107 protein-coding genes, 1 tRNA gene and 2 pseudogenes (1 of these 110 running past the window's edge) are annotated in these 115343 nt (G+C 36.9%); 53 read left to right on the top strand and 57 right to left on the bottom strand.

The window, feature by feature from the left end:
- A protein-coding gene (locus D0817_RS17805) for a B12-binding domain-containing radical SAM protein (protein WP_127339715.1) crosses the window boundary here: on the bottom strand, positions 1-986 show its 5' portion. The gene continues 1237 nt to the left of window position 1, outside the view; only the first 986 of its 2223 coding nucleotides appear in the window; the start codon lies at positions 984-986; its stop codon lies beyond the left edge, outside the window.
- 145 nt (positions 987-1131) lie between these two features.
- Here D0817_RS17805 and D0817_RS17800 point away from each other — a divergent pair, with 145 nt between their 5' ends.
- Positions 1132-5163 (top strand): T9SS type B sorting domain-containing protein, encoded by a 4032-nt coding sequence (locus D0817_RS17800; RefSeq protein ID WP_127339714.1) that lies wholly within the window; start codon positions 1132-1134, stop codon positions 5161-5163.
- A gap of 62 nt (positions 5164-5225) precedes the next feature.
- Here the strand turns inward: D0817_RS17800 and D0817_RS17795 are convergent.
- The 5 genes and pseudogenes from D0817_RS17795 to D0817_RS17775 all read right to left on the bottom strand — a co-directional run bounded on the left by D0817_RS17795 (position 5226) and on the right by D0817_RS17775 (position 10099).
- A pseudogene (locus tag D0817_RS17795) lies at positions 5226-6503 on the bottom strand (MFS transporter).
- 153 nt (positions 6504-6656) lie between these two features.
- Complete coding sequence (locus tag D0817_RS17790) at positions 6657-7187, bottom strand: tetratricopeptide repeat protein (RefSeq protein WP_127339713.1); 531 nt, start codon at positions 7185-7187, stop codon at positions 6657-6659.
- Positions 7188-7222: 35 nt separating this feature from the next.
- Positions 7223-7912: a peptide chain release factor H gene (gene prfH, locus D0817_RS17785; RefSeq protein WP_127339712.1), complete on the bottom strand. Its 690-nt coding sequence runs from the start codon at positions 7910-7912 to the stop codon at positions 7223-7225.
- 11 nt (positions 7913-7923) lie between these two features.
- Entirely contained in the window at positions 7924-9315 is a 1392-nt protein-coding gene (locus tag D0817_RS17780) for an RtcB family protein (protein WP_127339711.1), read from the bottom strand.
- Positions 9305-10099 (bottom strand): hypothetical protein, encoded by a 795-nt coding sequence (locus D0817_RS17775; RefSeq protein ID WP_127339710.1) that lies wholly within the window; start codon positions 10097-10099, stop codon positions 9305-9307. Before D0817_RS17775 ends, D0817_RS17780 begins: the two co-directional genes overlap by 11 nt.
- Positions 10100-10581: 482 nt before the next feature.
- On the opposite strand from D0817_RS17775, the gene bshC reads away from it, so the two are divergent.
- The 3 genes from bshC (at position 10582) to D0817_RS17760 (ending at position 14222) form a co-directional block, all read left to right on the top strand.
- Positions 10582-12171, top strand: a complete 1590-nt coding sequence (bshC, locus tag D0817_RS17770) for a bacillithiol biosynthesis cysteine-adding enzyme BshC (RefSeq protein WP_127339709.1) — start codon at positions 10582-10584, stop codon at positions 12169-12171.
- A gap of 115 nt (positions 12172-12286) precedes the next feature.
- Positions 12287-13558 (top strand): acyltransferase family protein, encoded by a 1272-nt coding sequence (locus D0817_RS17765; RefSeq protein ID WP_127339708.1) that lies wholly within the window; start codon positions 12287-12289, stop codon positions 13556-13558.
- 244 nt (positions 13559-13802) lie between these two features.
- Positions 13803-14222 (top strand): nucleoside-diphosphate kinase, encoded by a 420-nt coding sequence (locus D0817_RS17760; RefSeq protein WP_026984871.1) that lies wholly within the window; start codon positions 13803-13805, stop codon positions 14220-14222.
- Positions 14223-14389: 167 nt separating this feature from the next.
- Here D0817_RS17760 and D0817_RS17755 read toward each other — a convergent pair whose 3' ends face one another.
- From D0817_RS17755 to D0817_RS17745, 3 genes are all read right to left on the bottom strand, one after another.
- The gene (locus tag D0817_RS17755) at positions 14390-15109 is read right to left on the bottom strand and encodes a hypothetical protein (protein ID WP_127339707.1); all 720 of its coding nucleotides are present in this window, start codon (positions 15107-15109) and stop codon (positions 14390-14392) included.
- A gap of 164 nt (positions 15110-15273) precedes the next feature.
- Complete coding sequence (locus tag D0817_RS17750; RefSeq protein ID WP_127339706.1) at positions 15274-15570, bottom strand: DciA family protein; 297 nt, start codon at positions 15568-15570, stop codon at positions 15274-15276.
- A complete protein-coding gene (locus tag D0817_RS17745) occupies positions 15551-15988 on the bottom strand; it encodes a lipocalin-like domain-containing protein (RefSeq protein ID WP_127339705.1) in 438 nt (145 codons plus the stop codon). Before D0817_RS17745 ends, D0817_RS17750 begins: the two co-directional genes overlap by 20 nt.
- 234 nt (positions 15989-16222) lie before the next feature.
- Here D0817_RS17745 and D0817_RS17740 point away from each other — a divergent pair, with 234 nt between their 5' ends.
- Complete coding sequence (locus D0817_RS17740; protein ID WP_127339704.1) at positions 16223-17287, top strand: serine hydrolase domain-containing protein; 1065 nt, start codon at positions 16223-16225, stop codon at positions 17285-17287.
- Positions 17288-17640: 353 nt separating this feature from the next.
- On the opposite strand, the gene ftsY is transcribed toward D0817_RS17740, so the two are convergent.
- The 10 genes from ftsY to D0817_RS17685 all read right to left on the bottom strand — a co-directional run bounded on the left by ftsY (position 17641) and on the right by D0817_RS17685 (position 25559).
- Positions 17641-18594: a signal recognition particle-docking protein FtsY gene (ftsY, locus tag D0817_RS17730; RefSeq protein ID WP_127339702.1), complete on the bottom strand. Its 954-nt coding sequence runs from the start codon at positions 18592-18594 to the stop codon at positions 17641-17643.
- 248 nt (positions 18595-18842) lie between these two features.
- A complete protein-coding gene (locus tag D0817_RS17725) occupies positions 18843-18995 on the bottom strand; it encodes a DUF4295 domain-containing protein (protein WP_127339701.1) in 153 nt (50 codons plus the stop codon).
- Positions 18996-19002: 7 nt separating this feature from the next.
- Positions 19003-19185 (bottom strand): 50S ribosomal protein L33, encoded by a 183-nt coding sequence (gene rpmG / locus D0817_RS17720; RefSeq protein ID WP_017495179.1) that lies wholly within the window; start codon positions 19183-19185, stop codon positions 19003-19005.
- A gap of 27 nt (positions 19186-19212) precedes the next feature.
- Positions 19213-19449 carry a 50S ribosomal protein L28 gene (gene rpmB, locus D0817_RS17715; protein WP_008468080.1) on the bottom strand — a complete coding sequence of 79 codons (237 nt, stop codon included), beginning with the start codon at positions 19447-19449 and terminating at the stop codon, positions 19213-19215.
- A 71-nt stretch (positions 19450-19520) separates the two neighbouring features.
- On the bottom strand, positions 19521-20774 hold the full coding sequence (locus tag D0817_RS17710) for a CinA family nicotinamide mononucleotide deamidase-related protein (protein WP_127339758.1): 1254 nt from the start codon (positions 20772-20774) through the stop codon (positions 19521-19523).
- A gap of 207 nt (positions 20775-20981) precedes the next feature.
- A complete protein-coding gene (locus tag D0817_RS17705) occupies positions 20982-21326 on the bottom strand; it encodes an Hpt domain-containing protein (protein WP_127339700.1) in 345 nt (114 codons plus the stop codon).
- A complete protein-coding gene (locus D0817_RS17700; protein WP_127339699.1) occupies positions 21326-21937 on the bottom strand; it encodes a fumarylacetoacetate hydrolase family protein in 612 nt (203 codons plus the stop codon). Before D0817_RS17700 ends, D0817_RS17705 begins: the two co-directional genes overlap by 1 nt.
- Positions 21938-22028: 91 nt before the next feature.
- Entirely contained in the window at positions 22029-22799 is a 771-nt protein-coding gene (locus tag D0817_RS17695) for a 3'-5' exonuclease (RefSeq protein ID WP_127339698.1), read from the bottom strand.
- A gap of 162 nt (positions 22800-22961) precedes the next feature.
- A complete protein-coding gene (locus D0817_RS17690) occupies positions 22962-24311 on the bottom strand; it encodes a dihydrolipoamide acetyltransferase family protein (RefSeq protein ID WP_127339697.1) in 1350 nt (449 codons plus the stop codon).
- 84 nt (positions 24312-24395) lie between these two features.
- A complete protein-coding gene (locus D0817_RS17685) occupies positions 24396-25559 on the bottom strand; it encodes a glycosyltransferase family 2 protein (RefSeq protein WP_127339696.1) in 1164 nt (387 codons plus the stop codon).
- 198 nt (positions 25560-25757) lie between these two features.
- Here D0817_RS17685 and D0817_RS17680 point away from each other — a divergent pair, with 198 nt between their 5' ends.
- On the top strand, positions 25758-26366 hold the full coding sequence (locus D0817_RS17680; RefSeq protein ID WP_127339695.1) for a hypothetical protein: 609 nt from the start codon (positions 25758-25760) through the stop codon (positions 26364-26366).
- Between the two features lie 52 nt (positions 26367-26418).
- Here D0817_RS17680 and D0817_RS17675 read toward each other — a convergent pair whose 3' ends face one another.
- Complete coding sequence (locus tag D0817_RS17675; protein ID WP_127339694.1) at positions 26419-27609, bottom strand: DUF5009 domain-containing protein; 1191 nt, start codon at positions 27607-27609, stop codon at positions 26419-26421.
- Between the two features lie 136 nt (positions 27610-27745).
- On the opposite strand from D0817_RS17675, the gene D0817_RS17670 reads away from it, so the two are divergent.
- Positions 27746-28483 (top strand): tyrosine-protein phosphatase, encoded by a 738-nt coding sequence (locus tag D0817_RS17670; protein ID WP_127339693.1) that lies wholly within the window; start codon positions 27746-27748, stop codon positions 28481-28483.
- Here D0817_RS17670 and D0817_RS17665 read toward each other — a convergent pair whose 3' ends face one another.
- Positions 28484-29902 carry an undecaprenyl-phosphate glucose phosphotransferase gene (locus D0817_RS17665; protein ID WP_127339692.1) on the bottom strand — a complete coding sequence of 473 codons (1419 nt, stop codon included), beginning with the start codon at positions 29900-29902 and terminating at the stop codon, positions 28484-28486.
- 159 nt (positions 29903-30061) lie between these two features.
- Here D0817_RS17665 and D0817_RS17660 point away from each other — a divergent pair, with 159 nt between their 5' ends.
- The 3 genes and pseudogenes from D0817_RS17660 (at position 30062) to D0817_RS17650 (ending at position 32058) form a co-directional block, all read left to right on the top strand.
- On the top strand, positions 30062-31024 hold the full coding sequence (locus D0817_RS17660) for a T9SS C-terminal target domain-containing protein (protein ID WP_127339691.1): 963 nt from the start codon (positions 30062-30064) through the stop codon (positions 31022-31024).
- A 131-nt stretch (positions 31025-31155) separates the two neighbouring features.
- Positions 31156-31566 carry a helix-turn-helix domain-containing protein gene (locus D0817_RS17655; protein WP_127339690.1) on the top strand — a complete coding sequence of 137 codons (411 nt, stop codon included), beginning with the start codon at positions 31156-31158 and terminating at the stop codon, positions 31564-31566.
- A gap of 70 nt (positions 31567-31636) precedes the next feature.
- Positions 31637-32058: pseudogene (locus D0817_RS17650) on the top strand (helix-turn-helix domain-containing protein).
- Between the two features lie 52 nt (positions 32059-32110).
- Here D0817_RS17650 and D0817_RS25695 read toward each other — a convergent pair.
- Positions 32111-32281 carry a hypothetical protein gene (locus D0817_RS25695; RefSeq protein WP_161568441.1) on the bottom strand — a complete coding sequence of 57 codons (171 nt, stop codon included), beginning with the start codon at positions 32279-32281 and terminating at the stop codon, positions 32111-32113.
- 253 nt (positions 32282-32534) lie between these two features.
- Here D0817_RS25695 and D0817_RS17645 point away from each other — a divergent pair, with 253 nt between their 5' ends.
- Together D0817_RS17645 and D0817_RS17640 are read left to right on the top strand one after the other, a co-directional pair.
- Positions 32535-34397 (top strand): ABC-F family ATP-binding cassette domain-containing protein, encoded by a 1863-nt coding sequence (locus D0817_RS17645; RefSeq protein ID WP_127339688.1) that lies wholly within the window; start codon positions 32535-32537, stop codon positions 34395-34397.
- A gap of 346 nt (positions 34398-34743) precedes the next feature.
- Positions 34744-35286 carry a hypothetical protein gene (locus D0817_RS17640; protein ID WP_127339687.1) on the top strand — a complete coding sequence of 181 codons (543 nt, stop codon included), beginning with the start codon at positions 34744-34746 and terminating at the stop codon, positions 35284-35286.
- Between the two features lie 88 nt (positions 35287-35374).
- Here the strand turns inward: D0817_RS17640 and D0817_RS17635 are convergent, their stop codons facing one another.
- Complete coding sequence (locus tag D0817_RS17635) at positions 35375-36925, bottom strand: SDR family oxidoreductase (protein ID WP_127339757.1); 1551 nt, start codon at positions 36923-36925, stop codon at positions 35375-35377.
- Between the two features lie 129 nt (positions 36926-37054).
- Between D0817_RS17635 and D0817_RS17630 the strand changes: the two genes are divergently transcribed.
- Positions 37055-37834, top strand: a complete 780-nt coding sequence (locus D0817_RS17630; protein ID WP_127339686.1) for an O-methyltransferase — start codon at positions 37055-37057, stop codon at positions 37832-37834.
- A gap of 63 nt (positions 37835-37897) precedes the next feature.
- Here the strand turns inward: D0817_RS17630 and D0817_RS17625 are convergent, their stop codons facing one another.
- The gene (locus D0817_RS17625) at positions 37898-38557 is read right to left on the bottom strand and encodes a DUF6565 domain-containing protein (protein WP_127339685.1); all 660 of its coding nucleotides are present in this window, start codon (positions 38555-38557) and stop codon (positions 37898-37900) included.
- A gap of 298 nt (positions 38558-38855) precedes the next feature.
- Between D0817_RS17625 and D0817_RS17620 the strand changes: the two genes are divergently transcribed.
- From D0817_RS17620 to D0817_RS17590, 7 genes are all read left to right on the top strand, one after another.
- Positions 38856-39542, top strand: coding sequence for an ABC transporter ATP-binding protein (locus D0817_RS17620; protein WP_127339684.1), 687 nt, complete (start codon positions 38856-38858; stop codon positions 39540-39542).
- Positions 39543-39670: 128 nt separating this feature from the next.
- On the top strand, positions 39671-40240 hold the full coding sequence (locus D0817_RS17615) for a cob(I)yrinic acid a,c-diamide adenosyltransferase (RefSeq protein ID WP_127339683.1): 570 nt from the start codon (positions 39671-39673) through the stop codon (positions 40238-40240).
- 239 nt (positions 40241-40479) lie between these two features.
- On the top strand, positions 40480-40701 hold the full coding sequence (locus tag D0817_RS17610; protein WP_007138072.1) for a DUF2795 domain-containing protein: 222 nt from the start codon (positions 40480-40482) through the stop codon (positions 40699-40701).
- A gap of 89 nt (positions 40702-40790) precedes the next feature.
- On the top strand, positions 40791-44135 hold the full coding sequence (secA, locus tag D0817_RS17605) for a preprotein translocase subunit SecA (protein WP_127339682.1): 3345 nt from the start codon (positions 40791-40793) through the stop codon (positions 44133-44135).
- 202 nt (positions 44136-44337) lie between these two features.
- Complete coding sequence (locus D0817_RS17600) at positions 44338-44703, top strand: hypothetical protein (protein ID WP_238160902.1); 366 nt, start codon at positions 44338-44340, stop codon at positions 44701-44703.
- A 94-nt stretch (positions 44704-44797) separates the two neighbouring features.
- Positions 44798-46957: a TonB-dependent receptor gene (locus D0817_RS17595; RefSeq protein ID WP_127339681.1), complete on the top strand. Its 2160-nt coding sequence runs from the start codon at positions 44798-44800 to the stop codon at positions 46955-46957.
- 77 nt (positions 46958-47034) lie between these two features.
- Entirely contained in the window at positions 47035-48639 is a 1605-nt protein-coding gene (locus D0817_RS17590; protein ID WP_127339680.1) for a PepSY-associated TM helix domain-containing protein, read from the top strand.
- 65 nt (positions 48640-48704) lie between these two features.
- Here D0817_RS17590 and D0817_RS17585 read toward each other — a convergent pair whose 3' ends face one another.
- Genes D0817_RS17585 through cysC form a run of 3 tightly spaced genes read right to left on the bottom strand, consistent with a single transcriptional unit; the run spans position 48705 to position 50957 of the window.
- On the bottom strand, positions 48705-49367 hold the full coding sequence (locus D0817_RS17585) for a TrmH family RNA methyltransferase (protein ID WP_127339679.1): 663 nt from the start codon (positions 49365-49367) through the stop codon (positions 48705-48707).
- 54 nt (positions 49368-49421) lie between these two features.
- Positions 49422-50396: a sulfotransferase family protein gene (locus D0817_RS17580; protein WP_127339678.1), complete on the bottom strand. Its 975-nt coding sequence runs from the start codon at positions 50394-50396 to the stop codon at positions 49422-49424.
- Positions 50397-50420: 24 nt separating this feature from the next.
- Positions 50421-50957, bottom strand: a complete 537-nt coding sequence (gene cysC, locus D0817_RS17575) for an adenylyl-sulfate kinase (RefSeq protein ID WP_127339677.1) — start codon at positions 50955-50957, stop codon at positions 50421-50423.
- A 171-nt stretch (positions 50958-51128) separates the two neighbouring features.
- Between cysC and D0817_RS17570 the strand changes: the two genes are divergently transcribed.
- The 3 genes from D0817_RS17570 to D0817_RS17560 all read left to right on the top strand — a co-directional run bounded on the left by D0817_RS17570 (position 51129) and on the right by D0817_RS17560 (position 55716).
- Positions 51129-51818: an SIR2 family NAD-dependent protein deacylase gene (locus D0817_RS17570; protein ID WP_127339676.1), complete on the top strand. Its 690-nt coding sequence runs from the start codon at positions 51129-51131 to the stop codon at positions 51816-51818.
- 78 nt (positions 51819-51896) lie between these two features.
- On the top strand, positions 51897-53243 hold the full coding sequence (purB, locus tag D0817_RS17565) for an adenylosuccinate lyase (RefSeq protein ID WP_127339675.1): 1347 nt from the start codon (positions 51897-51899) through the stop codon (positions 53241-53243).
- Positions 53244-53481: 238 nt separating this feature from the next.
- Complete coding sequence (locus tag D0817_RS17560; protein WP_127339674.1) at positions 53482-55716, top strand: cation:proton antiporter domain-containing protein; 2235 nt, start codon at positions 53482-53484, stop codon at positions 55714-55716.
- A 94-nt stretch (positions 55717-55810) separates the two neighbouring features.
- On the opposite strand, the gene D0817_RS17555 is transcribed toward D0817_RS17560, so the two are convergent.
- Together D0817_RS17555 and D0817_RS17550 are read right to left on the bottom strand one after the other, a co-directional pair.
- Entirely contained in the window at positions 55811-56449 is a 639-nt protein-coding gene (locus D0817_RS17555; RefSeq protein ID WP_127339673.1) for a peroxiredoxin, read from the bottom strand.
- Positions 56450-56599: 150 nt separating this feature from the next.
- Entirely contained in the window at positions 56600-57511 is a 912-nt protein-coding gene (locus tag D0817_RS17550; protein ID WP_127339672.1) for an AEC family transporter, read from the bottom strand.
- A gap of 117 nt (positions 57512-57628) precedes the next feature.
- Between D0817_RS17550 and D0817_RS17545 the strand changes: the two genes are divergently transcribed.
- The 3 genes from D0817_RS17545 (at position 57629) to meaB (ending at position 60136) form a co-directional block, all read left to right on the top strand.
- Positions 57629-58036 (top strand): Rrf2 family transcriptional regulator, encoded by a 408-nt coding sequence (locus D0817_RS17545; RefSeq protein WP_127339671.1) that lies wholly within the window; start codon positions 57629-57631, stop codon positions 58034-58036.
- Positions 58037-58092: 56 nt separating this feature from the next.
- On the top strand, positions 58093-58734 hold the full coding sequence (locus D0817_RS17540) for an NAD(P)-dependent oxidoreductase (protein WP_127339670.1): 642 nt from the start codon (positions 58093-58095) through the stop codon (positions 58732-58734).
- A 310-nt stretch (positions 58735-59044) separates the two neighbouring features.
- On the top strand, positions 59045-60136 hold the full coding sequence (meaB, locus tag D0817_RS17535) for a methylmalonyl Co-A mutase-associated GTPase MeaB (RefSeq protein WP_127339669.1): 1092 nt from the start codon (positions 59045-59047) through the stop codon (positions 60134-60136).
- 26 nt (positions 60137-60162) lie between these two features.
- Here the strand turns inward: meaB and D0817_RS17530 are convergent, their stop codons facing one another.
- From D0817_RS17530 to D0817_RS17515, 4 genes are all read right to left on the bottom strand, one after another.
- Complete coding sequence (locus D0817_RS17530; protein WP_238160901.1) at positions 60163-60705, bottom strand: hypothetical protein; 543 nt, start codon at positions 60703-60705, stop codon at positions 60163-60165.
- A 249-nt stretch (positions 60706-60954) separates the two neighbouring features.
- Entirely contained in the window at positions 60955-62895 is a 1941-nt protein-coding gene (locus D0817_RS17525; RefSeq protein ID WP_127339668.1) for an LTA synthase family protein, read from the bottom strand.
- 40 nt (positions 62896-62935) lie between these two features.
- Entirely contained in the window at positions 62936-63163 is a 228-nt protein-coding gene (locus D0817_RS17520) for a DUF8828 family protein (protein WP_127339667.1), read from the bottom strand.
- Positions 63164-63192: 29 nt separating this feature from the next.
- Complete coding sequence (locus D0817_RS17515; RefSeq protein ID WP_127339666.1) at positions 63193-64578, bottom strand: MATE family efflux transporter; 1386 nt, start codon at positions 64576-64578, stop codon at positions 63193-63195.
- A gap of 189 nt (positions 64579-64767) precedes the next feature.
- On the opposite strand from D0817_RS17515, the gene D0817_RS17510 reads away from it, so the two are divergent.
- Complete coding sequence (locus D0817_RS17510; RefSeq protein WP_127339665.1) at positions 64768-65280, top strand: hypothetical protein; 513 nt, start codon at positions 64768-64770, stop codon at positions 65278-65280.
- Positions 65281-65354: 74 nt separating this feature from the next.
- On the opposite strand, the gene D0817_RS17505 is transcribed toward D0817_RS17510, so the two are convergent.
- A complete protein-coding gene (locus tag D0817_RS17505; RefSeq protein ID WP_127339664.1) occupies positions 65355-66230 on the bottom strand; it encodes a PPK2 family polyphosphate kinase in 876 nt (291 codons plus the stop codon).
- Positions 66231-66504: 274 nt separating this feature from the next.
- Here D0817_RS17505 and D0817_RS17500 point away from each other — a divergent pair, with 274 nt between their 5' ends.
- The 8 genes from D0817_RS17500 (at position 66505) to D0817_RS17465 (ending at position 72468) form a co-directional block, all read left to right on the top strand.
- Positions 66505-67341, top strand: a complete 837-nt coding sequence (locus D0817_RS17500; protein WP_127339663.1) for a DUF6929 family protein — start codon at positions 66505-66507, stop codon at positions 67339-67341.
- Positions 67342-67352: 11 nt separating this feature from the next.
- Positions 67353-67814 carry a hypothetical protein gene (locus D0817_RS17495; protein ID WP_127339662.1) on the top strand — a complete coding sequence of 154 codons (462 nt, stop codon included), beginning with the start codon at positions 67353-67355 and terminating at the stop codon, positions 67812-67814.
- A 340-nt stretch (positions 67815-68154) separates the two neighbouring features.
- A complete protein-coding gene (locus tag D0817_RS17490) occupies positions 68155-68655 on the top strand; it encodes an RNA polymerase sigma factor (RefSeq protein ID WP_127339754.1) in 501 nt (166 codons plus the stop codon).
- Between the two features lie 2 nt (positions 68656-68657).
- The gene (locus D0817_RS17485; RefSeq protein WP_127339661.1) at positions 68658-69623 is read left to right on the top strand and encodes a hypothetical protein; all 966 of its coding nucleotides are present in this window, start codon (positions 68658-68660) and stop codon (positions 69621-69623) included.
- Positions 69624-69648: 25 nt separating this feature from the next.
- A complete protein-coding gene (locus D0817_RS17480) occupies positions 69649-70314 on the top strand; it encodes a carboxypeptidase-like regulatory domain-containing protein (protein ID WP_202866491.1) in 666 nt (221 codons plus the stop codon).
- 103 nt (positions 70315-70417) lie between these two features.
- Positions 70418-71005, top strand: a complete 588-nt coding sequence (locus D0817_RS17475) for an LURP-one-related family protein (protein ID WP_127339660.1) — start codon at positions 70418-70420, stop codon at positions 71003-71005.
- Positions 71006-71117: 112 nt separating this feature from the next.
- On the top strand, positions 71118-71834 hold the full coding sequence (locus tag D0817_RS17470) for a 3-ketoacyl-ACP reductase (RefSeq protein WP_127339659.1): 717 nt from the start codon (positions 71118-71120) through the stop codon (positions 71832-71834).
- Between the two features lie 124 nt (positions 71835-71958).
- A complete protein-coding gene (locus D0817_RS17465; protein ID WP_127339658.1) occupies positions 71959-72468 on the top strand; it encodes a hypothetical protein in 510 nt (169 codons plus the stop codon).
- 211 nt (positions 72469-72679) lie between these two features.
- Here the strand turns inward: D0817_RS17465 and D0817_RS17460 are convergent, their stop codons facing one another.
- Positions 72680-73747, bottom strand: coding sequence for a hypothetical protein (locus D0817_RS17460; protein WP_127339657.1), 1068 nt, complete (start codon positions 73745-73747; stop codon positions 72680-72682).
- 416 nt (positions 73748-74163) lie between these two features.
- Positions 74164-75498: a tRNA (N(6)-L-threonylcarbamoyladenosine(37)-C(2))-methylthiotransferase MtaB gene (gene mtaB, locus D0817_RS17455; RefSeq protein WP_127339656.1), complete on the bottom strand. Its 1335-nt coding sequence runs from the start codon at positions 75496-75498 to the stop codon at positions 74164-74166.
- A gap of 506 nt (positions 75499-76004) precedes the next feature.
- On the opposite strand from mtaB, the gene D0817_RS17450 reads away from it, so the two are divergent.
- On the top strand, positions 76005-76526 hold the full coding sequence (locus D0817_RS17450) for a hypothetical protein (protein WP_127339655.1): 522 nt from the start codon (positions 76005-76007) through the stop codon (positions 76524-76526).
- Positions 76527-76617: 91 nt separating this feature from the next.
- Here D0817_RS17450 and D0817_RS17445 read toward each other — a convergent pair whose 3' ends face one another.
- The 11 genes from D0817_RS17445 to hisS form a co-directional block, all read right to left on the bottom strand.
- A complete protein-coding gene (locus D0817_RS17445; protein ID WP_127339654.1) occupies positions 76618-77151 on the bottom strand; it encodes a GNAT family N-acetyltransferase in 534 nt (177 codons plus the stop codon).
- Positions 77152-77154: 3 nt separating this feature from the next.
- Positions 77155-77958, bottom strand: a complete 804-nt coding sequence (locus tag D0817_RS17440) for a Cof-type HAD-IIB family hydrolase (protein WP_127339653.1) — start codon at positions 77956-77958, stop codon at positions 77155-77157.
- A gap of 128 nt (positions 77959-78086) precedes the next feature.
- Positions 78087-78305, bottom strand: a complete 219-nt coding sequence (locus D0817_RS17435; RefSeq protein WP_059116437.1) for a putative signal transducing protein — start codon at positions 78303-78305, stop codon at positions 78087-78089.
- Positions 78306-78389: 84 nt separating this feature from the next.
- A complete protein-coding gene (locus D0817_RS17430) occupies positions 78390-79055 on the bottom strand; it encodes a DEAD/DEAH box helicase (RefSeq protein WP_127339652.1) in 666 nt (221 codons plus the stop codon).
- A 188-nt stretch (positions 79056-79243) separates the two neighbouring features.
- The gene (locus D0817_RS17425; protein ID WP_127339651.1) at positions 79244-80407 is read right to left on the bottom strand and encodes a sigma-54-dependent transcriptional regulator; all 1164 of its coding nucleotides are present in this window, start codon (positions 80405-80407) and stop codon (positions 79244-79246) included.
- A gap of 88 nt (positions 80408-80495) precedes the next feature.
- Positions 80496-81812, bottom strand: a complete 1317-nt coding sequence (locus D0817_RS17420) for an ABC transporter permease (protein ID WP_127339650.1) — start codon at positions 81810-81812, stop codon at positions 80496-80498.
- A gap of 95 nt (positions 81813-81907) precedes the next feature.
- A complete protein-coding gene (locus D0817_RS17415) occupies positions 81908-82828 on the bottom strand; it encodes an ABC transporter ATP-binding protein (protein ID WP_127339752.1) in 921 nt (306 codons plus the stop codon).
- 161 nt (positions 82829-82989) lie between these two features.
- Complete coding sequence (gene dnaJ / locus D0817_RS17410) at positions 82990-84099, bottom strand: molecular chaperone DnaJ (RefSeq protein WP_127339649.1); 1110 nt, start codon at positions 84097-84099, stop codon at positions 82990-82992.
- A gap of 78 nt (positions 84100-84177) precedes the next feature.
- Positions 84178-84756, bottom strand: a complete 579-nt coding sequence (locus D0817_RS17405; protein ID WP_127339648.1) for a nucleotide exchange factor GrpE — start codon at positions 84754-84756, stop codon at positions 84178-84180.
- A gap of 462 nt (positions 84757-85218) precedes the next feature.
- Positions 85219-85289, bottom strand: a tRNA-Trp gene (locus D0817_RS17400).
- A gap of 289 nt (positions 85290-85578) precedes the next feature.
- Positions 85579-87006, bottom strand: a complete 1428-nt coding sequence (gene hisS, locus D0817_RS17395) for a histidine--tRNA ligase (protein ID WP_127339647.1) — start codon at positions 87004-87006, stop codon at positions 85579-85581.
- A 204-nt stretch (positions 87007-87210) separates the two neighbouring features.
- Between hisS and D0817_RS17390 the strand changes: the two genes are divergently transcribed.
- A complete protein-coding gene (locus D0817_RS17390) occupies positions 87211-88455 on the top strand; it encodes an ABC transporter permease (protein ID WP_167470958.1) in 1245 nt (414 codons plus the stop codon).
- Between the two features lie 123 nt (positions 88456-88578).
- On the opposite strand, the gene prmC is transcribed toward D0817_RS17390, so the two are convergent.
- Together prmC and D0817_RS17380 are read right to left on the bottom strand one after the other, a co-directional pair.
- Positions 88579-89433, bottom strand: coding sequence for a peptide chain release factor N(5)-glutamine methyltransferase (gene prmC, locus D0817_RS17385; protein ID WP_127339646.1), 855 nt, complete (start codon positions 89431-89433; stop codon positions 88579-88581).
- Positions 89434-89506: 73 nt separating this feature from the next.
- Entirely contained in the window at positions 89507-90004 is a 498-nt protein-coding gene (locus tag D0817_RS17380) for a GNAT family N-acetyltransferase (RefSeq protein ID WP_127339645.1), read from the bottom strand.
- A gap of 94 nt (positions 90005-90098) precedes the next feature.
- On the opposite strand from D0817_RS17380, the gene ribD reads away from it, so the two are divergent.
- From ribD to D0817_RS17365, 3 genes are all read left to right on the top strand, one after another.
- Complete coding sequence (ribD, locus tag D0817_RS17375; protein ID WP_127339644.1) at positions 90099-91148, top strand: bifunctional diaminohydroxyphosphoribosylaminopyrimidine deaminase/5-amino-6-(5-phosphoribosylamino)uracil reductase RibD; 1050 nt, start codon at positions 90099-90101, stop codon at positions 91146-91148.
- Entirely contained in the window at positions 91141-91743 is a 603-nt protein-coding gene (locus D0817_RS17370; RefSeq protein WP_127339643.1) for an HAD family hydrolase, read from the top strand. The genes ribD and D0817_RS17370 overlap by 8 nt, the downstream gene beginning before the upstream one ends.
- Positions 91744-91914: 171 nt before the next feature.
- Entirely contained in the window at positions 91915-92547 is a 633-nt protein-coding gene (locus D0817_RS17365) for an IMPACT family protein (RefSeq protein WP_127339642.1), read from the top strand.
- 31 nt (positions 92548-92578) lie between these two features.
- On the opposite strand, the gene D0817_RS17360 is transcribed toward D0817_RS17365, so the two are convergent.
- Positions 92579-92983 (bottom strand): acyl-CoA thioesterase, encoded by a 405-nt coding sequence (locus tag D0817_RS17360; protein ID WP_127339641.1) that lies wholly within the window; start codon positions 92981-92983, stop codon positions 92579-92581.
- Positions 92984-93169: 186 nt separating this feature from the next.
- Here D0817_RS17360 and dnaA point away from each other — a divergent pair, with 186 nt between their 5' ends.
- From dnaA to scpA, 10 genes are all read left to right on the top strand, one after another.
- Positions 93170-94597 (top strand): chromosomal replication initiator protein DnaA, encoded by a 1428-nt coding sequence (gene dnaA, locus D0817_RS17355; protein WP_029272655.1) that lies wholly within the window; start codon positions 93170-93172, stop codon positions 94595-94597.
- 9 nt (positions 94598-94606) lie between these two features.
- Positions 94607-95074, top strand: coding sequence for a low molecular weight protein-tyrosine-phosphatase (locus D0817_RS17350; RefSeq protein ID WP_127339640.1), 468 nt, complete (start codon positions 94607-94609; stop codon positions 95072-95074).
- Positions 95075-95162: 88 nt separating this feature from the next.
- A complete protein-coding gene (locus D0817_RS17345; protein WP_127339639.1) occupies positions 95163-95876 on the top strand; it encodes an SAM-dependent methyltransferase in 714 nt (237 codons plus the stop codon).
- Positions 95877-95898: 22 nt separating this feature from the next.
- Positions 95899-96324 (top strand): energy transducer TonB, encoded by a 426-nt coding sequence (locus D0817_RS17340; RefSeq protein ID WP_127339638.1) that lies wholly within the window; start codon positions 95899-95901, stop codon positions 96322-96324.
- Between the two features lie 48 nt (positions 96325-96372).
- A complete protein-coding gene (locus tag D0817_RS17335; RefSeq protein WP_127339637.1) occupies positions 96373-97500 on the top strand; it encodes a methionine aminotransferase in 1128 nt (375 codons plus the stop codon).
- 78 nt (positions 97501-97578) lie between these two features.
- Positions 97579-98460: an SDR family oxidoreductase gene (locus D0817_RS17330; RefSeq protein ID WP_167470957.1), complete on the top strand. Its 882-nt coding sequence runs from the start codon at positions 97579-97581 to the stop codon at positions 98458-98460.
- A 347-nt stretch (positions 98461-98807) separates the two neighbouring features.
- Positions 98808-99416: a uridine kinase gene (gene udk, locus D0817_RS17325; protein ID WP_127339636.1), complete on the top strand. Its 609-nt coding sequence runs from the start codon at positions 98808-98810 to the stop codon at positions 99414-99416.
- Positions 99417-99563: 147 nt separating this feature from the next.
- Positions 99564-99899 carry an FtsB family cell division protein gene (locus tag D0817_RS17320; protein ID WP_127339749.1) on the top strand — a complete coding sequence of 112 codons (336 nt, stop codon included), beginning with the start codon at positions 99564-99566 and terminating at the stop codon, positions 99897-99899.
- A 16-nt stretch (positions 99900-99915) separates the two neighbouring features.
- Positions 99916-101280: a methylmalonyl-CoA mutase subunit beta gene (locus D0817_RS17315; protein ID WP_127339635.1), complete on the top strand. Its 1365-nt coding sequence runs from the start codon at positions 99916-99918 to the stop codon at positions 101278-101280.
- Between the two features lie 46 nt (positions 101281-101326).
- On the top strand, positions 101327-103465 hold the full coding sequence (gene scpA, locus D0817_RS17310) for a methylmalonyl-CoA mutase (protein WP_167470956.1): 2139 nt from the start codon (positions 101327-101329) through the stop codon (positions 103463-103465).
- A 62-nt stretch (positions 103466-103527) separates the two neighbouring features.
- Here scpA and D0817_RS17305 read toward each other — a convergent pair whose 3' ends face one another.
- The 5 genes from D0817_RS17305 to dapF form a co-directional block, all read right to left on the bottom strand.
- Positions 103528-104172 carry a peptidoglycan-binding protein LysM gene (locus D0817_RS17305; RefSeq protein WP_127339634.1) on the bottom strand — a complete coding sequence of 215 codons (645 nt, stop codon included), beginning with the start codon at positions 104170-104172 and terminating at the stop codon, positions 103528-103530.
- A 99-nt stretch (positions 104173-104271) separates the two neighbouring features.
- On the bottom strand, positions 104272-105135 hold the full coding sequence (locus D0817_RS17300) for a DUF2279 domain-containing protein (RefSeq protein ID WP_167470955.1): 864 nt from the start codon (positions 105133-105135) through the stop codon (positions 104272-104274).
- Between the two features lie 59 nt (positions 105136-105194).
- Entirely contained in the window at positions 105195-106235 is a 1041-nt protein-coding gene (mltG, locus tag D0817_RS17295) for an endolytic transglycosylase MltG (RefSeq protein WP_127339632.1), read from the bottom strand.
- 16 nt (positions 106236-106251) lie between these two features.
- The gene (locus D0817_RS17290) at positions 106252-106779 is read right to left on the bottom strand and encodes a GNAT family N-acetyltransferase (protein WP_127339631.1); all 528 of its coding nucleotides are present in this window, start codon (positions 106777-106779) and stop codon (positions 106252-106254) included.
- Between the two features lie 58 nt (positions 106780-106837).
- Complete coding sequence (gene dapF, locus D0817_RS17285) at positions 106838-107620, bottom strand: diaminopimelate epimerase (protein WP_127339630.1); 783 nt, start codon at positions 107618-107620, stop codon at positions 106838-106840.
- Positions 107621-107759: 139 nt separating this feature from the next.
- Here dapF and D0817_RS17280 point away from each other — a divergent pair, with 139 nt between their 5' ends.
- The gene (locus D0817_RS17280) at positions 107760-109160 is read left to right on the top strand and encodes a trypsin-like peptidase domain-containing protein (protein WP_127339629.1); all 1401 of its coding nucleotides are present in this window, start codon (positions 107760-107762) and stop codon (positions 109158-109160) included.
- Between the two features lie 217 nt (positions 109161-109377).
- Positions 109378-110826: a glyceraldehyde-3-phosphate dehydrogenase gene (locus tag D0817_RS17275; protein ID WP_127339628.1), complete on the top strand. Its 1449-nt coding sequence runs from the start codon at positions 109378-109380 to the stop codon at positions 110824-110826.
- Between the two features lie 61 nt (positions 110827-110887).
- On the opposite strand, the gene D0817_RS17270 is transcribed toward D0817_RS17275, so the two are convergent.
- Positions 110888-111346, bottom strand: coding sequence for an Lrp/AsnC family transcriptional regulator (locus tag D0817_RS17270; RefSeq protein WP_127339627.1), 459 nt, complete (start codon positions 111344-111346; stop codon positions 110888-110890).
- Between the two features lie 199 nt (positions 111347-111545).
- On the opposite strand from D0817_RS17270, the gene ald reads away from it, so the two are divergent.
- Entirely contained in the window at positions 111546-112664 is a 1119-nt protein-coding gene (ald, locus tag D0817_RS17265) for an alanine dehydrogenase (RefSeq protein ID WP_127339626.1), read from the top strand.
- 106 nt (positions 112665-112770) lie between these two features.
- On the opposite strand, the gene pafA is transcribed toward ald, so the two are convergent.
- Positions 112771-114408 (bottom strand): alkaline phosphatase PafA, encoded by a 1638-nt coding sequence (gene pafA / locus D0817_RS17260; RefSeq protein ID WP_127339625.1) that lies wholly within the window; start codon positions 114406-114408, stop codon positions 112771-112773.
- Between the last annotated feature and the right edge of the window lie 935 nt (positions 114409-115343).

Raw genomic sequence — 115343 nt, 5'->3', positions numbered from 1 at the left:
TCGGGCGTTCCAACGTAGGCTTGTTTGTAATCGTGTTTTAACGAATTGTTTTTATAGACGACTTTCCCGTCTTCCAGCAAAAAAGTTCTTTTATAAGAATTGGAATTTGGGTTTTCTAAATTGAATATTAACTCTTCAATAGGCACTTCGCCATCATCGAGCGTAATAAAATCGAAAAACTCAAAAACACGGGCATCCGAAAGAGAACGCAATTCGGTGTTTGGGAAACCTCCGCCCATCGAAATTTTAATTTCGGGATGGTTTTGTTTGACCCATTGTGCACATCGAAAAGCACTGTATAAATTCCCGGGAAAGGGAACTGAAATCAAAAACAAAGTAGGCTGAACTGCTTCGATTTTAGCTTTCAATAAGGAAATTAAAATGGCATCAATATACGTCGGTTTTAGCTGCAGGGCTTCGTACAATTCATCAAACGAATTGGCACTTCGGCCTAAACGCTCGGCGTAGCGGCTGAAACCAAAATTTTCATCGACACATTCCACAATAAAATCCGAAATATCTTCGAGGTATAAAGTGGCTAAATGTTTCGCTTTGTCCTGAGTTCCCATGGTTCCGAAAGCCCAGTCGAGTTCTTCCAATTGTGCGAACCGTGAAGCTTCCGGCAGAAAATCTTCCTGACAGATCTGCAAAGCCAAAGTTGGATTTTTACCCTGCAAAAAGGAAATAACGGCATCAATCGTTTTGATGTATTCGTCCTGTAAAGCAAAAATACGTTTGGAATTATCCGAGATTTCATCCCTCGACTCCGCTCGGGACGACACGTTTTCAAAAAGATTCCCGGAATACAGAAACAAATCAACTAAACCTTTCTTCGAAAACAACTCCAAAATCACATCAATACCCAGATCGGCCTGGACCGCTGCTACGTTTTTGGTATTCAAAAACCCTTTGATATAGGCAGTTGCCGGATACGGAGTATTCAGTTGGGTAAATGGAGGCGTGATTACAAAAAGCTTGGTTTTCAAAGGGAATTATTTTCTGCAAAAATACGGGATATTTATAATCTTTTCAGGAAAAGATTCAGGAGGGTTTATTTGTATTTTGAAACCGGAACTTTTAGACTTATTTAGTAGATATTTAATTACATTTGCGACGCTATAAATCTTACTTATGAAGCGAATTTTACTTTTTTTATTACTGCTGATTTTTATGCCTGTCCTGGCACAAAACCAAAATCAATCTGTAGGTTTTAAAGAAAACAAAGGTCAGATTACAGACCAGAAAGGCAAGCCCAACAAGACTGTGAAATATTTATTGAATACAGGAGGACTGAATGTTCAGTTAAGGAAAAATGGTTTTTCTTATGACATTTATGAAGTAAAAAAGACGCAGATTGTACGCTCCAATACCTCAAAAGAACGTCCTTCCGGAATACCGGACAAAGATAGAACAGAACAGCCTGATTATACTTTAGAATACCTGTTTCATCGAATAGATATTGACTTTGTAAACTCAAATTCCAAAGTGGAATTGCTTACAGATCAGCAATCAAAAGATTTTGACAATTATTATAATATCCCAAACAAACCCGAGGGAATTACCGGAATACATCAATACAAACAAATAACATACAAGAATATCTATCCGAATATCGATGTGGTTTTTACGATTCCCGAGGATTCCAAAAAAACGGTGGAATACAATTTTGTGGTTCATCCAAAAGGAAAAATCTCTGATATTCAATTAAAATTCAAGGGTGCCGAAACTGATTTAGCAGATAACAAAATCCGGATGAATGTTCGTTTCGGGAAAATGGAAGAAACACTTCCGGCGAGCTGGATTGAAGATGGGACTGGTAAAAAGGAGATTTCCATTGCATACCGAAAGATTAAAAAAGACGTTTACGGTTTTACCGGTTCAGAATCGGTTTCTGATAAAACAGTAATTATTGATCCAGTGCCGACAAGGCTTTGGGGAACTTTTTATGGGGATGAAGAGGATTATGGCGCAAATGAATTTGGCGGAATTGCAACTGACTTATCAGGTAATAATTATCTGGTTGGTTTTACTTCAGTGCCTAACTCTTCCTATGCAACTTCGGGCGCACATCAGACAACAATTGGAAACCCTGATAAAATAGCTCCTGACGGAATACTTGTGAAATTTTCGCCTGATGGTCGCAAACTATGGGCAACCTATTACGGTGGAGAAGAATACGACAGAATAAATGCAGTAAAAACAGATAACCAAAACAATGTCATTATTGTCGGCAAAACAAACAGTAAAACCAATATCAGCACAGCCGGTTCATACAGTTCTTCTTTTGGTGGTTATGATGATGGTTTTTTAGTGAAATTTAATTCCTCCGGCACCCGACTCTGGGGTACGTATTACGGAGGAAAAGATAACGATGAATCTTTTGACGTCGATATTGATAAAAATAACAACATTTTTATGGTTGGGAGATTTTCAATCAATCATTCAGAAAACATTTTTGATACCCCAATTGGCGACGGCTTTATAGCCAAATTCAACCCTAATGGAAATATACTTTGGAATAAATTATACGGCGGTAAAGGTACGGATGAATTCAGATCGATTAAAGTTGGAGAAAATTTCATTGTGACTGGCGGTCTTTCTTATAGTTCAGATAACATTTCTACTCCGGGAGTTTTTCAGGAAAATCTCAATTACATCTATAATCTCTCCAACGATGGCATAGTTTTTAAATTAAATTTAGATGGAGATCGAATATGGAGTACCTATTACGGAGGGGAATCTGGGGAAAAAATTCATGCAGTAGAAATTGATGATGAGAATAATATCTATATAGGTGGGGAAACTACCAGTTCTAATACTATTGCTTCACCCAACTCCTTTGATGATTATAATTTATATTCCTGGACAGGTTTTCTTGCAAAACTGGATCAAAACGGGCAAAGATTATGGGGTACTTTTTTAGGTCGTGATACAATAATCTATTCCCTTGTTTTTACAAACAATTCAATATATGTTGGCGGTAATGGAGGAATTGATAATTCAATAACAACTGTATGTGCCTATAAACGAACTGGCATGGCTGGTGGATACATGGGAAAATTTTCTAAATCTGGAAATTTAATATGGGGAAGCTACGCCGGGGGATTTGACCAATACTCTCAGACAGAAATAACGGTTAAAAACAATGAAATAATAGTCGGCGGGACGTCATCAATGAATGATGGAATAACGGATGCAAATTCATATCAGCCTGAAATTTTAGGTCGTAAGAATTTTTATTTAATGAAATTTTCTGAAGAAAATAATTGTAACATTAATGCGAACCCCGGCAGTAATTCACCAGTTTGCATTGGAGCTACATTAAATTTTACTGCGGATTCAGGATATAATTATTTATGGACAGGACCTAATAATTTTACAAGCACTTTGCAAAATCCAACTATTACAAATGTATCTGGTATAAATAATGGTGACTATCATTTAAAAGCAAGTGACTATTGTGGATGTGAGAAAAACTATGACCTAAAAGTTGTTATTGGAGATATTGAAGCACCTGTCCCGGATTTAGAAAATCTTACAACTATAACCGGAGATTGTACTACCACAATAACCACATTTCCAACAGCAACCGATGCGTGTGCAGGAGCAATTACAGGAACAACGACAGATCTTTTATCCTACAATTTGCCCGGAACGTATACTATTGTGTGGAATTATGATGACGGAAATGGAAATAAATCTTCTCAAAATCAAACGATTACCATTAGCAGTCAGCCTTTACCAGCGGTAACTTCACCACAAACCTTCTGTATCCAGGAAAATGCAACTATAAACAATATCAGTGTTACGAACGGCCAAAATATCAAATGGTATGATGCAGCAACAGCCGGAGCACTTTTGCCTAATACAACTGTACTTCAAAATGATAAAACGTATTATGTCTCACAGACTATAAATGGCTGTGAAAGTGAAAGAGCAGCCATAAACATAAAAATTCAGGACACTCCCGTACCCACTGGAGATACAAATCAGCCTTTTTGTACTGGTCAGGATCCAACTTTAGATAGTATCACTGTTAACGGAGAAGACAAAAAATGGTATGATGCACTGACCAATGGAAACAACTTACCGGACAATACCAGTCTTCAAAACGGAAAAACCTATTACGTTTCCCAAACGCTAAATTTATGCGAAAGCAAAAGATTAGCCGTTACAATTTCCCTGCAAAACACACCTTCTGTACCTTCAGGAGATTTAAATCCGAAGTTTTGTAAAAGCGAAAATGCTACTTTAAACAGTATTGGTCTTAACGGTCAGAATATAAAATGGTACGATTCTACTATTGCGGCAGGTACCTTGTCAAACACCACTTTATTGGAAAACAATAAAACCTATTATGCTTCACAAACTGTGGGATGTGAAAGTGAAAGAATCCCGGTGTTGGTAAAAATCTATGACACGCCATTCCCAGGCGGAATTAATGATCAGCAATTTTGTATTGATGAAAAAGCAACTATTGCCAATCTGAACTTTACAGGAACAGCTCGTAAATGGTACGATGCCCCAGCAAATGGTAATATTTTGCCCGAAACAAACCTGTTACAAAACGGTATATATTATGTAACACAAACACTCAACAATTGCGAAAGTGAACGGTTTGCGGTTTCTGTTAAAATACAGGACACTCAAAGTCCAATGATTGACTCTCCGCAAATATTCTGTATCCAGCAAAACAGCTCCATAGAAAAAATTAAGATTAAGGGAGACAATATAAAATGGTACGATCAGGCTACAGCGGGAATGATTTTAACTGAATCAACGCCGCTCGAAAACGGAGTTACGTATTATGCTTCCCAAACTGTCAATGAATGCGAAAGTGAAAGAACTCCGGTAACGATAAAAATCTTAGGAGCGACAACTGCCGAGTGCATCAATTATGTCGATGAACTTCCCTTTCCCAAATTCTTTACGCCGAATAATGATGGACACAACGACACCTGGACTATTGATTTTTCCTATTTAGCTCCGCGTACAGGAATCAGGATATTTGATCGTTACGGAAAATTCCTCAAAGAACTGACCACTGATACTTCCTGGGACGGAACTTACATAGGCCGCGACGAGCCTGCCTCGGATTATTGGTTCGTAGTGACCCGTTTAAACGGCACTGAATTTAGAGGCCATTTTAGTCTGAAACGGTAAAACAGAAAAGGTTGCCCGAATTTAATTTGGACAATCTTTTTTAATTATTATTTCAGACTTATTTAAAACTTATGCTCCTTTTTACTAATAAGCAGTAAAGAAAACAAAGAAATACAGGCTGCTATAGTCAGATAGAAACCAACATATGTTAAACTGTACGTGCTGGCGAGCCAAATCGCAATCATCGGAGCAAAAGCTGCACCAAGGATTCCTGCCAGATTAAACGTTAATGAAGCTCCCGAATAACGAACATTGGTAGGAAATAATTCGGACAGGAAAGTTCCTAACGGTCCGTAAGTGAATCCCATCAATGACATTCCTAAACATACAAAGAAAGTTACCATACCTATACTTCCTGAATTTAAAAAATGAGAGAAGAAGAAACCAAAAACAGCAATGGCAATTGTAGTTATAATTAATATTTTGCGACGTCCAATCTTATCTGCCACAACTGCTGAAACAGGAATAAAAGCAGCAAAAAACAATACTGAAAACATCTGAATCAATAAGAAATCCCTTTTGGCATAACCCAAATCCGAAGTGGCCCAGCTCAGGGTAAAAACCGTCATCAGGTAAAACACCAGAAAGGTGGTAATCGCTGCAAAGGTTCCAAAAATCAATTGGTTTTTATACGATTTTACCAAGGTAAAAAACGGAACTTTTACCTCTTCGTGTTCGTTTTTTGAATTTTCAAAAGACGGTGTTTCTGTAATTTTAGTCCGGATGTAAAACCCGACTACCACCAAAAGAGAACTGGCAATAAAAGGAATTCTCCATCCATAATTCATAAAATCCTCATTCGTCATGGAATCCGTTAACAACAGGAAAGTACCTCCGGAAAGCAATAAGCCGATAGGTGCCCCCAATTGCGGAAACATACCATACCAGGCCCTTTTATGCGGTGGAGCATTTTCGATCGCGAGCAAAACCGCGCCTCCCCACTCGCCTCCTAAACCAACACCCTGACCAAATCGTCAAAGCATCAATAATAAAGGAGCTGCTACACCAATACTGGCATAACCGGGTAAAAATCCAATCGTTACAGTTGAAATTCCCATCGTTAACAAGGCAGCAACTAAGGTAAACTTACGACCAATTTTATCGCCATAATGCCCAAAAAATGCGGAACCTAATGGGCGCGATAAAAAGGCTATCGAAAAAGTCGCCAGTGATTCCAAAGTGGCCATTGTTTTATCGGAACCCGGAAAAAACAATTGCGGAAAGACCAATACCGCAGCATTGGCATAAATATAGAAGTCAAAAAATTCGATGGTGGTACCAATCAAACTGCCAAAAAGAACATGTCGCAACGAGTTCTTTTGATTAGGGTTATTTTTCATTTGGTTTTGATATAGATTTTTTTTTAAGAAAATAGGATATAAAAATGAATCTATTTTTCGAAAGTAGCAAACATTTATCTGTTAAAATAAAAGATCGTTGTGAAAAACCTAAAACACAAAAAAAAGAATGCCCTATGGGCATCCTTTTCTTTATTACTTATTCTTTTTATCCGCTGATTTTTCTTTTTTAGATCCGGTTTTCGATTTTTTATTTGTCTTTTTATGCAATCGTTTTTCGGTTTCTTCGATAACATAATCATATTCATTGCTTAACGTTTCAAGTCTTGCTTCTTTTAGCGCTTTCAATGCCTTTTTAAAATCTTTCCGGCTTTCTAGAAGCATCACTTTTTTAAGAAGAATCTCCACTTTGTTAATGCCTTTAATCGTCAAAGCAAAATCGATAAGCCTTGTCGCTTCCGCATAATCTTCATTCAGGATTAAAGTATTGATGTAATACGAATATACTTCTATAGCATTGATATTAATCGAAATGGCCTGTTGAAAATATTCCTTGGCTTCTTCATATTTCAATAGCTGATCGGCCTGAACACGGCCATAAAGGCATAATGCCATTGTATTTTTGTCGTCATAAGACAAAGCGTAATCCAGTGATTCGATGGTTTCTACCAACGAATACGGATAATTATCTAAGGCTTCAAAAATGTATTTATCTACTGTTTTCATGATTTTTTAGATTTGGAAATTCAAAAATCGGGGTATTATTCCCTGTCGAAATAATCTTCTCTTTTTAATTTTTGCCTTTCCTGTTTGTATTTTTTTTCCTGTTTTTGTTTTTTAAAATCGGAACCCTGAAAGATCCTTACCGGATTGCCTCTCTGAATCTGCAGCTGATTCATCCATTGTGCCTGAAATTCAGCTTTAAACTGCTTTACGGCCTCTTCTTTAAATTTCTGTAATAACCTTTCAGTGGCCAGTTTTTTGTTCTGGTGCTGTGACCGTGAATCCATAGAAACCACACTGATTCCGGTTGGAAGATGCGTCGCCCGTACTGCAGAACTCACCTTATTGACATGCTGCCCTCCGGCTCCCGAACTTCGCATAGCCTGATAGTGAATATCTTTTTCCGAAATTTCGGTTGCCGCAGATTTTTCTATTTCGAAAATGCCGATAAACCAGTTTTTCCTTTTATGAAATTTCCTGAACTGACTTTGCCCAATCCATTGAATGGTGCCGATCCATGAGTTCATGAACGTATCCAGCGTATCACTTTCGAGTAAAATTGTAGCGGTTTCTACTGTTCCGTTTTCAATTCCGGTTTCCCTGTGAAGCATTGTTGTTTTTATATTATTTTCCTTTGCTTCTTCTATAAAGGTTTTTAAAACCTGGGCCACAACCCAGCTGCATTCCGCCGGGCCACGACCTGATGTTATTTGAACTATTTTTTCCATTTCTTACTAATTTAGCGGTCCATTCTAACGATCTTCGGTGTGAATGTACCGAGTACATCAACGAGTTCGTTTTGGTTGGCCATTACTTTATTGATGTCCTTATAGGCCATTGGAGCTTCATCTATATTTCCTCCAATCAAAGTGACATCGTTTGCTTTGAGCACTTTATTAATTTCACTTTGGGTGAACGATTCTTTGCACTTTCTGCGGGAGAAAAGCCTTCCGGCGCCGTGCGATGCTGAGTTTAAACTCTCCGCATTTCCTTTTCCCTTCACAATAAATCCCGGAGCCGTCATGGAACCCGGAATAATACCCAGTTCCCCAACGTTCGCAGGAGTCGCTCCTTTGCGATGTACAATGGCTTCCTTGCCGTTTACAGTCTCTTTCCAGGCAAAATTGTGATGGTTTTCAATGGTCACCACCACTCGCTTTCCGATCGCTTTTGCCATTCGGTGGTGAATGTCATCGTGACAGGCTTTTGCATAATCGCCGGCTAAATTCATCGCCAGCCAGTATTCCTGACCGTCATGCGTATTCAGATCCAGCCAGGCCAAATGCTGTACATTTTTAGGTAACGGACATTGTTTTGTCGCCAGATACGTGTAATGTTTTGCAATATTGGCACCCAATCCTCTTGACCCGCTATGTGACAGCACCGCAAAATATTCCCCAGCCCCAATTTTCCATTCATTAAGCGGATTGGTGATTTTTGCAATCCCAAATTCCACAAAATGATTGCCTCCGCCGGAAGTACCAAGCTGTTTGTAGGCTTTACCCAAAAGATTTTTCAAAAGCGGAATATCCTGAAATTCACTCCGGCTGAACAATTCATGATCTGCTTTTATGGTGTGGGTCTCATACATTCCGAATTTGGTATGGTCTTTTAAAATCGCCTGCAGCTGATGTTCTTTTCCTTTAAAAAATGAAGCCGGAATGTCAAAAATGGACAAACTCATGCGGCATCCGATGTCAACGCCAACTCCGTACGGAATTACGGAATTGTCTGTGGCAAGCACACCGCCAATCGGCAGTCCGTAACCCGAGTGCGCGTCGGGCATTAAAGCTCCGGCAACTGAAATCGGTAATTTTAAAGCGTCATACAACTGGTACTTTGCCTGTTCATCAATTTCATTTTCTCCGAATATCGAAAACGGCGCCCGGGTATTATTGAGCTGATGCATGCGTACCTGTACCGGATTTACCAGTCCTTCCGCAACTTTCCCCCAGGTTCCGTGTCCTGTAAATTTTTCCGGAAACAATAAAACTTCCTTCGCTTCGGTTAATATGCTCTCTTTTTTTTCTCTTTTTCTGTATCTGTTAATCTGCCCTAAAGCAATATTGATACTGTTATTCTTTGGAAAGCCTATTTTAATCAGGTCTTTTCCGGATAATTTATTTCCCATTGTATTTTTTATCTTTAGAGTTCAATGACTCCTTATTTAGATATTGTTTTTCTTTATAATATTCATCCATTATGGTATGAATTTGTTTATTGTCTAATGGATTTTGGTATTTTAATTCTTTATTATTCCCTCTCCAATAGTTCACGCTTCCGTGCGCAATTTTTATCATTGAATTTCGAAGAAAATGATTAGTGATATAATTACTTATCCTATCAATTTCACCCTCTAAAACTGCATCAACCATTTTTGTATGTGTTATCATATTTGGTCTGACACGCAATACATATCGCCAAGGTTCACTAAATATATAATGAACTTTATACCGCTTATAATTAGGACACCATCTTTCACTTTTATAAAAATGCATTCTTTCTTTGTCCGTCAATGCTAGTTTTGGACTTCTCCATTCCGATTCTGAAAACTCTTTTACAATCTGAAGCTTTTCGACATAGACATGCTTTCTTTTTCTTTTTTTCTTTTTCTTAAAAGATTTATCCGAAGAATATTGCACGGTATTTATCTTCTCCAATAATGTTTTATAAAACAACGATTCTTTAGATCTTGCAATATCTTCCCGAAGTGCAAAATTGCGTTGCCACCCTTTTTGATAAGGCGTTGCCAGAGGAACTAATGGTAAGGTTCGTCGCTTATGTAATAGTTCCTCTTCCAGCTTAGCTAACTGAATTAATTGTTTTTCAAAATCTTTTTTAACTGCGCTCTTTTTTTGCTTTTGATTTCTTAAACGACTACACAAAATGTAATCATCTAAAAGAGAATTGTCCATTAAAAAAAAATTAAATGAATTCTGACCCAACATTTAAAAATGCAGGGCAAAACATTTTATCTTAAACAGATAAATTAAGTTCGGGATCGGGAATTTCTGAAGTGTCTAGAATAAAAAAAGCCCGAAAGTTATTTCCTTCGGGCTTCTTTCTATATCTAAAATTGATTTGCTAGGATTGAGAAAAGCCACGAAGACACATGCCAACAGAATCTGATCCTGATGCGATGTTTTGAGAGGTAAAGTTTAGTACAAACATTGTCTTCGTTATTAATAATTAATGATTTATTTTTCTGAGGAAAATTTTGTGAAATATTTTCCTAATAAACAAATTATTCTTAAAATATTTTTAAAAACTGTCGAAACATATTGATTTACAGATATTTATATTATAAAATAAAATTCAAATCATAAGCAATCGTTAAAACCAATTTTAACTGCATATTTTGCTTAAATTTACAGCTATCAAAAATAAACCCAAAATTATGCCAACCGACTGTATCAGCTACCAAAACTCAGGATATTTCTCGACTTTGATACAAGATTATTTAGAACAAAAACCGGACCTACAACCGCTATATAATAATTTTCCGGCACTGGAAAAATTTGAAAAACAAATCATTGAAAAGCAGCAGAATTTCGATAATCAAAACCGCATTCCGCTGGTTTCTGTTTTAAAAGCGCAATACGCTGCCCTGGAAATTTCAGATTTAACGCAACAAAACATTGAGCTTTTAGCGCACGAAAGTACGTTTACAGTGACGACCGGGCATCAGTTAAATCTTTTTAGCGGGCCGCTATATTTTCTTTATAAAATTATCTCGACCATCAATCTGACTAAAGAATTGAAATCGAAATATCCTAATTTCAATTTCGTTCCGATTTATTGGATGGCAACAGAAGACCACGATTTTGAAGAGATCAATTATTTCAATTTTAAAGGGAAAAAATTCCGCTGGAACACCGAAAGTACCGGCCCTGTAGGAAGACTCTCCACAGAAGGCCTGGCTGAATTTTTCGAAATTTATGCGTTGCAATTAGGCTCAAGCACGAATGCCAATACGCTGAAAAAACTATTTGAAGACGCTTACCTAAACCATGATAATCTTGCTGATGCAACCCGTTTTTTAGCGAATGGTTTATTTGCTTCTCAGGGCCTGGTGATTATAGATGCTGATAATGCAGATTTAAAACGTGCCTTTATTCCTTACATTAAAGAAGAGCTGCTGGAACAAACTTCTTTTAAAGCTGTTCAGGAGACAATTGAAAAACTGAAAAATTATACCGTTCAGGTAAATCCTCGTGAAATCAATTTATTTTATATTGAAGATAATCTTCGTGAACGAATTGTTTTTGAGAAGGACCGATTCACTGTCAATAATACCAAAACTTCATTTTCGAAAGAGGAAATTTTACAATTATTGGAAAGTCATCCGGAGAAATTCAGTCCGAATGTGATCATGCGTCCGTTGTATCAGGAAATTATCCTGCCTAATTTATGCTATATTGGAGGAGGCGGGGAAATTGCCTACTGGCTGGAATTAAAATCTTTCTTCGATACCGTAAACATCACATTCCCGATGATTCTGGTTCGGAATTCGGTATTGCTGACAACAGAAAAACAAGCTAAAAAAGCCGATCAGTTAGGTTTAAGCTGGAAAGATTTATTTACCAAACCAGCCGATTTGGTAAACGCTGTCACGCATAAAATTTCAGAATTCCCTATTGATTTAACACCTCAAAAAGAAATCCTGGAAAAACAATTTGAATACCTCTCTGAATTGGCCCAAAAAACAGACAAATCCTTTACCGGAGCGGTAAAAGCACAGGAAGTAAAACAGAAAAAAGGCCTTGAAAATTTAGAGAAGCGCCTGCTTAAAGCGCAAAAAAGAAAATTAAACGACCAGTTAGAGCGCGTTGTGGATTTACAGTGTCAACTGTTTCCAAACAACAGCTTACAGGAACGCCAGACTAATTTTTCTGAGTTTTATTTGGAAAAAGGCGAACAACTGATTCCGTTATTAACTCAAAAATTAAAACCTTTATCCACTAATTTCTCCATTATAACAATATAATTTATACTTTACCGCAATACTTTCAGGATAAAATAACCACCTGATTCTGAAAGTATTGTTTTTAAACCAAATAGCGACTTTTAAAATTATTAACTAACCAATTTACCCAAAACCAATGGTAAAAGAACGCTTAATTTCGCTAGATGTCTTTCGCGGACTCACAATTTTATTAATGACAATTGTCAACAATCCCGGAGATTGGGGACATGTTTTTCCCCCACTTTTGCATGCCGAATGGAATGGCTGTACACTAACCGACTTAGTATTTCCTTTTTTTGTCTTTATTATGGGAGTGGCAGTTCCTCTTGCCATGCCGGATAAAAAATACGACGGCACAACCTTTAATAAAATCCTGGTACGTTCCTTACGAATGTTATGCCTTGGGATTTTCTTCAATTATTTCGGGAAAATACAGCTTTTTGGTCTCGAAGGAATTCCGTTGCTTATTGGCCGCTTAATGATTACAATCGCTGTCGGCTATGCGCTGATGGGGAATTTTAATGCTAAACTAAAAAACATATTCGCTTTTTCGATATTGCTTATCTATCTCATTTTAGCCTACAGCGGAATCGAAGCGTATCAGGATGTACGTCTTCCGGGCGTTTTACAACGAATTGCAGTGGTGTATTTTGTGGTTTCGCTATTGTATTTAAAAACATCACAAAAGACCCAAATCATAACCGGAGTTGTTTTATTATTAGGGTATTGGGCAGCGATGACATTAATTCCGGTTCCCGGAATCGGCGAAGCGAACCTTGATAAGGCGACCAATTTAGCTTCATGGCTCGATGGCATTCTCCTTAAAGGTCATATGTATCGCGGCACTGTAACCTGGGATCCCGAAGGAATTCTGAGTACTATTCCATCTATCGTAAATGGAATTATTGGTCTTTTGATTGGTCAGTTATTACAACTTAAAGTTGCAAAAACCGAGATTGCCAAAAAAATGATGATAGCCGGAATAGCCTTAATTATCGGTGGTCTGCTTTGGAATATCGTTTTTCCAATCAACAAATCGATCTGGACCAGCAGCTACGTATTATATACAACAGGACTGGCGACCACTGTCTTGTCGATTCTCTATTACATTATTGATATTGCAGCCTATAAGAAAGGATTTAAGTTATTTTTAATCTGGGGCGTCAATCCGATGATTGTGTTTTTTGCTTCCCAGATTATACCACAGGCTTTGGTCATGATTCAGTTTGAAAATCCGCACAAAACCGGAGAACAGATTAATCTTCTGAGTTATTTATATGGTTACGGAATTGCCCCGTTTTTCAGTAATCCGATGATGGCTTCCTTTGCCGGAGCATTGGTTTATGTCGCCATCTGGACTTTTATTCTATGGATATTCTACAAAAACAAACTGATTTTTAAAGTTTAGTTTTTTCTTACCATATAAGTTATGTAAGATATTATAAGGAAAAGGACGCACAAACACTGTGTCCTTTTTTTTCAACTGTGCAAAAAATAACAGCCTGCACTTAAATGAACTTATATAACTTATATGGTAAAAAAATTCACTCTTCTTTAGCAAAACAATATTTCATGATGTTTTAATTATCAATTAATTAAAATTAATTCATAAAAAAGTCTATTTTTGCACAAATTTTAAAAAACGCAAGAAAATGGCAACAAATAGAACTTTTACAATGATTAAGCCGGATGCTGTAGCAAACGGACACATTGGGAACATCTTAGCAATGATTACTAACGGAGGTTTCAAAATCGTTTCGTTAAAACTAACTCAATTAACTGTAGCGGATGCTCAGGCATTTTATGCTGTTCACGCTGCAAGACCTTTCTACGGAGAATTAGTAGAATTTATGTCACGCGGACCAATTGTTGCTGCTATTTTAGAAAAAGATAACGCAGTAGAAGATTTCAGAACTTTAATTGGAGCTACAAATCCGGCTGAAGCTGCAGAAGGAACTATTCGTAAAGCATACGCAACTTCTATTGGAGAAAATGCAGTTCACGGTTCAGATAGCGACGAAAATGCTGCTATCGAAGGTGCATTCCACTTTGCAGGAAGAGAGCAGTTCTAGATTTTAGATTTTAGATTTTAGATTTTAGATTTTAGATTTTAGATTTTAGATTTTAGATTTTAGATTTTAGATTTTAGATTTTAGATTTTAGATTTTAGATTTTAGATTTTAGCACAAAAAAAATCCATTCTTACGAATGGATTTTTTTTATTTTGATTGTAAAATTATTACAGTTTACCGTCTGTCTTTTTAATGATTTTAGCTACTTTTTCATCTAAATCTTTCAAAAGCTCATCTAAGGCGCTTTCACACATTGGTAATATTTTTTCAGCAGTTAAAACCGGAATTCCTCCTATAATAGCCCCGGTCTTTTTAGAGTTTGCTCCTTCACTAAAAGCAAATACTTTTTTTCCTGTTTTATCATATAAAGCAATTCTCGCATACGCTTTCATTTTAACCGTTCCGGTTCCACCAACAGCGAATCCTTTTTGCAAAGCAAAATGTATTTCAGTAAATAAAACACCATCAGCAACATCTTTAAACATGGTAGCAGTTCCTACTTCATTCTCAGAACCATTCATACCTTCATAAATATATTTGTATCCAGGGTAATTGATGATTGTTTTCCCGGCATCTCCTTCTCTGGCAAATTTAGGAACGAAATCAATATATTCCTGTTTTTGGATTACCTCATTTTCTGGAAGTAAATCAAAAGGGAATTGTTTAGAAAAAACATTAAAAAAAGAATTATGATACTTCTCTAAAATAGGGGTAAGATTAAAATCAGGATTATTACCTAAATCAGCTATTGCAGCCAAACTGCCTAGTCCCAAATCAGCAAGACTGATTGTTTTGTCTGTGTAAAAACCGACAACTGCGACTTTTTTCTTTTGCGAATAACTGTTTACAGCTAATAATACTGTTAAAATAAGGAATACTTTTTTCATGTTTTTGGATTGTTTTTGATGTTTAATTATTAAAAAAATATGTATTAAAAAAAATACTTATCGGTCAAATATATCACAAAAAAAACACTTCCAAAGTAGAAGTGTTAATTTTATTTTTTAATATTAAAACCCGGCGGTCTAAATCGTTTAACGTCAAATAAAATCTAACGTAAAACGACATCCTTCACCACTTCACGCCCTAACTCTTCATTAATCATCCTGACAATTTTAGATTTTCCGTGGCTCAGTTCCTCTCTCAAAACAGCAGATCCAAGTTCTACATAAAGCGTACTTCCTTTCAGGACAACGTTTTTCGTATACGTATTTACGCCATTCCCCATCAGCTGCCTCCAGGCTTCTTTTACATCAATCTGATCCATTCCGGGCTGCAGTTTATTCACCTGAATAATCTGTTGCAGCACATCTCCAATTGAACTTTGATTATTTAACCTTTTTGCCATCGTTTCCTAAATTTATTGGTCCTGCTTTTTTATAATGATATTCCTTGTTCTCAGCATTTTTCACCACCAGTTCTTCATCCGATAATGAAATCAATTCCTCACTCCACTTTGCATAATCTGTTTTATAATCTAAAAAAGTCTTTCCATCAGCAAAACGAACCGAAACATTTTCAAAAGAATCACTTGTCAAAAAAGTGCCGTCAAATTGCGGCATCACTTTCTTTCGGATTCCTTTATTTTTTTTAATTTCAAAAAAATCAAAACTTTCATTCATTCCGTAGTCCTTCTCTTCCCCTTTATCAACAACTTTCGTAATTTCCCAGTAACCGTTCAGTTTTGCAATATCTGCTGGTTTAATTTCCTGTTTGCAGCTCACAAACAAAAGAGACAAAACCAAGATCATAAAAGAGTTTTTCATAATAAGTATACTATTAATAAGGAGCTGATTCCTGCTGTCCGCTGTATCTTTTATGGCAAACACCGCCATAAAAGGATGCCGCTCCCATCAGGGCTAGGACTCCCGTTTTCAAAAAGAATATTTCGTGAGTCACAAAGTTAACCTTATAAAAATTCAAAAGAAATAAAAATTCACAAAACCCATTAAACTATTTTGCATATTTTTGGTCAAACCCCAAACCTAAAAACCAAAAACATGACCAAAACTATTTTTAAGCTGCTGATACTCTTAACTTTTATCAGTTGCAGCAAAGAATCATCCGATGAGGAATCGGCTCCGGCACAAGCCATGTATTTTCCTCCTTTAACCGGAAGCACCTGGGAAACGAAGTCCATTTCAGACCTCAAATGGAATCAAAATGCAGTACAGCCTCTTTTGGATTATCTAGAATTAAAACATTCCAAATCGTTTATTATTTTAGTAAACGGACGAATTGTTTTAGAAAATTATTTCAACAATCATACAGCAACTACGAACTGGTACTGGGCTAGTGCCGGGAAAACATTAACATCAACGATGACCGGAATTGCACAACAGGAAGGTTTGCTCAACATCAACAACAAGGTTTCGGATTATATCGGAACAGGCTGGACAAGTGAATTACCCGCACAGGAAAACCAGATCACCTGCAAACATTTACTCACCATGACATCCGGACTTGATGACACTACAGACGATGTAGATCCTGCCAGCTTAATCTACAAAGCCGATGCCGGAAAACGCTGGGCATATCATAATGTATATGTAAAACTGCAGGATGTCGTGGCAAAAGCAAGCAAACAAACCTGGGAGAACTATTTCAATACGAAATTAAGGGACAAAATTGGCATGAATGGCAGTTGGGTACAACTTGGCGTCAATAGTGTATATACCAGCACTACAAGAAGCATGGCCCGTTTCGGACTCTTAATGCTGAATAAAGGAAAATGGGAGAATACTACTATTCTGAACGAAAGTTACTTTAACGAAGCTACCAATACTTCGCAAAACATCAATTTAGGATACGGCTATTTGTGGTGGCTGAACGGAAAAGCCAATTACCATTTACCACAATCACAGCTTACGATTCCGGGAAGTATAATTCCAACCGCACCCAACGATATGTTTATGGCACTTGGAAAAAACGACCAGAAAATATACATCATTCCAGGTAAAAATATGGTCGTGATCAGAATGGGAGACGCCGCTGACGATGTCAATCTGGCTTTATCTGATTTTGATGAAACTTTATGGGAGAAAATTAGTGCTTTGTACCAATAATTTTTAAATTCCAATAAAGAAATTCCAAATTCCAATACAGTATCTTTAAATTCCAATAAAGAAATTCCAAATTCCAATACAGTATCTTCAAATTCCAATACAGAAATCCCAAATTCCAATTGTAACAGTTGGAATTTGGGATTTCTGTATTGGATATTTATTTATTTTATCTTTTTGTTCGGATTCTTTTCAGCATTCCCATAAAAAAGAATACCAGGCCCAAAACCAATAAAATGTAATAAAAAGACAAACTTTTATCTTTTAGAACATTGGCCAAAACAAAACTTATAACGCTTGCAAAGTAAAAAGTAACAGGCGGAATATTTTTTAAAGAAGAAAAACTCATTCTGCTATTATTTAAAGAAACTATCTACGAATTCATATTTATTAAAGACCTGTAAGTCTTCAATTCCTTCACCGACACCAATATATTTTACAGGAATCTGAAATTGATCTGAAATACCGATCACCACACCACCTTTAGCAGTACCGTCCAATTTAGTAACGGCAAGCGAAGTTACCTCTGTAGCCGCAGTAAACTGTTTTGCCTGCTCAAAAGCATTCTGGCCGGTTGAGCCATCTAAAACCAAAAGAACATCGTGAGGGGCATCAGTAACAACTTTCTGCATCACACGTTTTACCTTGGTAAGTTCGTTCATCAAATTAATTTTATTATGAAGACGTCCGGCAGTATCAATAATGACAATATCGGCATCCTGGGCTACAGCAGACTGCAGGGTATCAAAAGCAACAGAAGCAGGATCGCTTCCCATATTTTGTCTTACGATAGGCACATCTACACGGTCGGCCCAAACCTGCAACTGATCAATGGCAGCAGCACGAAAAGTATCTGCAGCACCTAAAACCACTTTATAACCTGCTTTTTTAAACTGATAAGCCAATTTACCAATTGTAGTGGTTTTTCCAACCCCGTTCACTCCAACCACCATTAAAACGTATGGTTTTTTATCTTTTGGGATTTCAAACTCAGTAGCTTCACCGGTATTTGTTTCAGATAACAAAGAACCAATCTCTTCGCGAAGAATCTGGTTTAATTCTTCTGTTCCTAAATATTTATCTTCGGCAACACGTTTTTCGATTCTCGAAATTATCTTTAATGTTGTATTTACGCCAACATCAGAAGCTACCAGAATTTCTTCCAGATCATCTAAAACATCGTCATCAACCTTAGATTTTCCGGCTACAGCTTTGCTTAACTTTGAGAAAAAAGTATTTTTTGATTTTTCAAGACTTTTGTCTAACGTCTCTTTTTTGTCGGTAGAGAATAATTTTTTAAAAAAACTCATTTTTTTATTTGTTGTTAGTTCTAGACTATATGATTTTTTTGGTAATCTATAATCTTAATGTTTACAGAAGAAATTGGCCGCTCAGCTGTTTTTGATTATCTCAGCAATTGATTTTAGCTGTTATAAGAAAAATCGGAAACCTTTTAGGAAGAACAGTACTTTTTTGTTTCTGTAAATTTTAGACAAATATAAAAAATAAAAAAGCTACTTCCGAATGAAAGTAGCTTTTCTATATGCGATGTATGTTATTATTTCTTTTTCAAGAAATTATCAACTTCTTCAGGAGTCATAATAGATTCTACGAATGTATATGCACCAGTTTTAGGAGATTTTACCATTTTGATGGCTTTTGATAATCTCTTAGAAGCTGTTTGTAACGATGCTACGGTTTTCTTTGCCATGACTTAATTATTTAATTTCTTTATGAACAGTTACACGTTTCAGGATTGGATTAAATTTTTTAATCTCAAGTCTGTCCGGAGTATTTTTCTTGTTCTTAGTTGTTATATATCTAGAAGTACCTGCAACACCAGAAGTCTTGTGTTCTGTACATTCTAAAATTACCTGGATTCTATTACCTTTCTTTGCCATCTTGCTATATATTTATTTAGGAAAAGATTATTTGATAAATCCTTCTGACTGTGCTTTTTTCAAAACAGCAGTGATTCCATTTTTATTAATTGTTTTTATCGTAGATGCTGCTACTCTAAGAGTAATCCATCTATCTTCTTCTGGAAGATAAAAACGCTTTTTAACTAAGTTTACAGAAAATTTTCTCTTAGTTTTGTTCATAGCGTGAGAAACGTTATTTCCTACCATCGCTCTTTTACCTGTAAGGTCACAAACTCTTGACATTATACTTATCTTTTATCGTTATTCAAAATCAGGGTGCAAAGAAAAGAAAAATAAACCATTGTAGCAAAAAATTAATGCACAATTTTCAAAATTTCTTTCTGTAATATTTCTAAACTCTTAATCGTAGCTCTATCTATCACTTTTTCACGTGGTTGGCCAAAATTAAATTCTTCTGTAATTATACCATTTGGTGTTGCCAAAGCGATAAAAACGGTACCAATTTCCGCATCTGAGTCACCTTTTGACGGTCCGGCGTTCCCCGTAGTCGCAATTGCATAGTCTGTTTTAAGTATCTCTTTCACATTCAAAGCCATAGCCGCTGCTACCTGTGCACTTACGACCGAATATTGGTCGACTATATCCTGTGAGACCCCAAGAACATTAACTTTCGCCTCTGTTGCATACGAAACCACACTGCCCTTGAAATAGCCGGAAGCCCCGGGAACTGCCGATAAAACCGATGCAATTTTTCCACCCGTAAAACTTTCAGCCGTAGCAATGGTTTTATTTTGTTTCGTCAATAGTTTTCCGACTACCGACTCTATCGTTTCGTTTTCTTCGTAGCCTACTATAATATCATGAATTATAGCATCTAATGATTTTATATTGGCTTCAAGCGCCTCTTCGAGCACTTCTTTATCGGTACCTCTTGCCGAAAGACGCAAACGCACTCTGCCGGGATTTGGAAGGTAAGCCAATTTGATAAAATCAGGCAGATTGTTCTCCCAGTCTTCAATACGCTCCGCGACTAAACTCTCGCCCTGCCCATACGTTAAAATCGTTCTGTGGATAATATACGGTCGCTTGTATTCGCGAATAATTTTTGGAATTATTTCGTTTTCGACCAAATATTTCATTTCATACGGAACTCCCGGAAGCGAAATAAACACCGTATTTTCTTTCTTCATCCACATTCCCGGTGCCGTACCCACTTTATTATGCAGCACGGTACAGGTGGAAGGAACCAGTGCCTGATCTTTGTTTAATTGCGAAATCGGGCGTTTGTAAAATCCTTCTATTAATTCCGTTACATGTGCTAAAACTTCAGGATTCACGACAAGTTCATCATTAAAATATTCGCAGAATGTCTTTTTAGTGATATCATCTTTTGTCGGACCTAATCCGCCGGTAATCACAACAATATCAACTTTGTTCTGCAATTGTGCAAAGGTGTCTAAAATATGCTTTTTGTCATCGCTTATTGAAATCATTTCATGAACCTCAACACCAATCCGGTCTAATGATTTTGCAATAAAACCGGAATTCGTATCTACGATCTGACCGATTAAAATTTCGTCTCCAATAGTAATGATGGTTGCTTTCATAGCTGTGGAATATTTTTGCTTACTGAATTGTAAGTCATTATTATAAAGAAGATTATTGCCGCAACGATTTGAAGGCAGGGAAGAAACGGCTTCTTTGCGACAAAAGGAATACCGCATTACTATCTTATAAAACAAAAGAATAGCTATCGGCATGATCCTGTTTTTGATTTCATTTAAGAAAACCAAAAACAGGATCGTGTCTGTATATTACAAATCAAAGTCTTTTTTGATTTCCTTAATCGCATCTTTTACCTGTATTTTTATACTTTTAAAAGTTTCGATAATTTCTTTTTTCTTGCCTTCGGCCTTTGTCCAGGCCTCCACTTGCAGGATTTCTTCGAATGCCACATTTAACCCCATTAAATCCAATGTTGGTTTTATCTTATGTGCATACGAATAAGCATATTTATGATCTTTCTTTTTGATTCCTTCCTTGATTTGTTTCAAATCCTCGGGAACTTCGGTAACAAATAGTTTTAGAATTTCGTTTACAAATTCAGGATCATTATCTGAAAGTGCATACACTTTCGAAAGGTTGTACTTTAAAGCCATTATTTTACTTGTATTCTGAATAATTTTTTATCTTCTAAAAAGCCTTCCAAAACGTCGTTTGGTTTAACAGAGGCAACCCCTTCCGGTGTTCCTGTAAAAATAATGTCGCCGATTTTTAATGTAAAATACTGTGACACAAACGACACCAGTTCATCAATTTTCCAAAGCATAAAGCCGGTGTTTCCTTTTTGAACGGTCTTAGAATTATTTGTTAATTCAAAAGTAAGATTTTCCATAGAAACAAAATCGGTTTTAGGCAAAAAATCGCCGATAACAGCAGAGCCATCAAAGGCTTTGGCTTTTTCCCAGGGCAATCCTTTTGCTTTTAGTTTATCCTGTAAATCCCTGGCAGTAAAATCAATACCCACACTAATTTCGTCATAATACTTATGCGCAAACTTAGGCTCAATATACTTTCCTACTTTATTTATTTTAACAATTATCTCAATTTCGTGATGAATTTCCTCAGAAAATTCGGGGATTACAAAAGGATGCTGCTTTAATAAAACCGCTGAATCCGGCTTCATGAAAACAACCGGTTCCGTTGGCCTTTCGTTTTTTAATTCCTCAATATGATTGGTATAATTTCTACCGATACAAATAATCTTCATATTTTTTTAGAGTTGCTAAGGTTCTAAGTCGCTAAGATCATGAGAAAATGCGCAAAAACTTAGCACTTCAGAACCTTAGTGACTTAGAGGCTTATTTCGTATTTAACTTTCTTAGTTTGATTGCCGTCAGCACTTTTTTGGTATATAATGGAAAGTCAGCGTTTTGAATCCAGCTGAAATATCCTGGTTCGGTTTCTAATATTTTGTCGACTTTGGCGCCTTTGTGTTTTCCGAAAGTAAAAATTTCCTCATTGTCTTTATCAAAAGCGATCATTCCGGCAAAATCGGCAATTTTTTTACGCGTTGTGAATTCAGATAATGATTTCATATCGTTTTCCAATTCCGGATAACGGTCCAACTGTGCTTTCAGGATTTCGTAGGTTGCCATAGTGTCTGCTTCAGCCGAGTGGGCATTTTCAAGACTTTTTCCGCAGTAAAACTTCAAAGCGGCACTTAGCGTACGTTCTTCCATTTTATGAAAAATAGTCTGCACATCTACAGAAACTTTATTTTTCATATCAAAATCAACTCCGGCGCGAAGCAATTCTTCTGCGAGTAACGGAATATCAAAACGATCAGAATTAAACCCTCCCAGATCACTGTCCTTAATCATATTATAGACCTGTGGCGCCAACTCATTGAAAGTAGGTTCGTTTGCTACTTTTTCATCCGTTATACCATGAACGGCCGTAGTCTGAGCCGGAATTGGAATTGTAGGATTCACCAACCAAGTTTTACTTTCTTTATTTCCGTTTGGAAAAACTTTAAATATTGAAATTTCTACTATTCTGTCTTTTCCGATATCAATACCAGTAGTTTCAAGGTCGAAAAAGCAAATTGGTTTATTGAGTTTGAGTTCCATTTTTGAATTTTATAAGTCTACAAATATAAATTTTAAAGCTGAATTTCACTTGTTTTTTTCATAAAGTTCCCGATTTCTGTTCCGATTTTAACAATGTAAAATAAAAAACCCTTTCTATGTTTAAAACACAGAAAGGATTAGTTATTTATAAAACAGATTCTTTTAGAAATCCCTGTCTACATCAAAGGCTTCTAAATATTCTGCGACTCTCTTTACAAAACTTCCTCCAAGTGCACCATCTACTACCCTGTGGTCGTAAGAGTGGGACAGGAACATTTTCTGGCGGATTCCGATAAAATCACCTTCCGGCGTTTCGATAACTGCAGGCACTTTACGAATTGCTCCAAGCGCCAGGATACCCACTTGCGGCTGATTGATAATCGGCGTCCCGAAAACACTTCCAAAAGTTCCTACGTTTGTAACCGTATATGTTCCTCCCTGTGTGTCGTCCGGTTTCAGTTTTCCTGCTTTTGCACGATTGCCCAAGTCATTAACCGCCTTTGCCATTCCGACAAGGTTGAGCTGATCTGCATTTTTAATCACCGGAACGATTAAATTTCCGTTTGGTAAAGCTGCAGCCATTCCTAAATTTATATTTTTCTTTTTAATGATATAATCCCCGTCAACAGAAATATTCATTCCAGGGAAATCCTTCAATGCTTTTGCAACGGCTTCCATCATAATTGGCGTAAAAGTAAGCTTCTCGCCTTCTCTTTTCTCGAAAGCAGCTTTTACTTTATCTCTCCATTTTACGATATTGGTTACATCCACTTCAATAAAAGATTGTACGTGAGCCGAAGTCTGCACCGAGGCCACCATGTATCCTGAAATCAATTTACGCATTCTGTCCATTTCGATGATTTCATCACCTCCGTTTACAGAAACCGGAACCGCCTGCTGACTTTTCTGAACCGCTGCCGGTTCTGCCGCTTTTACCGGAGCAGCTACTTCCTTAACTGTTTCTGTAACAGCTTTTGGAGCAGCAACCGCGCCTGCTTTGCGATCTTCAACATATTTTAAAATATCTTCTTTTGTAACACGCCCGTCTTTTCCGGAACCCTGAACATTCTCTAACTCAGCAACAGAAACACCTTCTTCCTTTGCGATATTTTTCACAAGCGGAGAAAAGAATTTATCGGACGCTGCGAAATCCTGAGGCGTAACGGTTTCTTTAGCCGCATCGATTGTTTTTTCAATTTCGGCTGCTGCGGCCGGAGCTTCATCCTCTACCACTTTATCGACTAAAAACGACGATGATATTTCAACGCTGCCTTCTGTTTCGATAATTGCAATAGTCTGCCCTACCTGAACTAAATCATCTTTGCCAAATAATTTTTCGACCAAAATTCCCGACACCTCGCTAGGTACTTCACTGTCAACCTTGTCAGTTGCTATTTCCAGTACCGCTTCGTCTGCTTCAATTTTGTCTCCAACCTCTTTCAACCAGTTTGTAATAGTTGCTTCAGCTACACTTTCTCCCATTTTGGGAAGTTTTAATTCAAATCTTGCCATATTGTTAACCTCAAGGGTGATTTTGATTTTCAGATTGCGAAATTACTGAATATTTTAAATATAAATTACATTTAATATAATTTTTTACTCGATTTTTACTACTTGTCCCCTGTCATTTCTGGAATTACTTCCAATAATAAAATTTGTGTTTTTGGGGAAAATTTTAAAAGTAATACGCTTATCTTTAAGACTTTCTATGATTTTGATACAATTTCCGAATGAAACATGCTGATTATCTAAAATAATCTCCACTGTTTTACCCTTCAAAAGCAGCCACGAATTTACCATTTTTTCTTTTTTGAAATTGAAAACAACTACTTTATTTTCAAAAATAGAAGCCAATTTTTCAAACAATTTCACATCAGAAGAATATAAAACATAACTTTCGGGGATTGGTTTGTCTTTTGATTTTCCCTGAAACATTTTAGCGAAAGAAAAAAACACAATCCCGATTTTGATAAAAATAGAGAAAAACAATGATTTCCTGAAATGTTTCTTATAAAAAAAAGTCATCGCTTCCTGAAAACGTTTCATGTATTTTTCATCTTTAACGGTACTTTCTCCCTTGTAATGCAGGACCGTTGTTTCATGAAAATAATAATTACTTTTCCCGTTTAATAATGCGCGGTAAGAAAGATCAATGTCGTCTGCATACATAAAACAATCTTCATCAAAACCTTGTAATTCAAGATATAAATTTCTTTCCATCAGCATAAAAGCTCCCACTAAAACAGCAACTTTACCGGTCTCAGTCTCTGAAACATGCTGCGCATAATACTGATTGAAAAGGTTCCATTTTGGAAAAATTTTATACAGACCAAAAATCTTGGTAAAAGCAACCCAGGGCGTCGGAATGCCACGTTTGCTTTCGGGCAAAAACTGCCCGGTTCCGTCAATTAATTTACAGCCCACAATCCCTAACTCACGCTGCTTTTCAGCGAAAGCCAGAATTTGGGTAAATGTATCTTCGGCCACAACCGTATCGGGATTGAGAATGCAGATGTATTTTCCCTGCGCTTCTTTTACTCCAATATTATTGCCTTTTGGAAAACCAAAATTTTCTTTGTTCTGAATCAGTTTGACATTCGGAAACCGTTCTTTCATCATAATACAGCTATCATCAGACGAATTATTATCAATGACAATAATTTCGGCATCAAGCGTCGCAATGGCTTCCTGAACACTTAAGACGCATTGTTCCAGAAAGTAACGCACATTGTAATTAAGAATAATAACTGATAACTGCATGAAAAAATGGGTCTCTTTATTTTTTCGGAAAGTTAGAAATTTTCAGATAAACCCAACGGTAAAGACGCATCGTTTTTATAAAGGTCTTACTTTACACCAAAATTATTGCGCATTGGATTGTTTTACCAGATTTGAATACATGGTGACTATAGCTTTCATTTCGCAAATTGATTCGTGGTATTTTTATAAAAGCTATATTTGAAATTAAAATCCACTTTTTTAAACCGGCTTCCAAGTATGATTCGTTTCTCTTTTTTAATTTTAGTCCTGTTTATATCCTGTGGTTTTCACAGGGAAAACCCGAGTCATAGGGAGTTAAATCTTGTACAATCCAATACCTGGTTTATTGCTGGACCGGCAAAGGAAACTCAGGAGACGATTAACACAGTTCGCGAAAAAGAAGGAATTATCCGCGTGACAGCCAAAACTGCACCAGTTGGAGAAATTGAGCTGAATGTTATGATTACAGCTTCCGATTCGAATGATGGTCCTGCCACGAATTTATCGAACAGCTCTAAATACGTAAGCATCAGTTATAAATCCTCACAACTTATCAAATTACAGGCTCGCGAAGGAAACAATGAAGGAACGGGCTGTGTACACGGCGGATCACATCCCAGAGTTGATTTACCTGCTTCTCCTGAAAAATTCACAACGATCAAAATTCCGTGGACCCATTTTAAACAGGACGGACTACCAAACGGCAAACTTTTGAATATCCATAATTTATGTAAATTCAACTTTGTGAATTACAACCCGGTTTCGGGCGCATTGCTAGAAATAAAATCAGTTATCGTTGAGAATTAGTCGCAGTATTCAGTCGCAGTCTAGCTGAGACCGAGACTGAGACTGAAAACTCCTATAAATGCAACTGAATCTTATACTTGTTGCAGATTTTCATTACCAACAACATAATCGTTGAAAAAACCAGACTCCAGATAATCCCCGGAATGCCTTCACGGAAATAATCTGGAATGATATGAAAATTAAAAACAAGCGTGAAATAATAAATAACACCCGGTAAAATATAAATCAACAATGGGTTTGCCGCTGCAGGCATAAAGAAACCACTCCATTTGGTTTGTTTTTTTATTTCCATGAGCCAGTACAAAAAGTAAAACAGCACGGTACAAATTGCAGCCGAAAACATCGTCCAGGATGGAGTTCCTTTTATTTTTGAGATTCCGAAATAGGGTCTTAACAAATATCCGGTTACCAAAAACAATACTGCAAAACCTATCACGGGCCAATTGATTTTTGGAGTGATTTTTCGATCAAAAAACAATAACGAAATGATTACACCCGCAGTTACGACAGCAGCATGGGTTAAATGTCCGGCAATAAAACTAAGTACTGCATTTTGATGAACCAGTGAACCTTCGATTAGATTAAGTGAATTGGCAAGGACACAAATTACCAGAAACAAAATCATGGCTCCTAATTTTCCGCCAACGAGCCAATAATAAACTACTATAAAAAGGTACGCCCAGCCAATTAAGCCCAGAATTCCCCACCATTTTGGCGTCATCCCGATTGTTCCTGTATCCTGAACGTATAAAAAATATAACGCGACTAACACTAACATTCCGCCATATTGAAGCGTATTCTTTAACCAAACCGGAAAATCTTTGGCATATTTATTCCAAATCGGAATGGGCATCGCATACGCTAAAAGCCCCCATAACGCCGGAGTGATAATCATTTTTGAGGCATCATAGCCATATTCGGCATTGACCATAAAAACGCCAATAATAATTAAGGCCAACGCCCTTTTTAAAGTGTGTGTCCAAATCGTTCTGGCACTATCACCTTTTAACAGCCGGGCATTGAATGCAAACGGAACCGACATCCCGACAATAAATAAAAATGCCGGAAAAACCAAATCAACAAAGGTCATGGCGTCTGCGTCTGCCGGCATGTGTTTCATCCACTGTGGTACGTTTTTCACACTTGCCAGTTCATTGACAAAAATCATTATAAAAATGGTAATTCCGCGCAGGGCATCTATCGAAATAATCCTTTGATTGTATAAGTTTTCCTTTATTTTCATAAATTATTGCGTTTTTAGTAACTCCAAATATAATATAATTACGAAATGAGCAGTTACATTAATACCTTAATTTTGACTGGTGAATTTCCATTTAACAAATTCTTCAAAAACACATCCTTTTTTTTACTTTTGCAGCATGTTATCACTTTTCAAATCAAAACCGTTCCTGAAAGATCTTCTTTCCGATAATTATATCGACATTCATTCGCATCTTTTACCCGGAATTGATGACGGCGCCAAAACCATAGGCGACACCCTAAAACTCGCAAAGGCTTTTGCCGAAATTGGCATCTCTCAATTTATAACGACGCCGCACATAAAACACCATTTCTGGGATAATTCGCCTGAGGTCATCAGGACTAATCAACAGGAAACGGCAATGGCATTAAAAGAAAATGGCATTATTACTCCCTTTCGTGCCGCCGCAGAATATTTTATGGACGACTGGTTTGAAAATCATTTTAAAACTGAAAAACTACTGACCCTAAAAGACAATTATGTACTGGTAGAAATATCGTACATCAGTCCGCCGGCACAATTACACAAAACCCTTTTTGATTTGCAGGTAGCGGGTTACATTCCGGTTTTGGCACATCCTGAAAGGTATTTGTATTACCATCAAAACTTTAGCGAATACGAAAAACTAAAAAAGTCCGGCTGTTTGTTTCAATTGAATTTACTGGCTACCGTTGGCTATTACGGTAGCGGAGTCACTAAAATTAGCGAAGAGTTACTGAAAAAAGGAATGTATGATTTTGTTGGCTCAGACGTCCATCATCGCAACCACATGAAGGAATTGGGTAAAAAAATAAAAATAAAAAATGCTTCTGCTTTAAAGGAGGTTATTGCAAACAATCAATTTTTTAAATTTTAGTTAGTAGGCGTTCTCTTCCCCTTTGAAAATATTAATTATCGTTCTGACAATAATTTTAATATCCAGAAGCAAACTCCAGTTTTCGATATACCAAATATCGTAATCGACTCTGTTTTCCATATCGATAAGCTCTTTCGTTTCGCCGCGATATCCATTTACCTGTGCCCAGCCTGTGATTCCGGGTTTCGCATATTGACGTACCAAATAATTATTAATCAGTTCGCTGTATTCTTTTGCCAGATTGACCATATGCGGTCTTGGCCCGACAACAGACATATCTCCCCAGAAAACGTTAAAAAACTGCGGCAATTCGTCGATACTTGTTTTGCGGATAAAAGCTCCAAATTTGGTAATCCTGCTATCGCCTTTTCCGGCTTGTTTGTTATGTGCCAGATCATTGACATACATACTTCTGAATTTAAGGCACATAAAAGAACGGTTGTCCCTGCCCGAACGTTCCTGTTTAAAAAACACCGGACCGCGGGATTCTATTTTAATGATCAGGGCCACTATTGGCAAAAGCCACGGAAAAATCAATAAAATAACCCCAAGCGAAAAACAAATATCAAAAACCTTTTTAATAAGCCTGTTAGAAGCGAATTCCAAAGGTTCAGGGCGCAGCATCAATACCGGAGTATTTCCATAAAACGTAACCTCAACTTTACTTGATTTTGTATACAACTGAAAATCAGGAATGAATTTAATACGAATCATATTCTGTTCGCATATTTTCGTAAGCTTATTGATTACTTCAATTTTATCAATATGAAGTGCCACATACATCTCGTCTATTTTTTCCTCAATAATAAAACTCTCAATACGGTCAAATCCACCTAAAAGCGGCCCTGAAAAACCGGGAGAGATTGCTTCTTTTTCATCAAAGAAACCTAAAAACCGATAACCGTATGTTAAATCTTTCGCGAGGATTTTTTGCATTCTTTCTCCAGTATCATTAGCCCCGACAATAATTATTTTTTTAAAATTAAAGCCGTTCGCCCTGATTTCTTTTAAAAGTTTCATTAATGCGTAACGCGAAATCATGATCAGCAAGAAGAAAAACAGATAAAAATACAGCAATCGAAGCCTTGAAATGTCGGCATATTTTAAAAAAACAACAAAAATCGCCACCAGTGCCGCATGGATCACAATTTTATTGATGGTTCTTTTTAAGATCGATTCGATGCGTTCAATACGGATCATTCGATAGGAATTTCTATGCAGCAACAAACCGATCCATATTAAATTCATTAATAAGGCAATCGTTTTTTCTTCCTTTAACAGCAGTTCCTTCAAACCTCCAAATCGGGCCAGTGCCGAAAGATTAATTGCCAGATTCAACAATAGAATATCCAGGCAGACAAACAAAATTTTGAAGTAGCGGGAAAAACGGTAATGTGATATTTTTTCAGAAATTTTCATATTTGGGGGGGGACTGTGCACAATACTTTTCTCAGAATAAAATTCGGATCTAAGCAATCGTGGTGCAAAATAACATTTAAATTATATTTTTTAGCTTATTTTAAAATCAATTTATTTTTAAATTATACTTTTAACCTGTTTGAATCTAAAACAACTTCAATGATAAAATACTTTTTATTATTTATAGCAACAATATCAGCATCTTATGGTCAGATTTCCGGCTGTACAGACCCGCTTTCCATAAATTACAATCCGGCCGCCACAAGTAATGACGGGAGTTGCGAGTATAAATCTTTAAAAATAAAACCGGAATATTCTGTTCGTTTAAGTGATTCCATAAAAGAAACTTCCGGATTAATTGCTTTTGACGGTTTGTTATGGTCACACAATGACGATCACGATACCACATTGTACGGATTGGATTCCCTGGGCAAAATCAGAAAAAAAGTAATTCTCAATACTGTAAACCACGACTGGGAGGAAATTTCACAGGATGAAACCCATTTATACATTGGTGATTTTGGAAATAATTTCAGGGGAAATCGAACGGATCTGCATATTTTAAAAATTGAAAAAAAATCTTTTTTAGCTGGAAATCCTAGTATCGACACGATCTCCTTCTCCTATTCAGACCAGACTGATTTTACTGCCCAAAAAGGAAACACGACCAATTTTGATTGTGAAGCTTTTATCGTAACACAGGACAGCATTTATTTATTTTCCAAGCAGTGGAGCTCTTCCAAAATCAGTATTTATGTGTTGCCCAATCAACCCGGGAAGCAGATTGCGCAATACAAAGAAACCCTTAGCACAGAAGGTTTAGTAACCGGTGCCACTTATGTCGCAGCAAAAAAACGGATTGTACTTTGTGGGTATTCCAAAACAGGAAAAACTTTTTTATATCTTTTGTATGACTTTAAAGATCATAATTTCTTAACCGGAAACAAAAGGAAAATTGACCTCAAACTGCCTTTCCATCAGATTGAAGGTATTGCAACACGCGACGGTCTTCATTATTATGTAACGAATGAAAGCCTGGTCCGGAAACCCATTATCAATGTTCCCCAGCAAATTCATTATTTTGATTTGAGTTCGCTTTTGAATTCGGATCTCCATAAATAATTCGCAAATTGCGATATGATAAGTTTATTATTACAAAAAAGATATTTTCAGGATATTTTTTTATCTTTGAAATTCATACTTTTTCATTCAAATGGCTTTATCTTTGAGCCTTCGTAAAATTGATATTCATTATGGAACAAAAAATACATCAGGGAAGAAACGTAAAACGTTTTAGAGAAATGCTTGGAATCAAACAAGAGGCATTGGCTTTTGATTTGGGAAATGACTGGAATCAGAAGAAAATTTCGATGCTGGAGCAAAAAGATGTAATTGAAGAGGATATTCTTAATCAAATCTCAGATAAGTTAAAAATTCCTGTTGAAGCTTTTCAGAACTTTGATGAGGACCAGGCGGTGAATATTATTTCGAATACATTTAATATTGAAAAAGATGCTTATATAGGGAACGCTAAGCCTGTTTTCAATATAAATCCATTGGAAGAATTTAAAAAACTTCACGACGAAAAGATTGATTTATTTGAGCGTATGCTGAAAGAGAAAGATGAGATGATGCTACGACTTGAAAAATTAATCAATAAATAATTGCGGAATAATTATTTATAAGACATCCAAATGGCTTTATCTTTGAGCCTTCATAAAATCGATATTCATTATGGAACAAAAAATACATCAGGGAAGAAACGTAAAACGTTTTAGAGAAATGCTTGGAATCAAACAGGAAGCATTGGCTTTTGATTTGGGAAATGACTGGAATCAGAAGAAAATTTCTATGCTGGAGCAAAAAGATGTAATCGAAGAGGATATTCTTAATCAAATCTCACATACATTAAAAATTCCTGTGGAAGCTTTTCGGAATTTTGATGAGGAGCAAGCGGTGAATATTATTTCGAATACTTTCGGAGACAATACTTCTGTTGGAGAAAATGCTTGTGTTGGAAATTCTAATTCCACATTCAACTTCAATCCTATCGCAGAGTTAAAAAAAATTCACGACGAAAAAATTGATTTATACGAGCGCATGCTGAAAGAGAAAGATGAAATGATGGAACACTAAAAAAATTAATCAATAAATAATTTTGGAATAATCATAAAAGTGTCATTTTCATGACACTTTTTTTATATAGTTTTAAATCTTCTTTGCATGTGATTTAAAATGTAAATTATTTAAGAACTTTTTTGCAGTTTCAACTTTTTCAGGAAACAAAATCCTTTCCTTTAATTTTGAAGAAACCAATGATAAAAGCATACTTTCTGACACTTTTACATATTTTTCGTTTTTTGTAGCTTTATTTTCCATATTCAAAAATAAATATTATAACTTAATTTCTTACTTTTTAAAATACTTTTTATTTTCTTTTCTAGCATTTACAACTAAAATCCTTCGCTTCAAAGTTTCCGCGTTATTATTTAACCACTGTGAAGCAACGGAATTATAAAATTCCTATCTCGACAAATAATTCGCAAATCGCAATATAATAACTTACTTTTGCAAAAAAGTTGTGATTTGTAAAACCTTCATAACTTATAATTTATAACTCATAATTTACAAAGTGAATTACTTATCTGTAGAAAACATATCGAAGTCGTTTGGGGAAAGAACCTTATTTGACAACATCTCATTCGGAATCAATAAAGATCAAAAGATTGCTTTTATTGCAAAAAATGGTTCTGGAAAAACAACCATTATGAGCATTATTAACGGTTTGGATGAACCGGATACCGGTCAGGTCGTTTTACGAAAAGGAATCCGCATGGCTTTTCTTTCGCAGGACAACAACCTTCAGGAAGAACTGACTATCGAAGAAAGTATTTTCGCTTCAGATAATGAAACACTTAAAGTAATTGAAGCCTACGAAAAAGCATTAGAAAATCCGGATGACGAAGAAGCCTACCAAAAAGCTTTTGACGGAATGGATCAGCATAATGCATGGGATTTTGAAACCCAATACAAGCAGATTTTATTCAAATTAAAACTCGAAGATTTTAAATTAAAAGTAAAAAATCTATCGGGTGGACAAAAGAAGCGTCTTTCTTTGGCTATCATATTGATCAATCGTCCTGATTTATTGATTCTGGATGAGCCAACCAACCATTTGGATCTGGAGATGATCGAATGGCTTGAAAGTTATTTTGCCAAAGAAAACATCACGTTATTTATGGTGACGCACGACCGTTTCTTTTTAGAGCGTGTTTGTAACGAAATCATTGAATTGGATAACGGGAAATTATACCAATACAAAGGAAATTACTCCTACTATTTAGAGAAAAAAGAAGAACGAATTACCTCTGAAAACGCAAGTGTTGACAAAGCGAAAAACTTATTCGTAAAAGAATTAGAGTGGATGCGCCGTCAGCCAAAAGCGAGAACGACAAAATCAAAATCGCGTCAGGATGATTTTTACGTAATTAAGGAAAAAGCACAAAGCCGTCGTCAGGAAAACAAAGTCGAGCTTGAAATCAATATGGAACGTATGGGAAGCAAGATTATTGAGCTTCACAAAATCTCCAAAAAATTTAAAGACCACGTCATTCTGGATCAGTTTAGTTTTGATTTCCAGCGTGGCGCACGTATCGGAATCATTGGTAAAAACGGAACCGGAAAATCAACCTTCCTGAACCTTCTTACCGGAACACTTCCATTGGATAGCGGACGCGTAGTCAAAGGAGAAACGATAAAAATTGGTTATTACACCCAAAGCGGAATCAACCCGAAACCGAATCAGCGTGTGATTGATATTATAAAGGAATACGGCGAATTTATTCCGCTTGCGAAAGGCAGAATGATTTCGGCTTCACAATTGCTGGAGCGTTTTCTTTTTGATGCTAAAAAACAATATGATTTTGTAGAAAAATTAAGTGGTGGAGAATTAAAACGTCTTTATTTATGTACCGTTTTGATTCAGAATCCAAACTTCCTGATTCTGGATGAGCCAACGAACGATTTGGATATTGTAACCCTGAACGTTCTGGAAAGCTTCCTTTTGGATTACCCGGGTTGTTTGCTTGTGGTATCGCACGACCGTTATTTCATGGATAAAATTGTCGATCATTTATTTGTTTTCAGAGGGAATGGTGAAATCGAGAATTTCCCAGGGAACTATTCTGATTTCAGAGCCTACGAAGACAGTGCCGATGTTATGCAGAAAGAAGAAAACAAAGCAGAGAAGAAAGACTGGAAACAAAATAATCCGACCGGAAATTTAACTTTCAACGAACAGAAAGAATATCAAAAACTGGAAAGAGAAATTAAAGATTTAGAAATTGACAAAACCAAAATCGAACAATTATTCTCTGACGGAAAAGTAGCAGATGCCGATATCGAGAAAAAAGCAAACGAACTGCAAAATATCATCAGTAAAATAGACCAGAAAGAAGAACGTTGGTTTGAGCTTTCGGCTAAAATTGAAGGATGATTTTTTAGCTTTCATTCTCAGTCGCAATTTTCAGTGAATTGTAGAAATTCTTTGGGTTAAAATTAAAAAACACATTACAAAAATGCTTTTTGTAATGTGTTTTTTTTATGTTGAAACCCGCCGAAAACTCAGACTCAGACTGAGGCCGAAACCGAGACTGAAAACTACGCCTGAGAACAAGCCCTGACTTTAAATCTTTTGCATAATAATCAAAAATTGAGTTAAAAATTAAGAAATGTTAAATTCAATATGTAAGAATTTGCAATAATTGTATAAATAAAAAATAAAGTCGATTAACGAGCTTTGTATTAGTGGAAACGAATTCACAAATTAAAATATATATACAATGGAAAATTTACATAACCCAGACCACAACAAACGTACAATGTTAACAGGAATGTTTTCTGATCGCGACAGTACAGAAAGAGCTTACGAAATATTAAGTGAAAGAGGATATACAAAAGATGAAATCAATCTTATTATGTCTGACGACACAAGAAAAAAACATTATTCGGATAAAGATGATCACTCTGAATTAGGAAATAAAGCTGCAGAAACAGCCGGAACAGGTTCTGCCATTGGAGGAACTATTGGTGCTATTGTTGGCGTTATTGCTGCGTTAGGAACAAGCCTTGTGATTCCCGGATTAGGATTAATTATTGCAGGTCCGCTTGCAGCAGGATTAGCTGGTGCAGGTGCCGGAGGAATTACTGGCGGTTTAATTGGAGCTTTAGTAGGATCAGGAATTCCTGAAGAAAGAGCAAAAGTTTACGAATCAGGAATTAAAGATGGTCGCGTTGTACTAGGAGTTCACACCCGTAATGACGAAGATGCTGAATATTTTGAAAGAGAATGGAAATCAAATAGAGGAGAAAACATTTACCGTTAATCACTTATTTTTCCAAAAGAAAACCACAACAAAATTTAATTCTGTTGTGGTTTTTTATTTTATTAAATAATCTAAACTGAGCCCCTGTTTACCAGGGAATCGGATTATAGTCTTTCAGGAATTTTCCGCACCAGTGTTTTCCTGTATTTATTCCGTCAAACAAAGGATCCATAACACGGGCAGCGCCATCTACAATATCCAAGGGCGGCTGAAAATCTTCTAACTCTTGTTTTTTCTTTGCCAATTCAGCAGGATCTTCGTCAGTTACCCAACCTGTATCGACTGCATTCATAAAAATACCATGCTTTGCCAATGTCCCCGAAGAAGTATGGGTTAACATATTCAAAGCTGCTTTCGCCATATTGGTATGCGGATGACGGTCTTCTTTGAAAAAGCGGTGGAATTTCCCCTCCATTGCCGAAACATTTATGATGTGTTTTTGTCCGGTATTGTCTTTCTTCATGACTTCCGAAAGGCGGTTACAAAGCACAAAGGGAGCCACCGAATTGACCAGTTGCACTTCAATCATTTCCGTAGTTTCGATTTGACCCAATCTCAAACGCCAGCTGTTCGTTTTCCTTAAATCTACCTGCTGTAAATCGGCATCGAGTTCACCTTCCGGAAAAACTTCGTTTGCCACCAGGGCATTATCAAAAGAATACGGAATCTGGGATAATTTAGCCGAAGCCCGCAACCCAATTCCCGGTTCCGGTCCGTGCCAGGTCACCGGCATATTTTGGTTTGAAGAAGCTCCGCTGGTCAGGATTTTCAATTCATCGAGACAATTGATATGATCCAGTAACAATTCCTGAGCCTGTTTTGGCAGAGAAACAATGGACCGCTCCTCATTTTCCATTAAATGCGTATAAAAACCCGCAGGACGTCTCACCGTTTGAGCGGCATTATTAATTAAAATATCCAGTCGCTCGTATTTCTGCTCGATAAAATTGCAGAAAATTTCCACACTGGGAATATGCCGTAAATCCAGTCCATGAATTTTCAACCGATGTCCCCACTCCATAAAATCGTCTTCTTTAGAAAAACGCAAGGCAGAGTCCACAGGAAAACGGGTTGTTGCAATCACAGTTGCCCCGCCGCGTAAAAGCATCAGTGTAATATGATACCCAATTTTTAACCGGGAACCCGTAATCACAGCAATCTGTCCTTTTACATCAGCGGTCTGAAAACGTTTGGCATAATTAAAATCACCACAGTCGGTACACATGGTATCATAAAAGTGGTGCATTTTAGTAAAGCCTGTTTTGCACACATAACAGTTTCTGGGAGTTTCCAGCTCTAACTGTTCTTTATGAGCCAGCTCATTAAAAGCCAGTAATTTGGGCGCCGTAAACACACTAGCTTCACGCGCATGACGGATTCCGGTTTCTTTACGGGCCGTTTTGTCTTTCTTTTCCATTTTGCGTTTGGCCGCCTGTTTCCCGTCCTTAATTCTTCTGGAAAATTCACCACGGTCGGGTCTTGAGAACATTCCCGCCTCTTTGATCAACGCGATTCGCTGTTCCTTCGGAATATCAAATATCTGATCGGTATCCGTATTCAACTGTGCCAGAATAGCAATGCATCGCTCAATTTCTTCCGGAGTTATTATTTTCCTGTCTTCTGATTCTTCCTTCAGCATCATAAATGTGTATTATTTCAAGGCCGCAAATATAGTCTTTTAACAGCGCAATAAAACTTCTTAAAACCATTGGGTTTTGGGTATTGTCTTTCGTATTTGTATCTTCGTCGCCACTTTGTAACTGTTGCTATGCTATTTCAGATAAAATCATACTTAAAATTTCTTTGGAACTCCAAAAACGAACACGCCGTTCATTCTCCGTTTGTATTTCATTTAATAACGAAGTGTTTTTACGATAAAAAAGCAAAGCCGGAATATGCAATTCTGAAAAAGTACAGGAAATCACTTTTGGAAAATAAAAATTTTATAGAAGTAACCGATTTCGGTGCCGGCTCGAAAGTTTTTAAATCGAATACGAGACAAATAGCCAAAATTGCACAGACAGCCGGAATTTCTGCAAAACGCGCCGAATTATTATTTCGCGTCGTTCGCTATTTTCAGCCGAATACTATTTTAGAAATCGGAACCTCGCTGGGTTTGGCCACTTCTGCCCTGGCGTTAGGCAATCCAAAAGCAAAAGTAATTACGCTGGAAGGCTGTCCTCAAACGGCCCATGTTGCAAAAAAACATTTAAACGAATTTAATTGCGATAATGTAGAAAATATAATTTCAGAATTTCAACAGTATTTGAGCAACCTGAAACCTGAAACTTTAAACTTTGAACTCATCTATTTCGACGGTAATCATTCTAAAAAAGCCACACTGGCGTATTTTGAACTTTTATTGCCTACCATTACAAACGACTCCGTCTGGTTATTTGATGACATTCACTGGTCCGCTGAAATGGAGGAAGCCTGGGCAATCATTAAAAACCACCCAAAAGTAAAAGTAACAATCGATACGTTTCAATGGGGATTTGTCTTTTTCAGACGCGAACAGGAAAAAGAACATTTTGTAATCAGAACATAAAAAAAATGACAACCATTTCTGATTGTCATTTCTTATAATTATTACAATTTTTTTATTTTATTTTTATTTTTTAGCAGCTGCTGTTTCATCCGATTTAGCTCCCATTCTGTTAAGCGTGTACATTGGAGCAAATTTCACTTTTAAACCTGCAATTTTTCTGTTATCTTCAGAAGTAAGACCTTCTTTTTCAACTGTATTTTTACGGCTGTCAAGTGCTTCGTACATTAATTTAATTTCATCCCAGTCTTCACGTGAATAACTGTCTTTGTTATTCTCTACTGTATGAACGAATTGTTGGTATACACTATGAATATTTTGAGCATTTACCCAGGCAAAACTCATATCATCACCGATTTTTCCTTCACCAAATAACGCATTACGCAATTGTTGTTTAGGACTTGGTGCAGGTGGAGCCAAAACTTTGGTCATTTCATTTTTAAACTCTTCGTATTTAACTTTACTAGTGTTTATTTTTTCTGTCTCTGCTGCGTTATCTTTAATGTCAGCAAGAGCCAACTGTGCATTTTCTGCTCTTCTGTTGTATTCAGCATCAACATCTTTCCAATCCGCTTTCAGATCATCTGCTGCAACATTCTTTACTGAATCGACATAAGTCACATAAGCGTCGATTGTCTTTTTCGCATTTTCCTGTTTTTCATCTTTACATGATGTGAAGCTTAAAGCTATTAATGCAATACCTGATACAATTTGTATATTTCTCATAATTTTGATTATTTAAATGTTATAGAGCAAATATAGTTAAATATTTGAATAATTATAAAATATTTTAGAAAATTTAATAAAAATTTTAAACATAATTTAATAAAAATTACAAAATATGATAATTATGTAAAAACAAATTAAAATCATATAACAAAGATTTTTTTAAATGTTTTATAATTTTTAGAAAGGAAAAAATACCGCTAATAAATACTGCTTTTTGTAACAAAAATCAATTAAAGGCTACTCATGGATTATTGAAAAGTGTTTTGTACTTTTAAAACCAAAATTGTAAAACGAAATGGCAAATCCATTAATTAAAATAACCGACATCAAACGAGACTTTGTCCTGGGCAACGAAATTGTTTATGTATTGAAAGGTATTAACTTAGAAATCAACAAAGGTGAATATGTAGCTTTAATGGGGCCTTCGGGATCCGGAAAATCGACTTTGATGAATTTGCTTGGCTGTCTGGATACGCCAACTTCCGGACATTATGTTTTAAACGGAAAAGATGTAAGCAAGATGCGCGATGATGAATTGGCAGAAATCAGAAACAAGGAAATTGGTTTTGTTTTCCAGACTTTCAACCTTTTGCCGCGAACTACGGCTTTAGATAATGTAGCCTTACCTATGATATATGCCGGATATTCTAAATCGGAACGTGTCTTACGTGCCACAGAAGTGCTGAAACAGGTCAATCTTGCCGACAGAATGGATCACCAGCCGAATCAGCTTTCGGGAGGACAACGCCAGCGTGTGGCCATTGCCCGTGCTTTGGTCAACAAACCTTCCATAATACTCGCCGACGAACCCACCGGAAACTTAGACAGCAAAACCTCTGTAGAAATCATGAAGCTTTTCGGAGATATCCATGCGCTGGGAAACACCGTAATCCTCGTAACACACGAAGAAGACATCGCAGCTTATGCACATCGCGTAATTCGTTTGCGCGATGGTTTGATTGAAAGCGACACTACCAAATAATTTATAGATTTCTGATTTTAGATTTTAGATTCGTTGTGTAACTCATACTTTGAGGATTTAAATCGATTAAAATAATTTTTAGCTTCCAAATATTAAATCTAAAATCAGAAATCTAAAATCTAAAATAAATGAAAGTATATACAAAAACCGGCGACAAGGGAACAACGGCTCTCTTTGGAGGCGACCGCGTTCCGAAAGATCATATCAGAATTGACAGTTATGGAACTGTGGATGAACTCAACTCTTATATAGGACTCATACGTGATCAGGAAATCGATTCGCATTACAAAAACATTTTAATCGAAATTCAGGATCGTTTATTTACCGTAGGCGCCATTTTGGCAACTCCGGTAGAAAAAGAAGTCCTGAAAAACGGACAACTCAGGCTAAAAAATCTGGGAATTGTCGATACCGATATCGAATTATTGGAAAATGAGATTGATAAAATGGAAGAAAGCCTTCCACAAATGACGCATTTTGTTTTACCGGGCGGACACCCTACCGTGTCACATTGTCATATTGCAAGATGTATTTGCCGCCGCGCAGAGCGTTTGGCAGTACATTTAAGCCATAATGAACAGGTACCTGAAATTGCAATACAGTACCTAAACCGACTTTCTGACTACCTTTTTGTCTTGGCACGGAAGTTGTCCTCTGACTTAAAAGCGGAGGAAGTGAAATGGATTCCGAGAAAATAAATTTTCTTAAAATTACAATTTTTCAAATCCCAAATTCCAGGGAAAAATTAAAAATTCTGCGAATTTAAACAACATACAAAAAGTTCCTCTATAGTAGGTTTTATGTTCCTTTTTTGGAATTTGGAATTTATTTTTTGGAATTTAACAAGAGACGTTCTTAAATTTTCTTAAAATAAATCAAAATTTACTTGTCTTTTTCAGTAAAAAATTTATTTTTGCACAAACTAAACAGATAACAGATGTATTGGACATTAGAATTAGCATCTTATTTAAGTGATGCCCCATGGCCTGCTAACAAAGACGAACTTATTGACTACGCTATTAGAGCTGGTGCTCCATTAGAAGTAGTAGAAAACCTTCAGTCTATTGAAGATGAAGGAGAGATATATGAATCAATGGAAGAAATTTGGCCTGATTATCCAACAGACGAAGATTATCTTTGGAATGAGGATGAATATTAAAAAATAAACCAAAGGAAAAAGTCTCATCACAGAGGCTTTTTTTTTGGTTCTAAATACAACATTTACATATAATAGAAATATAACAAATCATGAGTTTCATAAACAGTATTATTAAAGTCTTTGTAGGTGATAAATCACAGAAAGATGTCAAAGCTTTACAACCTTATTTAAACAAAATTAAAACATTCGAAACTAGCTTAATGAGTTTGTCTCATGACGAATTAAGAGCCAGAACCGTTTATTTTAAAGAAAAAATAAAAGAAGCCAGAGCTGATAAAGATGCTAAAATTGCTACGCTTAAGGCGGAAGTAGAAAACATCGAAGACATCGATAAAAGAGAAGATCTTTATGATGCTATTGATACTCTTGAAAAAGAAGCTTACGAAATCTCAGAAAAAACTTTATTGGAAATTCTTCCGGAAGCATTTTCTGTGGTTAAAGAAACAGCACGTCGTTTTAAAGACAATTCTTTTATTGAAGTTACTGCTACTGCAAAAGACAGAGAATTTTCTGCCACAAAAACATACGTTACCATAGAAGGTGACAAAGCTACATGGGCTAACAAATGGAATGCCGCAGGTAAGGAAATTACCTGGGACATGATTCATTATGATGTTCAGTTAATTGGCGGAATGGTTTTGCACGAAGGTAAAGTTGCCGAAATGCAAACAGGTGAAGGTAAAACGTTGGTGGCTACACTTCCTCTTTACTTAAACGCTTTAACCGGAAATGGTGTTCACTTGGTAACGGTGAATGATTATTTGGCAAAACGTGATAGTACATGGAAAGCGCCTTTATTCGAATTCCACGGTTTAACTGTGGATTGTATTGACAATCACCAGCCAAGTACAGAACAAAGAAAAAAAGCATACGACGCTGATATCACTTACGGAACCAACAACGAATTTGGTTTTGACTACTTAAGAGATAACATGGCACATTCGCCAAGCGATTTAGTACAAAGAAAACACAATTATGCCATTGTCGATGAGGTCGATTCTGTACTGATTGATGATGCAAGAACACCGCTTATTATTTCAGGACCGGTTCCTCAGGGAGATCGTCATGAATTTAATGAGCTGAAACCAAAAATCGAAAACTTAGTGGCACAACAACGTCAGTTAGCAAACGGATTTTTGTCTGAAGCAAAAAGATTAATCAAAGAAGGAAACACTAAAGAAGGCGGATTCTTATTGTTAAGAGCTTACAGAAGTTTACCTAGAAATAAAGCATTAATTAAATTTTTGAGTGAAGAAGGCGTTAAACAATTGCTTCAAAAAACCGAAAATCAATACATGCAGGATAACAATCGCGAAATGCATAAAGTCGATGAGGCTTTGTATTTTGTAATTGAAGAAAAAAACAATCAGGTTGAGCTTACTGATAACGGTATCCAGTACCTTTCAGGAGATACAGATGCTGACTTTTTCGTACTTCCGGATATCGGGACTGAAATTGCTGCTATCGAAAAACAAAAACTGGACAAAGACGCTGAAGCGGAAGCCAGAGAGAAATTATTTCAGGATTTTGGCGTAAAAAGCGAGCGTATCCATACGTTAACACAACTTTTAAAAGCCTATGCTTTGTTTGAAAAAGATGTTGAGTATGTGATCATGGACAACAAAATTATGATTGTCGATGAGCAAACAGGTCGTATCATGGATGGCCGTCGTTATTCTGACGGTTTACACCAGGCGATTGAAGCAAAGGAAAATGTAAAAATCGAAGCTGCTACACAAACTTTTGCAACCGTTACATTACAGAATTATTTCAGAATGTACAGCAAACTGGGAGGTATGACAGGTACAGCGGTTACAGAAGCCGGAGAGTTATGGCAGATTTATAAACTGGATGTGGTTGAAATTCCAACGAACCGTCCAATTTCAAGACAAGACAAAGAAGATTATATCTACAAAACAACACGTGAGAAATTCAACGCGGTAATTGAAGATGTAACGGAATTATCAAATGCAGGAAGACCTGTTTTGATTGGAACAACTTCTGTAGAGATTTCAGAATTATTAAGCCGAATGTTAAAAATGAGAGGCGTTACCCATAACGTTTTGAATGCTAAAATGCACAAACAAGAGGCACAGATTGTAGAAGAAGCAGGTAAAGCCGGAGTAGTGACTATTGCCACAAACATGGCTGGTCGTGGTACCGATATCAAATTATCACCGGAAGTAAAAGCTGCCGGAGGTTTAGCAATCGTAGGTACAGAGCGTCATGATTCCCGTCGTGTAGACAGACAGTTACGTGGTCGTGCAGGACGTCAGGGAGATCCGGGAAGTTCTCAGTTTTACGTTTCCCTTGAAGATAACCTTATGCGTTTATTTGGTTCTGAGAGAGTCGCTAAAGTGATGGACAGAATGGGACTTCAGGAAGGTGAAGTGATCCAGCATTCGATGATGACTAAATCTATCGAACGTGCCCAGAAAAAAGTAGAAGAAAATAACTTTGGTGTTCGTAAACGTTTATTGGAATATGATGATGTTATGAACTCTCAACGTGAGGTAGTATACAAACGTCGCCGCCATGCCTTGTTTGGTGAGCGTCTGAAACTGGATATTGCCAACATGCTTTACGATACCTGCGAAATAGTAGTAAGTCATAATAAAGCGGCAAATGATTTCAAAACTTTCGAATTTGATCTGATTCGTTATTTTTCTATCACTTCCCCAATTTCTGAAGCTGATTTTACAAAATTATCAGACATCGAAATTACCGGAAAAGTGTACAAAGAAACATTGGCTTTCTATACAGAGAAAACGGAAAGAAGCGCAAGAGAAGCTTTCCCGATCATCAAAGGAGTTTACGAAGAGCCAAACAATCATTTTGAGCGTATTGTAGTTCCGTTTACCGATGGAATCAAAACTTTGAATGTAGTTACAGATTTGAAAAAAGCGTACGATAGCGAAGGAGCGCAATTAATTGCCGATTTCGAAAAAAATATCACACTTTCTATTGTGGATGAGGCGTGGAAAAAACACTTACGTAAAATGGATGAATTGAAACAATCTGTTCAATTAGCCGTTCACGAACAAAAAGATCCATTGCTTATCTACAAATTAGAAGCTTTTAATTTGTTCAGAGGAATGTTAGACAACGTAAACAAAGAAGTTATTTCATTCTTATTCAAAGGTGATTTACCGGCTCAGAACGTTCCTGAAATTCACGAGGCAAAAGAAGTGCGTCAAAAAGAAAACTTCAAATTGAGCAAAGACGAAATCGTTAACAACGAAGACATCAACCGCGAAGCAGGAGAAACGCAACAACGTCAGGTGACAGAAACGATTGTAAGAGATAATCCAAAAATCAACCGTAATGATACTGTAACAGTTCAGGAAGTTGCTACCGGTAAAACCGAAACAATGAAATTCAAAAAAGCCGAAACTCTTTTGGCAGCAGGTACCTGGGTGCTTGTTAAAGAATAATTTTTAGTATTCAGTCGAAGTTTACAGTCTCAGTCCGAAACTGCGAACGAGACTGAAAACTGAGAATGCAAACTAAAATAAACCCGACAGGTTTCAAAGCCTGTCGGGTTTGTTATTTAAAAAAATAAAAAAAATATTCATTGTAAAACGAATAAGATGTATTTTTGCTTCCGAAACAACTAAATTAACCTTGAAGAAGTTTTTGATCACATTTCTTTCCTGTATGCTTTTAGTGCCATCCTTTGGCAGTTTCTTCGTTTATACCTCCTTCAAATTAAATCAGGACGAAATTTCAAAAACCATCTGTGTACAACGCAAAATGCTTTTTAACTCCTGTAACGGCCGATGTGAACTTCAAAAAAGTTTAAAAAAATACGCCGACAACGAAAAGAAAATGCAAAACAACCTGAAAGAGAAAGTTGAGGTTGTATACATTCAAAATACCCCCTTATCCCATTTCAAATTAGTAGCACTAATAGAATCAAAGGCAAAAAACTTTGCTCGTCCTGACCGTAAACCTGTTTCGGTTTCGAATGTTACTTTTCGCCCTCCTTCCTTTTTAATATAAATTTTAGCTGCACTTTTCAATTTTTTGAAAAGCTTTTTCCTGTTTTAGAATCAGGAAAAATACTTGTTACTTTTTAAAATTTATATCATTTAAAATGAAAAAAATATACTTTACCCTACTCATCATAGGGCAATGTGTCTTCGCACAGCATAAAGCGGAACAAGACACCACAAAATCGCAGGAACTTGAAAACGTTTTTATAACAGCTAACAGAACTGCCACTTTGCGTAAAGAAACACCTGTTGCTATCAGTAAAATAACAGCAAAAACGATCAACGAAACCAAAGCAACGGCCGTTTACGAAATCATCAACAAAACGCCCGGCGTTTTAATGGTTAACTTAGGAAACGAACAGCATATGATGTCGATTCGTCAGCCGATGACCACCAATGCTTATTATTTATACCTGGAAGACGGCTTGCCGATTCGGCCAATGGGAATTTTCAATCATAATGCCCTGTTGGAAATCAATCAGTATAATCTGCAGAGCATTGAGGTGGTAAAAGGCCCGGTTTCTTCTTTATACGGACCGGAAGCTGTTGGAGGAACGATCAATTTAATTTCGTTAAAACCGCCTGTCGATCCGGAATTTAAATTTGGGGTTCAGGCCGATAATTACGGCTACAGAAGATTTCAGGCAGCCGGTGGTGCCACAATTGGAAAAGTGGGTTTTCATATTGCCGGAATTTCAAGCCTTCAGGAAAATGGCTGGATGACGTATTCGGATTACAACAAAGACAACCTGAATGCCCGAATCGATTATAACATATCTCCTTCTACCCGACTGATCAGCAATACGATGTACGGCAAATATTATTCAGACATGAGCGGAAGTGTGAATGAAGATGCCTTCAATAACAGAACCTACAAAAGTTCTTCTGATTTTACGTATCGGAAATCTGATGCTTTACGAACGCGATTAACACTCGAACACGACTGGAATGACAAATCAAGCAGTTACATTACCGCTTATTTGCGAGATAATAAATTAGGCCAGAATCCTTCCTACGGAATCCGATGGAGTCCAACCGTAAATCCGACAACAGCCAAAGGAGAAGTAAATTCGAACAACTTCAAAAGTTATGGCGCTATTGGGCAGCACACCCAAAAATTCGATTTCCTGAACACCAAAATTGTGGCAGGCGCTTTATACGATTACTCTCCCGTAACCTATTGGTCATACGTTATTGACTTAAAAGCAAACTTAAACCCCGGCGAAGCAGGAAAACAAACGGTAGCTTCTTATGAAATTATCGCAGAGCATCCCGACTCGAAACTGGCGGATTATACCGCTGATATTTTTAATACCGCGGGATATGCCCAAATAAGCATCAATCCATTCGAAAAATTTGTGCTTACTCTTGGCGGCCGGTATGATAATATGAAAGTAAACTACGACAATGCACTGGATCTTTCTTCCGGAAGCAAAGTGTATGACAAAGCGACCTTTAAGATTGGAGCCAATTATAATCCTTTTGAATATGCCGGTTTTTACGGAAACTATTCACAGGGTTTTGCACCTCCCGGAATTACTTCAATTTTCAGAACTAAACCCGGAACTGGGGGAACAACGGGTATTCCGGCTGATTTCTATTACAATCTGGAACCTGCAACATTCGATAATTACGAAATTGGCGGCTGGCTTTCTTTCCTGGAAAACAAATTAAACTTCGATTATGCATTTTATTATATGGAAGGCAAGAATGAATTATTGAATATTAAACTGGCGGATAACTCAACCGATTATCGTTCCGCCGGAGAAACACGTCATAAAGGAATCGAGTTCGGTGCTTCGTATCGTCCATCAAAACAATTCAATATCCGTTTTGGCGGGACGTATGCGCAACATACCTATATCGATTTTAAACTCTCCGATAAAGCAAGCGACCCGGTTCAGGATTTAAATGGAAAAGAAATGCCGGCAGCACCTAGATGGTCGGGAAATTCTGAGGTGAGTTATTACCCAGGCTGGCTTCCTAATCTAAGGGCTTCTATCGAATGGCAGCTCGTAGGCAGTTATTATCAGGATCAGATCAATACCATAAAATATGGCGGTTATAACTTGTTCAACGCCAGAATTGGATACCAGTGGAAAAAAATTGAGATCTACGGAAACGTACTCAATCTTACCGATAAACTATATGCTTATAATGTTTCGAGAGCCAATACCACAAATGCTCAGCCTACTTATACCGCGGCAGCCCCAAGAACTTTTGTTTTTGGAATTCAATATAATTTTTCACTAAAAAAGTAACCTAAAGTTTTTGCCACAGATTGAAATGATTCAAAATCCTTTCAATCTGTGGCAAAAAAAAATACCAGAAGCTAATCATGAGTAAAGAAATAAATAAAAAATCTTCCAAAAAGAAAGATTCCAAATTCATTAAGAAAGTCAAACAGCACATGTACAAATGGCATCGTGTTATTGGATTAATTACAATTGTTCCCTTACTTTTCTGGACATTGTCCGGTTTGATGCACCCTTTTATGGCGCATTTTTTCAAACCTGAAATTGCACATGAAAAACTGGAACAGCAGGTCATCGATAAAAATCAGCTGCAGCTTTCGATTCAGGAAGTCCTGGAGAAAAACAGCATCAATGATTTTAAAAATTTCCGAATTGTTTCTTTCAATAATACTACTTTTTATCAGGTAAAAATGATTCCGGGGGATTTACTGTATTTTGACGCTTCCACGGCTAAAAAACTCGAAAACGGAGATCAAAAATATGCGGAATGGCTCTCACGTTATTTCCTGGACGATCAAAAAAGTCCGGTAAAAAAGAGCGAAGTCGTTACCGAATTTACCTCACAATACAAATATGTAAACCGTTATTTACCGGTTTACAAAGTAACGTTCAGTCGTTCTGACGCTATGGAAGTGTATGTGGAAACTTCCTCAGGCAAACTGGCCACTTACAACCCAACTTCAAGACAGGCTTTTATCTGGTTTTTTGATACTTTTCACAACTGGTCATTCATTGATGCCATTACGAATAACAGCATCCGAATCATTACCATGATTTTTCTATTGTCCATCATTGGGTTCTCTGCCCTGAGCGGAATTGTAATTTATGGTTTGTTGTGGAAGCAATTCAAAAAAACAGACCAATTGCAGCCCAAAAAAGGACTGAGAAAATACCATCGCCAGATCGGAATCTGGGTTTCCCTTTTTACTTTAACATTTGCTTTTAGCGGAGCGTATCATGCTACTACAAAATGGGCACCTTACACTTTATCGCAAATGGTGTATGAACCCACATTTTCGACCAAAGAAATTCCGTTTCGTAACAACAACTTAAATTTAGACTGGAATCGTTTTCAAAACATTGGAATCATCAGCCTGAACGACAGCACCTATTACCGCTGTCAGCTCGTGGAAGCAGAAACTAAAAAATTCAAAAGGCCAAAAGCAGACCCCAATTCTAAATGGAATAAAAAAGATGAACCAAAATCAGAGGTGGTGTATATCAATGCGGTCACAAACAAAATCGCCCCCAATCTGGATTTTGATTATGCAGAATTTTTAGCCTATTATTTTACCGGTGGTGCCCCAAGAGAAGCTTGTTGCGAAATGATCGAAAGCAATGACGACGAACCTCAGCCTTCTTTGGAAAATGTAAAATTACTGGAATCAAAAATTTTAACTGATTTTGAAAGTCGGGAATATGGTTTTGTCAACAAAAGATTACCGGTCATCAAACTGGCTTACGACACACCCGAAAAAACAACTTACTTTATAGAAACGTCCACTTCAAGACTGGCGGCTGTCGTTAAAAACTCCGATAAAGTGGAAGGATATTCCTTTGCCATCCTGCATAAATTTTTATTTATGGACTGGGCGGGGAAAAACATCAGAGACCTGACCATGGTTTTGGCGGCACTGGCCATTTTAATGGTCAGCATTCTGGGGTTTATTCTTTTTCTTAAAAAATAGGTACTGAGGTATTAAGTCTCTAAGGTTCTAAGAAGAAAAACTCAGAACCTTAGAGACTTAGAATCTTATCGCGGATTTTCCTCAAAATATCTCGCTTCGATTCTCTTGATATCTTTGATGGAACTTTTGGCCCAGGCGAGACGTTTTTCAAGAATTTCTTCTTCCGATAACTGCCAGGCGATATCTGAATTACGCAATCTGTTGGTAAGGTTTTGAATGATGATGGCAGCGGAAACAGAAATATTCAGACTTTCTGTAAAACCGACCATTGGTATTTTCAGGAAACCATCCGCTTTCTCCAGAATTTCCTGTGAAAGTCCGTCGCGTTCCGTCCCGAAAAATAAGGCACTCGGTTTCGTGATATCAAAGTCTTCCAGCAAACAATCGTTTTCATGAGGTGTTGTGGCAATAATTTGGTAGCCTTGATTTTTTAAAGTAGAAAGACAATTCGTAATCGAATCAAACTGATTGATATCTACCCATTTCTGGGCACCCATTGCAATTTCCTTATCGATTCTCTTACCGTAACGCTGCTCAATAATATTCAGTTCCTGAATTCCGAAAACTTCACAGCTGCGCATTACGGCACTGGTATTGTGCATCTGAAAAACATCTTCGACAGCAATCGTAAAATGTTTGGTGCGGTTCGCCAGCACTTTTAGAAATTTTTCTTTTCGGTTATCTGTTAATATATTTTCAAGAAAGGCGAGGTAATCTAAATCAGTCATTTTTGCTTGTATTTGCTGCAAAAATACTAAAAAAGAATCGTTAACAAAGTAGTCTTAATTTCTGTCCGTCAATTCTCCGGATAATTTACTTTCCAATTTTTCATACAAATGATTAACACTGGTGAGATCCATCGCTAAATTTTCACTTAGAAAAGAATCACCTTTAAAAGTGTTCCCTTCATTTTTAGAATGTTTTTTCAGACGCTCGTACATCTGGTCGATTTCTTCGATATAATAATCGCCATTGATCATATCAATAACCTTTTCGAGAATATCCCGCATCCCGTCTTTGTAATTGTAGACCAGTACATTTTGATCTGTTTCATGAAAATCAAAATAAGCCTGATAATACTTTTCAAGAACTACGGCACTATATTGCTGGAAACTGATTTCTGCCATCTCCTTAGTGGTAATTCCAAAAATTTTGGAAGGGAGTAAATGGGGAACCATATGCATTCCTTTGAGTTTGGAATGTGATTTTAATACTTCTGTCGGATTTCTGTACAACAGCACAAAAGGCAGTTCAGGAAAAATAGACCTTAATTCTCCGGCTTCGAATATGTGCCAGGAGTCTAATTTTACCACTAAATTTTTTTCTTCAGGAAATCGTTTTTGTCCCAACAAAGTGATTACGGCTTTTATCAGTGCCCTTTTTTGAACCGGATCAAAAAGTTCACTTCTTAGGATCGCATCAAGAATCGGAGCTTCTGCAACTACTATATTTTGCGGGGAAACTGCCAAAGACTGCGCCAGCATGGTAGAACCACAACGCGAGACATGAAATACTAATGCTTTTAATTCGGCAGAGGCCAATTCGTCCGCCCAGTCAATAAGATTAGCTGCGGTGCTGACCACTTTAAATCTTTTTAAATTTTCAGGATACCCGATGCATTTTACCAGTGTTTCTTCAAAAAAAGGATCCAGATATCTTTTATCTCCCAAATAAATCCACTCAAAATATACTTCTCCCTCCTTTTCAATTAACTTATTGGGAATCCAATGCAAAAGGGGGTGATCTGTATTTTCCATGTTTTAAGTTTTAGTTTATCGTGCTTACTGAACAGTATTGCTTATGTTCTCCAATATAAAAGAGTACAGTTTGTGGGTTGAAACCGAGACTTCCTCTGAATCTGTTTTTAAGGTTAAATCAGCCTTTAAAGGAACTTCATACACATCACTTATTCCTGTAAAATTGTTAATCTTATTGCTGTCGGTATCGGGCAGCAGTGCTTTTTTGTACAATCCTTTCGGATCTCTTTTAATCAGATTATCCAGCGAGCAGTCGAGATAGACCGTTCTGACAAAATTATGCCGGCTGATTTCATTTCTTAAATCTTCATAAGGATTGATTACCGACATTAAAACAATAACCTTAGACTGAATAAAATCCTGCCCGACATTAAACAGGCGTCTTACATTCTCGTACCGATCCTCTTTTGAGAAGCCAAGATCTTTACAAATTGTTTTTCGGTATATATCACCATCTACGATTTCCACTTTGTGTCCCTGCTTCACCAGCAAATGTTCAACATTTTTAGCCAATGTAGTCTTTCCTGAACCTGACAAACCGGTAAATTGTATTAGTAGCATTTAAAAATCATTTTTTACGCATAAACAAAACGATATAAATCAATGTTTTGCTGTTTTATTTATAGTAAAAATACTAAAAAATTAACTACTTCAACACATTCATTTTTTTATAAAATACGTAACCGTTTTAATTTGGAATTGACTATTTTTATTTTTCACAATGAGATAAAAATGAAGAAAAAATTAGTCGTTTTAACCGGTGCCGGAATCAGTGCCGAAAGTGGTATCAAAACCTTTCGGGACAGTGATGGTTTATGGGAAGGTTATAATGTAATGGACGTGGCAACTCCCGAAGGCTGGCACAAAAACCAGGAATTGGTATTGGATTTCTACAACAAAAGACGCCAGCAGCTCAAAGAAGTACAGCCGAATCCGGGACACCGTATTTTAGCCGAATTAGAACAGGATTTTGAGGTGCATATCATTACGCAGAACGTAGACGATTTGCACGAGCGCGCCGGAAGCACCCAAGTATTGCACCTGCATGGCGAACTGCTGAAAGTAAGAAGTACGCAGAACAAAAATCTGATTTTAGACTGGCAAGAGGATTTGTTTACCGGGGATTTTGATGCAAACGGCCATCAGCTGCGTCCGCATATTGTCTGGTTTGGCGAAGAAGTCCCTGCTCTGGAGGAAGCGATTAAAATAGTGGAAGAAGCAGATTATTTTGCCGTAATCGGAACCTCTCTGCAGGTCTATCCCGCTGCCGGACTGATTTCTTACACCTATAGCGATACTCCGGTTTTTTATATTGATCCCAAGCCGATTGCAATTCCGAATATTCAGAATAAAGTAGAAATCATTCCTGAAATTGCTTCTGAAGGAGTGGCGATTTTAAGAGACCGTTTAAAATCAATTTAAAATACAATTGCCAGTTTTGATGCCTTCTAATCCCCAAATTCTGTTTATATTTGCACCTTTCGAACAAACAACAAAACAATGACTACTTTAAACGAATTGAATGCTATTTCTCCAATTGACGGAAGATATAGAAGTAAAACCCTTTCATTAGCGCCTTTTTTCTCTGAAGAAGCCTTAATCAAATACCGTGTACTGGTTGAAATTGAATACTTTATTGCCTTGTGCGAAGTGCCATTACCACAGCTAAAAGACGTAAACCCGAATTTATTTGACAGTTTGCGTAACATCTATAAAAACTTTTCTACTGAAGATGCCCTTTGGATCAAAGAAACAGAAAAAGTGACCAATCACGATGTAAAAGCAGTGGAGTATTTTATTAAGGATGCTTTTGAAAAACTGGGTTTATCTCAATACAAAGAATTCATTCACTTCGGATTAACTTCTCAGGATATTAACAACACTGCGATTCCGCTTTCTACAAAAGAAGCTTTTGAGCAGGTTTATATGCCGTCCTTAATTTCTTTAATTTCAAAATTAAAAGAATTAAGCACAGAATGGGCAGCCATTCCGATGTTGGCGCGTACACACGGACAGCCGGCTTCCCCTACCCGTTTAGGAAAGGAAATTCTGGTTTTCGTGGAGCGTTTGGAAGAGCAGCTTCGTCTGTTGTTCAACGTTCCGTTTGCAGCTAAATTTGGCGGGGCGACCGGAAATTACAACGCACATCATGTAGCCTATCCGCAAATCGACTGGAAACAGTTCGGAAGCAAATTTGTTGAAACAGGCCTTGGCTTACACCATTCCTTTCCAACCACACAAATTGAGCATTACGATCATTTTGCCGCTTTTTTTGATGCTTTAAAAAGAATCAATACAATCATTATCGATTTGGACCGTGACATCTGGACGTATGTTTCGATGGATTATTTCAAACAAAAAATCAAAGAAGGTGAAATTGGTTCATCGGCTATGCCACATAAAGTAAACCCGATTGATTTTGAAAACTCTGAAGGAAACTTAGGAATAGCAAATGCTATTTTTGAGCATTTATCGGCTAAATTACCAATCTCAAGATTACAGCGTGATTTGACTGACAGTACGGTGCTCCGTAATATTGGCGTTCCGATCGGACACACTATTATTGCTTTTGAAGCTTCCCTGAAAGGTTTGAACAAATTACTTCTGAACGAAGCTAAATTTGCTGAAGATTTAGAAAAAAACTGGGCCGTTGTAGCTGAGGCAATTCAGACCATTTTGCGTCGTGAAGCGTATCCGAATCCTTACGAAGCTTTAAAAGGCCTGACCCGGACAAATGAAGCAATTGACAAAAAAGCAATTCATAATTTTATTGCGACTTTAGAAGTTTCTGATGCTGTAAGAGCCGAATTAATGGCAATAACACCTGCTAATTACGTCGGAATCTAAACAAAACACAAAATATTCTCTCAAAAAAAGCTATCTTTATCGATAGCTTTTTTTATTAAATACCATAGGAAGTTAGTCCGGATTGAAATAAAAAGCCTTTTGTGAAAAAAATGTTCTTTTTTTGACTGTTACAGAGCGACAATCGAAAGCTGCTCTGACGGTTACAAAAAAAGGGTTGTTTTGAGTAAAAGCCTGGAATGGAAAACTGGATTAAGCTCCTGGAAAAACACCTCCTTATATGATTACCTTAAACGCCGCTGCCGCAACTACACACCATTTACAACCTTTAATCAGCGACCTCGGATTGATTCTGATTACCGCCGGAATTGCTGTGCTGTTATTTAAAAAAATGAAACAGCCTCTTGTTTTAGGATATTTGATTGCCGGATTTCTGGCAGGAAACCATTTTGATTTCTTTCCTTCCATTACAGAAATGAAAAGCGTTGAAGTCTGGGCAGAAATCGGAGTAATTATTCTCCTCTTTAGCCTTGGACTCGAATTTAGTTTTAAAAAACTAATGAAAGTCGGCGGAACCGCCTCTATTACCGCCATCACACAGATTATCACCATGGTAATTATTGGTTATCTCGCCGGACAATGGATGGACTGGTCGCAGATGGACAGTATTTTTCTGGGTGTCATTTTATCTATTTCTTCCACTACAATTATCTTAAAAACCTTTGATGAACTTGGTGTAAAAGCGCAGAAATTTGCCGGAATTGTGATCGGCTCCCTAATCGTACAGGATATTGTGGCTATTTTAATGATGGTTTTACTTTCGACCATTGCCGTAAGCCAGCAATTTTCAGGAAGTGAATTAATGATGTCGGTTCTAAAGTTGATTTTCTTTCTAACAGCCTGGTTTGTGGGCGGTATCTTTTTTATTCCGACACTTCTTAAAAAAGCCAAACATCTACTGACAGACGAAATGCTGCTTATTATCTCCCTTGCCTTGTGCTTAATGATGGTAAGTTTTGCGTCTAATGTTGGTTTCTCTCCTGCCTTAGGTGCTTTTATAATGGGATCCATCATTGCTGAAACTACTCAGGCCGAACATATCGAACATTTAATAAAACCCGTTAAGGATTTATTTGGCGCTATCTTTTTTGTATCAGTCGGAATGTTAATAGACCCGAAAATGCTTTATGAACATGCTGTTCCGGTTGCGATCTTAACCCTGCTCACGATCGTTGGCCAGTCGGTTAGTTCTACTATTGGCGCTTTATTAGCGGGACAGCCTTTAAAACAGTCCGTACAAACCGGAATGAGTTTGTCTCAGATTGGTGAGTTCTCGTTTATTATTGCCACACTTGGAATGACCTTAAATGTGACAAGTTCGTTTTTATATCCGGTAGTCGTTGCGGTTTCTGCCGTTACTACTTTTACCACTCCGTTCATGGTGAAATACGCTGTTCCGTTTTCAGAAATCCTGGAACGAAAGCTTCCGAAAAAATGGGTCAAAAATATCAACCGATATAGTGTAAATGCCCAGGCCATAAAATCGGTCAGCACCTGGCAAAAAGTGCTTCATGCCTATATTATTCAGATTGTTCTGCATACTATTGTTATTGTCGCAGTGATTTTACTGTCTTCAAAATTTGTAGCACCACTGGTAGTGGATACGCGCTTTGGAAATACACTGGCCGCACTGATCACCCTGATTATAATTGCTCCTTTTTTATGGGCCCTTTCGCTGCGACGCATTGCAGTAGAAGAAGTAGAAGAATTATGGTCAGAACGAAAATACAGAGGTGCCCTTTTGATGCTGATTCTGATTAGAATGAGCCTTGGTCTGTTCTTTGTTGGTTTTTTACTGAATATTTTCTTCTCTCCGTTAATCGCTTTGATTGCTTTGGTGATTGCTATTGGAGCCTATCAGATCTTCCCTAAAAAGCTGAACGAACAATACCATAAAATAGAAAATCACTTTTTAAAGAATCTGAACGATCGTGAAAACAAAAAAATTGACAGAAGATATGCCAACTTAATGCCATGGGACGGCCACATGTCATTTTTTGATATTGGAAAAGAATCGAATCTGGCAGGCAAAACGCTGGAAGAATTAAGAATCAGGGAGCAATTAGGAATCAATATTGCTTATATAAAACGTGGAGAGGTCACTATACCAATTCCAACCAAAAACGAACGCCTTTTTCCCGGTGATGAAATCTGTGTTATTGGTACCGACGCCCAGGTAACCGAATTTACAAAGTTTCTGAATCAAAATGAAATGGAAGCTCCTGCAAAAGTAGAAGAGGCCAATATAGTGTTACGCCAGCTCGAAGTTTCCCAGGAAGAATTTATTCAAAAATCTATTGGTCAATTCAGATCGAAGACAAACGGAATGGTGGTCGGAATTGAGCGAAACGGAAACAGGATACTTAATCCGGAATCCAGTTTAGTCCTGGAGAAAAATGATATTCTTTGGGTAGTTGGAGACAAAAAAAGAATGTCTGATTTGTTAAGATCCTAAGAGGCTAAGGTTCTAAGGTACTGAGTAAAAGAAAAAGGTTCTAAGTTTTCACAATGGAAAAACTAGAACCTTAGTATCTCAGAACCTCAGCTCCTTACTTATTAGGTTGCGGAGTCATTCGTAAATATGGTTTGATTGGCGTATGCCCTTTTGGGAATTTCGCCGGAATATCGCTATCCGGAACTGCTGGTGTAATGACCACATCTTCTCCGTCTTTCCAGTTTGCAGGAGTTGCCACGCTGTAATCTGCAGTTAATTGCAAACTATCGATAACACGAAGCAGTTCTTCAAAATTTCTTCCTGTAGAAGCCGGATAAGTCAATGTTAATTTTATTTTTTTGTCAGGACCAATTACAAAAACCGAACGCACCGTAAATTTCTCACTGGCGTTTGGGTGTAACATGTCATATAAAGTTGCGATCTTTTTATCTTCATCAGCGATTATCGGAAAGTTAACCGTTGTATTTTGAGTTTCGTTAATGTCTTTAATCCACTCTTTGTGGGACTCCAGACCATCAACGCTTAATGCTATTACCTTTGTATTTCTTTTTGTAAACTCAGGAACATAATTGGCAACAGTACCTAATTCAGTGGTACAAACCGGAGTAAAATCTGCAGGATGCGAAAATAAGACGCCCCATGAATCCCCTAACCATTCATGAAAATGGATTGTTCCTTCTGTTGTTTCGGCCTGAAAATCCGGAGCTATATCGCCTAATCGTAATGTTGACATAATTTAAAGTTTTTTAGTTCCTCTAAAATTAATAAAAAAATAGTTAAAAAAAACTAAACTCTACCTTTTCTATCAATTTTAAGAGAATAAATTATTTTTCTTTTGAATGTTTGGCAGAAAGTAAGCTAAGACTCCAATTAAGGGTAAAATTTATATAAAAATAACGATAAAATACCACAGCGCAAGAGTTACGAAGGAAACCGGTATTCCGAAACCAATCATCATGCTGCTTAATTTAGGTTTTAATCCGTAAGTCGAGGCCAAAATTGCGCCGGTGATCATCGGTGCCATCGCCATTTCCATGATGGTTATTTTAATTGCCTCAGAATGCTGTTGTAAGATCAAAACATATAAAATCAGGATTACCAGAGGAGCCAGAATTAATTTATAAAGAAGTCCCAGCTGCAAAAATTTCCAGTGTTTGCTTTTCCGGTCAAACGTAAGCTGCAATCCAACTGAAAGCAGCGCTAAAGGCGTGACAAAACTTCCAATTTTCAATAAAACAAACTGTAAATCACCGTTAAATTCAAACTGAAAAACATTCATCAGGCAGGCAAAAACGAAAGTCAGGAAAGGTGGAAAAAGAGCCACTTTTTTTATAATACCGAACGTGTCGGGACTTCCCTTAGAATAAAAAGCTGCTACGAAAACACCCAAGGTCGAAACTACGACAAAGGTTCCCGGCTGATCGACAAGAACTGCTGTTTCCAATCCTTTTTTCCCAAATAAGGCTTCAATTATCGGATAACCCAGAAAGGAACTGTTACTTAATCCTGCGGTTAGGATCATGCAGCCAATCAGTTTATTCGACCAGCCCAGCCGCTTTCCTAAAAAATGAAAAAATATAAAAGCCAACAGAAAACTAATCCAGCCTGCTCCTATTGGAAACAATAATTCCGGATTCCATTTTATTTTTGGAATGTGATATAAGGTAATAGCGGGCAGGCAAAAATAAATGACAATTTTGTTTAAATGCTTGTAGATATGCACCGGAAACTGCTTTATTCTTTGCAAAAGCAAACCTAAAGCCAGGAAGAAAAATATGAGAATAAAGTTGTTCATAGTGCAGGATCAGGACAAAAATAGCGATTTATAAAACACTGAAGAACATTAATTTTTAGTTAAAACTTTTTTTTACTGAATAAAACGCCTTACATTTGTAACATATTTTATTACAGTATGATTTCAGGTAAGTTTGCCATAACGATTCACATTTTAACTTTACTCACTAAATTCCCGAATGATTTTTTATCATCCGAATTTATTGCAGGAAGCATGAACCTCAACCCGGTTTTGGTTCGTAAAGAAATTGCGAATCTGAAAGCACACCATATTGTAGAAAGTAAAGAAGGTAAAAACGGAGGTACAAAATTATCTAAGAAAGCTTCAGCTATCACGTTAAAAGAAATATTCGAACTTACTTTTGACAATATCAATTTAGGCTATGCCAAAAACCAGCCGAACCCGGACTGTCCGGTGGGAAAAAAAGTCAATCAAAATCTGGCTGAATTATACGCGGACATCAATGAAAAGGTAGGTTTGCAATTGAAAAAAATAACACTGGAAGATTTTTCGAGTCAGTTCTGATCCCTTTTTTTTACACAAAACTGTAACATTTTTTATTACTAATTAAATTATATATTATGAAAATTGCAATCATTGGAGCTACAGGATTTGTCGGCTCAGCTATCTTAAACGAATTAGCATCCAGAAACCAGGACATCACAGCGATCGCCAGAACTCCAAAAGAAACATCAAATGTAAATTGGGCAGCTACGGATATTTTTAATGTCGATGCGTTGGCTGAAACTCTTAAAGGGCACGATGTTATTATTTCTGCTTATAATCCGGGATGGACTAATCCTAACATTTACGACGATTTTATTGCCGGGTCTAAAGCCATTCAGGAAGCGGTTAAAAAATCCGGTGTGAAACGTTTTATCACGATTGGTGGTGCCGGAAGTTTGTTTGTAGCCCCGGGTTTACAAGCGGTGGACACTCCGGACTTTCCAAAAGAATACTATGCCGGAGCAACTGCAGCAAGGGATTACCTGAATATTTTGAAAGAAGAAAAAGATCTGGACTGGGCCTTTTTTAGCCCTGCTTTCGAAATGCATCAGGGAATCACAACCGGAAGAACAGGAAAATACCGTTTAGGTTTGGATAACCCGGTTTTTAACGATGAACAAAGAAGTATTCTTTCTGTAGAAGATTTGGCAGTGGTTATCGCCGATGAAGCAGAAAATGCAAGACACCACCAGGTTCGTTTTACAGCGGCATATTAAGGAGAAAAGGTTCTAAGGGGCTGAGGTTCTGAGGGACTAAGGTTTTGAGCCTGGAAGTAATTTGTTTTTTGCCACGAATTTCGTGAATTTACACGAATTTTTTATTGCTGTCTTCCTGACGCAGGAAGGATCAAATTGATATTCTACAAAGATTGGCGACTTTCTGTGTGGAGTTACGAGTGTGATCCTTCCTGCGTCAGGATGACAAAAATGAGAAAAAAAATTAGTGAAAATTAGTGAAATTCGTGGCAAACTAACTTTTTGAAACTGTCTTTGTTTTCTGTACTTTTACAAAACCAAAAAGCACACTTTGTCAAGCTTAAAGAAACAATCAGGCAGTTTACATGAAAAAGCCGGGATTTCACCTCCTGAAATCACCAATAGTGCCGCTATTCATCAGATTCAGAAAAACAGAAGAAAACAACCTTCTGCTGCTGAATTAATAAATGGAATCCTCGATCAGAACAGGACGGCTCTAAGCCGTGCCATAACTTTAGTAGAAAGCACTCATCCCGAACATGCTGAAAAAGCAAATGAAGTAATACAGGGCTGTCTTCCTCATGCCAATAAATCCATACGCATTGGGATTACAGGCGTTCCGGGTGTCGGAAAAAGTACTTTTATAGAAGCTTTTGGTAAATTCCTGACCGCTTTGGGGAAGAAAGTGGCCGTATTGGCAGTTGACCCGAGCAGTTCGCTTTCACACGGAAGTATTCTGGGAGACAAAACCCGAATGGAAGAATTGGTAAAGGATGAAAATGCCTTCATAAGACCCAGTGCTTCCGGAGATACTCTGGGCGGAGTTGCCCGAAAAACACGTGAATCGATTATTTTATGCGAAGCTGCAGGTTTTGACACCATTATTATTGAAACTGTCGGTGTCGGACAAAGCGAAACGGCCGTACACAGCATGGTTGACTTTTTTCTGTTATTGAAAATTTCAGGTGCCGGCGACGAACTTCAGGGAATCAAACGCGGTATTATGGAAATGGCAGATGCTATTGTCATCAATAAAGCAGATGGTGACAACATCAAAAAAGCACAGCAGGCGAAACTGGAATTCAACAGGGCTTTGCATTTATTTCCACCCAAAAAATCAAACTGGCAGCCCAAAGTTACGACTTGCAGTGCCATTACCAATGAAGGGATTTCTGAAATCTGGGATACGATTTCCCAATATTTTGTACAGACAAATGCATCTGGTTTCTTTCAGGAAAAACGAAAAGACCAGAATCATTTCTGGATGATGGAAACTATCAATGAACATTTGAAATCAAACTTTTACAATCAGCCCGGGATTATTGGGCAATTGGAACAAATAAAAAAAGCGGTGCAAAATGATGAAATATCACCTTTTGCAGCCGCCCGGTTTTTATTAAGTGAATATAAAAAACAGCTCTAAATTCCTTAAAGCTGTTTTAATTTCATTTACTTCTCATTTACATTAATTGCAATGGTATAAGTTTCCTCACTTTCTACAATAGGATATTTACCAGGAGTTAAAATGTCTGAATTGAATTTTAAAGATTTAACTAATTCCGGAGCTATAATTTGCCCCTCAGGTATTACATACACTCCATTTCTTAATAATTCTTTCTGATGCTCTGCAGTCAAAGCAGTTTTTTGAATTTCCATAACAAATTTTCCTTTTTCATTTGCAACATGTACTGGTGTTCCGGTAGGTTGTGGTTTAAAAAAGTTGTACCAGCTAATGGTATAGATATCATAACAAAATCCCTCTGGCTGACTGCAATCAATGTTATGCGCTCCCCAATTTCGAACAATAATGGCATCGTCGTCATAAATTCTTCTGGAAACTGACTGATTTTGCTGCTCTGTTTTTAATGATTCAGCATTTTGATCTTCATCGGATTCGTTGTTGCAGCTCATAAAAAAAGCTGCAAGCACAAAAACTAACATTACTTTTACTAGTTCAGATTTTTTTGATTTTTTTTGTTGTAAATTTTTCATGATACATAAATTTAATTGACCCTACTCTATCACAGGCTTTTCAGGTTACGCCTTTTGGTTTATGATATATCAATTAAATTTATTTTTTGTTACCTTCTCATTTGGCTTTTAATTCAAAAAAAATAAGAATTGTCGCATTGCTTTCATTCGCTGCCGGTTTAAATTATCAGTAAATATGTCTTTTTAAAACAAAAAGCTGCTAAGTATGAAATTACATACTCAGCAGCTTTTTTTAAAATGGGCTGAAAATTATTTTTTTGTATCCCTAAGCTTATATTTGTTTTCCTTGTACAAATTTCCTGCTGTAATGACATGTGCCAAAGCATCTTTGGCCAGTTCTTCGTTTAGTTTTACAGGAATAAGGGTCGTATCATTTTTGATTTCAAATTGCAGTGGTTTAAGATTCGGCTGCATAATCACCACCTGATTCTCTACCCTGAAGGCATTGATATCATTAAACTGCATGATGGATCTTCCCTGCACTTTAGCGTCCAGTTTATTCAGGTTTCGTCCCACCATCGGCGTTTCAAACGGAATTCCTAAATACCCCAATAAGGTTGGCGGAATATCAATCTGGCTGGCCAGTTTGCTGTATACTTGTCCTTTTTGAACTCCGGGCCCCATTATTAATGCCGGAATATGAAATTTATTGATCGGTACCAGATTCTTTCCGTACGTTCTTGTATTATGATCGGCGATGACAATGAAAATCGTATTTTTAAAATAAGCTTCTTTTTTAGCCATTTCGAAGAATTTTCCAATCGAAAAATCGGCATATTTCATGGCATTATTTACCGTCGCAGGTTTCTGATCGTATGGTTTTATTCTTCCTGCCGGATATTCAAAAGGTTCGTGATTTGAAGTCGAAAACATTAAGGAGAAGAAAGGTTTGCTGCCTTTTGCCTTAAAATAATTGTTTGCTTTGGTCACTAAATCTTCATCCGAATAGCCCCAGGTTCCTTTGAATGCATATTTATTTCCATCAGATTCAAAATCTTCCTGATCCACAATATCCTGAAAACCGTTTCCGTTGAAAAACGAAGCCATATTATCAAAATTGGCCATTCCGCCATAAATAAAACTGGTTTCGTATCCTTTTTGTTTTAAAGCATCCGCCACGGTAAAAAAGCCTTGTTGGGAGTTTCCTAATTTCACCACACTTTCAGACGGTGAAGGAAGAAATCCGGTTACAACAGCTTCTATCCCGCGTACGCTTCGCGTGCCTGTACAATATAAGTTCGTAAACAATAAACCTTCTTTCGATAATTTATCAAATTCCGGGGTTAAGGGTTTCCCTCCTAAAATCCCAACATACTCTGCCCCTAAACTTTCCTGCAAAAAAATCACCAGATTGTACGGTTGCTGTACCGTTGTATCGGGTTGCTGCACGTGAAGAAACGGAATTTCAGCATCGGTAAAATAAGTTGGTCCGGCAATCATGTATTTTTTGACGCGGGCGATCGCTTCGGCTTCATCCATTTTTCCGTACATTTTGGTGTTTCCTTCATTCTTGATGGAATACGCCGCAAAAGCAACGGTATAAAAAGAATTCAATCCCAAAGTATTGGTTAACTGATCTGTAGAAAAAACAGCATTACTGGCATTGATTGGCCGTTTTGAAGTCAGACTGGAACGGGCTCCGAAAAACAATAAAAAAGCCACTACTGGAAAAGCCATTAATTTGAATTTATAGGCTGTACTGGTGGTATGAAAAAGTTTTTTTCCTTTTTTGAAAGCAAAATACAAGACCAGCCCCAAAATAAGAAACGTCACAATTATTGAAATCAGATAACTTTTCAGAAGCATCCCGACCACTTCCTTTGGATAAATCAGATAATCCAGGAAAATTTTATTCGGACGTGTGTCGTATTGTTTTACAAAATCCGGCGAAGCCAATTCTACAAAAAGAATCAGGAACAAAAACAAAAAGCTGTAAATAACCAGAAAGTTGTTCGTAAACTTAAGCCATTTGGCAGGAAGAAATGTAATTAAAACCGCCGGAAGAAAAGACAGGTAGCATAATAAGATCAGGTCCATTCGCAGACCGATCGGAAAAATATACCAGAAGTTGGGCGTTTCGACCACCCTGTCTTTAAAAATAAAAAATAAAAATATTCGACTTAAAGTAGTTATCAGCAATCCGATTGCTATGAAATTAAAAACAGGTTTTAAAAAACTTAATTTTTTCATCAGAAAGATTTAGAGCTTAAAAGATACGTCCAAAATAAAATTACTCTTCGTAACGGTTTATTTCCCTGTCATAAAATTCATTTGCCAGAACAATCAAACCTTCCATTTCGGCATTCAGTTCAGCTTCATCAAGATCTTCGGCTTCTTCCATAAATTCAACCTCATCATCTTTAAGATTGATAATAAATCTTGGATAATCAAGGTGAACGATAAAAATATCATCTGGAAAATCAGTGTTATCTCCGAGTAAAAATTTAGGTAATTCCATTTTTTAATTTATTTTTTTATGTTTCAAATTTAGTTATTTGCAACTGAATTATTAATTAATTTTTTAGTTAAGTAGTGAAAACGAATATAGAGAAAAATTGCGGCAGAAGTTAATCCGGCCAAAAGACCAATCCACACTCCCTGTGCTTTCCAGGGCGTATATTCTGCCAAATAATAGGAAATCGGAAATCCAATGACCCAATACGCCACAAAAGTAATGTACATCGGTACTTTCACGTCCTGTAATCCCCGCAAAGCACCTAAGACCACTACCTGAATTCCGTCTGAAATCTGAAAAACTGCCGCTATCAAAAGTAATTTCGAAGCAATCTCAATTACTTCTGTATTATCGGTAAGCTGCAATGTATTTTCCATATTCAGAAAGAGATAAGGCAAAATGCTATGAAAGGCGATAAATACCGCTGCAAAAACAACCTCAAGAATAATGGAAAGCAAAAAGACCGATCGTGCTACAACCACCAGGTTTTTATAATCCATCAGGCCTCTCTGGTTACTGACACGAATCATCGAAACAACACTAAGTCCCATGGCAAACATGAACGTCAGGGACGCAAGGCTTAAAGCCACCTGATTGGCTGCCTGACTTGTTTTTCCAATATTACCGCAAAGCCAGATTGACGCTGTAAAAAGTACTACTTCAAAAAGCATCTGCATAGCGGATGGCAAACCTAAGTTTATAATTTTCCTGAGCGTTTCTTTTTTGATTTCTTCAAAACTAAAATTCTGAAAGTACGTTTTAAGCTGTTCCCTTCTCGATAAGATAATATGCATGAACAGCACCATCATAATTCTTGAGATTACGGTTCCTAAAGCCGCCCCAACGATTCCCATTTTAGGAAAAATCCAGACACCGTAAATCAGCATATAGTTAATTCCGACGTGAATTATATTGGCCATAATGATCGCATACATCGAGTATTTGGTCATGGATAAGCCATCTGCAAATTGTTTGTAGCCCTGATAGATAATAAGCGGTACCAATGAAAAGGCCACCCAGGCTAAATAAGGTTTTGCCAGAACAATAACATCTGCAGGCTGGTGCAGTAATTCCATCAAAGGCATGGCCAGCACAATTAATCCAAAAAGGAAGACCCCTAAAATGGTACATAAAAACAATCCATGGTGAAAGGCGGAACGAATTTTCGATTCATTTTTTTCGGCATCGGCCTCTGCTACAATGGGCGTGATAGCGGTAGAAAATCCTATTCCTAAAGATAGGGCTATAAATATCATACTATTTCCAAGTGAAACCGCTGCGAGCTCCGTACTTCCTAATTTCCCTACCATTATATTATCGACGATAGCAATTAAGGTATGTCCGACCATTCCCAGAATAATAGGATACGCTAATCTTAAATTATAGGAGAACTCTTTTGTGTAATTTTTTAAATTCAATTTTACTGCTTTTAAGTCGGCAAAGATATTCAGAAGCTTTGAATTCTCTTCTATTATCAAAAATATAAGCCAATATTAAGAATAAGTGTAATAATCCCGAGATTATATAACAATTGTCAAGAATTATATAACAATGCCCAAACGCTTAGATTTTACTTTTACACTATTAATAATTAAAAAAAAATTGTCATGATGAAATCAGGAAATCTAAAAATGTTATGCCTAGCAGTTATTGCTTTATTATACGCCAACACAACTTTCGCTCAGGACAGTGAAATTAAAAATTACGATCAGGGATTCAGATTGGGATTTGGAATAAATGGTGGTATACCAACCGACAATGATTATGATTGGGCGCTTGGTGGAGATGTACGTCTGCAATATGACTTAACTAAAAGAACTTCATTAACCCTGACTACAGGTTTTACGAATTTATTTAACGGAGAAGATGCTAAAGATCTTGGATTTATTCCGGCAAAAGCAGGTTTTAAAGCCTTTGTATGGGAAGACCAATTTTATGTTTTAGGTGAAATCGGTGCTGGTTTTGCTGTAACAAACGGTTACAACGACACAACTTTCTTATGGGCTCCGGGAATCGGGTACGCCAATAAATACATCGATTTAAGTGTTCGATATGAAGATTATCACGATTTCAGAACCAATCAGGTAGCGCTTCGTGTAGCCTACGGTTTTGATTTGTAAAAATACATTTATTTTTATTCTTTTGTTTTTGGTAAAAACCCGGCAGTTGCTCATAGGCTGTCGGGTTTTTTATTTTATTTTGCCAGTTCTTTTTTATACAATTCAAAATTGGCTTTGATTTCCTCATCCAGTTCCGGTTCTTTAATATCGGTATATTTTTGCATTTCTTCCCAGATAATTTTGGCTACGATATACCGGGCCATTTCCTTATCATCGGCAGGAACAATATACCACGGCGCATGATCGGTTGATGTTTTATTAATGGCCTGCTGATAATATTTCTGGTACTCATCCCAGTGTTCGCGCTCTTTTAAATCACCAGGGGAAAATTTCCAATTGTGTTTTCCTTCTTCCAGACGGCGCAACAATCGCTCTCTTTGTTCTTCTTTGCTCAGATGCAGGAAAAATTTCATAATGATAGTGCCGTTTTCGGCAATATGGCTTTCGAAATTATTGATCTGCTCAATTCTTTTTTTCCAAAATTTGGGTTTGATATCTTCAACCGAATTGATTCCGGGCAGGTTTTCACTTAACAGAAATTCCGGATGCACGCGCGTTACCAAAACATTCTCGTAATGCGTTCTGTTAAAAATCGCAAATTTTCCTTTTTCCGGAAGGGCGATATAGTGTCTCCATAAATAATCGTGTTCTAATTCGGTTGAATTAGGTGTTTTAAAACTATGCACCACAACACCACGCGGATTAAATTCCTTAAAAACTTCCCGAATCAAACTGTCTTTTCCGGAAGTATCCATTCCCTGAAGACAAATCAGAACGCTGTATTTATTGTGCGAGTACATCACATCCTGCAAATCGCTCAGTTTTGCCTGAACCTTATCCAGTTTTTCTTCTTTTTCGTCATCATCCGCTTTTATATCCAGGAGCGTCGGAATTTTTTTTAAACTTACTTTCTTAACAACTTTAAAATCATTTGGATCTATCGATTTCATATTTGAAAATTTTAGGTATTAGTGGTATTTCTTATGTTATTACCGCACAGTAAGGGTAATTTCATAACATTCCGTTTTATCGTACTAGTAAATATAGTACTTTTACGAAGCATATTCCTGCTATTCATTGCAATACTTTTTCAATAAATTGTTTTTTCCCAAGCCATAACAAGAGCTTCCGCTGGTCGCTTTGTTCTGCCGGAAAAAATACAATTTCTCCTCAAAGTATTTTCATTACTATCAGGGCTGGGCACTCTTTTACAAAACAAAATTCATGGAAAAATTCACTTTAGAAATATTATTTCAAATCATCGGAATCGGTTCGGCATCAGGTTTATTCTTCAATAACAATTCCCTTTATATCATAGGTGACAACAGTGGCTTCTTATACGAATACAACCTGCAGGACCAACAGTTAAGCCACCATCCTTTAATTGACAATCCATCGCAGAACATTCCAAAAAACATCAAACCGGATTTCGAATCCCTTACCCATCACAACGATACTTTGTATGTTTTTGGTTCTGGTTCCACCGAAAACAGAAACAAAATGATCGAGTTTGACCTGAAAACCAAAACGATTTTACAAAAAAACAATCTGGTTGATTTATACGGTTTAATGCAGAGTTTCGGAGAAATCAAACCAGAGGATTTTAATCTTGAAGGTGCCATTTTCGATGGGGAAAACTGGTATTTATTCAATCGCGGAAACGGAGTCTCCAATAAAAACACCATTTTCACTATCCATGCTAAAAGCTTAGGGGAAGAATTTGCCCTGGTAGCGACCAACTATAAACTGCCCAAAATAAAAGGGGTTCGTTCCAGTTTTACTGATGCGGTTTTAGTCGACGACAAGATCTATTTCCTGTCAACCGCCGAAGATACCCAATCCACTTACGACGACGGGGAAATCCTCGGAAGTTTCATCGGACGCATCGATCTTAAAACCATGAAAATCGATTTTACCCAAAAAATAACGTCTACCAACAAATTTGAAGGCCTGACTTTCTACAAAAAAGAAAACAATAAAATTGAATTTTTGCTCTGCGAGGATAATGACACGGAGTTATTGGAAACTAAGATTTTTAAATTGAGTTTGCCGGTTAAGTAACAGGAATTTTTATGAGAAAAACAATTCTTTCATTAGCTATACTTTCCATTCTTTTTGCTGGCAGCTATCTATTTTATGATTTCAAAATAAATAAAACAAAAAAGGAATATTTCAAACCTTTACGGCCAAAGGATTTTGATCCGAAAGCATTTATCCAACTTTTCACAGAGAGATATAAGGAAGACTCAAAACTAAACTTTGTAACCATGACTGGAGAGTTTCCTGATAATTGGGTAAAACCACAAGATGTTGAATATCTAATTTCAATTATGTATTCTAAACAAAAATGTTGTGGATATATGAATATATTCTCTTCAAACATGTTAACTGACAATGCTGAAGTGGGTGGTTTTGCAATAATTTTTTTGAATTCTTATATTTCAAAAACAAAAATTAACCTAGGCTTAAACTCTAATCCAAAAACCGATATTGAATCAATTAAAAAAATTGAAAAATGGCATCAACAAATTTGAAAGTTTAATTTTCTACAAAAAAGAAAACAATAAAATTGAATTTTTGCTTTGCGAGGATAATGACACGGAGATATTGGAAACTAAGATTTTTAAATTGAGTTTGCCGGTTAAGTAAATTCAATATTTTTAACAGGGAGGAGATGCACTGCTGTGCGCCTCTACAGCGGGAGAACCGCTGCTGCGCCCCTTTACGATAAAAACCTTTGTGACTTTGCAACTCTGAACCTTTGAACCTTTTAAAAAAAATCATCATCGTCCCAACCTTTTTATCTTTTTAACCCTCTTTAGTATAAAGACAACAATTGTGATAAACGAAACTCAGATTTCCAACTGCAAAAAAATGCAACGTGATGCGCAGCGTCAGGTGTATGAGTATATGGCTCCAAAGCTGTATCGCCTCTGCAAGCGATACCTCAAAAAGGAAGAGGAAATAGAAGAAGCGATGGCCGATGCTTTCTATACCATATTTACCAAAATAGAACAGCTCAAGGAAGTTCAGGCTTTCGAGGCCTGGGCCAGAAAAATAACCGTGAACCATTGTTTGGCTACTATTAAGAAAAATACAAATTTCAATATGTATCTTGATGATGTCAAATTGCTGTCACAACCTTTTACGGACGAAATTACGCATTTAGAAGAAGAAGATTTACTCAATTTATTGAACCATATTCCGGATGGCTGCAAAACTGTTTTTAACCTCTTTGTTATAGAAGGTTACGGACATAAGGAAATAGCCGCCATGCTCAACATTTCTGAAGGCACCTCAAAATCACAATTGAATGCTTCCAAAACCAAGCTCAGGGAATTAGTAAACAAATTGTATTATCAAAAAGCAAAATAGTCATGGACAATCACGATAAATTATTCGAAAAAATAAAAGAAGCTTCGCATAACGCCGAGAGCAAAGATTTTCCTGCAATGGACAAGGTCTGGTCCCGCGTTGAAGAAAAACTAGACAAAAAAGAAGATAAAAAAACAATCGCATTATGGAAAAAAATTGCCATTGCCGCTTCTCTGCTATTGGTTATTTCTTTAGGTTCCCAATTTATAAAAACAAACAATACCTCAACTATTCCGGAAACGAACCCGGTAGTAACGAATGAAACCCAAAAAGAACCGATTCAAACCGGGTTAGAAAAAAACAAAATTGCAACTTCTGAAGGATCAGGAATAGTATCGAAAACAGAAGCCACAGAAATCCTGAACAATCAAATAAAGCAACAGGAAAAAGTAGCCGTTCACGAAACACAAAGTGCTAACAGAGCGACAACCGCTTATGAAGCTGCTCCTTCAATTGCGGCTGATGAAGTTGCGGCGCCTGCTGCGTCAGTATCTTCCGGTTATTCAAGCGAAGAAGATTCGGTTGAAAAAGATAAGGCTTTTGCTCCTGCTGTGGTTTCAAAACCGTTAAAAGGCGAATCTTACCGAATGGCAGCTGCCGAGAAAGAAACCCAGATGGCTAAAAAAAGCGCGCCTCTGGTAATCCTGAACGGAAAAGCAATTTCCCATACAGATGACAGGAAAAGAGACAAGATGATGCAGGGAGAACTTTCGAACTTAAATCCTGAAAATGTAGAATCCCTGGTGGTGCTGGACGAACCATTATATATTATTGACGGCAATTATTATTCTGAAGATGATTTGTTCGGTAAAAATCCAAAAAGTCCCTATGCACCCTTAAACAGGCAGGAGATCAAAACCATTACTATCCTTCAGGATCTTGAAGCCACCGAAAAATATGGTGAAAAAGGAAAAAAAGGGGTTGTCATAATCACCACCAAAACCGGCAAACCTGCCCCGCAGCAATAGAAAAACCTGACTTAAATTTACTATCATGAAAAGTATCCAACTTCTTTCATTAGTCCTTGTTATGCTTACAGGTTTCGCATCGTCTGCGCAGCAAAAAACAATAACGGGAACCGTTTCCGATTACAAAGGTGTTCTGCTTTCGGGAGCGTCTGTTAAAATTCAGCAATCAGGAAAAGAAACATCTGCCAATTTCGACGGAAAATATACAATTGCTGCCCAAAAAGGAGATACGCTTGTATTTAGTTATGTGGGCTGTCTGTCACAAGCACAAGTCGTAGGAAATAAAAATTTTATTAAAGTAAAATTAACTGCCAGTCCGCCGCTTCCTGAAAAATTTGGCTATAATCCGGAAATCATTAACAAAAAGAACAAGAAACAATATCTCCCGCTAAAGGAATCCCAAATCAGAAATATTGACTCTGTTGTATCTAAAAGCGAACCGTTGTTTATTGTTGACGGGATTCCTGTAAAATCAGGACAAATAGCCAAAATTAACCCCTATGACATTCAGAATATCACCGTCTTAAAAGAAAAAGAGGCTATGGCGCTGTATGGCACAAGAGGATATTACGGAGCCATTTTTATCGTTACAAAAAACGAAATTTACAAGAACCTTACAGAAGAAGAAATAGCTGTTGAGTTAATGAAGCTTCCGGTACCTTTCTCCAAAAAAGAAACCAGGCAAGATTAAATTATTAAAAGTGTTTGAAATCGCATTAGGCTTCATTATCGTTATTTTACTACATTTGGTTTTTTAATAAAAGCCTTTATAAATTAACTTTAAATAAAATTTAATGAATCCAATTTTAAATCAGAATTTATTCCTTGTAAAAGAGCACGTTGGTATGTTTAAAGCAGCTAACAACTATGATATTTATAATCCGGAAACCAATCAGATCATCATGAATTGCCGCGAAAATAATCTGGGCTTTTTTACCAAAGTATTTCGTTTTACTGATTATAAAAGAATGACTCCTTTTGATGTGGAAATTACGACTGCTTCCGGTGAAAAGTTACTTACGGTGAGACGTGGTGTTGCTGTTTTCCGTTCGACTGTTGAAGTTCTGGATGAAAAAGACCGTCTGGTGGGGACTTTCAAACAAAAGTTCTTTTCTTTTGGAGGTAAATTTGAAATTCTGGATAAAAATGAAAGACCTTGTGCCACCCTTCAGGGAAAATGGACAGGCTGGGATTTTAAATTTTCGCACGAAAACAGGCAATTGGCTCAGGTAAGCAAAAAATGGGCAGGAATGGGTAAAGAACTTTTTACCAGTGCCGACAATTATGTGCTTCAGATTGAAGAGCATGTAGCTGCCGACAGTCCGCTAAGACAATTAATCCTTGGAGCTGTCATGTGTATTGATATGGTTCTGAAAGAATAAGAAAGTTGTTAAACTTAGATTAAGAAACAACGGAAAGCATCATTTTAGCCATCAAAAGAATTATTTTTGTGTCACTAAGAATGATGCTTTCTGCATTTCAAAAAATACGACCATGACAGATTTAAAAAATAAAAATGCCCTGATTACCGGCGCCGGAAAAGGAATCGGAAAAGCAATTGCTATAGCTTTAGCCAAAGAAGGCGTCAACGTAATTCTGATTTCAAGAACACAGGCTGATGTGGATCAGCTGAGTGCTGAAATTTCCAGTTTAGGTGTAAAAGCACTGGCTTTAAGTGCTGATGTTTCAGATATTACTTCTATCAGTACAGCAGTAGAAAAAGCATTGGCCGAGTTTACCAATATTGATATTTTAATCAACAATGCCGGTATTGCTGCTTTTGGAAAATTCCTTGAACTGGAACCAGCTGCCTGGGAGAAAATCATTCAGGTAAACCTGATGGGAACCTATTACACGACCCGTGCTGTTTTACCTAGTATGATGGAAAGACAAACCGGCGACATCATTAACATTTCGTCTACGGCAGGTTTAAACGGAAATGCCTTAACCAGTGCCTACAGTGCTTCTAAATTCGCAGTTTTGGGTTTAACCGATTCGTTGATGCAGGAAATGAGAAAATACAATATCCGTGTTACCGCACTAACACCAAGTACAGTGGCTACCGATTTGGCACTCGACCTAAACCTAACTGACGGAAATCCCGAGAAAGTAATGCAGCCGAAAGATATTGCCGAATTGATCATTGCCCAGCTTAAATTAAGCCGCAGGGTTTTCATTAAAAACAGCAGTATCTGGTCAACAAATCCTTAGATTAAAGAATAAATTCCAAAATTTTTAAATTCCAAATTCCAAGCGTTAATTGAATTGGAATTTGGAATTTAGAATTTGGAATTTTCCCCCCAATACAGAGATTGGAATTTTAAAAAAAAACAGGATGGAACAATATTTAAGACAATTAATTGCAATAGAATTCACAGATAAAAAAGAAATTTTTACCGGCTTTCTTATTGATTATTCCGATGACTGGATTTTACTGAGAAATAATCCTGTCGATTATATTCTTGATGGTTTCGTGATTTTAAAAAACAAAAATATCGAAGCCGTTCACAGGGATCAGGATCTTGCTTTTACTGAAAAAGTAATCCGTATGAAAGGCTTGAAAACCAATGCCGAAGACATTATTCCGATCAGGGATCTCGCTTCCATTGTAAATTTCATTACTGATAAATATGGCATTTTCCAGATTTCAAAAAAATCTGCCAAATCTGCCTATTTAGGTAAATTACTCGAATTAACAGACGAAGAACTGACAATTGACTTTGTGGATATAAAAGGAAAGTTTGGAGGGGAACTAAGCTTCAACCCGCAAAAAATAAGAGTAATTGAATTCGATACGGATTATATCAATTCCCTGAAATTGGTAATTCAGGAAGATGCGAAGTAAAATATACTTTTTCAACATCGTAAATCTACCATTTGTCTGAACTTATTGGTCAGGTTTAAGTTTTCGGCTAAACAAAACAACCCTTGAAAATTCAAGGGTTGAAAGTTTTTCTCTAAAGATTAACTTTTTTCGCTGGTCGTGAAAAAATATAAATTCCGGATAAAAGAGCTCAAAACAAATTGGAGATGGATGCTCGTTTTGGAATTGCTTTTTAACCTTTAGGTAAAGGATCAATATACTCCCAAACATCAGTATCTTTTCGGTCATCTGGTATTGCTGTCCATTGTTGGTAATTAAGATCTTTTTTCAATCTAAAATAATCTATTTCACCAGAACGCTTAATATGTATAAAACAGTCTCCGGCATTCCCTGTTCCCCGACTTTCCGGGTAAGGCCCTAAGAATTCATCAAGGAGCTCCCACTTAGCGTCAGCACCCTGGTTCTTTTCCGGAAGTTTATATGTTGGTACAGTAGCATTATTTTTAAGTACACAAATTCTTTGAAATAGAGGTGCACCTCCATTTATCTGAGAATGTGATTGATTAGCATAAGAAGCCATATAAATTTTATTTATGAGCTCTTTTGAGGGATCTAAAACTTTTAAAGTCCACTGTTTATCTTCTCCCAAGTGAAAATAGGCAGGGTATGGATCATGAGACTCTTCCAGCCCTCTATCTAAATAAGGAAATAAAGCGACAGGGCGGCCATTATCCGGATCGATATAAAAGTTGTTTTTTCTGGAATTAATTCTAAAAAGCACCAGCGACTTCAGATTTTTGTCATACATTGAATAAAGAAAGTCTATTCTGGAATAAAATGATATAAATGGCGGGTTTAAATCTTCTGCATTATACGAGAAATATCTTCTTAGTTCCTCTTGCTGATCATAATATTTTGGTTTGAGATACTTACCATTGAGTTCGAATCTATGCGAAACAAAATCTATCATATTTGCTTCCATTTGGATATAATTCCGACCATCTTCCGTATCGAAATCCAGTTTACCAAAGTAATAAACGGCTTTATTTCCGATGTTACTATGAAGACTTTGAGGATTGAGTCTGTTATTTCCACGTAAAAACGTGTACATCACCTCCGAGGTTTGGTATTGCTCTGGTGTCATAGCACTCGCACTTACAGCACTTTTTTTTGATGCCAAATTGGTCTTAGGAACAGAATCTTCATCATAAAGATTGGGCTTTTCACAAGAAATTAAACATAAAAAAGCCAGTAGTAAAACTAAACGTCCCATTCGGGTGGTTATAAATCTCTTTTTCATAATAAAAAATTTAAAATTAGCTTTTACAAATATTTAAAATTTTTCTTACAAATAAAAAATTAAACTACTAGAAGTAATAAATAGCAGATCGAAGTAATAAATGGCATTTTTTTCTATATTACCGGAAAAAAAACGAGAATAGAATTTGTTTCTTCCAGGCAAAAATCTGTAATCCGATTCCGTATTTTCGGCTCTAAAATGACAGTATTCCGATAGAAATGAATAAGTTATAAAAGAAATAAACCTTTTTTATCGAATTAACTGGTGGAGAAGTTACCAGTCTTTGAAATTAGTGATTCCTGAAAATCAGAAATAAAAACATCGGCTTCTTACCAGGTTTCAAAAAACAAGAAAGCCCTTTTGATAAGGGCTTTCTTGTTTTTGTCATTTGATACAAAATGACCTGTAAATCTTTTTTAGGCTTCTGCCAATTTATTTAAAAATTCCAGGCGAACGCTTCCGTCTTCGTCTATTTTTGTCAGGTTAATTTCCTGTAATGTATTGACTAATTCCGGATTCCATGGCGTTTTTACTTTTACGTAGTTTTCGGTGAAACCGTGAATGTACCCTTCTTTATTTTCGCTTTCGAATAAAACTGTTCTGTCAGATCCCAATTGGCTTTCGTAAAAAGCACGGCGTTTTTTAACCGATAAACCACGTAACATTTTACTGCGTTTTGCGCGTACGTTGGCAGGAACAATTCCGGGCATATTTGCTGCCTCGGTATTGTCTCTTTCCGAATACGTAAATACGTGTAAATAGGAAATATCCATTTCATTCAGAAAATGGTAGGTTTCTAAAAAGTGCTCATCTGTTTCTCCGGGAAAACCGACAATAACATCGACACCGATACAGGCATGCGGCATTACTTCACGGATCTTATTCACACGTTCTGTATACACTTCGCGTAAATAACGGCGTTTCATTAATTTTAAAATATCATTACTTCCGGATTGTAACGGAATATGAAAATGCGGTACAAAAGTTCTGCTTTTCGAAACAAAATCGATTGTTTCATTTTTCAACAGATTAGGTTCAATGGATGAAATTCGCAAACGTTCAATTCCTTCTACTTTGTCCAATGCCTGAACTAAATCCAGAAATGTATGTTCGTGTTTTTTATTTCCGAATTCCCCTTTTCCGTAATCACCGATATTTACTCCGGTTAAAACAATTTCCTTAATGTTCTGAGTCGATATTTCTTTCGCATTTTGCAATACGTTTTCAAGGGCATCACTTCGTGAAATTCCTCTTGCCAAAGGAATTGTACAATATGTACATTTATAATCACAGCCATCCTGTACTTTCAAAAAAGCACGGGTACGGTCACCTATAGAATAACTTCCAACGTAAAAGTCGGCTTCAGCAATTTCGCAGGAGTGTACTTCACCCATATCGTTTTTGCTCAGGTCATGAATATAATCTGTAATTTTAAATTTTTCGGTCGCTCCCAGCACCAAATCAACGCCATCAACAGCGGCTAATTCTTCGGGTTTTAATTGTGCATAACACCCAACTGCGGCTACAAAAGCTTTTTCGTTAAGTTTCATTGCTTTTTTTACCACCTGCTTAAATTGCTTGTCGGCGTTCTCTGTAACCGAACAGGTATTGATCACATAAATGTCGGCTACTTCTTCAAAATCGACACGATCAAAACCTTCATCGTTAAAATTTCGGGCGATTGTAGAAGTTTCTGAGAAATTCAGTTTGCAGCCAAGCGTATAAAAGGCAACTTTTTTTCTATTTTCCATAGGAATACACTACATTTTAAGTAGTAAGATATTATATTTACATTCTCAATTGAAGAGTTTGCAAATTTACATACAATATTCTTTAAAAGAAAATCAATAATATACTATATATCAACATTTTGCATTAATTGAATATTTAAATTTGACATAAAAACCATAAATTGAACCCGGTAGTATCTAAAATAAGTTTTATCTTTAAAACATCGCAAAACTTATTTCAATAAGAATAAAATGACAAAAACATCGATAAAATGCAAATAATATCGATAAAATACATTTTTTTGAAACTTAAATTAAAATTTTCTTACATTTAGCTTTCGAAAAACTGCTTTTATCCAAAAGGTTAAGCAATTAAAAATTTAACATAAATAAATTAATTTAACAACAGATTTTACCATAACAATTTTGATATTTTGTCGTTATGTTGTTGTTTTGTTTAATAAAAATAAAATGGGAAAGCCGAAAACCATAAAGAGTAGGCAAAAATTAAAAACTCCAAACTTATTATGAAAGCATTTTTACCCACAATCTGCTTGATGTTCTTAACCATTTTCAGTTCGCAAGCGCAAACTGCAGCTGCTCCGGCAACTAATCCGTTCCCATCAATTAGTACATTAACAGGCTGGGCAAGTTTAAACTCTCAATCGCAATTTGACATTGCCATTCGTGCTGTGGGATTTAAATTTGAAGTGAAGGAACCAGGAGAAGGATCAACTGCATATACTTACATCCGTAAAGTAACGGTAAATGAAGTGAACTATACGGACAGAATTGTTTACAGAATCACCAATAATAATTCTGCAAGTATTATTTCACTGGTAACTGCTTCTACTGATTTAGTTAGTTTGTACACACCGCAATTGGCTACTTTTAAAAACAACAATTGCAAAACAGAAATGTCTAAAGACAAAAACACAACCTGTACTTGTTACGAAAGTGTAAATTTTGCCATCGATCTTTGTGACGAGCGCGTAAAATTAACAATGGGTGACGGAAATAAATATTTTGTTTCTGTAGCTAAAAAATAATTCTGAATATTCAGAAACATAAACTTCGAGCTGTTTTCCAAATCTTTTTAAATCTTCAGGAGTAAGTTTAAAAAGGTTTGGGATGCATTTCTTAGGAATTATAGTTTGGATTCTTTGCTTCATACCAAACTGCCATTTCTTCTTCATGTTCAAAAGAATTGACATACTGCAAGCCCAGTTTTTCTAAAATTCTCCGGGAGTTCTCATTTCCGGCATCCGCATAAGCATAAAGAGCCTCTACTTCCATTACATTAAAAGCATACGCTGTAAAAGCTTTTCCGGCTTCGGTAGCATACCCTTTTCCCCAGTGTTTTTCGATGAAACGATATCCAATTTCATAAAATTTTTTATGATTATTGATTTCATCCGTTATAAATTTGATTCCTGACCAGCCTAAAAACTCGTTTGTTTCTTTTAGGATAACTGCCCAACGGCCTGTTCCAAAATCTTTATATTGCTGTTGAACAAATTCAATATAAGCAAGACTTTCCTCAATGCGAGTAATAGGTTTATTCCCTAAATACGTGTGAACATTGGGATTAGATTCCAACTCAAACATCCCTTCCACATCCGAAAGAAGAAATTCCCTTAAGATCAGACGTTCTGTTTCAATTGGTTTTTTCATATCCTAAGTTAAAATATAACGCTGCACTACCTCAGCCACTCCGTCATTATTATTGGAAGCCACAATCACATTAGCCCTGTCACGTAATTCAGGGGTTACGTTATCCACCCAAACCCCAAGTCCGGCATATTCGATCATGGTAAGGTCATTTCCGGCATTTCCCACTGCTATAATTTCACTTTGGTGAATGTTGAGCTTTGCCGCCAGAAGTTTCAGACTTGCCGCTTTATCGATTCCCTGCTGAGCCGCTTCTAAAAAGAAAGGCTTTGACATGGCAACACTTAAATGAGGCATCGCTACTTTTAGATCTTTTTCGACTTGTTTTAAATAAGACGGTTCTTCCAGTAAAATACATTTTACCGCCGGTCTGTCAACTGCATCCTTGAAACTTGGTACTTTGCGATGTGCTAATCCTGTTATTTCTTTTTCAATTTCAATATACTCCGAATCTGTTTCACTGATAATTTCGTTATCCAGATAGGTAATGATGTGGGTTTTCATCTTCACACTATAATCGTACAATTCATGGATCTGTTCGATTGTCAGTTTTTGCTCAAATAAAATAAGATCTTCTTTTACCGTGCTAATAATAGCTCCGTTAAATGAAATAATAAACGAATCGTTCAGATCTAATTCTAATTCTTTGGCATAGGCTGTCATTGCAGAAGTAGGACGGCCCGAAGCCAGAACCACGTAAACGCCTTTGGCCTGAGCTTCAAGAAGCACTTTTTTATTTAATTCCGAAATTTTATGATCGTCAGTCAACAAGGTATCATCCATGTCGAGCACCAGCATTTTATATTGCATGTTTTTTAGTTTTAAGTCGCAGTCTCAGTAGACAGTGTTGTAGCTGTGAACTGAGACTGATTACTTTTACTTACTTTATATCAATCTATTTTCTGTACTGAGACTGAAAACTGAGACTGAAGACTTATCTAAATACTCATTCTGAAATCCTCAATAACAGGATTTGCTTTTGCAAAATCTGTTTCTTGTATAAAGACTTCCACTGCCAGATCGGTTTGGCCGAAACCTCCCAGTCTTGCAGACTGAATATTATCTTTTTTTGTAGTTTCTACTCCTGCTTCTTCTAATCTTTGCTGTAACGCAATGGCCAGAACTTCACTTCCTGAAAACACCTTCATTAATCCCATAACATTTTATTTTTTATTATTAGTATATTTTTTCGCTACAGTGGCTTGATTTCAACACTGTAAACTGAGACTGAGACTTGAGGCTTACTCCTCCTCTTCAATCTGATCTTCTTCTTCGTCAAGCTCTTCTTCTCCTTCCTCATCCATATCAAAAAGGTAAGGTTCCAATAACATTTTATCAGCCAAAATTTCGATGCGTTCCGTTAGCACTTCAGCGAAAATAAGACGCTGTGTTTTTGTAATACTGTTTGAAATACGCATGATTTTAGTTTCATGACGCAATTTTAAAATCGGATCTGCATCATCCAGAATAAACATTTTAAGACGGTTTACATTGTAACCTGCCGTGGTAAACATTTCGCTCAATTTATTTGGCGTTCCGATTAAAACATCAATTCCGGTTGAAATATAGTTTTTATCGTAGTCCGTATCCCCTTTATCATGAACACCATACACTTCAAGATTGGCATATTTTCCGTATTTCGCAAAAAGCTCAACCATTTCCAAGACCTTGGTTTTGTCTTCCACAATAATCAAAGCTCTTGGCGATTCTTCTACATGACCTGCTAATTGCTGAATGACATTCAAAACAATTGTCGTTGATTTTCCACTTCCCTTTGGAGAAAGAACAATACAGTCAGAACCACTTTTTATAGTCGAAAAAGTTTCTTTCTGTAATATATTAGGTTCCGTCAACCCGTTTTCTACTAGAGCGTCCTGTAGCTTCTCGTTTATCTTTTTTAGTTTCATTTTTTTAATGCTGTAAGCGGCAGGCTGTAGGCTATAAGCTGTAGGCCGTGGGCAAATTGATTTATTTATTTTAATACTGTAAGCTCCAGGCTATAAGCTGTAGACCTTGAGCAAGTACTTTATTTTTTTAACGCTGAGAGGCTACTTTCTTTTATCACAGTAGACACACGCAGTAAGCGTAAAGCTTTTTATTTAGTGGCAAACATTTTCACGTCTGTTTCCGAGATTTCGTTTCCGCCAAGGATAATGAGTCTTTCTATTACATTTCGAAGTTCACGGATATTTCCTGTCCAGTCGTATTCCTGTAATAATTGTATCGCCTGAGCTGAAAATACTTTAACGGCATTTCCCTGTTCTGAAGCAATTTTCTCTGTAAAATGCGCAATCAAAGCCGGAATATCGTCACGTCTTTCATTTAATGGCGGAACTTTTATTAAAATAACAGCCAGCCTGTGGTATAAATCTTCACGGAAACGGCCTTCCGCAATTTCTGTTTTTAGATCTTTATTGGTGGCTGCTACCACGCGAACATCTACTTTTATATCTTTTTCGGCACCGACCCTGGTAATCATACTTTCCTGAAGGGCTCTTAAAACTTTGGCTTGCGCCGAAAGGCTCATATCACCAATTTCATCAAGGAAAATAGTTCCTTTATCTGCAGCTTCAAATTTTCCTGCACGATCTTTCACTGCCGAGGTAAAAGCACCTTTTACGTGTCCGAACAGCTCACTTTCGATTAGTTCACTTGGAATCGCCGCACAGTTTACTTCAATCAGAGGGAAATTAGCACGTTCGCTTTTTTCATGTAACTGATGTGCGACTAATTCTTTTCCGGTTCCGTTTGGTCCCGTAATCAAAACTCTCGCTTCGGTTGGGGCTACTTTATCAATCATCAGTTTAATATGGCTGATGGCTTCGCTCTCCCCGACCATTTCGTAGTTCTTACTGACTTTTTTCTTCAGGATTTTATTCTCAACTACCAGTTGTTTTTTATCTAAAGCATTACGAACGGTATTTAATAAACGGTTTAAATCCGGCGGTTTTGAGATATAATCAAAAGCGCCCAGACGCATAGTGTGGATTGCTGTTTCCATATCGCCATGACCTGAAATCATAACCATCGGAATTTCCGGTTTTATTTTTTTTGTTTCTTCTAAAACATCAACCCCATCCATTTTTGGCATTTTGATATCACACAAAACCAAATCGTAGTCGTTGTTTTTTATTTTTTCAAGACCTGCAACACCGTCTTCCGCTTCGTCTACCTGATAGGTATCATTTTCTTCTGATAAGATCTTTACCAAAACTCTTCTGATCGCTGCTTCGTCTTCTATGATTAGTATTTTACTCATATTTTTGAGGTTCTAAGTTGCAAAGGTGCAAAGGTACAAAGTTTAAAACCTTTGTCTCTTTGTGCCTTTGAACCTTTGTTACTGTAAATTAATATTTAAGCCATTTATACAATTCCTTCCAGGTGGGTTTCTTTCCGTACATTAAAATACCGACACGGTAGATTTTGGCTGCGAACCAGACTACAAGGAAAAACGTAGCAAACAATAATGATACCGAAATTGCAATTTGCCACCACGGTACTCCAAACGGAAGTCTCATTAACATGACAATTGGTGAGGTCAGTGGAATCATCGAAAACACTACCGCGATAGTACCGTGCGGGTCATTCACGACAGTGAAGAAACCAATATAGACACTCAGAATAAGCGGCATAATAATCGGCAGCAGGAATTGTTGCGAATCGGTCTGATTGTCAACGGCAGCTCCGATTGCAGCATAAAATGAACTGTATAAAAAATAGCCTCCGATGAAATACACGACAAAACCAATTAGTATACTGGCAATCGGTAAATTCCATAATTCGGCCATATACATTTGCGCCGGACCTGATAATTCCTGCTGTGCCGAATGCATTAATTCGGGTGAAATTCGGGCAGTTGGCCCCACATTTACTCCGAAAAATGCGGAAGCGGCAAACATTAACCCTAATCCAATAATCGCCCAGATCATAAATTGTAATAATCCTGCCAAAGAAGTTCCCACGATTTTACCAATCATTAACTGAAAGGGTTTTACCGAAGAGATAATGATTTCGATGATTCGGTTTGTTTTTTCTTCAATGACACTTCTCATCACCATATTTCCATAAATGATGATGAACATCATAATCAGATAGCCAAATGCGCCACCTATTCCGATTTTGATTTCGTTCAGCCCTTTCAGGCTTTCTTCTCCGGAAGATTTGGCCAGATGAATATTGACAGTTCCCTGGGCTTTCTGAATGGCTAATGTATCCAGTTTAGCCTTCTCCAGATTAATTTTTGTGATTTTCGACGCTATGACATCCTGTGTGTTTTCGATAAAAGAAATACTCGGACTGTTATTTGAAATATAGTCCACTTTAGTTTCAAGCTCCTTAAAATCATCTGTTTTAGGAATGATAATCAAGCCACTGAAATTTTCTTTTGTAATACTGTCTTTCAGCGCTTTTACATCAATTTCAGAAAGGTTCAGGTATTTGTATTCCCCGTCTTTCTTATTCTGTTTCACAAAATCGCCTGCAAACAAACCCGTTTCGTCATGAATTGCAATTCGTTTGGTTTCTGCTTTCATGGAACTCAGATAACCAATAAAACCGGCAATGGCCACAAACAACAGCGGACTTAGAAAAGTCATGACAACAAAAGATTTATTGCGGACTTTTGCAATAAATTCTCTTTTTATAATTAATGAAATGATGCTCATTTTTTAGATTAGTTAGATGGTTAGACTTCTTGGATTGTTAGATTTTTGATTCCCGGATTTAGTCTAAAATCCAAGAAGTCTAACGATCTAAAGATCTATTTCGTTACTGTTTGAATAAAAATATCGTTTACGCTTGGAATTTTCTCTACAAAATGTGTTACTTGTCCGCGTTGTGTCAGCAGGTGTAATAATTCATTTGGCGTTGCATTCCCTATTTGAATCTCCAGTTTCAGATCGTCATTCAAAGATTTAAAACTTGCCGGTGAAACGGTAAACTTTTGTGTAATGTCATACATCAGACCCTCTACATTACCGGTCAGAATTCCCACTTCAAAACTGTTTGTTTTAAACTGACGTTTCACATCGACCAATTTTCCTTCTATAAGTTTATTCGATTTATGGATTAAAGCGATATGATCACAAAGCTCTTCAACGCTTTCCATTCGGTGTGTTGAGAAAATAATTGTTGCTCCCTGCTCTTTTAAAGCTAAAATCTCATCTTTAATAACATTCGCATTGACAGGATCAAAACCTGAAAAAGGTTCATCAAAAATCAGCAGTTTCGGTTTGTGAAGTACACAAACCACAAACTGAATTTTCTGTGCCATTCCTTTAGAAAGTTCCTGAATTTTCTTGTTCCACCAGCCCTGAATTCCAAGGCGGTCAAACCAGTACTCCAGTTGTATTTTAGCTTCTGCTTTCGAAAGTCCTTTCATTTGGGCCAGATACAAACATTGTTCCCCCACTTTCATGGACGTATACAAACCTCTTTCTTCAGGAAGATAGCCAATGGTCTGTACGTGTTTGGGCTGTAATCTTTCTCCATCCAGAATTACTTCACCGCTATCGGGCAGCGTAATTTGGTTTATGATTCTGATAAGGGATGTTTTTCCAGCTCCATTAGGACCTAATAGTCCATAAATACTGCCTTTAGGCACATTTAATGAAACTTCGTTAAGCGCTACATAATCACCGTATTGTTTTACGACTTTATGTACTTCGAGTAAGTTGCTCATGCTGTTTTCAGGATTTTCTGCGTCAATTTGACCTTTCTTGGTCTGCGTTTGTAAAAGTAAATAATTCAAAGCGAATCTGCGTATTATTACGCAAAAAACCCATCCTAATCTTTTACATTAGAATGGGTCTTATCTATTTAAACCTTTTTAAAAAAGTGTCGTTACGAAAACATATCTTTTACTTTTTCAAAAAATGATTTTTCTGATTTTTCAGGGCTTGGCACAAAGTGTTCGTCATTTAGGGCATTTTCAAAAAATTGCTTTTGCTCTTTGTTTAAGGTTTTCGGCGTCCAGACATTTACGTGAACCAGTAAATCCCCGTTTCCGTAACCATTTATACTTGGAATACCTTTTCCTTTTAATCTCAATATTTTTCCGGATTGAATACCTTCTTCCAGTTTGATACGCACTTTTCCGTTGATTGCTTCAATGTCCTTAGAAACTCCCAGAACTGCTTCCGGGAAACTGATATACAAGTCAAAGTGAACATTTTCACCTTCACGTTTCAGGAATTCGTGCTCTAATTCTTCAATGGCAACAATTAAATCTCCCGGGATACTGTTTCCCGGAGCATCGTTTCCTTTGTTAGAAACTTTAAGCTGCATGCCGTCTACTACACCTGCAGGAATTTTGATTGAAACGGTTTCGTCTTCCTGCACCATTCCCTGTGCATCTGCTTCAGATGGTCTTTTATCTAAAATCTGACCGGAACCTCCACAAGTAGGACAAGTTGACGCAGACTGCATTCTTCCTAAAATAGTGTTGGTCACACGCATTACCTGACCCTGACCATTACAGGTCGAACAGGTTTTGTAGGTAACGCCTTTGGCCTGAACCTTACGCTTTACTTTTACTTTTTTCTCCACACCATTTGCAATCTCTTCTAAAGTTAATTTCACTTTAATTCTAAGATTACTTCCTTTAGCACGACGAGGACCGCCTCCGCCTCCGCCGAAACCGCCGAATCCACCGCCAAAAATATCACCGAACTGGCTGAAAATGTCATCCATATTCATACCACCGTGACCACCGCCAAATCCTCCGGAACCATCAAATGCCTGGTGCCCGTATTGATCGTATTTCGCTTTTTTGTTCGGATCACTTAAAACTTCATAGGCTTCTGCTGCCAGTTTAAAGTTTTCTTCTGCCTCTTTGTCGCCCGGATTTTTATCAGGGTGATATTTCAACGCACTTTTTCGGTACGCTTTTTTAATTTCGGCAGCGTCAGCATTTTTTGAAATGCCTAGTATTTCGTAAAAATCTTTTTTCATAATTTAGGTTAAATTCCAAATCAAAAATTCCAAATTCCAATACTTAAAAAATTGACTTTCAGAATATTGTCTGTATTTTTAGTTTCCGATAACCACTTTAGGGAAACGAATAATTTTGTCTCCTAATTTGTATCCTTTTTCGATTACATCAACAATTTTACCTTTCAGCTTATCAGAAGGTGCAGGGATTTGCGTAATGGCTTCAGCAAAATCAGCATTAAAAGCATCACCTGCTCTTACTTCAACCTGCTCTAAACCTTTAGCAACCAAAGTACTTTTTAATTTTTCATGAATCAGCTCTACTCCTTTTTTCAAATTTTCATCATCAGACTTGTTGATTTCTACAGTTGCTCTGTCAAAATCGTCTAAAACAGGAAGCATGGCTAACAAAACTTCCTGATTGGCTGTTTTGAACAAATCCATGCGTTCTTTTGAAGTTCTTTTTTTATAATTTTCAAATTCAGCAAATAATCTCAAAAACTTATCTTTTTCTTTTGCCAGATCCTGAGCCAATTGCTCTTCAACACTTAATTCTTCAACAATTAACTGCTCACCGTTGGCATTGTTCTCTAACGTTACATCATCTAATTCCTGATCGAACTCTGTATTTTCCGTAGTCATATTACTTTTATTTTTAAAAATATTTTTAAACTTCATTTTTTATTCTTTGTGTTGGATTGCAAAAGTACTGCCAAATCTTTTAAAATGTCAAATTGTCACTTTATTAAAATTCAGTACTTTAAAAAACTGAAAAACAGGCCTGAAAATTTAGTATAATTTTAAGACTATTACGTTTTAGTTTGAACTATATTTGGATTTCAAATTGGGACTACAATATTACCTATCAAAATTGAATTTAAGGGTTGGCCTCGGCTTCATAAATAATTATTAATTCAAGTTTACCTTATATTAAAAAAAGCTTCGCCTATTTTCAGACGAAGCTTTTTTTTTGCTTTTTGAGAAAAAAAATTTACCGCAAAGACCGCTAAGTTTTTACTTTTGGCTTTTATAAAAAACGAAGTTCGCAAAGCTTCCTGTTGATTTAGCTTTGCGAACTATATGTTTTTTAAAAGTATTCTCAGATAAAAAATCCTTGCGTTCTTTGCGTCAAAAAAATTGCACGGGCGGAGGGATTCGAACCCCCATCAACGGTTTTGGAGACCGCTATTCTACCCTTGAACTACGCCCGTAACTTGGCCGCAAATTAAAAGTATTTTTTCTTCCCCGGCAACTATTTAAAGCAGATTTAAAGCGTTTTTTCTATTGTGTATCGTTCGCCACGAATTCCAAAAATTGGCATGAATTATTATTTCAGCGTAACTAGTTCGTAAACTGATTAATGGCTTAACTAAAAAAGCAAAACTTTATACAAATTGATTTTACAACATTTTAAAATTTCTGAAAATTTGTGCAATTCTTGTCAAAAAAAAATCTTTTTAATCTGTCAGATCAGTGGCAAAAAAAATTCACACCTCAAAACTAGCCTAACAAAGCGTTTTTCAATCCTTCAAAGTCAACTGAAATTTGTTCGCCTGAAACCAGGTTTTTAAGCGAGTACAAATTAGCCGCAATCTCCTGATCGCCTGCAATGACGGCAAAAGGAATCAAACGTTTGTCGGCGTACTGAAATTGCTTCCCTACTTTTACATTATCCGGATATAATTCTACTTTTATATTTTCTTTTCTCAGTTTCTGAATCGCCTGTGAAGCATACAAAGCTTCGGCATCACCATAATTGACAAACAATGCTTTAGAAGTTGCCGCCACAGTTTCCGGGAACAATTGAAGCTCCTCTAAAACCAGATAAATACGATCTAATCCGAATGAAATTCCAACACCGCTCATATTTTTTAAACCAAAAATACCAGTTAGGTCATCGTATCTTCCGCCACCGCCAATGGAACCAATCGAAACTGTTTTTGGTGCTGCCACTTCAAAAATGGCTCCGGTGTAATAATTCAATCCACGAGCCAGCGTAACATCAAGATCCAGAGTGGCTGTTGCCAATCCTAAAGTAGCCACATTGTCACAGATAAATTTAAGCTCCTGAACTCCTTTCATCCCTTCTTCAGAGGAAGCCAGTAAAGAAGAAAGCTGACTGATTTTATCTGCAAAAGTCCCGCTGAAACTAAATAACGGCTGTACTTTTACCAATGCTTCTTCGGCAATTCCTTTTTCGATCATTTCCTTTTTCACGCCATCTTCACCAATTTTATCAAGCTTGTCTAAAGCCACGGTAAAATCGATCAATTTATCTGAAGCTCCGATTACTTCGGCAATTCCGGACAATATTTTTCTGTTGTTGATTTTAATGGTAACGCCATCCAGGCCTAAAGCGGTAAAAACAGTGTCATATAACTGCACCAGTTCTACTTCCTGCCATAAAGACTTTGAACCGACAACATCTGCATCACACTGGAAAAACTCTCTGTAACGGCCTTTCTGCGGACGGTCAGCTCTCCAGACCGGCTGAATCTGATATCTTTTAAAAGGAAATTCAATTTCGTTTTGGTGCTGTACCACATATCTGGCAAACGGAACTGTCAGGTCATAGCGCAACGCTTTCTCGGATATCTTTCCTGTAAATTTATTCAGCTCAATTCTTTGATTAAGATCGATTGTTTCAGCAGAATTCAGTTGTAATTGTTCCAGGGATTCCGGTAATTCAATTTTTGTTTTATTGAAGAAAAAATTCCCTGAATTCAAAATCTTAAAAATCAGACGATCCCCTTCTTCACCGTATTTCCCCATTAGGGTATCTGAATTTTCGAATGATGGCGTTTCGATAGGCTGAAAACCAAACTTTTCAAAATTATTTTTTATTATCTGAATAATATATTGACGTTTTGACACCTCTGCCGGCGAAAAATCTCTTGTTCCTTGTGGTATAGTTGGTTTTGAAGCCATTTTTATTTGATATTTTAGATTGCTTATTTTAGATTTTAGATTTTTTCAAATCTTAATTTAAAACTTTCTTAGATTATTGAATTTGTTAGATTTCAGATGTGCTGTCAATTCTAACCGCCTGCAAATATCTTATTTTTTAAAATAAATAATGCCCGTTCGAAAACAAACTTGTAACAAAAAACGTATTTTCGTGACAAATTGTTCATGATGCTAAAATTATTCAAAGAAAATATCAGAATTGCGTTTGGTTCCATCAAAACACAATTGTTACGTACCATTCTTACCGTTTTAATTATCGCGATCGGAATTACAGCTCTCGTTGGGATCCTGACAGTGGTGACGGCTTTGGAAAATACCATTTCGACCAATTTCGCCTCAATGGGCGCCAATACCTTCAATATTAATCAGTACGAAAACACGGTTAAAAATCGCGGTGGTAACGAACGTGAAGTTATTAACCCGATTATCTCCTATCCTGAGGCTGTAGCTTTTAAAAACAAATACAAATATCCTTTTACGGAAACATCCCTTTCCTTTACGGCGACTTCAAAAGCGGAAGTAAAATATTTAGACCAAAAAACAGATCCGGAAATCAGCATTTTAGGGGTCGACGAGCATTTTATAGGCAATTCGGGTTTAGAAATTAGCTCCGGACGCAGTTTCAATCAGTTTGATATTGAAAACAACACCTATTCCTGCATTGTAGGATCTGATTTTGAAAAAGGTTTATTGAAAGATGTCAATCCGATTGATAAGATAATTTCCATTCGCGGAGCCCGTTTTAAAGTCATCGGCGTTTTAAAAGAAAAAGGATCAACGTTTGGAAACAGTCAGGATTTACGGGTTTTAATCCCAATTCAGGTAGCGCGTTCCTTGTTTACGGCACCCAATATTAATTACACCATGAGTGTGATGGTTTCCAAAAAAGAACTTTTAGACGAAGCGGTTGATAACGCTACAAGTACAATGCGCAGGGTACGCAAATTAAGTCCGGTTCGTGATAATAATTTTGGTATTGGCCGCAGTGATGATTTAATCAACAGAATTCTCGGAATTACCCAATACTTAGGCTGGGCTGCGTGGATTATCAGTATCATTACGATTTTAGGCTCATCGATTGCCTTAATGAATATCATGATTGTTTCGGTTACCGAACGTACACGTGAAATTGGAGTCCGAAAAGCTTTAGGCGCGAAAAGAATAACCGTTGCCACTCAGTTTTTTATCGAAACCCTATTGATTGGCCAACTTGGCGGCCTGGCAGGAATTGTACTTGGAATTTTAGTGGGATTTGCCTTTTCATCCGCAATGGGCTTTGCATTTGTGATTCCCTGGATGGCCATTTTTGCAGCCTTTGCCACAAGTTTTATGGTAGCCATTGTTTCCGGATTGTATCCTGCTGTTAAAGCTTCGAAACTTGACCCGATAGAAGCTTTGCGATACGAGTGATTTTTTTTAGTTCTCAGTCACAGTTTTCAGTCGCAGTGTGCCGTTTGCGTAAACACTGAGACCGAAAACTGTGACTGAGACTGAGACTGAGACTGAAAACTGAGACTGAGACTGAGACTGAGACTAAAGACTCCCCTTCATCATTCTGTCGTTATCATAAATATCCCTGCGTAATTCAATATTTTTGAAATTCATTGATTCCAGTAAACTATTCATCTCTTCACCCAGATATTGATTAATTTCGAAAAACAGCTGTCCGTTTTCCAGAAGATTTTTCTGAGCCAGAGCAGCAATCTTTTTATAAAAAACCAGTGCATTATTATCTTCTACAAAAAGGGCTAAATGAGGCTCGTAGTCCAGCACATTCTTTTTTATTTCTTCTTTTTCCAAATTCCGGACATAAGGCGGATTGGAAACAATAATATCAAAATTATCTTTCAGCAGCTCGAGTTCTAAAATATCCTTATAGATAAAGGTCACTTCAACATTATTATTGATTGCATTTCTTTTGGCTGTTTCAAGTGCTTTCTTCGATATGTCTATTGCATACACTTCTGCATTTGGAAGGTTCTTCGCCAGTGAAATAGCAATACAGCCGCTTCCGGTCCCGATATCTAAAATTTTTAACCGTTTGGATTTGTCGATGACGGCATTTTCATTAATAATCCATTCGACTAATTCTTCCGTTTCGGGCCTTGGAATCAAAACGTTCTCATTTACTTCGAAATCCATTCCGTAGAAATTCGTTTTTCCTAATAAATACTGAATTGGAACTTCTTTTTTTAATTGTTCTAAAATCGAACACCAATAAACAAGATCGGCTGTGCTAAAATTTAATTCATGATTAAGTGCCAGGTCAATTTGTCGCAGCTTGTGTTTGTATTCTAAAATTAAATAGAAAAAACTCTCCGCTTCATATGCATCATAAAAAGGCGATAATTCCTGTATAAACTGAGTACGATATTGTTTGATTCTCATTTTGTTTTTTTGAGCATTAATTTTCAGCTAAAACCAAGTGCATTCACAATAAGTACTGCAGTAACAAAAAATGTTACACATTACTCCGTAAATCTTTCAGCATCCAGACAGGGCAAGAACTGTGCCCGGTACATCCCATCGGAGCATCTAAATATTCAAAACCTGATTTTTTATATAATTTTTGTGCTGCATGCATAAAGGGCATCGTTTCGATATAACATTTATCAAAACCAAAATCCCTGGCCTGCTGCAAACATTTCTCCATCATAACACTTCCAATTCCCAAACCGCGGGTTTCAGGCAAAAAGTACATTTTTTGCAATTCACAAATTTCAGGATCTCCATTTTCCAAGGGTGCGATTCCGGCACAACCCACAATTTTATCTTCACTTTCCACTACATAATACACCGATTGTGGTTTATTATATTCTTCAAACATTAAATCTAAGTAGGGATCTTCGTAAGCAGTTCCTGTTTTTGGAATTTCCATTTCGTCAAAAACCGCTCTTATTAATGCAGCAACTGCCTGATTGTCTTCTTTTTTAATTGCTCTGATACTCCAATTTTCCATTTTCTTTATTCATCTTATAACTACAAAAGTAAAAATAGTTTTCCGATAGTTTTCTTAACGGGACGGTAAACTCAAAAATAACTACTTTTGCAGGGTGAATACAGAAGAGAAATACATAAAACGCTGCATTGAGCTGGCCAGAAATGGCTTCGGAACGACCTATCCAAACCCTATGGTAGGAAGTGTAATTGTTTACGAAGACCGGATTATTGGTGAAGGCTGGCATAAAAAAGCCGGAGAACCGCATGCAGAAGTAAACGCGATTCGGTCTGTGAAAGATAAATCGTTATTAAAAAAGGCTACTATTTATGTGAGCCTGGAACCCTGCAGCCATTTTGGAAAAACACCGCCCTGCTGTGATTTAATTATTGAACATCAAATCCCAAATGTAGTAGTCGGAACTGTTGATCCCAATGAAAAAGTGGCCGGAAGAGGAATAAAAAAAATTATCGAGGCCGGCGCGAAGGTGACCGTTGGCGTTCTCGAACAGGAATGCAACGAACTCAACAAACGCTTTTTTACCTACCATCAAAAAAAACGGCCTTATATTATCCTGAAATGGGCCGAAAGTCAGGATGGCTTTTTAGCCCCTGAAAAAACAGGACATCAGGACCGAAAACCGGTTTGGATTACCAACCCGTATTCCAGACAACTGGTACACAAATGGAGAAGCGAGGAACAGGCAATTTTGGCGGGAACGCAAACCATTATTGATGACAATCCGAAACTGAACGTTAGGGACTGGAGCGGCAATAATCCGGTTCGAATTATTTTGGATCAGAATAACCGAATTCCCGAAGACAGTTTTATTTTTGACAACAGTGTTAAAACGATTGTAATTACAAATTCTGAAATTGCCAGCGAAAAAGAAAATCTTACCTTTGAAGCAATTGATTTTAATCAGAATATCATTCCTCAAATTATTGACGTTTTATATCGAAATCAAATTCAGTCTGTACTGATTGAAGGAGGTTTAAGAACCCTGCAGACTTTTATAGATGAGGATATTTGGGACGAAGCGAGAATCTTTAAAGGAAAAAGTTTATTTGGAAAAGGAACGAAAGCTCCCTTTTTATCCGGGAAAATATCAGGCAAAATCAATATTGAAAACGACGAACTAACACGAATTAGAAATCATGATTGATACTATAATTTTTGACTTTGGTGATATTTTTATCAATTTAGACAAACAGGCTACCATTTCAGGATTGCAGCAATTAGGCCTGACCGAATGGAATGCTGAACTGGACCGTCTGAATCTTTTATTTGAAACCGGTGACATTTCGCATGATGAATTTATTGAAGGTTTTCAAAAAGAACTTCCGAATGCTTCAAAGGAAGAGATCCTAAAAGCATGGAACGCCGTTTTGGCCGATTTTCCATTGTACCGATTAGAATTCCTGCAAATGCTTTCCAAAAAATACAGGTTGTTTTTATTGAGCAATACGGATTCTATTCATATTGAGACTTTCGAAAATAAAAGCGGCATTTCTTTTTACAGCGATTTTTACCAGTGTTTCGAAAAAGTGTATTTTTCATTTGAAATTGGAAAACGAAAACCAAATGCTGATGCCTTTCAATATTTAATCAACAAACATGAGTTATCCCCAAAACGAACTTTATTTGTAGATGATAAAAAAGAAAACACGGATTCTGCCTCCGCATTGGGCTTCCACGTATGGAATTTACAGGTAGGAAAAGAAGATGTTGTGGATTTGTTTGATAAAAAAATATTATAGTTATTCTTTATTTTTGCCACAGATTAAAAGATTAAAAGGATTTATTTTTCTTCTTTCAATTTGTTTAGCAATAATCTGTGTGAATCTTTTAATCTGTGGCAAAAAAAACTTTAGATGTTTCTGACGCTAAATAGTCGGGCAACTATTCAATATAATTAAGAAAATTTACTTTTGGAATACAACGACACTTTTCAAACCATTGCTTTTGAGTCAGAAGAAACCTTATTTAAGGAAAAAGGAAGTAAATTCTTTGGCTACGCTTTTCCTATAGAAACCGAAGACGAAGTAAAACCCATTATTGAAATCTTAAAAAAACAACATCCGCACGCCGTACATTTTTGTTATGCGTATCAACTGGGTATAGCTCCAAACCTCTCTTATCGTGCCAATGATGATGGCGAACCAGGTAATACAGCCGGCGCCCCGATCTACGGTCAGATACAGTCTTTTGGCTTGACTAATGCCCTTGTTGTAGTGGTTCGTGTTTTTGGCGGTGTAAAATTGGGTGTGGGCGGATTAATTGCCGCCTACAAAACCACGGCACAAATGACGCTTGAAGTCTGTGAGCTAGTCGAAAAAACAATCGATGTTCCGTTTTTAATCTCTTTTGACTATAAAAACATGAATAAAGTGATGCGCGTGATCAAAGAGAAAAAGCTGGATATCGTTTCTCAGGAAATGGAAATGGATGAAAATTCGGGAATGCCAATTGGCAAAATCGTGATAAAAACACGAAAAAAAAATGCTGAAACAGTATTCAGCATTTTTGATTTAATGTTTGAAATTGACATCAAATTTATCTAAATTAATAGAAAATCCAGTGCCTTTTTAACAATTATAACAAGGTTTTAAACAACTCCAAAATATAATCCGGAGGGGCAGTCGGGCGACCTGATTTTAACGAAATAAATACTAAAATAAACACCGCAGTTGTTAATAACTCGTTTGCTTCATTATAGATCTCGCAGTCGAATTCGATCTTGACGGAAGATTGACTTTTGAAAGTCGTATGAATCGTTAACAGTTCATCATAACGTGCCGATTTTTTGTAATTAATCTGCATTGAAACAATCGGCAATCCAATTCCGCTTTCTTCCATGCTTTTATAGGAAATCCCTTTATCTCTAAGCCATTCCACGCGTCCTATCTCAAAATAAGGAACATAATTTCCGTGATATACAACTCCCATTTGGTCTGTTTCAGAGTAACGAACCCGCACTTGAGTTTGATGATTTTTCATTATTTATATATTAAAAAAAATTAGTTTTTAAAAGTCTCCTTACAACATTTTTTTATAAAATTAGAGCCCAAATTATTTTTTTTTACAGAAATTTGTTCACATATTTGTTATCCCGAAATTCGGAATAAAATCGCTCCATTTTTATTAGGAGAATCTTTATCAATAATAAAAAATTTATTTGAATCTATGACTAAAACTGCTCAATCGGTATGGGAAAACTGTTTGTCCTTTATAAAAGACAATATTCAAGACCAGGCATACAAAACCTGGTTCGAACCAATCAAATCAGTTGAGCTAACCGACAACGCGTTATATATTCAAGTACCAAGTAAATTTTTCTACGAATGGTTAGAAGAACACTACGTTAAATTATTGAAAGTTGCGCTTACCAAAGAACTGGGAAAAAACGCAAAGTTACTCTATAAAATCAAAATGGAAAACACTTATGGTAATAAACAGCCGTTTACTGAACAGCTGCCAAGTGCCAACAGAGTGCCGATGAAACCGCAAGAGGTTGATGCTCCGTTTAAAAACCTAAATCCGGAACTTAAAAATCCGTTTGTAATTCCCGGAATCAGAAATTTAAAAATTGAGTCCCAGTTAAATGCGAACTATAGTTTTGACAATTTCCTTGAAGGAGATTCCAACCGTCTGGCCCGTTCTGCGGGTATGGCAGTAGCCAACAAACCCGGAGGAACATCCTTTAACCCCTTATTAATTTTTGGCGGAGTTGGTTTGGGAAAAACACACCTTGCACATGCAATAGGTGTTGAAGTAAAAGACAAATACCCTGAAAAAACGGTTTTATATATTTCTGCCGAAATTTTCACACAACAATATATTGACTCGGTAAAAAAGAATAATCGTAATGATTTCATTCACTTTTATCAGTTGATCGATGTTTTGATCATTGATGATGTTCAGTTTTTATCCGGAAAATCGGGAACTCAGGACGTTTTCTTTCATATTTTCAATTATTTACATCAAAACGGAAAACAGGTAATCCTAACTTCTGACAAAGCTCCTGTTGATATGCAGGATATTGAGCAGCGTTTATTGTCCCGTTTCAAATGGGGATTATCTGCCGAATTGCATCAGCCGGATTACGAAACGCGTATTTCGATCCTGAAAAACATTCTGTACCGAGATGGTGTAGATATGCCGGAAGACATTATAGAATATGTTGCCCGTAATATCAAAACCAACGTCAGAGAACTGGAAGGTGCTATTATTTCGTTAATTGCACAATCTTCTTTCAACAAAAAAGAAGTTACAATTGAGCTGGCCAAAAGCGTTGTAGAGAAATTTGTTAAAAATGTAAAGAGAGAAATCTCTATCGATTATATCCAAAAAATTGTATCCGATTATTTTCAGCTGGATATCGAAACACTTCAGTCAAAAACCAGAAAAAGACACGTTGTTCAGGCAAGGCAACTGGCGATGTTTTTTGCAAAGAAATTTACTAAAGCTTCTTTGGCAAACATTGGTTCACAAATTGGAGACCGTGATCACGCTACTGTATTACATGCTTGTAAGACAGTTGACAATTTAGTTTCCACAGACAAACAATTCAAAAAATTTGTCGAAGACATCAACAAAAAACTAACGCTATAAACGCGAGTCATGCCAGTAAAAATTTTAATGGTTTGTTTGGGGAATATTTGCAGGTCACCTTTAGCCGAAGGTATTTTAGCATCAAAATTACCTCAGGATAAATTTATTGTTGATTCAGCCGGAACAGGATCCTGGCATATCGGTCATGCTCCCGACAAACGTTCGATTGAAGTGGCTCAGAAAAACGGCTTATGCATTCACAACCAAAAAGGAAGACAGTTTAAAACTTCTGATTTCGACGAATTTGATTATATCTATGTTATGGATAATTCAAATTACCGCGATGTGATCCATCTGGCTAAAACTCCCGAGCACAAAAATAAAGTCCACCTTATTTTAAACGAATTATTTCCGGACGAAAATGTAGATGTACCGGATCCGTATTTTGGAGCAGCACATGGTTTTGATAATGTATACCAGATGTTAGATGAAGTAGCCGAAATCATTTCTGAAAAACTAATCAAAGCCCATCCTTAATTCATTCTTTTCATTTTTTCTTTTAAAGAAATCGTGGAAAGAAATTCCTACTTTTACAAAATCCGTTTTATCACTTAAAAAAACGCACATGAAACTTCCAGGAAAATTATATTTAATTCCAACCACAATGGGCGAAAGCGATCCGATGGATGTTTTGCCGCAAACTGTAAAAAGAAGTATCGAACTTATAGATTATTATATTGTTGAAAACGACAAAACGGCCCGAAAATCCATAAAAGCAGTATATCCAGAAAAGAAGCAATCGGAACTTGTTCTTTTTACCCTTAACAAACGAACTGAACCAAGTGAACATTTAGAGTTCATAAAACCATTGTTAGAAGGAAAAAACATGGGTTTAATGAGTGAAGCCGGATGTCCCGGAGTGGCAGATCCCGGAGCAGTAATCGTTAAGCTTGCTCATGAAAAAGGAATTCAGGTCATTCCGCTGGTTGGTCCTTCTTCCATTTTGCTGGCCATGATGGCTTCCGGAATGAACGGGCAGAGTTTTACATTCAATGGGTATTTGCCTATTGACAAAGACGAGAAAAAATCGGCGTTAAAGTATTTTGAAAAGTTATCCCAGGATAAAAACCAATCCCAGCTTTTTATTGAAACCCCCTACCGAAACAACAAATTGGTCGAAGATATTTTGCAGATTCTAAATCCTGCCACACATCTTTGTATCGCTACCGACATCACCTTACCAACCGAATTCATCAAAACGATGCGTATTTCGGACTGGAAGAAAATCAAAGTTGATTTGCACAACAGACCAACTATATTTATCATTCATAAAATGTAAACTAACTTTAAAACCATTTATAATGAAAAAGTTTCTATTCCTGATTTTGATTTGTTTTGCGCAGTTTACATTTTCACAAACTGGAAAAGATCGCGGAAAACCTGCTGTAGCACCAACAAACACTATAGCTAATGAAAATCTCATCTATGCTATTAACGGAATAGACGCAAAGCCGGAATTTCCGGGGGGCAGTACTGAGTTTACCAATTTTCTGGAAAAGAATTTTATAAAACCCGCCGACAAACCAATAGTAAAAGGAAAAATCCATTTTACTTTTATTATCGAAAAAGACGGTTCTTTAAGTGATATAAAGATACTAAGGGATCTTGGTTCCAATACGGGAGACGAAGCGATTCGTGTTTTAAAATTAGCTCCAAAATGGAATCCCGGCAAACAGCATGGTAAAGAAGTCCGAACTTTAAATGGCGGCTTTATCACGATCAGGTAATACGCTCTCCTATTGCACTCACCAAGTTTTTAAACAACAAACTTTCCCATGAGTAAACTTCCAAATGTAACGACCAGCATCTTTACGGTCATGTCAAAAATGGCTGCCGAATACAATGCCATCAATCTTTCGCAGGGATTTCCTAATTTTCCTGTTGACGAAAGACTGACCGATATTTTGGCCCGGTTGACCAAAGAAAATGTACATCAATATACACCAATGGCCGGTTATCCGCCATTGATGCAAGAGATTGCGAAGTTAATTCAGAGTTCTTACAACAGAACCATCAATCCTGATTCAGAACTTTTAGTTACGGCGGGCGCAACACAGGGAATTTTTACTTCAATTTTAGCTTTGGTAAAAAGCGGTGATGAAGTTCTTATTCTGGATCCTAGTTACGATTCCTACGAATCTCCGGTACTTCTTTGTAATGCAAAACCGGTTCGTGTAGCTTTAAACGATAATTATACGCCCAATTGGGAAACGATTGAAAAAGCCTGCTCCCCAAAAACAAAGATGATTATCATCAATAATCCGCACAATCCGACAGGAAAAATTTTAACGGCAGCTGATTTTACAGAATTCGAAAGAATACTTTCCAAATATCCGGAGATCCTCGTTTTATCGGATGAAGTTTACGAATACATTACTTTCGAAGAAAAACACATTTCAGCACATAGCAAAGATTTTCTTTTAGATCGCTGTATTATGGTTTCCTCTTTCGGGAAGTCATTTCACATTACAGGCTGGAAAATTGGTTACACCATTGCGCCTGAATACCTGATGAAAGAAATTAAAAAGGTGCATCAGTTTTTGGTTTTTAGTGTCAACAGTATTTCTCAGGCTGCCATCAGCCAGTATTTAGAAGTTGTTGATGTAAACCTGCTTGGAAAATTCTATCAGGAAAAAAGGGATTATTTTCAAAAACTGCTACAAAACAGCCGCTTTGAATTGAAACCATGTGAAGGAACTTATTTTCAGGTAGCCTCTTATGCCAACATTTCAAATGAGGACGATGTGACATTTTGTAAAAATCTAATCACCGATCATGGGGTTGCTGCGATTCCGATTTCAACTTTTTACTCCGACCATAAAGATCAGAAATTAATCCGTTTTTGCTTTGCCAAAGACGATTTTACCTTGGAATCTGCTGCAAAAAAATTAGGTAATATATAAAGTTTATCAAAATTTTATAACATTATTATGCGTGCATCCTATTTATTTATTTAATATTGTAATAAAAAGAAAAAAAATATGAGCTATACAGATAAAATGTTAAGAGATGACGCTTTAAAGGGTAAAGTCATTGTAGTTACAGGCGGCGGAAGTGGTTTAGGAAAAGCAATGACTAAATATTTCCTTGAACTAGGAGCTCAGGTAGCAATTACTTCGAGAGATTTAGAGAAGCTCAAAACTACTGCAACAGAGCTTGAAAGCGAAACTGGCGGAAAATGTTTACCGGTTCAGTGTGACGTCCGTCATTATGAAGAAGTAGAAAATATGCTTCAGGAAGTTTTGAAAGCTTTTGGCAAAGTAGATGTACTTTTGAACAATGCGGCCGGAAATTTCATTTCCCCAACAGAGCGATTATCTGCAAATGCATTTGATACTGTTATAGATATCGTACTAAAAGGTTCCAAAAACTGTACACTCGCTTTTGGTAAACACTGGATTGACACCAAACAGACATCAGCTACCATTCTGAATATCGTGACCACTTATGCCTGGACAGGTTCTGCCTACGTAGTACCAAGTGCCACTGCAAAAGCAGGAGTTTTAGCCATGACAAGAAGTCTTGCCGTAGAATGGGCCAAGTACGGAATCCGTTCTAACGCTATTGCTCCGGGACCGTTCCCGACAAAAGGTGCCTGGGACAGATTGTTACCCGGAGATTTAGCCGAAAAATTCGATATGGCCAAAAAAGTGCCATTGAAACGTGTCGGCGATCATCAGGAACTGGCCAATCTGGCTGCTTACCTGGTTTCTGATTTTTCTGCTTATGTAAACGGTGATGTCATCACAATTGACGGTGGTGAATGGCTTAAAGGTGCAGGACAATTCAATTTACTCGAAGCAATTCCCGAAGAACTTTGGGATCAGCTTGAAATGATGATAAAAGCGAAAAAGAATAAGTAAATAAATAATGTGCTTACTAAATTCAGAATATTTTCAAAAATTATACTGATTGCACTAAATCCCGATGGCGTTGCTGTCGGGATTTTTTTATGCTTTCTTACTTCAACCATATAAGTTATGTAAGTTCATTTTAGCTTTGCGCATATTTATTTCCGAAACTTAGTATTTACTGATTTAATCCGGAATTACCCAATAAATTACAGCTATAACTAAACACAGAGCTAAAATGAACTTACATAACTTATATGTTTTAAATACACAGTACGCATCGTTTAAATAAATTATATGTTTAGATATAATCCACTTAAATTATTATTTTTGCCGGACAAATATATAATAACAAATTTATGCTCATTATTGGAATTGCAGGAGGAACAGGAAGTGGAAAAACAACGGTAGTACACCAAATCATGAACGAATTACCACATACAGAAGTTGGTGTAATTTCCCAGGATTCATACTACAAAGAAACCACTAATCTATCATTTGATGAAAGAGCATTAATTAATTTTGATCATCCGCGTGCTATTGATTTTGACTTACTGGTCAAACATTTAAAAGCGCTTAAAGCCGGAGAAACAATAGATCAGCCTGTTTATTCATTCATTCAGCATAACAGAACCGATGACACGGTTTCTACGCATCCCAGAAAAGTAATGATTGTTGAAGGGATTCTGATTTTGACCAATCCGGAGCTTCGCGATCTTTTTGACATTAAAATATACGTTCACGCTGATTCTGATGAAAGATTAATCCGTCGTTTGAAACGTGATATTTCAGAGCGCGGACGTGATATCGATGAAGTTTTAACACGTTACCAAAACACCTTAAAACCTATGCATGAGCAATTTATCGAGCCATCAAAAGCTTTTGCTGACATCATTATACCAAACGACAAATACAATACTGTCGCCATTGATGTAGTCCGGGCAGTAATAAATCAGAGAATTTCATAATTTTTATTGTAAATTTATTCCATAATCCTGATAGCTATCGGGACCCGCTTTCGCCTTTATCTTTTTATGTCTGTTGCTACAGACATAAAAAGAATATCGGGGCTAAAAAAGAAATCAAATTATAAGTAATAATCGTTTAAAGTGAAAATTAAAATAACAAATCCGTATAAAGGCAAATCCTGGTTCAGGTTTCTGGGCAATAAATATGTTTGGGTATTACTGTTTTTTGTTGTTTGGATGTTATTTTTAGACAATTATTCCTATTTTGACCATCGTTTTTTAGACAATCAGATCAATGAGCTCGAAGACAATAAAAAATACTATCAGGAGGAAATTAAAAAAGATCAGGAACAAATCAAGCAACTGAAAAATCCGGAACAGATCGAAAAATATGCCCGTGAAAAGTACTTTATGAAAAAAGACAGCGAAGACATATACATCATTCAATTTGAAGGAGATACTATTCAGGATAATAAAGAATAATCAGAAAAAACACCCAATGGCGACTACCCTATTCGACGATTTTAGTCCAATTTCATCCAAACAGTGGAAACAAAAAATTCAGTTTGAACTGGATGGAGCTGATTATAACGAAACTGTAATCTGGCATTCTCCTGAAGACATTCAGGTAAAGCCATTTTATCACAGCGACGAATTCTCAAAAGCAGCTGATGTACAGACAAAAGCGGCCGATTTTAAAATCTGCCAGAACATCTTTGTTTATGATATCGAAAAATCAATTCAAAGAGCTTTAAATACTATCGAAAGAGGCGCTGAAAGCCTTCGTTTTACAATAGAAAACGAGAAAACAGATATTCAGAAACTGTTAGAAAATCTTCCTTTAGAAAACAGGATCGTTTACTTTAATTTGAAATTTATTTCAATCGATTTCGTGAAATTATTAGATACAATTTCAATACAGAAAAAAAGTACTTTTTATTGCAATATCGATCCCATTGGCCATTTTGCACGCGAAGGAAACTGGTTTACCACAACTGACAAAAATAATTTTGAAACTATTGATTTCATTTCAAAAGCAACTACAAATGTATCTTTGATTAGCATTGATTCCGGTCTGTATCAAAATGCCGGTGCCAATATTACACAACAAATTGCATATAGTTTAGCGCATGCCAATGAATATTTCAATCGTCTGGCTACTCTTCCGAAACAAATCGTTTTTGAAGTTTCCGTTGGAACCAATTATTTCTTTGAAATTGCAAAACTTCGTGCGTTACGAATGCTTTTCAAATTAATTGCCAGTGAGTACGATCCGGAATTAGAGTGTCATTTAGTAGTCACCCCGACAAAACGCAACAAAACAATTTACGATTATAATGTCAATATGCTCCGTACCACAACCGAATGCATGTCGGCAATTCTGGGCGGTGCTGATGCCGTTGCCAATTTACCTTATGATTCCTTATACCACAAAGACAATGAATTTGGGGATCGAATCGCCAGAAATCAATTGTTGGTTTTAAAGCATGAAAGTTATTTCGACAAAGTAAATAATCCTGCCGACGGAAGTTATTATATCGAAAGTTTAACGATGCAGCTGGCAGAGAAAAGTCTGAATCTCTTTAAAGACATTGAAGCCAATGGAGGTTTCCTGAAACTTTTAAACGACGGAACCATTAAAAAGAAAATCCAGGAAAGCGCTGCTAAAGAGCAGGAATTATTCGATTCGAAAAAAGAAGTTTTGCTGGGAACGAATAAATATCCAAATAAAGACGACAAAATGAAACATGATCTGGAATTGTTTCCTTTCGTAAAAGTAAAACCCCGAAAAACATTAATTACACCCATTATAGAAAAAAGATTAGCTGAAAAACTGGAACAGGAACGTTTAGAATTAGAATAATCATTTTTCAAAGTAATTAATAAAAACTACTCAAAAGAGTATTTACATGATAAGAAAAGACCTTACACATATAAAGTTAGAAGTTAAAAGGGAGAAGTCAGAAGTTGATTCGCAAGATCAATTGGCTGGCGACAACTTTGTAACTGCTGAAGGAATTGAGATCAAAAAAACCTATTCTGAAAAGGATATCGAAGATTTAGAGTTTTTGGATTTCGGAGCGGGTTATGCACCCAATTTACGTGGCCCGTATGCCACCATGTATGTCAGACGTCCCTGGACGATTCGTCAATATGCAGGATTTTCCACCGCAGAAGAAAGCAATGCTTTTTACAGACGAAACCTGGCCGCCGGACAAAAAGGTCTGTCAATTGCTTTTGACCTGCCTACCCATCGCGGTTACGATTCCGATCATGAACGTGTAGTGGGCGACGTTGGTAAAGCCGGCGTAGCCATCGATTCTGTTGAAGACATGAAAGTGCTCTTTGATCAGATTCCGCTGGACGAGATGTCTGTTTCTATGACCATGAACGGTGCCGTTTTACCTATTATGGCCTTTTACATTGTCGCTGCTGAAGAACAGGGAGTTGCCATCGGAAAACTTTCGGGCACGATTCAGAATGATATTTTAAAGGAGTTCATGGTACGTAATACCTACATCTATCCGCCAACTCCTTCCATGAAAATCATAGCCGATATTTTTGAATTTACGAGCAAGAAAATGCCGAAATTCAATTCGATTTCAATTTCAGGATATCACATGCAGGAAGCCGGTGCAACAGCCGATATTGAACTCGCTTATACGCTCGCAGATGGCTTGGAATATATCAGAACAGGTCTTTCAACCGGAATGACCATTGATGAATTTGCGCCACGATTATCCTTTTTCTGGGCTATCGGAATGAATCATTTTATGGAAATTGCCAAAATGAGAGCCGGAAGAATGATCTGGGCCAAACTGATTCAGCAATTCAATCCGAAAAGCGATAAATCTTTAGCACTACGAACACATTGCCAGACAAGCGGCTGGAGTTTAACAGAACAGGATCCTTTTAACAATGTAGCCCGTACCTGTATTGAAGCAACTGCAGCAGCTTTTGGCGGAACACAATCCCTGCATACCAACGCACTCGACGAAGCCATTGCGTTACCAACTGATTTCTCTGCCAGAATAGCGCGAAATACGCAGATTTTTTTACAGGAAGAAACCAAGATTACCAAAACAGTTGATCCCTGGGCTGGCAGTTATTACGTCGAAAGCCTGACCAATGAAATTACGGAAAGTACCTGGAAACTCATTCAGGAAGTCGAAGAGCTGGGCGGAATGACAAAAGCGATTGAAGCCGGCATTCCAAAACTGCGAATCGAAGAAGCGGCCGCCAGAAAACAGGCTCGAATTGACAGCGGACAAGATATAATTGTAGGCGTAAACAAGTTCAGGTTAGAAAAAGAAGATCCGTTACATATACTGGATGTCGACAACCAGATGGTTCGTAAACAACAGATAGAACGTCTGGAAGAAATAAAATCAAAAAGAGATACTGAAAAAGTAAATCAATCACTGGAAAAATTAATCCTTTGTGCTAAAACCGGACAGGGCAATTTACTTGAAATTGCTGTCGAGGCGGCAAGAAACAGAGCAACTTTAGGCGAAATCAGCGATGCTCTGGAAAGTATTTTCGGAAGGTTCAAAGCGCAAATTAAATCCTTTAGCGGTGTGTATAGTGCAGCAATAAAAAATGACGAAACGTTTGAAAAGGCAAAACAACTCGCAGATGCCTTTGCAAAACAAGAAGGAAGACGCCCCAGAATTATGATTGCCAAAATGGGCCAGGACGGACATGACAGAGGCGCAAAAGTAGTAGCAACAGGTTATGCCGATGTTGGTTTTGATGTCGACATAGGACCCTTATTTCAGACACCTGCCGAAGCGGCCAAACAAGCAGTGGAGAATGACGTACACATTTTGGGTGTTTCATCACTCGCCGCGGGACACAAAACACTGGTGCCGCAGGTAATTGAAGAACTTAAAAAACACGGCCGTGAAGATATAATGGTAATTGTCGGAGGTGTGATTCCGGCACAGGATTATCAATACTTGTTTGATGCCGGAGCAGTGGCTGTTTTTGGTCCGGGAACCAAAATTAGTGAGGCGGCTATCAAAATTCTTGATATTTTAATTGACTAAAAATGTAACCATAAAAAAAACCTGCTTTTTACAGCAGGTTTTTTTATAAAGTTTACACTTTATTAATCGTTAATTGTAGCATTACTATCTGCTTCAATAAAAGAAAGATCATAACCTCCGAAGGCTTTCATATAACTTCTTAGTGAAGTCCCGTAAGCATCTCTGAAACGCCTGTTTCCTCTGTTTTTAAAGAAGTTTTTTACTGAACCTGCGCCTCCAAGATGTGCAGCTGCCAAAATTCCGGATTCCGTAATTTCAACACCATTAATAACTTTTCCCTCATACTTTTCAATTTCATTGCGTAAAATCCATTTGTTTTTAGACAGTAACGCAATAAAAGCTTTTTCTTGTAAAGCAGGATCTTTGAGGAAAGCTTTGTCATTGTGAATACCAATAGCTCTTAAAGCTTTAGAACCAAACTGGTATTTACCCATGTACCCTAAGGAATTAACCAGCCGGTATTTTCCCTGGGATTCTTTAAAAGCAACTGCTTCTTTGAACCCGATCAGATGATTTCCGGTGTATGGGATGTTTAAATTTAAATTAGGATAATCATCCTTTTCTTGAGATGGAAGTAAGTATTCGGATCCATCCATTTTTTCGATTAAAAACCACGGTTTGGTTTTTAGATTAAAGGGTTTAAAACCCAGGCTTAAAAATGTAATAATAACAATCAAACTCGAGTAAAAGTACCATTTCTTTATCATAAATTGTTTTTCTTCAAAACGCTGTCACCTTTTTGAAATTTCTACGGTGCAAAGATAAAAAAAATTGTAATTATACTAGTAATCAGTATTTTAGCATTTTTAAAAATAAAGCGCATGTGCTTTAAGCCCTTTATTGGCGGAGTATTCCAAAGTTGGGGCAGGAATTTTAATCGTGTTCAAAACGGAAAAAATAGTTTTCAAAAAATGCGATTTTGTGTTAATTTTAGCTAAATCAACGTCAAAACTAAGAAAAAACTTACGGTATCTTTCCGGATTTTTGACCGAAACCGGAATTTCATTTTGTACATTTCCGAATAACATTCCCTCAGCTCCATATCCAAAAGCTACATTCAGCCACTTCGGAATTTTTGATTCTTTCGCAAAAGAATGAAGGTTAACAGAAAGCCAATACGTTTGTCCGTTGTAGTCTTTCAGGATCTGTTCGTTTAGCGAACTTCCCAGTTTATCAGGCCTTCTGTCAGCATAAGAAGTGGTGTGAAAAGAAAACTTAGGTGTAATACGTTGTTCTTTCCAAAGTAATTGCTGAGACACATATAAGGCCGTTCCCGTCGTATTCGCAATAATATCTCCCGAAGAAGCTCCCCACTCGGAGGAATAACCATCGAAAACTTCAACAGCGGCTAAAAAAACAAAACCAATACCGGCACCGTAAACCAATTGCTTATTAGCATCGGTACCGCTCCAGTTCAGGGCTTCGGCGCCAAATCTTCCTAAATGATAAGCGGAATAAAAGTGCCCGACCTTATCCATTTGAAGCCATTCCTTATTATCATTTATAAAATGAAATTTAGACTGCGGATAATCGGCGTACCAAATCTGATTCAAACCAATTAAGGTAGCTGAAGCTAAAGCAGCTTCAGTTACGATAACTGTATTTTGTCTTTTTAAATTTAAAGTATCTGAAGGCGTTAAAAAGGTATCGATTTTACGCTGAGCCTTCATCAATTGAAAATTCAAAAAAAATAAAATCAATAAAATTGGGACATTTTTTAAATTCAAAACTATCTTGTTACTCCCTGACCGGCAATCCAGTCTGAATATTTTTTGGCGTTAATGGTATGCTGTTCGTAAGTAGAAGCAAATTCGTGGTATCCGAAGCGTTCAACACTGGCACAGAAATAAATATAATCGTGTTTTTCCGGATTTAAAACGGCTTCCAGCGCTGTAATATCAGGCATTGCGATTGGTCCCGGAGGAAGCCCCACATTTACATATGTATTATAAGGAGATTTCATGATCAGGTCGTTATAGAAAACCCTTTTGATTACCTGGTCAAAATCATTCGATTTTAATTTCAGGGCATATATTACGGTAGGGTCAGCCTGTAAAGGCATTGCCAGACGCAAACGGTTCAGATAAACACCGGCGATACGCGGTCTTTCGTCTTTTTTAACGGATTCTTTATGAACAATAGAAGCTAAAATGGTAACCTGAACCGGAGTTAAACCCTGTGCTTTTGCTTTTGCAATTCTGTCAGCTGTCCAGAAATTATGATATTCCTTAATCATTTTATCACGGAATTTCTCTGCAGAAGTATTCCAGTAAATTTCATAGGTATTCGGAATGAACATGGCGAAAACATTCTCTTCATTAAAGCCATTTTCTTTTAAGAAAGTAGAATCCTTAATGGCTTTCATCAGCGATAAACTGTCTGCTTCAATCTCAGATCCAACTCTTCCTGCAAAATTTTCCAGACGCTCCTGATTGTTAAAGGCTAATTTCACAGGCACATTAGAACGCATCGCTCTTACCAGATCAATATTATTCATGTCTTTTTTAAGTAAAAAACGACCTGATTTCACATTTTCAGGATAGCTTCTCTTATTGGCTACCATTTCAAAATTATCGAAATTTTTAATGTAAGGCGCTACTATCTTTTTAACATCTGTATAATTAGCTCCGGTCGGAACATATACGTATACTTCTTTTTCTTCGAATTTAGTATTGGAACTGAAAATTCTACTAATCAAAATGAATCCGTAAATCATTAAAACTGAAATTACGGCTACGGCAGTTAACGTGATTATTTTTTTTATAGTCAAAGCTGAAATTTTAAAGTTATTTGTTAATTAATTGAAATATTGCTTCATCCTGATACTGGTTATTTTGCAAAATCCAATCTTTTTTAATTCCTGTTTCCTTAAAGCCAAATTTAGTAAAAAGTGCTATACTAGCTACATTTCCTACATTAATATTTGCATATAATTGATGCAGGTTTAAATTATGAAAAGAGTATTTAATTAATAATCCCAGTGCCTCAGAACCAACCTTTTGGTTTCTGTTGTCCATATTCTGAATGACAATTCCAATTCCCGCCCTGTTATTTTTCGGATCAAATTCAAATAAATCAATCAATCCGATAGCCGGAAAATCTTCATCCTGACAGATCGCCAGCCTTAATTGTTTGGCTTCGTAAATATCCTGATGCGCATTTTCAAGATATTGGCGCACCAAAAATCGGCTGTAAGGGGTTTGTGTATTACTGACTTCCCAAATACTCTGGTCGTTTTCCATTGCATACACAAACTCCAGATCATTAGGTTCTAATGCGCGCAGGTAAACGGAATCTCCTTTGAGTGTAATCATTTTAGACTTTAGATTTTAGACTTTAGATTTTGGAATTTGGAATTTAAAAAATCGAATTTTATACTTCTATCGTTCCTTTAAAAACAAATTTTGCAGGTCCGGTTAAGAAAACATTGGTATAGTGTTCACCGGTTTTATCAAAAGAAACCACCAGCTTGCCGCCTTCTACATTCAGATTAATAGATGTTTTATCCGTCTGACCAATGGCATTCATGGCAATAGCAACGGCTGTAGCACCGGTACCACAGGCAAGGGTTTCGTCTTCAACTCCTCTTTCGTAAGTACGAAGTGAAAAAGTACCATCATCTACTTTTTTTACAAAATTAATATTGCTTCCCTTTTCTCCATATAATTCACCGTAACGAATGGCTGCCCCGTTGTCCTTAACATTATAATGTTCTAAATCATCCACAATTTGCACGTGATGCGGAGAACCCGTATTTAAAAAAGTATAAGCCTCTTTTTTCTGAATTTCATCCACATCAATCATTTGCAAAGAAACAATAGCATCATCCCCTACTGAAGCATGGTGCAAACCATCAGTGGCTATAAAAGTGGTTTTATCGTCAATAACCCCTAATTGATTCGCAAAAGCAACCAGACAGCGGCCACCGTTTCCACACATCGAACTTTGGTTTCCATCTGAATTATAATATACCATTCTAAAATCGGTTTCAGCGTCATTTTCAAGTAGAATAAGTCCGTCAGCACCAATTCCGAAACGCCTGTCACACAAGCGCTCGATTAGTTTGATATTGTCTTTAGGAAAAAAGCCGGAACGATTGTCAATCATCACAAAATCATTCCCTGTACCCTGATATTTATAAAATTCTATCTGCATTTTTATTCGGTTAAGAAGTACAAAAGTACAAACTATTAATTAATGAAATGTTAATCATTGTTAAAGAGCGTTAAACCATTTTTCCACATAATTTTTTCAATTAATTTTACGTTAAATAACTTAAACATAAATTCTAATTATGAAAAGATTTTCAGCCTTATTTTTAGTGTCATTATTAAGCGGCGCTATTACCCTTGGTGCTTACAAGTTATTATTTGAAAGCAGCAATTCTTTTTTTGGAAAAGGAAATTCTGTTGTAACCCTTGCTCCGGATTCCTACGGTAAAAATGTTGCACTGTCTGCTGAAACTGTCGATTTTACCGCTGCGGCCGACAAAACAATTCATACTGTTGTACACGTTAAAAATGTCTCGCGACGAACTGTAAGTAATCCGATGATGGAATTTTTCTACGGTTACGGAGGACAACAGCAACAAGAACAGGTCGGAACCGGTTCGGGTGTTATTATTTCTGAAGACGGTTATATTGTAACCAATAATCACGTGATTAAGGATGCCTCAGAAATTGAAATTACCTTAAACAATAAAAAATCATATCCGGCCAAACTTATTGGTACTGATTCAAAAATGGATATCGCATTATTAAAAATCAATGCTGATGAAAAACTTCCGTACACCGCTTTTGCAAATTCTGATTCTGTAAAAATTGGTGAATGGGTTTTAGCCGTTGGAAATCCGTATAATCTGACTTCAACAGTAACAGCTGGTATCGTTTCGGCGAAAGCCAGAAATCTGGACACTAACGGAATTCAGTCCTTTATCCAGACCGATGCTGCCGTAAATCCCGGAAACAGTGGTGGCGCACTGGTAAACACCAGAGGCGAATTAATAGGTATTAACACTATGATTTCATCAATGACAGGATCTTATGTTGGATACTCTTTTGCTGTTCCTTCTAATATTGCCCGAAAAATTATCGAGGACATTATGGAATTTGGAAATGTTCAAAGAGGAATTTTAGGTGTTGAAGGTCGCGAATTAAATAGTAATGCATCAAAAGAATTAAGTATTTCGGAAACAGAAGGGTTTTATGTCAATAAAGTTTCAAAAAATTCCGGAGCAGAAAAATCCGGACTTAAGGAAGGTGACGTAATTATAAAACTGGACACTCAAAAAATCAGCTCATATGCAGATCTTTCGGGTTACATCAATACAAAGCGCCCAAATGATGTAGTAAATGTAACTTTTATTAGAGATGCAAAAACCAAAGTAGTTCCCGTAACTTTAAGCAAAAATGAATTTTACAGTGCTGAATTTAAAGGAATAGAGCTAGAAAATATTGATGCTGCCGATAAAAAGAAATTCCGAATTGATTACGGAGTAAAAATTAGAAGTATAACAAATGAAAATCTGATGCAATATCAGAATGAGCTGCAAGGCAATATTATTTTAAGTATTGACAATGTAAAAGCGACAAATGTTGAAACTGTTTCAAAACTTTTGAAACAAAAAGACGAAGGACAAAGTGTACGTATTGAAATGATCAATAAAAACGGAGAAATCCTTAGGATTATTATCTAAAATTAGTCTCAGTTTTAGTTACAGTCTCAGTCAGCCGCTGTGAATGAAAATTGAAAATTTGGATCAAAATGACAACTTCAAAAGCCATCTTAAAAAATAAGGTGGCTTTTTTATTTTCAAAAATAAATGCCAAAATAGTTTACGAAATCGATTGAAATGGATACTTTTGCGCAAAATTTTAAAATAGGACCCTATTTATTTTTTCAAATTTTTAATTATGAGCAAAAAAACTTTGTACCAAAAAGAAGTATCACTTCAAGTCGACCGAAGGAGAGCTGGTGTCGAATTAATTAAAATCATAAGTGATTTATGGTATGACAAATCCATCGAAATGGTGCTGTTCAAAAATCAATTATTGGATAAAAATGTCAGCGATATTATCAACCTGCATCAGTATGCGGGAGAATTTGTTGGCAAACCCATTACCATTTTTGATTCTGTTGAAATCGCTCAGGTTATTTTATCATTAGATCTTCCTCCTGCAAAATTAGATTTAGGAAAGCTAACGTACGAGTATCGTCTGGAAGATGAAAAATATCCCGATGCCAGATATTTTGTCCTGGACAAATTGAAAAAAGCAAAATCATCAGAAGAAATTCAGCCCAAAGACGTAGTGCTTTACGGCTTTGGAAGAATCGGCCGATTATTAGCACGAGAGCTAATGTCAAAAACCGGAAAGGGAAACCAATTGCGACTGAGAGCGATTGTAACCCGTGACACAAATGATGTTAATAGCTTAGAGAAACGAGCTTCTTTATTACGCTATGATTCCATCCACGGAGATTTCCAGGGTTCTGTGACCACTGACCCAAAAAACAATGCTTTGATCATCAATGGCACTACCGTTCATATGATTACGGCAAATTCCCCTGAAGAAATAGATTATACACAATACGGAATCAATGATGCATTGGTTATTGACAACACCGGTGTATTTACCACCGAAGCAGCTTTAAAAAGACACTTAACCTCAAATGGGGTCAGCAAAGTTTTACTAACAGCTCCAGGAAAAGGAGTTCCTAATATTGTTCATGGTGTCAATCACAATGATTATAATCCGGATGAAATTAATATTTTTTCGGCAGCATCCTGTACTACAAATGCTATTACACCTGTTTTGAAAGCTATTGAAGACACACTGGGAGTTGTGAAAGGCCATTTGGAAACCATTCATGCGTATACCAACGATCAGAATTTAGTTGATAATATGCACAAAAAATACCGCCGCGGAAGGGCTGCTGCTTTAAATATGGTTATTACAGAAACCGGAGCAGGAAGTGCGGTAGCAAAAGCATTACCTTCTTTGGAAGGAAAATTAACGTCCAATGCGATAAGAGTTCCTGTGCCAAACGGTTCACTGGTAGTCCTGAGTTTAGAAGTGAAAAAAGCAACAAGCATTGCCGGGATTAATAAAATAATGAAAAAATACGCGCTGGAAGGAGAATTGGTAGAGCAGATTAAATATTCCCTAAACAATGAATTAGTTTCATCGGACATTGTTGGAACATCAGCTCCAGCCATTTATGACAGCAATGCTACCATTGTGGCTAAAGATGGGAAAAGCATAGTGCTCTACATTTGGTACGATAACGAGTATGGCTACAGTCATCAGGTAATCCGTTTAGCCAAGTATATTGCCAAAGTAAGACGGTTTACATATTACTAATATAAACCAAAACCAATTATTGCTAAAAACCATCAGGTATTCCTGGTGGTTTTTTGTTTTATTATATCGGCAAAACTGTCGTACTCTTCACTTCCGAAATCACAAAAACCGTATTGATCAGAGAAACTTCCGGTAAAACAGATAATTTTTTCTGGTGAAAATGATGATAGCTTTCCATATCCGGAATGATAATTTTAAGCATATAATCAAAGTTCCCGGAAACATAATTACATTCGACTACTTCAGGTAAATTCAAAATAGACTGATTAAAACCTTCCGAAGTATCATAAGTTTGTTTAGTCAAGGTAACCTGACAATAAACCGTAAGATTATTTCCTAATTTTTTCTTGTTCAAAATCGACACATACTTCTCAATAACTCCCTCTTTCTCAAGACGTTTCACCCGATCATGAACCGGAGTTAAGGATAAATTGATCTTGTTTGCGATGTCTTTTAAGGTGTAGTGCGCATCTTCCTGCAAAAGACGTAGGATTTTTTTGTCAGTTTCATCTAAAGCCATAACGAAAACGTTTTAAATTTTGATTGAAAATAAGTCATTTTTTCTTTTTTGGAAGATGAAACCATTTCCAAACAGAATATTTTTCTGTAAAAGTACTAAATAAAATAATATTTTCTTATTTATCAGCTAATTATCAATAATATATTCTCTAACTGTAAATTTGTAAAAACAATTTCAACAAACAAAAAAATATAACGATATGATAATAGGTGTTCCAAAAGAAATCAAGAATAACGAAAATCGTGTAGCATTAACTCCGGCTGGTGTTTCTGAAATGAAAAAACACGGACATGTAGTTTACGTTCAGGCAACTGCAGGTTTAGGTAGTGGTTTTGCCGATAGTGAATATGCAGATGCAGGTGCAACCGTTTTGGCAACTATCGAAGAAGTATATGCCATTGCTGAAATGATCATTAAAGTAAAAGAACCTATTGCTTCTGAATATCCATTAATCAAAAAAGATCAATTACTTTTTACATACTTCCACTTTGCTTCCTCTGAAGAACTGACTCATGCCATGTTGGAAAAAGGAGCAGTATGTTTAGCTTACGAAACTGTTGAAAAAGCAGATCGTAGTTTACCATTATTAGTTCCAATGTCTGAAGTTGCAGGTCGTATGGCTATTCAGCAAGGAGCCAAATACCTTGAAAAACCATTAAAAGGAAGAGGAATTCTTTTAGGTGGTGTTCCGGGTGTACCACCGGCAAAAGTTTTAATACTTGGTGGAGGAATCGTTGGAACACAAGCTGCAAAAATGGCTGCTGGTTTAGGAGCTCAGGTTACAATTATGGATTTAAGCTTGCCACGTTTACGTCAATTAGACGATATTATGCCGGCTAACGTAAATACAGAAATGTCTAATCATTATAACATTACAAGAGCAATTGCTGACGCAGATTTAATTGTGGGTGCTGTTTTAATTCCAGGAGCAAAAGCACCTCACTTAATTACTCGTGACATGCTAAAATTAATGCGTCCGGGAACTGTTGTTGTTGACGTTGCGGTAGATCAGGGTGGTTGTATCGAGACTTGTACCCCAACAACTCACGAGAACCCGACTTTTATTATTGATGATATTGTTCACTACTGTGTAGCGAATATGCCAGGTGCTGTTCCTTACACCTCTACTTTAGCTTTAACAAATGCAACTTTACCATACGCATTGCAATTAGCAAACAAAGGATGGGAAAAAGCTTGTGCTGAAAATGAAGAATTGAAAAAAGGATTAAATGTTGCAAACGGAAAAATCCTTTACAAAGGAGTTGCTGAAGCCTGGAATCTTCCTTTTAACCAAGAATTAGTGTTAGCAAACGCATAGTGCTAACATTAAATAAGTGCTTACTAAAACACTAAATGTAAAAGGCTTTTCTTAATTGAAAAGCCTTTTTTTTATGATGCACAAAAATTTATAAATGTAAAAACTGTTATTTTTTAGTAGAAATTATTTCTTTCTCCTCTAAAACTTCCTGCAGTACTTTAGCTTCAGTTCCATTCGGAAAAGCAACCTTTATTTTTTGGGCAATTGTAGGTGCAATTTCAGTTATTGCTTTTTTATCATAAGATTCTCCTTTTTTGATATGCCATCCGTAGAAAATTGCAGGGACATGCGTATCATAACTGTAAGGCGTTCCATGCGAGGTTCCAGTAGTTGAATATTCAATATCACCCGGTTTGTCGATAATAACCAAATCTCCGTTCTGAGTCACATCATAACCTTTTGCTACAAAGTTTAAGTAATAATCATTTCCGGAATTAGCCATTACGTCTTCTTCTGTATACACTTTTTTGACTTGTGGCTGTGCCATTAGAAAATCTTTAAAAGCTTTTTTAACATTTATCAGATCCAATCCCTTTTCTTTAATGATTTGTTTATTGAAGAATACATTAAAGTTAGAATAGTTTAAAATCAAATCTGTTCCGAAAGTTTTAATCGAAAAGTCCTGCATGCTTTGCTTAACGTCTTTTGAAGGATAATTATCAACATTATACTTATGATCTTTTAAATAGATTACGTTTTCAGCACCGGCATGATCAGCAGTCAGGAAAAGCAAATAATTATCTTTTCCGACCGTCTTATCCAGATAATTTAAAAAGTCAGCAATCGTTTGGTCCAGTCTCAAATACGTATCCTGAAGCTCCATAGAACGAGGTCCAAGTAAATGGCCTACGTAGTCTGTAGAAGAAAAACTCACTGTCAGGAAATCGGTATTATTATCTTTACCTAAGTTTTCCTTTTCAACTGCTTTCATAGCAAACTCTGCCAGTAAATCGTTCCCGTACGGAGTAGCCCTTAAAATACCCGCATCATTCTTCTCATACATTTTTTTCAAATCATACGGAAAAACCGGTGCCAAACTGCCATATAATTTTCCTTCATACGGATTGTTATCAGGCAGACTTTCATTATAGGTAGCTGCTGGTTTATATAAATCCCAACCTTTATTAATATAGGTTAAATAATGTTTCTCATTGTTAAACTGAGTAACCCATTCCGGCAGTTTATCCCCATAAAAAGTACTTGAAATAAAGGAACCTGTCTTACTATACCAAAATGCCCAATTTGCAAAATGTCCTGCAGGTAAAATTGCACCACGGTCTTTTAAGCTAATACCAATCACCTTTCCGGTAAAATTGGTAGCCATTCTTACTTCATCGGTAATTGTAGTACTTTGCAGGTTTTTAGGAGACATTGCACCTTCTTCAACAGTCCCATCTCCCAGGGTTTTAACAGATGCATCATCAGTACAATATATATCTTTCCCAAGAGTTCTGCTAAACCATTCATTGCCTACAATTCCATGAGTTGCAGGTGTAGTCCCTGTATAGATAGAAGCATGCCCCGGAGCAGTATACGTTGGCATATAATTATAATGCATATTTTGAAAAGTATATCCATTATCCATTAATCTTTTAAATCCGTTTGGAGAAAAATCATCAGAAAACCGATATAAATATTCCATTTTCATTTGATCCACTACAATACCTACAACTAATTTGGGACGTTGTTGAGCACTTAAATTTGAGATAACAAATAATGTCAACAATACAATACTTTTTTTCATATGTAAATTATAATATTTAATACAAAAATACAGATTCACATTTAGATAGGCTAACCCGCCATAATTTAAAACCTAAAATTGATTATAATTTAACAGAATCTCAACCTGGTCTATCATCATATATTTCATTTGGGCGTTGCCCTCCGGGCCGGGCTCTTCGCTAAATCTTTTGCGGGATTGCTTTGGGATTGCTACGTCAGGACTTTGGGGGTTCCCCGCAAAAGGATACCGCTGCGATCCCTAACGCACTGAGGTATAAATACAAAATTCCAATCCTAATAGCTATAGGGAAAAGGTCCAAATTCCAATACTTGCCGCATAGCCTTTGGGTAACTTGCTAATCTAACCCTATTGCAAAGAACTTTTACGGCCCTTGCGGCTAAATTCATCCAACAAAATCATTTCTTAATACATTATCAGCTATTACATCTGGGCGTTTCCCTTCGGGCCGGGCTCTTCGCTAAATCTTTTGCGGGAGTGGTTTGGTTGTTACGTCAGGACTTTGGGGGGTCCCCGCAAAAGGATACCGCTGCGATCCCTAACGCACTGAGGTATAAATACAAAATTCCAATCCCGATAGCCATCGGTACAAAGCCCCAAATTCCAATACTCCCTGCACAGCCTTTGCGTACCTTGCAATCTAACCATATTCCAAAAAACCTTTGCGCCCCTTGCGGTTAAAATCCACGGATCAATATAAATACAAAATTCCAATGCCGATAGCTATCGGGAAAAGTTCCAAATTCCAATACTTCCCGCACAGCCTTTGCGCACCTTGCAATCTAACCGTATTCCAAAAAACCTTTGCGGCCCTTGCGGTTAAAACACCCACAACTACAAAACAAAAAACCCCGTTTCGTTAGAAACAGGGTTTTTAAAAGAAAGGCGACGACCCCCGATAGCTATCGGGGCTCCCACATAATTACAGTACTTTG

Source organism: Flavobacterium cupreum (assembly GCF_003996965.1).
GTDB lineage: Bacteria > Bacteroidota > Bacteroidia > Flavobacteriales > Flavobacteriaceae > Flavobacterium > Flavobacterium cupreum.
The sequence above is the reverse complement of the archived record's forward strand: the minus strand, read 5'-3'. Positions and strand labels throughout refer to the sequence as shown.

Bases quoted from the DNA above. Each gene is read 5' to 3' on its own strand.
- D0817_RS17800 (WP_127339714.1), top strand. From the start codon at position 1,132: ATGAAGCGAATTTTACTTTTTTTATTACTGCTGATTTTTATGCCTGTC.
- D0817_RS17790 (WP_127339713.1), bottom strand. From the start codon at position 7,187: ATGAAAACAGTAGATAAATACATTTTTGAAGCCTTAGATAATTATCCG.
- prfH (WP_127339712.1), bottom strand. From the start codon at position 7,912: ATGGAAAAAATAGTTCAAATAACATCAGGTCGTGGCCCGGCGGAATGC.
- D0817_RS17780 (WP_127339711.1), bottom strand. From the start codon at position 9,315: ATGGGAAATAAATTATCCGGAAAAGACCTGATTAAAATAGGCTTTCCA.
- D0817_RS17775 (WP_127339710.1), bottom strand. From the start codon at position 10,099: ATGGACAATTCTCTTTTAGATGATTACATTTTGTGTAGTCGTTTAAGA.
- bshC (WP_127339709.1), top strand. From the start codon at position 10,582: ATGCCAACCGACTGTATCAGCTACCAAAACTCAGGATATTTCTCGACT.
- D0817_RS17765 (WP_127339708.1), top strand. From the start codon at position 12,287: ATGGTAAAAGAACGCTTAATTTCGCTAGATGTCTTTCGCGGACTCACA.
- D0817_RS17760 (WP_026984871.1), top strand. From the start codon at position 13,803: ATGGCAACAAATAGAACTTTTACAATGATTAAGCCGGATGCTGTAGCA.
- D0817_RS17755 (WP_127339707.1), bottom strand. From the start codon at position 15,109: ATGAAAAAAGTATTCCTTATTTTAACAGTATTATTAGCTGTAAACAGT.
- D0817_RS17750 (WP_127339706.1), bottom strand. From the start codon at position 15,570: ATGGCAAAAAGGTTAAATAATCAAAGTTCAATTGGAGATGTGCTGCAA.
- D0817_RS17745 (WP_127339705.1), bottom strand. From the start codon at position 15,988: ATGAAAAACTCTTTTATGATCTTGGTTTTGTCTCTTTTGTTTGTGAGC.
- D0817_RS17740 (WP_127339704.1), top strand. From the start codon at position 16,223: ATGACCAAAACTATTTTTAAGCTGCTGATACTCTTAACTTTTATCAGT.
- ftsY (WP_127339702.1), bottom strand. From the start codon at position 18,594: ATGAGTTTTTTTAAAAAATTATTCTCTACCGACAAAAAAGAGACGTTA.
- D0817_RS17725 (WP_127339701.1), bottom strand. From the start codon at position 18,995: ATGGCAAAGAAAACCGTAGCATCGTTACAAACAGCTTCTAAGAGATTA.
- rpmG (WP_017495179.1), bottom strand. From the start codon at position 19,185: ATGGCAAAGAAAGGTAATAGAATCCAGGTAATTTTAGAATGTACAGAA.
- rpmB (WP_008468080.1), bottom strand. From the start codon at position 19,449: ATGTCAAGAGTTTGTGACCTTACAGGTAAAAGAGCGATGGTAGGAAAT.
- D0817_RS17710 (WP_127339758.1), bottom strand. From the start codon at position 20,774: ATGAAAGCAACCATCATTACTATTGGAGACGAAATTTTAATCGGTCAG.
- D0817_RS17705 (WP_127339700.1), bottom strand. From the start codon at position 21,326: ATGGCTTTAAAGTACAACCTTTCGAAAGTGTATGCACTTTCAGATAAT.
- D0817_RS17700 (WP_127339699.1), bottom strand. From the start codon at position 21,937: ATGAAGATTATTTGTATCGGTAGAAATTATACCAATCATATTGAGGAA.
- D0817_RS17695 (WP_127339698.1), bottom strand. From the start codon at position 22,799: ATGGAACTCAAACTCAATAAACCAATTTGCTTTTTCGACCTTGAAACT.
- D0817_RS17690 (WP_127339697.1), bottom strand. From the start codon at position 24,311: ATGGCAAGATTTGAATTAAAACTTCCCAAAATGGGAGAAAGTGTAGCT.
- D0817_RS17685 (WP_127339696.1), bottom strand. From the start codon at position 25,559: ATGCAGTTATCAGTTATTATTCTTAATTACAATGTGCGTTACTTTCTG.
- D0817_RS17675 (WP_127339694.1), bottom strand. From the start codon at position 27,609: ATGAAAATAAAGGAAAACTTATACAATCAAAGGATTATTTCGATAGAT.
- D0817_RS17670 (WP_127339693.1), top strand. From the start codon at position 27,746: ATGTTATCACTTTTCAAATCAAAACCGTTCCTGAAAGATCTTCTTTCC.
- D0817_RS17665 (WP_127339692.1), bottom strand. From the start codon at position 29,902: ATGAAAATTTCTGAAAAAATATCACATTACCGTTTTTCCCGCTACTTC.
- D0817_RS17660 (WP_127339691.1), top strand. From the start codon at position 30,062: ATGATAAAATACTTTTTATTATTTATAGCAACAATATCAGCATCTTAT.
- D0817_RS17655 (WP_127339690.1), top strand. From the start codon at position 31,156: ATGGAACAAAAAATACATCAGGGAAGAAACGTAAAACGTTTTAGAGAA.
- D0817_RS25695 (WP_161568441.1), bottom strand. From the start codon at position 32,281: ATGGAAAATAAAGCTACAAAAAACGAAAAATATGTAAAAGTGTCAGAA.
- D0817_RS17640 (WP_127339687.1), top strand. From the start codon at position 34,744: ATGGAAAATTTACATAACCCAGACCACAACAAACGTACAATGTTAACA.
- D0817_RS17635 (WP_127339757.1), bottom strand. From the start codon at position 36,925: ATGCTGAAGGAAGAATCAGAAGACAGGAAAATAATAACTCCGGAAGAA.
- D0817_RS17630 (WP_127339686.1), top strand. From the start codon at position 37,055: ATGCTATTTCAGATAAAATCATACTTAAAATTTCTTTGGAACTCCAAA.
- D0817_RS17625 (WP_127339685.1), bottom strand. From the start codon at position 38,557: ATGAGAAATATACAAATTGTATCAGGTATTGCATTAATAGCTTTAAGC.
- D0817_RS17620 (WP_127339684.1), top strand. From the start codon at position 38,856: ATGGCAAATCCATTAATTAAAATAACCGACATCAAACGAGACTTTGTC.
- D0817_RS17615 (WP_127339683.1), top strand. From the start codon at position 39,671: ATGAAAGTATATACAAAAACCGGCGACAAGGGAACAACGGCTCTCTTT.
- D0817_RS17610 (WP_007138072.1), top strand. From the start codon at position 40,480: ATGTATTGGACATTAGAATTAGCATCTTATTTAAGTGATGCCCCATGG.
- secA (WP_127339682.1), top strand. From the start codon at position 40,791: ATGAGTTTCATAAACAGTATTATTAAAGTCTTTGTAGGTGATAAATCA.
- D0817_RS17595 (WP_127339681.1), top strand. From the start codon at position 44,798: ATGAAAAAAATATACTTTACCCTACTCATCATAGGGCAATGTGTCTTC.
- D0817_RS17590 (WP_127339680.1), top strand. From the start codon at position 47,035: ATGAGTAAAGAAATAAATAAAAAATCTTCCAAAAAGAAAGATTCCAAA.
- D0817_RS17585 (WP_127339679.1), bottom strand. From the start codon at position 49,367: ATGACTGATTTAGATTACCTCGCCTTTCTTGAAAATATATTAACAGAT.
- D0817_RS17580 (WP_127339678.1), bottom strand. From the start codon at position 50,396: ATGGAAAATACAGATCACCCCCTTTTGCATTGGATTCCCAATAAGTTA.
- cysC (WP_127339677.1), bottom strand. From the start codon at position 50,957: ATGCTACTAATACAATTTACCGGTTTGTCAGGTTCAGGAAAGACTACA.
- D0817_RS17570 (WP_127339676.1), top strand. From the start codon at position 51,129: ATGAAGAAAAAATTAGTCGTTTTAACCGGTGCCGGAATCAGTGCCGAA.
- purB (WP_127339675.1), top strand. From the start codon at position 51,897: ATGACTACTTTAAACGAATTGAATGCTATTTCTCCAATTGACGGAAGA.
- D0817_RS17560 (WP_127339674.1), top strand. From the start codon at position 53,482: ATGATTACCTTAAACGCCGCTGCCGCAACTACACACCATTTACAACCT.
- D0817_RS17555 (WP_127339673.1), bottom strand. From the start codon at position 56,449: ATGTCAACATTACGATTAGGCGATATAGCTCCGGATTTTCAGGCCGAA.
- D0817_RS17550 (WP_127339672.1), bottom strand. From the start codon at position 57,511: ATGAACAACTTTATTCTCATATTTTTCTTCCTGGCTTTAGGTTTGCTT.
- D0817_RS17545 (WP_127339671.1), top strand. From the start codon at position 57,629: ATGATTTCAGGTAAGTTTGCCATAACGATTCACATTTTAACTTTACTC.
- D0817_RS17540 (WP_127339670.1), top strand. From the start codon at position 58,093: ATGAAAATTGCAATCATTGGAGCTACAGGATTTGTCGGCTCAGCTATC.
- D0817_RS17530 (WP_238160901.1), bottom strand. From the start codon at position 60,705: ATGAAAAATTTACAACAAAAAAAATCAAAAAAATCTGAACTAGTAAAA.
- D0817_RS17525 (WP_127339668.1), bottom strand. From the start codon at position 62,895: ATGAAAAAATTAAGTTTTTTAAAACCTGTTTTTAATTTCATAGCAATC.
- D0817_RS17520 (WP_127339667.1), bottom strand. From the start codon at position 63,163: ATGGAATTACCTAAATTTTTACTCGGAGATAACACTGATTTTCCAGAT.
- D0817_RS17510 (WP_127339665.1), top strand. From the start codon at position 64,768: ATGATGAAATCAGGAAATCTAAAAATGTTATGCCTAGCAGTTATTGCT.
- D0817_RS17505 (WP_127339664.1), bottom strand. From the start codon at position 66,230: ATGAAATCGATAGATCCAAATGATTTTAAAGTTGTTAAGAAAGTAAGT.
- D0817_RS17500 (WP_127339663.1), top strand. From the start codon at position 66,505: ATGGAAAAATTCACTTTAGAAATATTATTTCAAATCATCGGAATCGGT.
- D0817_RS17495 (WP_127339662.1), top strand. From the start codon at position 67,353: ATGAGAAAAACAATTCTTTCATTAGCTATACTTTCCATTCTTTTTGCT.
- D0817_RS17490 (WP_127339754.1), top strand. From the start codon at position 68,155: ATGCAACGTGATGCGCAGCGTCAGGTGTATGAGTATATGGCTCCAAAG.
- D0817_RS17485 (WP_127339661.1), top strand. From the start codon at position 68,658: ATGGACAATCACGATAAATTATTCGAAAAAATAAAAGAAGCTTCGCAT.
- D0817_RS17480 (WP_202866491.1), top strand. From the start codon at position 69,649: ATGAAAAGTATCCAACTTCTTTCATTAGTCCTTGTTATGCTTACAGGT.
- D0817_RS17475 (WP_127339660.1), top strand. From the start codon at position 70,418: ATGAATCCAATTTTAAATCAGAATTTATTCCTTGTAAAAGAGCACGTT.
- D0817_RS17470 (WP_127339659.1), top strand. From the start codon at position 71,118: ATGACAGATTTAAAAAATAAAAATGCCCTGATTACCGGCGCCGGAAAA.
- D0817_RS17465 (WP_127339658.1), top strand. From the start codon at position 71,959: ATGGAACAATATTTAAGACAATTAATTGCAATAGAATTCACAGATAAA.
- D0817_RS17460 (WP_127339657.1), bottom strand. From the start codon at position 73,747: ATGAAAAAGAGATTTATAACCACCCGAATGGGACGTTTAGTTTTACTA.
- mtaB (WP_127339656.1), bottom strand. From the start codon at position 75,498: ATGGAAAATAGAAAAAAAGTTGCCTTTTATACGCTTGGCTGCAAACTG.
- D0817_RS17450 (WP_127339655.1), top strand. From the start codon at position 76,005: ATGAAAGCATTTTTACCCACAATCTGCTTGATGTTCTTAACCATTTTC.
- D0817_RS17445 (WP_127339654.1), bottom strand. From the start codon at position 77,151: ATGAAAAAACCAATTGAAACAGAACGTCTGATCTTAAGGGAATTTCTT.
- D0817_RS17440 (WP_127339653.1), bottom strand. From the start codon at position 77,958: ATGCAATATAAAATGCTGGTGCTCGACATGGATGATACCTTGTTGACT.
- D0817_RS17435 (WP_059116437.1), bottom strand. From the start codon at position 78,305: ATGGGATTAATGAAGGTGTTTTCAGGAAGTGAAGTTCTGGCCATTGCG.
- D0817_RS17430 (WP_127339652.1), bottom strand. From the start codon at position 79,055: ATGAAACTAAAAAAGATAAACGAGAAGCTACAGGACGCTCTAGTAGAA.
- D0817_RS17425 (WP_127339651.1), bottom strand. From the start codon at position 80,407: ATGAGTAAAATACTAATCATAGAAGACGAAGCAGCGATCAGAAGAGTT.
- D0817_RS17420 (WP_127339650.1), bottom strand. From the start codon at position 81,812: ATGAGCATCATTTCATTAATTATAAAAAGAGAATTTATTGCAAAAGTC.
- D0817_RS17415 (WP_127339752.1), bottom strand. From the start codon at position 82,828: ATGAGCAACTTACTCGAAGTACATAAAGTCGTAAAACAATACGGTGAT.
- dnaJ (WP_127339649.1), bottom strand. From the start codon at position 84,099: ATGAAAAAAGATTTTTACGAAATACTAGGCATTTCAAAAAATGCTGAC.
- D0817_RS17405 (WP_127339648.1), bottom strand. From the start codon at position 84,756: ATGAAGTTTAAAAATATTTTTAAAAATAAAAGTAATATGACTACGGAA.
- hisS (WP_127339647.1), bottom strand. From the start codon at position 87,006: ATGGCTTCAAAACCAACTATACCACAAGGAACAAGAGATTTTTCGCCG.
- D0817_RS17390 (WP_167470958.1), top strand. From the start codon at position 87,211: ATGATGCTAAAATTATTCAAAGAAAATATCAGAATTGCGTTTGGTTCC.
- prmC (WP_127339646.1), bottom strand. From the start codon at position 89,433: ATGAGAATCAAACAATATCGTACTCAGTTTATACAGGAATTATCGCCT.
- D0817_RS17380 (WP_127339645.1), bottom strand. From the start codon at position 90,004: ATGGAAAATTGGAGTATCAGAGCAATTAAAAAAGAAGACAATCAGGCA.
- D0817_RS17370 (WP_127339643.1), top strand. From the start codon at position 91,141: ATGATTGATACTATAATTTTTGACTTTGGTGATATTTTTATCAATTTA.
- D0817_RS17360 (WP_127339641.1), bottom strand. From the start codon at position 92,983: ATGAAAAATCATCAAACTCAAGTGCGGGTTCGTTACTCTGAAACAGAC.
- dnaA (WP_029272655.1), top strand. From the start codon at position 93,170: ATGACTAAAACTGCTCAATCGGTATGGGAAAACTGTTTGTCCTTTATA.
- D0817_RS17350 (WP_127339640.1), top strand. From the start codon at position 94,607: ATGCCAGTAAAAATTTTAATGGTTTGTTTGGGGAATATTTGCAGGTCA.
- D0817_RS17345 (WP_127339639.1), top strand. From the start codon at position 95,163: ATGAAACTTCCAGGAAAATTATATTTAATTCCAACCACAATGGGCGAA.
- D0817_RS17340 (WP_127339638.1), top strand. From the start codon at position 95,899: ATGAAAAAGTTTCTATTCCTGATTTTGATTTGTTTTGCGCAGTTTACA.
- D0817_RS17335 (WP_127339637.1), top strand. From the start codon at position 96,373: ATGAGTAAACTTCCAAATGTAACGACCAGCATCTTTACGGTCATGTCA.
- D0817_RS17330 (WP_167470957.1), top strand. From the start codon at position 97,579: ATGAGCTATACAGATAAAATGTTAAGAGATGACGCTTTAAAGGGTAAA.
- udk (WP_127339636.1), top strand. From the start codon at position 98,808: ATGCTCATTATTGGAATTGCAGGAGGAACAGGAAGTGGAAAAACAACG.
- D0817_RS17315 (WP_127339635.1), top strand. From the start codon at position 99,916: ATGGCGACTACCCTATTCGACGATTTTAGTCCAATTTCATCCAAACAG.
- scpA (WP_167470956.1), top strand. From the start codon at position 101,327: ATGATAAGAAAAGACCTTACACATATAAAGTTAGAAGTTAAAAGGGAG.
- D0817_RS17305 (WP_127339634.1), bottom strand. From the start codon at position 104,172: ATGATAAAGAAATGGTACTTTTACTCGAGTTTGATTGTTATTATTACA.
- D0817_RS17300 (WP_167470955.1), bottom strand. From the start codon at position 105,135: ATGAAGGCTCAGCGTAAAATCGATACCTTTTTAACGCCTTCAGATACT.
- D0817_RS17290 (WP_127339631.1), bottom strand. From the start codon at position 106,779: ATGATTACACTCAAAGGAGATTCCGTTTACCTGCGCGCATTAGAACCT.
- dapF (WP_127339630.1), bottom strand. From the start codon at position 107,620: ATGCAGATAGAATTTTATAAATATCAGGGTACAGGGAATGATTTTGTG.
- D0817_RS17280 (WP_127339629.1), top strand. From the start codon at position 107,760: ATGAAAAGATTTTCAGCCTTATTTTTAGTGTCATTATTAAGCGGCGCT.
- D0817_RS17275 (WP_127339628.1), top strand. From the start codon at position 109,378: ATGAGCAAAAAAACTTTGTACCAAAAAGAAGTATCACTTCAAGTCGAC.
- D0817_RS17270 (WP_127339627.1), bottom strand. From the start codon at position 111,346: ATGGCTTTAGATGAAACTGACAAAAAAATCCTACGTCTTTTGCAGGAA.
- ald (WP_127339626.1), top strand. From the start codon at position 111,546: ATGATAATAGGTGTTCCAAAAGAAATCAAGAATAACGAAAATCGTGTA.
- pafA (WP_127339625.1), bottom strand. From the start codon at position 114,408: ATGAAAAAAAGTATTGTATTGTTGACATTATTTGTTATCTCAAATTTA.